General features: G+C 41.1%; 80 protein-coding genes, 5 tRNA genes and 1 other RNA gene. 25 read left to right on the forward strand and 61 right to left on the reverse strand.

Translation table 11 applies throughout. From position 1 onward, the window contains the following. Positions 1-665 precede the first annotated feature (665 nt). Together Q4600_RS17210 and Q4600_RS17215 are read left to right on the forward strand one after the other, a co-directional pair. Entirely contained in the window at positions 666-1,400 is a 735-nt protein-coding gene (locus Q4600_RS17210; RefSeq protein WP_303517295.1) for a hypothetical protein, read from the forward strand. A gap of 828 nt (positions 1,401-2,228) precedes the next feature. Further along, on the forward strand, positions 2,229-2,822 hold the full coding sequence (locus Q4600_RS17215; RefSeq protein WP_303517297.1) for a DUF1287 domain-containing protein: 594 nt from the start codon (positions 2,229-2,231) through the stop codon (positions 2,820-2,822). A gap of 93 nt (positions 2,823-2,915) precedes the next feature. On the opposite strand, the gene Q4600_RS17220 is transcribed toward Q4600_RS17215, so the two are convergent. Both Q4600_RS17220 and purL read right to left on the reverse strand, forming a co-directional pair. After that, positions 2,916-3,974 carry a diguanylate cyclase gene (locus Q4600_RS17220; protein WP_102528845.1) on the reverse strand — a complete coding sequence of 353 codons (1,059 nt, stop codon included), beginning with the start codon at positions 3,972-3,974 and terminating at the stop codon, positions 2,916-2,918. Positions 3,975-4,275: 301 nt separating this feature from the next. Beyond that, on the reverse strand, positions 4,276-8,157 hold the full coding sequence (purL, locus tag Q4600_RS17225; RefSeq protein ID WP_303517364.1) for a phosphoribosylformylglycinamidine synthase: 3,882 nt from the start codon (positions 8,155-8,157) through the stop codon (positions 4,276-4,278). 417 nt (positions 8,158-8,574) lie between these two features. Here purL and mltF point away from each other — a divergent pair, with 417 nt between their 5' ends. After that, positions 8,575-10,038 (forward strand): membrane-bound lytic murein transglycosylase MltF, encoded by a 1,464-nt coding sequence (gene mltF, locus Q4600_RS17230; protein ID WP_303517300.1) that lies wholly within the window; start codon positions 8,575-8,577, stop codon positions 10,036-10,038. A gap of 168 nt (positions 10,039-10,206) precedes the next feature. Here mltF and tadA read toward each other — a convergent pair whose 3' ends face one another. The 3 genes from tadA to guaB all read right to left on the reverse strand — a co-directional run bounded on the left by tadA (position 10,207) and on the right by guaB (position 14,183). Then, entirely contained in the window at positions 10,207-10,812 is a 606-nt protein-coding gene (gene tadA / locus Q4600_RS17235; protein WP_303517301.1) for a tRNA adenosine(34) deaminase TadA, read from the reverse strand. A 218-nt stretch (positions 10,813-11,030) separates the two neighbouring features. After that, positions 11,031-12,608, reverse strand: coding sequence for a glutamine-hydrolyzing GMP synthase (gene guaA, locus Q4600_RS17240; RefSeq protein WP_303517303.1), 1,578 nt, complete (start codon positions 12,606-12,608; stop codon positions 11,031-11,033). Between the two features lie 102 nt (positions 12,609-12,710). Then, the gene (gene guaB / locus Q4600_RS17245; protein WP_102528849.1) at positions 12,711-14,183 is read right to left on the reverse strand and encodes an IMP dehydrogenase; all 1,473 of its coding nucleotides are present in this window, start codon (positions 14,181-14,183) and stop codon (positions 12,711-12,713) included. Positions 14,184-14,304: 121 nt separating this feature from the next. Between guaB and xseA the strand changes: the two genes are divergently transcribed. Beyond that, on the forward strand, positions 14,305-15,633 hold the full coding sequence (xseA, locus tag Q4600_RS17250; RefSeq protein WP_229372295.1) for an exodeoxyribonuclease VII large subunit: 1,329 nt from the start codon (positions 14,305-14,307) through the stop codon (positions 15,631-15,633). Positions 15,634-15,777: 144 nt separating this feature from the next. Here the strand turns inward: xseA and Q4600_RS17255 are convergent, their stop codons facing one another. Continuing rightward, positions 15,778-16,863 carry a choice-of-anchor H family protein gene (locus Q4600_RS17255; RefSeq protein ID WP_303517306.1) on the reverse strand — a complete coding sequence of 362 codons (1,086 nt, stop codon included), beginning with the start codon at positions 16,861-16,863 and terminating at the stop codon, positions 15,778-15,780. Positions 16,864-17,338: 475 nt separating this feature from the next. Here Q4600_RS17255 and Q4600_RS17260 point away from each other — a divergent pair, with 475 nt between their 5' ends. The 4 genes from Q4600_RS17260 (at position 17,339) to Q4600_RS17275 (ending at position 21,339) form a co-directional block, all read left to right on the forward strand. After that, the gene (locus Q4600_RS17260) at positions 17,339-17,635 is read left to right on the forward strand and encodes a PepSY domain-containing protein (protein ID WP_303517308.1); all 297 of its coding nucleotides are present in this window, start codon (positions 17,339-17,341) and stop codon (positions 17,633-17,635) included. Positions 17,636-17,637: 2 nt separating this feature from the next. Next, complete coding sequence (locus tag Q4600_RS17265; RefSeq protein WP_303517309.1) at positions 17,638-18,318, forward strand: response regulator transcription factor; 681 nt, start codon at positions 17,638-17,640, stop codon at positions 18,316-18,318. A gap of 98 nt (positions 18,319-18,416) precedes the next feature. Beyond that, complete coding sequence (locus tag Q4600_RS17270) at positions 18,417-19,742, forward strand: ATP-binding protein (protein WP_303517365.1); 1,326 nt, start codon at positions 18,417-18,419, stop codon at positions 19,740-19,742. 151 nt (positions 19,743-19,893) lie between these two features. Further along, positions 19,894-21,339 (forward strand): DUF3300 domain-containing protein, encoded by a 1,446-nt coding sequence (locus Q4600_RS17275; RefSeq protein WP_303517310.1) that lies wholly within the window; start codon positions 19,894-19,896, stop codon positions 21,337-21,339. 176 nt (positions 21,340-21,515) lie between these two features. Here the strand turns inward: Q4600_RS17275 and Q4600_RS17280 are convergent, their stop codons facing one another. The 15 genes from Q4600_RS17280 to Q4600_RS17350 all read right to left on the reverse strand — a co-directional run bounded on the left by Q4600_RS17280 (position 21,516) and on the right by Q4600_RS17350 (position 36,634). Further along, entirely contained in the window at positions 21,516-22,913 is a 1,398-nt protein-coding gene (locus Q4600_RS17280) for an ATP-binding protein (protein WP_303517311.1), read from the reverse strand. Between the two features lie 33 nt (positions 22,914-22,946). Continuing rightward, positions 22,947-23,606: a response regulator transcription factor gene (locus Q4600_RS17285; RefSeq protein WP_303517312.1), complete on the reverse strand. Its 660-nt coding sequence runs from the start codon at positions 23,604-23,606 to the stop codon at positions 22,947-22,949. 47 nt (positions 23,607-23,653) lie between these two features. After that, complete coding sequence (locus tag Q4600_RS17290) at positions 23,654-24,481, reverse strand: FAD:protein FMN transferase (protein ID WP_303517367.1); 828 nt, start codon at positions 24,479-24,481, stop codon at positions 23,654-23,656. 153 nt (positions 24,482-24,634) lie between these two features. Continuing rightward, on the reverse strand, positions 24,635-25,945 hold the full coding sequence (locus tag Q4600_RS17295; RefSeq protein ID WP_102528855.1) for a DUF3570 domain-containing protein: 1,311 nt from the start codon (positions 25,943-25,945) through the stop codon (positions 24,635-24,637). After that, complete coding sequence (locus Q4600_RS17300; protein WP_303517313.1) at positions 25,936-26,175, reverse strand: DUF4266 domain-containing protein; 240 nt, start codon at positions 26,173-26,175, stop codon at positions 25,936-25,938. Before Q4600_RS17300 ends, Q4600_RS17295 begins: the two co-directional genes overlap by 10 nt. 4 nt (positions 26,176-26,179) lie before the next feature. After that, the gene (locus tag Q4600_RS17305) at positions 26,180-26,659 is read right to left on the reverse strand and encodes a TlpA disulfide reductase family protein (RefSeq protein WP_303517314.1); all 480 of its coding nucleotides are present in this window, start codon (positions 26,657-26,659) and stop codon (positions 26,180-26,182) included. A 245-nt stretch (positions 26,660-26,904) separates the two neighbouring features. Next, positions 26,905-27,471 carry a cytochrome b/b6 domain-containing protein gene (locus Q4600_RS17310; protein ID WP_303517315.1) on the reverse strand — a complete coding sequence of 189 codons (567 nt, stop codon included), beginning with the start codon at positions 27,469-27,471 and terminating at the stop codon, positions 26,905-26,907. 214 nt (positions 27,472-27,685) lie between these two features. Beyond that, positions 27,686-29,152 (reverse strand): ribosome biogenesis GTPase Der, encoded by a 1,467-nt coding sequence (der, locus tag Q4600_RS17315; protein ID WP_303517316.1) that lies wholly within the window; start codon positions 29,150-29,152, stop codon positions 27,686-27,688. 79 nt (positions 29,153-29,231) lie between these two features. Next, entirely contained in the window at positions 29,232-30,419 is a 1,188-nt protein-coding gene (bamB, locus tag Q4600_RS17320) for an outer membrane protein assembly factor BamB (RefSeq protein WP_102528859.1), read from the reverse strand. Between the two features lie 12 nt (positions 30,420-30,431). After that, entirely contained in the window at positions 30,432-31,052 is a 621-nt protein-coding gene (locus tag Q4600_RS17325) for a tetratricopeptide repeat protein (RefSeq protein ID WP_229372305.1), read from the reverse strand. A gap of 49 nt (positions 31,053-31,101) precedes the next feature. Beyond that, positions 31,102-32,376 carry a histidine--tRNA ligase gene (gene hisS, locus Q4600_RS17330; RefSeq protein ID WP_303517317.1) on the reverse strand — a complete coding sequence of 425 codons (1,275 nt, stop codon included), beginning with the start codon at positions 32,374-32,376 and terminating at the stop codon, positions 31,102-31,104. A gap of 160 nt (positions 32,377-32,536) precedes the next feature. Beyond that, positions 32,537-33,652, reverse strand: a complete 1,116-nt coding sequence (ispG, locus tag Q4600_RS17335; protein WP_102528862.1) for a flavodoxin-dependent (E)-4-hydroxy-3-methylbut-2-enyl-diphosphate synthase — start codon at positions 33,650-33,652, stop codon at positions 32,537-32,539. Between the two features lie 38 nt (positions 33,653-33,690). Continuing rightward, the gene (locus tag Q4600_RS17340) at positions 33,691-34,695 is read right to left on the reverse strand and encodes a RodZ domain-containing protein (protein ID WP_102528863.1); all 1,005 of its coding nucleotides are present in this window, start codon (positions 34,693-34,695) and stop codon (positions 33,691-33,693) included. Further along, positions 34,695-35,477 (reverse strand): type IV pilus biogenesis/stability protein PilW, encoded by a 783-nt coding sequence (gene pilW / locus Q4600_RS17345; protein ID WP_102528864.1) that lies wholly within the window; start codon positions 35,475-35,477, stop codon positions 34,695-34,697. The genes Q4600_RS17340 and pilW overlap by 1 nt, the downstream gene beginning before the upstream one ends. 35 nt (positions 35,478-35,512) lie before the next feature. Continuing rightward, complete coding sequence (locus tag Q4600_RS17350; RefSeq protein WP_102528865.1) at positions 35,513-36,634, reverse strand: bifunctional tRNA (adenosine(37)-C2)-methyltransferase TrmG/ribosomal RNA large subunit methyltransferase RlmN; 1,122 nt, start codon at positions 36,632-36,634, stop codon at positions 35,513-35,515. Between the two features lie 169 nt (positions 36,635-36,803). Between Q4600_RS17350 and Q4600_RS17355 the strand changes: the two genes are divergently transcribed. The 4 genes from Q4600_RS17355 to Q4600_RS17370 all read left to right on the forward strand — a co-directional run bounded on the left by Q4600_RS17355 (position 36,804) and on the right by Q4600_RS17370 (position 41,095). Beyond that, positions 36,804-37,982 carry a CNNM domain-containing protein gene (locus Q4600_RS17355; RefSeq protein WP_303517318.1) on the forward strand — a complete coding sequence of 393 codons (1,179 nt, stop codon included), beginning with the start codon at positions 36,804-36,806 and terminating at the stop codon, positions 37,980-37,982. Between the two features lie 183 nt (positions 37,983-38,165). Next, positions 38,166-39,914 carry a bifunctional UDP-sugar hydrolase/5'-nucleotidase gene (locus tag Q4600_RS17360; RefSeq protein WP_303517319.1) on the forward strand — a complete coding sequence of 583 codons (1,749 nt, stop codon included), beginning with the start codon at positions 38,166-38,168 and terminating at the stop codon, positions 39,912-39,914. Positions 39,915-40,144: 230 nt separating this feature from the next. Beyond that, the gene (locus tag Q4600_RS17365; protein ID WP_102528868.1) at positions 40,145-40,447 is read left to right on the forward strand and encodes an NrfJ; all 303 of its coding nucleotides are present in this window, start codon (positions 40,145-40,147) and stop codon (positions 40,445-40,447) included. Between the two features lie 138 nt (positions 40,448-40,585). Further along, a complete protein-coding gene (locus Q4600_RS17370; protein ID WP_303517322.1) occupies positions 40,586-41,095 on the forward strand; it encodes a GNAT family N-acetyltransferase in 510 nt (169 codons plus the stop codon). 31 nt (positions 41,096-41,126) lie between these two features. Here the strand turns inward: Q4600_RS17370 and Q4600_RS17375 are convergent, their stop codons facing one another. Continuing rightward, entirely contained in the window at positions 41,127-41,339 is a 213-nt protein-coding gene (locus Q4600_RS17375) for a DUF3820 family protein (RefSeq protein WP_055025682.1), read from the reverse strand. 701 nt (positions 41,340-42,040) lie between these two features. Here Q4600_RS17375 and Q4600_RS17380 point away from each other — a divergent pair. From Q4600_RS17380 to Q4600_RS17395, 4 genes are all read left to right on the forward strand, one after another. Further along, on the forward strand, positions 42,041-42,787 hold the full coding sequence (locus Q4600_RS17380) for an AAA family ATPase (RefSeq protein WP_102528870.1): 747 nt from the start codon (positions 42,041-42,043) through the stop codon (positions 42,785-42,787). Beyond that, entirely contained in the window at positions 42,747-43,148 is a 402-nt protein-coding gene (locus Q4600_RS17385) for a CopG family transcriptional regulator (RefSeq protein ID WP_303517324.1), read from the forward strand. The genes Q4600_RS17380 and Q4600_RS17385 overlap by 41 nt, the downstream gene beginning before the upstream one ends. 254 nt (positions 43,149-43,402) lie before the next feature. Further along, positions 43,403-44,227 carry a M90 family metallopeptidase gene (locus Q4600_RS17390; RefSeq protein ID WP_303517325.1) on the forward strand — a complete coding sequence of 275 codons (825 nt, stop codon included), beginning with the start codon at positions 43,403-43,405 and terminating at the stop codon, positions 44,225-44,227. Positions 44,228-44,273: 46 nt separating this feature from the next. Then, a complete protein-coding gene (locus Q4600_RS17395) occupies positions 44,274-44,750 on the forward strand; it encodes a nuclear transport factor 2 family protein (protein ID WP_303517326.1) in 477 nt (158 codons plus the stop codon). Between the two features lie 165 nt (positions 44,751-44,915). Here the strand turns inward: Q4600_RS17395 and Q4600_RS17400 are convergent, their stop codons facing one another. The 7 genes from Q4600_RS17400 to Q4600_RS17430 form a co-directional block, all read right to left on the reverse strand. Then, the gene (locus Q4600_RS17400; RefSeq protein WP_303517328.1) at positions 44,916-45,824 is read right to left on the reverse strand and encodes an alpha/beta hydrolase; all 909 of its coding nucleotides are present in this window, start codon (positions 45,822-45,824) and stop codon (positions 44,916-44,918) included. Between the two features lie 176 nt (positions 45,825-46,000). Beyond that, positions 46,001-47,482: an HDOD domain-containing protein gene (locus tag Q4600_RS17405; protein WP_303517330.1), complete on the reverse strand. Its 1,482-nt coding sequence runs from the start codon at positions 47,480-47,482 to the stop codon at positions 46,001-46,003. Between the two features lie 271 nt (positions 47,483-47,753). After that, positions 47,754-49,079, reverse strand: coding sequence for an isocitrate lyase (gene aceA, locus Q4600_RS17410; protein WP_102528875.1), 1,326 nt, complete (start codon positions 49,077-49,079; stop codon positions 47,754-47,756). 120 nt (positions 49,080-49,199) lie between these two features. Continuing rightward, complete coding sequence (aceB, locus tag Q4600_RS17415) at positions 49,200-50,855, reverse strand: malate synthase A (RefSeq protein WP_303517332.1); 1,656 nt, start codon at positions 50,853-50,855, stop codon at positions 49,200-49,202. 1,517 nt (positions 50,856-52,372) lie between these two features. Continuing rightward, a complete protein-coding gene (locus Q4600_RS17420; protein ID WP_303517333.1) occupies positions 52,373-54,091 on the reverse strand; it encodes a GGDEF domain-containing protein in 1,719 nt (572 codons plus the stop codon). A 9-nt stretch (positions 54,092-54,100) separates the two neighbouring features. Further along, entirely contained in the window at positions 54,101-54,307 is a 207-nt protein-coding gene (locus Q4600_RS17425) for a hypothetical protein (protein ID WP_153913335.1), read from the reverse strand. Between the two features lie 28 nt (positions 54,308-54,335). Next, positions 54,336-55,181 carry an SAM-dependent methyltransferase gene (locus Q4600_RS17430; protein ID WP_303517335.1) on the reverse strand — a complete coding sequence of 282 codons (846 nt, stop codon included), beginning with the start codon at positions 55,179-55,181 and terminating at the stop codon, positions 54,336-54,338. Positions 55,182-55,526: 345 nt separating this feature from the next. Here Q4600_RS17430 and Q4600_RS17435 point away from each other — a divergent pair, with 345 nt between their 5' ends. Next, complete coding sequence (locus Q4600_RS17435) at positions 55,527-56,060, forward strand: outer membrane protein assembly factor BamE (protein WP_303517336.1); 534 nt, start codon at positions 55,527-55,529, stop codon at positions 56,058-56,060. A gap of 132 nt (positions 56,061-56,192) precedes the next feature. Here Q4600_RS17435 and Q4600_RS17440 read toward each other — a convergent pair whose 3' ends face one another. Both Q4600_RS17440 and Q4600_RS17445 read right to left on the reverse strand, forming a co-directional pair. After that, entirely contained in the window at positions 56,193-56,525 is a 333-nt protein-coding gene (locus Q4600_RS17440; protein WP_229370092.1) for an RnfH family protein, read from the reverse strand. After that, positions 56,515-56,952 (reverse strand): SRPBCC family protein, encoded by a 438-nt coding sequence (locus tag Q4600_RS17445; RefSeq protein ID WP_248954992.1) that lies wholly within the window; start codon positions 56,950-56,952, stop codon positions 56,515-56,517. Before Q4600_RS17445 ends, Q4600_RS17440 begins: the two co-directional genes overlap by 11 nt. Before the next feature lie 201 nt (positions 56,953-57,153). Between Q4600_RS17445 and smpB the strand changes: the two genes are divergently transcribed. Both smpB and ssrA read left to right on the forward strand, forming a co-directional pair. Then, positions 57,154-57,651: an SsrA-binding protein SmpB gene (smpB, locus tag Q4600_RS17450; RefSeq protein WP_102526487.1), complete on the forward strand. Its 498-nt coding sequence runs from the start codon at positions 57,154-57,156 to the stop codon at positions 57,649-57,651. 72 nt (positions 57,652-57,723) lie between these two features. Then, positions 57,724-58,078: a transfer-messenger RNA gene (gene ssrA, locus Q4600_RS17455) on the forward strand. A 198-nt stretch (positions 58,079-58,276) separates the two neighbouring features. Here ssrA and Q4600_RS17460 read toward each other — a convergent pair. Then, a complete protein-coding gene (locus Q4600_RS17460) occupies positions 58,277-58,618 on the reverse strand; it encodes a zinc ribbon domain-containing protein YjdM (protein WP_102526514.1) in 342 nt (113 codons plus the stop codon). Positions 58,619-58,991: 373 nt separating this feature from the next. On the opposite strand from Q4600_RS17460, the gene Q4600_RS17465 reads away from it, so the two are divergent. After that, positions 58,992-61,694 carry an EAL domain-containing protein gene (locus Q4600_RS17465; protein ID WP_303517338.1) on the forward strand — a complete coding sequence of 901 codons (2,703 nt, stop codon included), beginning with the start codon at positions 58,992-58,994 and terminating at the stop codon, positions 61,692-61,694. A gap of 185 nt (positions 61,695-61,879) precedes the next feature. On the opposite strand, the gene Q4600_RS17470 is transcribed toward Q4600_RS17465, so the two are convergent. Next, positions 61,880-62,929 (reverse strand): alkene reductase, encoded by a 1,050-nt coding sequence (locus tag Q4600_RS17470; protein WP_303517341.1) that lies wholly within the window; start codon positions 62,927-62,929, stop codon positions 61,880-61,882. Between the two features lie 156 nt (positions 62,930-63,085). Next, positions 63,086-63,343, reverse strand: a complete 258-nt coding sequence (locus Q4600_RS17475) for a TIGR02922 family protein (protein ID WP_102526490.1) — start codon at positions 63,341-63,343, stop codon at positions 63,086-63,088. Positions 63,344-63,606: 263 nt separating this feature from the next. On the opposite strand from Q4600_RS17475, the gene Q4600_RS17480 reads away from it, so the two are divergent. After that, positions 63,607-64,329 (forward strand): YebC/PmpR family DNA-binding transcriptional regulator, encoded by a 723-nt coding sequence (locus tag Q4600_RS17480; RefSeq protein WP_102526491.1) that lies wholly within the window; start codon positions 63,607-63,609, stop codon positions 64,327-64,329. A gap of 73 nt (positions 64,330-64,402) precedes the next feature. Here Q4600_RS17480 and raiA read toward each other — a convergent pair whose 3' ends face one another. The 3 genes from raiA to Q4600_RS17495 form a co-directional block, all read right to left on the reverse strand. Continuing rightward, positions 64,403-64,759: a ribosome-associated translation inhibitor RaiA gene (gene raiA, locus Q4600_RS17485; RefSeq protein ID WP_102526492.1), complete on the reverse strand. Its 357-nt coding sequence runs from the start codon at positions 64,757-64,759 to the stop codon at positions 64,403-64,405. A 519-nt stretch (positions 64,760-65,278) separates the two neighbouring features. After that, entirely contained in the window at positions 65,279-69,607 is a 4,329-nt protein-coding gene (locus Q4600_RS17490; RefSeq protein WP_303517342.1) for an alpha-1,6-glucosidase domain-containing protein, read from the reverse strand. A 78-nt stretch (positions 69,608-69,685) separates the two neighbouring features. Further along, positions 69,686-72,676 carry a TonB-dependent receptor gene (locus tag Q4600_RS17495; RefSeq protein ID WP_303517343.1) on the reverse strand — a complete coding sequence of 997 codons (2,991 nt, stop codon included), beginning with the start codon at positions 72,674-72,676 and terminating at the stop codon, positions 69,686-69,688. A gap of 401 nt (positions 72,677-73,077) precedes the next feature. On the opposite strand from Q4600_RS17495, the gene Q4600_RS17500 reads away from it, so the two are divergent. Beyond that, complete coding sequence (locus tag Q4600_RS17500; RefSeq protein WP_303517345.1) at positions 73,078-73,521, forward strand: OsmC family protein; 444 nt, start codon at positions 73,078-73,080, stop codon at positions 73,519-73,521. 233 nt (positions 73,522-73,754) lie between these two features. On the opposite strand, the gene Q4600_RS17505 is transcribed toward Q4600_RS17500, so the two are convergent. From Q4600_RS17505 to Q4600_RS17530, 6 genes are all read right to left on the reverse strand, one after another. Then, positions 73,755-74,066, reverse strand: a complete 312-nt coding sequence (locus Q4600_RS17505) for a hypothetical protein (RefSeq protein WP_102526496.1) — start codon at positions 74,064-74,066, stop codon at positions 73,755-73,757. A 183-nt stretch (positions 74,067-74,249) separates the two neighbouring features. Beyond that, complete coding sequence (locus Q4600_RS17510; RefSeq protein WP_303517347.1) at positions 74,250-77,525, reverse strand: S41 family peptidase; 3,276 nt, start codon at positions 77,523-77,525, stop codon at positions 74,250-74,252. A 264-nt stretch (positions 77,526-77,789) separates the two neighbouring features. Continuing rightward, complete coding sequence (locus Q4600_RS17515) at positions 77,790-78,671, reverse strand: hypothetical protein (protein ID WP_303517349.1); 882 nt, start codon at positions 78,669-78,671, stop codon at positions 77,790-77,792. Beyond that, positions 78,664-79,251: a sigma-70 family RNA polymerase sigma factor gene (locus Q4600_RS17520; RefSeq protein WP_303517369.1), complete on the reverse strand. Its 588-nt coding sequence runs from the start codon at positions 79,249-79,251 to the stop codon at positions 78,664-78,666. Before Q4600_RS17520 ends, Q4600_RS17515 begins: the two co-directional genes overlap by 8 nt. Before the next feature lie 143 nt (positions 79,252-79,394). Continuing rightward, positions 79,395-80,678 (reverse strand): von Willebrand factor type A domain-containing protein, encoded by a 1,284-nt coding sequence (locus tag Q4600_RS17525; RefSeq protein WP_303517351.1) that lies wholly within the window; start codon positions 80,676-80,678, stop codon positions 79,395-79,397. A gap of 96 nt (positions 80,679-80,774) precedes the next feature. Then, positions 80,775-81,524 (reverse strand): transporter substrate-binding domain-containing protein, encoded by a 750-nt coding sequence (locus Q4600_RS17530; protein WP_303517352.1) that lies wholly within the window; start codon positions 81,522-81,524, stop codon positions 80,775-80,777. A gap of 333 nt (positions 81,525-81,857) precedes the next feature. Here Q4600_RS17530 and purE point away from each other — a divergent pair, with 333 nt between their 5' ends. Further along, entirely contained in the window at positions 81,858-82,349 is a 492-nt protein-coding gene (purE, locus tag Q4600_RS17535) for a 5-(carboxyamino)imidazole ribonucleotide mutase (protein WP_102526501.1), read from the forward strand. Next, complete coding sequence (purK, locus tag Q4600_RS17540; protein ID WP_102526502.1) at positions 82,349-83,470, forward strand: 5-(carboxyamino)imidazole ribonucleotide synthase; 1,122 nt, start codon at positions 82,349-82,351, stop codon at positions 83,468-83,470. The genes purE and purK overlap by 1 nt, the downstream gene beginning before the upstream one ends. 68 nt (positions 83,471-83,538) lie before the next feature. Here the strand turns inward: purK and Q4600_RS17545 are convergent, their stop codons facing one another. From Q4600_RS17545 to Q4600_RS17570, 6 genes are all read right to left on the reverse strand, one after another. Next, positions 83,539-84,717, reverse strand: a complete 1,179-nt coding sequence (locus tag Q4600_RS17545) for a methyl-accepting chemotaxis protein (RefSeq protein ID WP_303517354.1) — start codon at positions 84,715-84,717, stop codon at positions 83,539-83,541. Between the two features lie 224 nt (positions 84,718-84,941). Continuing rightward, positions 84,942-85,559: a hypothetical protein gene (locus tag Q4600_RS17550; RefSeq protein WP_102526504.1), complete on the reverse strand. Its 618-nt coding sequence runs from the start codon at positions 85,557-85,559 to the stop codon at positions 84,942-84,944. Positions 85,560-85,777: 218 nt separating this feature from the next. Continuing rightward, entirely contained in the window at positions 85,778-86,206 is a 429-nt protein-coding gene (locus tag Q4600_RS17555) for a hypothetical protein (protein WP_248954965.1), read from the reverse strand. Further along, positions 86,203-87,795, reverse strand: a complete 1,593-nt coding sequence (gshA, locus tag Q4600_RS17560) for a glutamate--cysteine ligase (protein WP_303517356.1) — start codon at positions 87,793-87,795, stop codon at positions 86,203-86,205. Before gshA ends, Q4600_RS17555 begins: the two co-directional genes overlap by 4 nt. A gap of 251 nt (positions 87,796-88,046) precedes the next feature. Continuing rightward, positions 88,047-90,878: a pitrilysin family protein gene (locus Q4600_RS17565; protein ID WP_303517358.1), complete on the reverse strand. Its 2,832-nt coding sequence runs from the start codon at positions 90,876-90,878 to the stop codon at positions 88,047-88,049. Positions 90,879-91,065: 187 nt separating this feature from the next. Continuing rightward, on the reverse strand, positions 91,066-91,488 hold the full coding sequence (locus Q4600_RS17570; protein WP_102526508.1) for a YqaA family protein: 423 nt from the start codon (positions 91,486-91,488) through the stop codon (positions 91,066-91,068). Positions 91,489-91,851: 363 nt separating this feature from the next. On the opposite strand from Q4600_RS17570, the gene Q4600_RS17575 reads away from it, so the two are divergent. Next, positions 91,852-93,099, forward strand: coding sequence for a dicarboxylate/amino acid:cation symporter (locus tag Q4600_RS17575; protein ID WP_303517362.1), 1,248 nt, complete (start codon positions 91,852-91,854; stop codon positions 93,097-93,099). A 130-nt stretch (positions 93,100-93,229) separates the two neighbouring features. Here the strand turns inward: Q4600_RS17575 and Q4600_RS17580 are convergent, their stop codons facing one another. From Q4600_RS17580 to Q4600_RS17635, 12 genes are all read right to left on the reverse strand, one after another. Further along, positions 93,230-94,390, reverse strand: coding sequence for an alginate export family protein (locus Q4600_RS17580; protein WP_248955116.1), 1,161 nt, complete (start codon positions 94,388-94,390; stop codon positions 93,230-93,232). A 131-nt stretch (positions 94,391-94,521) separates the two neighbouring features. Beyond that, positions 94,522-95,364, reverse strand: a complete 843-nt coding sequence (locus Q4600_RS17585) for an ABC transporter ATP-binding protein (protein ID WP_102526511.1) — start codon at positions 95,362-95,364, stop codon at positions 94,522-94,524. A 16-nt stretch (positions 95,365-95,380) separates the two neighbouring features. Next, the gene (locus Q4600_RS17590) at positions 95,381-96,301 is read right to left on the reverse strand and encodes an ABC transporter permease (protein WP_241906340.1); all 921 of its coding nucleotides are present in this window, start codon (positions 96,299-96,301) and stop codon (positions 95,381-95,383) included. Positions 96,302-96,441: 140 nt separating this feature from the next. After that, positions 96,442-97,740 (reverse strand): CmpA/NrtA family ABC transporter substrate-binding protein, encoded by a 1,299-nt coding sequence (locus tag Q4600_RS17595; protein ID WP_303517372.1) that lies wholly within the window; start codon positions 97,738-97,740, stop codon positions 96,442-96,444. Between the two features lie 1,015 nt (positions 97,741-98,755). Next, positions 98,756-99,886, reverse strand: a complete 1,131-nt coding sequence (locus Q4600_RS17600; protein WP_102529595.1) for a sodium ion-translocating decarboxylase subunit beta — start codon at positions 99,884-99,886, stop codon at positions 98,756-98,758. Positions 99,887-99,894: 8 nt separating this feature from the next. Continuing rightward, on the reverse strand, positions 99,895-101,688 hold the full coding sequence (gene oadA, locus Q4600_RS17605) for a sodium-extruding oxaloacetate decarboxylase subunit alpha (RefSeq protein WP_102529596.1): 1,794 nt from the start codon (positions 101,686-101,688) through the stop codon (positions 99,895-99,897). A 16-nt stretch (positions 101,689-101,704) separates the two neighbouring features. Further along, complete coding sequence (locus tag Q4600_RS17610) at positions 101,705-101,950, reverse strand: OadG family protein (protein WP_102529597.1); 246 nt, start codon at positions 101,948-101,950, stop codon at positions 101,705-101,707. An 839-nt stretch (positions 101,951-102,789) separates the two neighbouring features. Continuing rightward, a tRNA-Arg gene (locus Q4600_RS17615) sits at positions 102,790-102,866 on the reverse strand. Between the two features lie 69 nt (positions 102,867-102,935). After that, positions 102,936-103,027, reverse strand: a tRNA-Ser gene (locus Q4600_RS17620). A gap of 6 nt (positions 103,028-103,033) precedes the next feature. Further along, positions 103,034-103,110 (reverse strand) — tRNA-Arg (locus Q4600_RS17625). 22 nt (positions 103,111-103,132) lie between these two features. Then, positions 103,133-103,209: transfer RNA gene (locus tag Q4600_RS17630), tRNA-Arg, on the reverse strand. A gap of 34 nt (positions 103,210-103,243) precedes the next feature. Continuing rightward, positions 103,244-103,320, reverse strand: a tRNA-Arg gene (locus tag Q4600_RS17635). Positions 103,321-103,426: the final 106 nt, after the last annotated feature.

Consider the following 103,426-nt stretch of genomic DNA (forward strand, 5'->3'; position numbering starts at 1 on the left):
GAAGTGACGACTCTCATTAACAGAGCCAATACTGATGAAGTACAAAGTTGGTGCTGGTAACTCGTTTATGCCCCAAAGCTTGTTATAGCCTTCGAATGAGGGGTGATTACAATCTGACGCTTTGACTTCAGCTTAATTTGATATTGAAACGTTAACTAAAACTTTTAAGAGATGTAAATAAATACAGCCCATGTAAGTTCAGTCAATGTCCACGTTTAAAGTTTCAACTCCATCAACGCTTCATTAAGTGCGAGAACACTTCCCGATAAAGTGTGAGTTGACTGATAAGACAACTTAGCTAACTCATGATATTGGACTTTATAAACTTCATAGCAGTAACCACTAGCGTGTGTACTGACCGTCTAACACTTCTGAATGGTCAGCCCTATAAGTCAAACTTCTATATAATACCCACTACCATTAAGTATCAATTTCATTACCCATAAGACTCGAATCAACCCACTATTTCGAAAGAGAATAATCAAATAAGTTGACACAAGTTAATGACATGAATAATAATATAGCTAGCATTTTAGGATGCTTGCCCACCCCATGGCAAATCTCTCAGAGAACCTACTAATTAACTTTCAATACTTAACGTTTTTTCTGCCATTTTCGGCGGTGAGGGGTGCACTGCTATACTAATGGCTATGAGGAAACTGTTTATGTCTGCTATCCATTCAAACAATGTTATTGTCCACGTAAAAAAACTGGCTAAGAAGCTAAAAAAAGCTAAGCCCACTCTAAAGCACAATCAATGTTTAGATGAATGCGCTCAGTCGTTGGGATATACAAACTATTATCAGCTATTAACTCAACATCCTCTGCACAGTTCTCAAGATAGTGTTGCTACAACGAGCATACTTGAGCAGTTCTCAGTAAAAATCAAAGAGGTTCTAGATTTCAGTTTAAGTAAACATAAAGAAGATTTTAGTACCTTGCAGACTGATACTCTGCAGTCGAAAGAATCAATTATCGCCGAATACTGGCAGTTATTGCTTGAGCCTATTGACAAACAAACTGACTTAAACAAGGTGGAACAACTGACACGCTGGGGCATTGACAAGGAGATAATAAAAGAGATCGGTCATTATGCTGAAAAAGAAGAAGATGGGGAAATAAAACGCTTAGGATACCTGTTAGTGGCCATTGGTCATTATTACCGCTCACTAATGGACAATTGTTCACGCCAAATTGCTGAGCACATTAATTTTGAAAGCTACTTTTGTCATTGGTTACATTCTATGCACCCTAATGTTCAGGGGAATGACGTTAATTCAAAAGCCTTAAAAGAATTAAAACAACGCTATCCAATCAAAGATAACCTAGAAATGCATAATCATGCAACAAGTTGGGCTCCACAGTGGTGGCTCAAAGATATGGGTAGAATTCAGGCTTAATTAACCTGCTAATCACTTTGAATCACAACGGCTCCGCAAGTTATACTCCTCAACTTGCGGTTACTTCACACCGAATATTGAAAAGTATTGTGCCACATGTGGCATTCATATCAATGATATTCAACGTCATAACCTTAGCCATCATGCATCTAAACGAAAAGCTTATTGGTTATCACCATTAAATTGTACAGTTTAAGTGTACTTGAAACTTATAGCGTATAACCTGATTAAGGGGGCCGTTTTACGTCTAAGTATCCCTTAAAACACCATGTAATATTGATTCTCTTAAACCAAATATTACAGGTTATATAAGTCAAAAACTTGGATATTTTAGTGGTTTACTAATGGTTTTAGAAAATCATCAATCGCTAAATTAACAAGGTGGTTGACTCATTTCTGTCCAAATCTGAATTAGCAACCGTTCAAAACACACGTTCTGGATTGCATTACCATAATGGTCACTCGGTCATTAACGGTGGTTAATGCTGTCATCGCTTTTGGTAAACCATTCACATTTTGTTTTGTGAGTATAAGTTGGAACTTCAGCATTACTACCAACATGAGATGTACCACTGTCCCTGCTACTTAAGCGATTGTGGCTTCAACGGCTGAGGCTCCAACAGCTAAGGCTTCAACATGCTTAAACCTTTTGAAATATTACCTATATTAAGTTTATTTTGAGCAGCTATTTTCAAGCACTTACTTACATTCCTCAGCTAAAAACGCTATAAAGAAATAATAAGAATCGAACAACTGTCAACCATCAAAAAATGTTACTGCTAGCATTAGTTGTCTTATTGGTTGAGTCAGTATTTCCAAGGATGGTTAATGAAAAAGTATCTTGTTTTATTAAGTATTATTGGCTTTAACACCCATGCATCTAACTTCAATGATGACATAGTAAAAAGCTTACTCCACAGAACCACTCATCAAGTGACATACGATGGTGCTTATATCTCAATCCCCTATCCAAATGGTGATGTACCCGCCAATATTGGTGTATGTACTGATGTTGTGAACAGAGCTTATCGTGAACTTGGTGCTGACTTACAACAAGCTGTGCATGAAGATATGAAACAGCATTTTTCACTTTATCCTTCAAATAGGATTTGGGGGTTATCCACCACAGATAAAAATATCGATCATCGTAGAGTCCCTAATTTACAGACCTTTTTTAAACGAAAAGGAGAAGTGCTCAGTATCAGTGAAAATGGTACGGATTATAAAGTTGGTGATATTGTCACTTGGATGGTGTCTGGTAACTTGCCACATATCGGTATGGTTATTGATCAAATAAGCGATAAAACGGGTAATCCCATGATCGTACATAATATTGGTCAGGGGCCGATAGTTGAAGACATGCTGTTTGATTATGAAATCACAGGTCATTATCGATATGTACCTGAAAAATACAATCAATAACTCAGCCAGTAAGTCCATGTAAGACATAAAAAACGCGAATGGATTATTCGCGTGTTCGGTTATTTACATGTATTTAGATGAATCTCGTTCAAACTATGCAGGGATCATCTTATGGCTACTAATAAGTCTATCTCTTCCCTGTGCTTTGGCGTCATAAAGTGCGGTATCCGCTTCTAAAATGAAGTCATTAATCAGTTCGCACGGGTTATTAGGCTGAACTTGATTGAAGTTGAAATGACAAGCTCCTATTGAAACAGTGATCGGTGTAGAGGTTAACTTGATTGCGGCGATATCTTTCATGACTCTTTGACAAGCTATCGCGCACTCTTGCTCATTGGTGTCGGGTAACCACAATAAAAACTCTTCACCACCAATCCTGGCAACTAAATCATAGTCTCGTAATGTATTTGTAATCGTTTTGGCTATTTCAACTAACGCATCATCCCCCATTTGATGACCATAGGTATCATTAAGTTGCTTAAACTTATCAATATCAATTAATGCGATTGTTCCTTTACCTTTAACACGGCTTAGTCGGTTAATGTCTCTTTGTAATGTCTTAAGCATGCCACGTCGATTAGGGATATCCGTCAACACGTCGTAATTGGCTAAATGATGTAGCTCTTTATTCAAGGCTTTTAATTGTGTTTCTTGTTCTCTTCGAATCAGTTCAACTTCAATCCATGAGGCCATCAGCTGTAATGCATCAATATCGACTTCACGAAAATGTCTTGGGTATGGTGTTGGACTAGAGAAGTTTAACGTGCCGTACAATTTACCTTTTAATCGAATTGGTATACCAATATAAGACTCTAAACCAAATGCTTTATATGCCGGATGAACAGCATATTTATCATTTTCACCCATATGTTCTATGCCTAAAGGCCCATCAGCAAGACACGTTAAACTGCAATAGGTTTCATCAAAATTGAAACTATCACCAGCTTTAAGTGGCACTTCTTCTGGGGTCACACAGAGCTTTACACGATAATCCTTGCTATCAATTTTAGATAATATCCCGATATGGAGTCCAAAACGCTCAAGCCCCATTTTAATTAGCTCAATGACTTGGTACTCAAAGCCTTTATGATGATCTTGGGTAATTTGGTACAGCCTGCGAATGACCTTTTCGCTGCTAGATTGCTTCGTCATTATTATTTTCCTTGGTCTAAGCATCACTACTGATTACAACAATGCACTAATAACTGTACGTCACTAAAGCGTGATTTAAGTTATGCCTTTTTATATGTCATATATCACTAAAATGAATCATAACTTACTAAAATACAAGTCACTTTATACTTTAAGAACAATATTTACAGCTTCAAGAGTCATGAGCTTTTTTTAACCACTTGCATATATTCGTAAAGCTTAACGCATAAAAAAGGCGACCATTCGGTCGCCTTTTGCTGTTATGTAAACTTCAATTAACTCATGTTAGGTTAATTTCAAATTACCCTAACTTAACCCGTGCATTACGGAACATGCGCATCCACGGGCTGTCTTCGGCCCACTCATCTGGGTGCCAAGAGTTAGCAACGGTTCTGAATACACGCTCTGGATGCGGCATCATGATTGTTACTCGACCATCTGTTGTCGTTAGTGCAGTGATTGCATTTGGCGAACCATTTGGGTTTTGTGGGTATTGCGTTGCGATTTGACCATTACCGTCAACATAACGCAGTGCCACTGTACCTGATGCTTCAGCAGCTACTAAGGCTTCGACAGACTTAAACTCAGCGCGACCTTCACCGTGTGATACGGCGATTGGCATGCGTGAACCTTCCATTCCTTCGAAGAAGATTGAAGGACTCTTTTGCACTTCAACTAAGCTTGCACGTGCTTCGAAACGCTCTGAACGGTTACGGACAAAGTGTGGCCAATGCTCGCTACCTGGAATGATTTCTTTCAGGTTAGATAACATCTGACAACCATTACATACGCCCAATGCTAATGTGGCATCACGCTCAAAGAAACGTGAGAACTCACTGCGAGCACGGTCGTTAAATAAGATTGATTTAGCCCAACCTTCACCAGCACCTAAAACATCACCATAAGAGAAACCACCACAAGCCACTAGACCTTGGAATTCTTCAAGACTAATGCGACCAGATAGAATGTCTGACATGTGAACATCGCGGCTTTCGAAACCTGCGCGATCAAATGCTGCAGCCATTTCAACGTGAGAGTTAACACCTTGCTCACGGATAATCGCCATCTTAGGCGCTGCGCCTTTTAAGATGAACGGTGCGGCAACGTCTTCACTTGGGTTAAAACCTAATTTAACCGTAAGGCCTGGGTCTTTAGCCTGCTGCTTAAGTTCAAACTCTTCTTTAGCACACTCAGGATTATCACGCATTGCTTGCATACGGTAAGTGGTTTCTGACCACATAGTGCGAAGCGCAACACGAGAGTCACTGAATACTGCACGCTCACCATCAACAACGGTAATCTGGTCGTCAGATGTTAAAGTGGCAACGCTATGACAATCAACACCAGCGGCGTTGAATTGTGCTTTGATATCTGCGCTTTCAGCTTTAGATACCTGAATAACCGCACCTAGCTCTTCATTAAATAAACGCTCTAAGTCGTTACCTTTTAATCCGCTAAGATCAATGTTCAGACCTGTGTTACCCGCAAATGCCATTTCAACAAGTGTGGTGAATAAACCACCGTCACTGCGGTCATGGTATGCAATCACTTTTTGCTCAGCCACTAATGGCTGAATCACTTCAAAGAAGCCACGTAAGCTTGCTGCATCATCAAGATCTGGCGCTACATCACCAAGTTGGCTGAATACTTGCGCTAAACAAGAACCACCTAAACGGTTTTGACCTTTCGCTAAATCAACTAATAACAGCTCAGTCTCACCTTTGTTGGTGCGAAGTTCTGGTGTCACAGTATGGCGAATGTCTTTTACCACGCCGAATGCAGTGATAACCAATGACATTGGTGAAGTTACAGTTTTGTCTTGACCTTCGTCATTCCAAGCTGTCTTCATAGACATTGAGTCTTTACCCACAGGGATAGTTAACTCAAGCTCAGGACATAACTCTTCACCGACTGCTTTTACTGCTTCATAAAGACCAGCATCTTCACCTGGGTGACCTGCTGCAGACATCCAGTTAGCTGATAACTTAATGTCTTTGAATGAACCAATGTCAGTACCAGCAATGTTCAAAATTGATTCTGCTACAGCCATACGTGCTGATGCGCCAAAATCAAGTAGTGCCAGCGGCGTACGCTCACCGATAGACATTGCTTCACCGGCGTAGCTATCAAAGCTTGATGCCGTCACTGCGCAATCGGCAACAGGTACCTGCCAAGGGCCAACCATTTGATCACGGTTAACTAAACCCGTTACAGAGCGGTCACCAATGGTGATAAGGAATGACTTATCGGCAACGGTTGGTAAATGTAAAATGCGTGATACTGCATCTTTAACATCAATACCTGCTTGATTAAGCGCAGGTGATTCAGCTTTTGCTGAAACCACATCACGGCTCATTTTAGGCGCTTTACCTAAAAGCACTTCAAGCGGTAAATCAATTGGCTTGTTGTCAAAATGGCTATCTTCAAGCGTTAGGTGCTGCTCTTCAGTGGCATCACCCACTACAGAAAACGGCGCACGTTCACGCTCACAAATTTTTCTGAAGGTTTCTAAATTCTCTGGCGCAACAGACATAACATAGCGCTCTTGTGATTCATTACACCAAATCTCAAGTGGGCTCATGCCAGGCTCATCTGAAGGCACGTTACGTAAGTTAAATAGTGCGCCTCGGTCTGCATCATTCACAAGCTCAGGGAAGGCATTTGATAATCCGCCTGCGCCCACATCGTGAATAAATTGAATTGGGTTGTCATCACCCATCTGCCAGCAGCGATCGATCACTTCTTGACAACGACGTTCCATTTCTGGGTTTTCACGTTGTACTGAAGCAAAATCTAAATCTTCGCTAGATTGACCTGATGCCATTGATGAAGCAGCGCCGCCGCCTAATCCAATGTTCATTGCAGGGCCACCTAATACGATAAGCTTAGCGCCTACGGTAATTTCGCCTTTTTGAACATGGTCTTCACGGATGTTACCTAAACCACCAGCAAGCATAATTGGCTTGTGGTAACCACGGACTTCAACGCCGTTATGGCTTGAGACTTCTTGCTCATAAGTACGGAAATAACCCACTAACGCAGGGCGACCAAATTCATTGTTAAATGCTGCGCCGCCTAATGGGCCTTCAGTCATGATTTCTAGTGGCGTAACAATACGGCTAGGTTTGCCGTAATCGCCTTCCCATGGTTGGACAAACCCTGGAATTTTAAGGTTAGAAACACTGAAACCTGTTAAACCCGCTTTTGGTTTAGAGCCACGACCTGTTGCACCTTCATCACGGATTTCACCGCCTGAACCCGTTGCTGCACCTGGGTATGGGCTGATAGCTGTTGGGTGGTTATGGGTTTCTACCTTCATCAAGATATGCATTGGCTCAGTGTGGTAGTTATACACACCGTCTTGATCTGGGAAGAAACGACCTGCAACACTACCATTCATAACTGCAGCGTTATCTTTATAAGCTGACAATACGTTATCTGGCGTGACTTCAAAGGTGTTCTTAATCATTTTAAATAATGATTTAGGCTGTACTTGACCATCAATAGTCCAGTCAGCATTGAAGATTTTATGACGACAATGCTCTGAGTTTGCTTGGGCAAACATCATTAGCTCAATATCGTTTGGATTACGGTTTAAGCGAACAAAGTTATCCACTAAGTAATCAATTTCATCTTCTGCAAGTGCAAGACCAAGCTGAGTGTTTGCAACTTCTAACGCGCGGCGACCTTCTGCAAGAATGTTGATGCTCTTGAAGGGTAATGGCTCAGTGCGCTCAAACAGTACTGATGCAGCGGCAAACTCAGGTAAAATCACTTCAACCATACGGTCGTGGATTAAGCCTTTTACTTGCTCTAATTGCTCAGCGGTCAATGACGCGCCTGCAACGTAATAAGCAACGCCACGTTCTAGACGTTTTACTTTGCTTAAACCACAGTTTTTGGCAATGTCAGTTGCTTTTGATGACCAAGGAGAAATGGTGCCTGGACGAGGAGTGATAAAAAATAATGAACCTTCTGGAGCATGAGATTCAATGGCAGGTCCGTAGGTTAAAATCGTTTCAAGCTGTTGATATTCTTTATCGTCAAGCTTTTCACTGATATCAGCTAAATGGACATACTCAGCGTAGATTTGCTCAACAGGAAGGGCTGCAGTTTCACAGGCCTCCATAAGCTTTTGGATTCTAAAAGCTGAAAGTGCTGGGGCTCCGCGAATGATCTCAATCACGTCAATTCACCTTATGATTATATTGGCAGGGTAAGAATTGGCGCTATTATAGGGAATCACACTTTATAAATCACCTAAGAAGGCTTGCTAGAACAGTGTTTCCCGTTAACGAAAACAATCAAAACAAAACCACAATCTACCCACGATATATTTCAATAACATTTCATTCGTATTTAATTTTTTTAAATTCGATTTTACTAATAAATTCAACCGTATAATTTAACACTGATTCTCATCGGGCTAGGTGAAATACAAAACTACTGCTAAAGTATATTTATTAGATATTGTTTTTAAATCGTACTTTGAAGCTCGCATTAGAGGCGTTATGGCTTTCAATTAGTGGATAAACGGCCAACAAGCCCACACTCACTGAGATTTCTCGCCATCACTAACATGCTTCATCCATAGAGGGACATGACCAAACTGTTAAAGATCGTCGCAATCATTTCAATTACTTTGCTGCTCAGCGCTTGTCATCAAGCGAATATGAAAGCAACAGAGTTCATTGAAGAAACACCTCAACGTACCGTTCTTAAGGTAGGAACACTCTACGGCTCGCAAACCTATCTCAACTCAGATCAAGGTGAAAGTGGTTTTGATTATGAAATGGCGGCAAAGTTTGCCGACTATCTCGATGTGCCGTTAGAAATGATCCCCTACCATAATCGTCAGCAATTATTTGAAGCATTACGTCTGAAACAAATCGATATCGTTGCTGCTGCTATTACGACGACCAAAAATCGACGTGAACAGTTTTTGCTTGGTCCTACCCTTTATGAAGTTAACCAAGTTCTTATTTACAAATCTGGCAACCTAAAACCGCGAGACTTTAATAAGCTTCAAGGTGATGTCATTGTCATTTCTGAATCAGCTGCCGTTGATACCGTGATAAAGCTGCAGCAAACCAACCCTAATTTAAGCTGGCAGCAGGTCGATGATAAAGATAACGAAGAACTGTTTTCTATGGTGGCTTCAGGTGAGGTGCTATATACCATCGCCGACTCCAACAGCTTGCTAATCAATCAACGCTATTTACCTGAACTACGTGAAGGTATTGTGCTTGATGAAAAAACTGAAGTGGTGTGGTTACTACCGCCGCTTGATAGCGACCGATTAATGAGTGCTTTACTGTCGTTTTGGCATAATCAAAAACGTAACGGCACCCTAGAGCACCTGAACGAAAAGTACTTTGGCCACGTTAAGCGCTTTGACTATGTGGATACTCGCGCGTTTATTCGTGCAATTGATAATGTGCTTCCTGAGTATCAAGCTTTATTCGAAAAACATGCCGGTAATTTAGATTGGCGAAAACTGGCCGCAGCGGGCTATCAAGAATCACATTGGAACCCTAAAGCGCGCTCGCCTACCGGTGTTCGCGGTATGATGATGTTAACTCAGCCCACTGCCAGCTCTGTTGGGGTAGATAACCGTCTTGATGCCGAGCAAAGTATTCGTGGTGGTGCGATTTACCTGCAAAAGATGATTGATCGATTGCCAGCGTCCATTCCTGATAGTCAGCGAATTTGGTTTGCCCTTGCCTCCTATAACGTGGGTTTAGGTCATGTTGAGGATGCCCGTAAAATTACCCAAGGTATGGGAAAAGATCCCAGCGCATGGCGCGATGTAAAACAAGTCTTACCCTTATTACAGCAACGTAAGTATTATCAGCACACACGCTATGGCTATGCTAGAGGCAGTGAAGCTGTGCATTACGTGGATAATATTCGCCGTTATTATGACACCCTGGTTTGGGTAGATAATCAGACCAAACAACTGGAGTTAGAGTTAGAACAAACGGAAGCGTTAGCAGAAGAAACAGGTTCGCAGACTGATGATATTGATAACCCTGAAGAACTCATTAAATCAGCTGCGCAATAAATTCGTCATCGAAACGGTTTATCATAAACCGTGCAGTCATACATGCAGTGACACATTTAACCATACAGTCAATATAGGTGCACAATGAGAAGACCCAATATGAATAATAATGCCCGTCGCCGTAGCAGCATTAAATTAAAACAACGTAGAATGCTAAACCGTCAAAAGTTATTCTTTGCCTTTTTGCAGCAACAAGTCTGATTGTTGCTTTAGCAGCTTTTTCAGTGCTTTTTTCTCATCACGTCGACGTTTAAAAAACTGACTCAATTGACTCGCACATTCTTCAGCTAAAATGCCAGAATCTACTGTTAACTGGTGATTGAAGTGCGAGTCTTGTAATAGATTAATCACACTTCCCGCCGCCCCTGTTTTTAAGTCTTTTGCGCCAAACACCACCCGTTCAATGCGGCTGTGGATCATTGCACCTGCGCACATTGGACAAGGCTCTAAAGTGACATACAAGGTCGCACCTAGCATGCGGTAATTGTGTAATATTTTACCTGCAGCGCGAATACACTGCATTTCAGCATGAGCACTGGGGTCGTGTTCTGTAATGCTTAAATTAAACCCTGACGCAATTAACTTATCATCTTTAACTAAAACTGCGCCAACAGGCACTTCACCCAGCGCTTCTGCTTCACTCGCCAACGCTATTGCCACACGCATCCATTTCTCATCTTGAATAGCAAGCAAGGCTAACTCTTCTTCAGTGAATGGCTTAGTCTCACTCGCTTGCTGTTTTTGGCTGATGCTAAGTTTGTTTTCTAACGTCATTAGTGTCTCTTAGGTATACCGATGATTTATATTTCGCGATGTTTAGCTGATTGCAAATGTTTAAACGTTCAGGTGTGCAGTGAATGCAACTTAACTCTGGTTTCACTCTGAATTTCACCTGATTATACGCCAAACAACAATAAATTTATCCCAATAAAAAAGGCGCCTAAGCGCCTTTTTTGTCTTTAATCAAAACTGATTGGAAAACGAATGAAAGCTTATTCCCATTCAATGGTTGCAGGTGGCTTACCTGAAATATCATATACCACACGCGAAATACCGTCGATTTCGTTAATAATGCGGTTAGATACACGACCTAAGAAGTCATAAGGTAAGTGTGCCCAATGTGCAGTCATGAAATCAATGGTTTCAACAGCACGCAAGGATACAACCCAATCGTATTTACGACCATCACCCATTACGCCAACTGAACGTACTGGTAAGAAAACCGTAAATGCTTGGCTGACTTTGTTATAAAGGTCGGCTTTATGCAGCTCTTCAATGAAGATAGCATCAGCTAAACGCAGTAAGTCACAGTATTCTTTTTTCACTTCACCCAGTACACGTACACCTAAACCCGGTCCAGGGAATGGATGACGGTAAAGCATGTCGTATGGCAGACCTAGCTCTAAACCAATTTTACGTACTTCATCTTTAAATAACTCACGTAATGGCTCAACTAATCCCATTTCCATATCATCAGGCAATCCGCCTACGTTATGGTGAGATTTAATCACATGAGCTTTACCTGTTGCACTGCCAGCAGATTCAATGACATCTGGATAAATAGTGCCTTGTGCTAACCATTTAGCATTAACACATTTCTTTGATTCTTCATCGAAGATATCAACAAAAACATGACCAATGATTTTACGTTTAGCTTCTGGATCTGCTTCGCCAGCCATCGCATCTAAGAAACGGTTTTCTGCATCAACGTGAACAATGTTCAGTCCAAAATGATCGCCAAACATATCCATCACTTGCTCTGCTTCGTTTAAACGCAATAAACCGTTATCAACGAATACACAAGTTAGTTTGTCACCAATCGCGCGGTGAAGCAGCATAGCCACAACAGATGAATCAACACCACCTGATAAGCCTAAGATAACTTCGTCATCACCGATTTGTTCCTTTAAGCGCTCAATGGCGTCTTCAATAATTGAAGATGGCTTCCAGTTAGCATCACAACCACAAATATCGAGGGCGAAGTGCTCAAGCATACGCTTGCCCTGGCGAGTGTGCGTGACTTCTGGGTGAAATTGCACACCGTAGAATTTCTTGTCTTCATTAGCCATTGCAGCGAAAGGACACGTTTCTGTTTTAGCAACAGTTACGAAACCTTCAGGAATTTCTGATACTTTGTCGCCGTGACTCATCCATACGTCAAGTAATGGCTTACCTTCAGCGCTGATTGCATCTTCAATGCTTTTAAATAACGCTGATTCAGTTTGCACTTCAACTTGTGCATAACCAAACTCACCTTCACCCACACCTTGAATAACTTTACCGCCTAATTGCTCAGACATGGTTTGCATGCCGTAACAAATACCTAAAACAGGCACGCCTGCATTAAAGACATATTCAGAAGCACGAGGCGAGTTTTCGGCTGTAACACTTTCAGGGCCACCGGCTAAGATGATGCCATTTGGAGCAAATCCTTTGATTTGCTCTTCAGATACATCCCAAGCCCAAAGCTCACAATAAACACCGATTTCACGAATACGGCGGGCGATTAACTGCGTGTATTGCGATCCAAAGTCGAGGATCAGGATTTTATGCTCATGAATGTTGCTCATGGGATACCTTATATCTGGTTTTACTTATAGTAGGTGTACTTTCAATCTCAATGAATTTTAAGATTGAAAAAAGGCGACAATCACATTGCCGCCTTTAATGTATTAAGAACCGCTGCGATAGTTCGGTGCTTCTTTACTGATTGTCACGTCATGGACATGAGACTCGCCCATACCAGCAGAAGTGATTTTTACAAATTCTGCTTTTTCGTTTAACTCTTGAATGGTTGCACAACCTGTAAGCCCCATACATGAACGTAAACCGCCCATATGTTGGTGAATAATTTCTTTTAATTTACCTTTATAAGCTACGCGACCTTCAATACCTTCTGGTACTAATTTGTCAGCGGCGTTATCGCTTTGGAAGTAACGGTCAGATGAACCTTGTGTTTGGGTCATCGCACCTAAAGAACCCATACCACGGTATGACTTATAAGCGCGGCCGTTATAAAGTTCAGTTTCACCTGGAGCTTCTTCAGTACCAGCAAACATTGAACCGGCCATGATGCATGATGCACCCGCAGCTAATGCTTTAGCTAAATCACCAGAGAAACGAATACCACCATCTGCAATAACAGGGATATCTAAATGCTTAATCGCAGCTGCGGCATCTGATACAGCAGTAATTTGCGGTACACCAACACCAGTAACGATACGAGTAGTACAAATTGAACCTGGGCCAATACCCACTTTAACGGCATCAACACCAGCATCAACTAAGGCTAATGCACCTTCAGCTGTTGCTACGTTACCGCCAACAATTTGTAAATCAGGGAAAGCTGCACGAGTATCGCGAATACGTTGCAATACCCCTTCAGAGTGACCGTGTGAAGAATCAATCAGCAATACGTCAACACCTGCTTTAACTAATGCTTCAACGCGTTCTTCGTTGCCTGCACCAGCGCCAACAGCAGCACCAACACGTAAACGACCTAATTCGTCTTTACATGCATTAGGTTTACGTTCTGCTTTTTGGAAATCTTTAACAGTGATAAGGCCTTTAAGCTTAAAGTTAGCATCAACTACTAATACTTTTTCAACACGATGTGAATGCATTAGGGTTTGAACTTCATCTAGCTTAGTCCCTTCAAGCACAGTAACAAGACGATCTTTCGGCGTCATGACTTGCTCAACGGTACGGCTCCAGTCAGTAATAAAACGAACATCACGGCCAGTGATAATACCCACAAGCTCTTTCGCATCGTTAATCACTGGGTAACCAGCAAAACCGTTACGTTCAGTCAGTTGCTTAAGTTCAGCTAGCGTGGTGCTTGGCGTCACTGTAACAGGCTGCTGTACGATACCAGCTTCATAGATTTTAACTTTGCGAACTTCTTCAGCTTGTTGTTCGATCGTCATATTTTTATGAATAAAACCTAGACCACCTTCTTGCGCCATCGCGATCGCTAAGCGAGCTTCAGTTACGGTATCCATAGCTGCAGACACAATTGGTGTGTTTAATTCAATTTTTTTAGTCAGACGAGTTTTCAGAACAGCGGTATTTGGGAGGACGGTTGAGTGAGCAGGCACTAGTAGTACATCATCAAATGTTAGTGCGTCATTTCTTAATCTTAACATGCAACATCTCCCAGAAAGTGTAGGGTTTAGAAAGGGTAAATATTGCGGCGGGATTATACCTTGCATATTTAGGTTGGTAAATGGAAAATAGTGAAAAAATACTATTGGTCGGTTGAATTTGATGAAAAGCTCGAAAAATAATGTTTACACCGTTTCCCGATTAAACGGTGAAGTCCGCCAGCTGCTTGAAGGAGAGCTAGGAAAGGTGTGGCTTGAGGCCGAAATCTCGAACTTTGTTTCCCCAAATTCAGGTCATTGGTATATGACCTTAAAAGATAGCCGCTCGCAAATTCGCTGTGCAATGTTCAAAGGCCGTAATCAATCAGTGCCTTTTAAACCTGTTAATGGCCAACAAGTATTAGTTAAAGGCTCTATCAGTGTTTACGAGCCTCGTGGTGATTATCAATTACTCTTGGAATCAATGTTACCTGCAGGTGATGGATTACTCGCACAGCAATATGAAGCACTTAAACTGAAATTAGCCGCTGAAGGCTTGTTTGCAACAGAAACTAAGCGCCCATTACCGCAAAACATTCAACGAATAGGTGTTATCACCTCAGCCACTGGCGCTGCCGTAAGAGATGTGGTAAAAGTACTATCGACGCGCGACCCATCAATCGAAGTGGTGATTTACCCTACACAAGTTCAGGGAACCAGTGCCAGCAAGCAAATCATCAGTGCTATCACTACAGCCAATAAACGCTTAGAAGTCGATGTGATACTGCTTACCCGTGGCGGCGGCTCATTAGAAGACTTATGGTGTTTTAATGATGAAGACTTAGCCCATGCGATTTATAACAGTGCCTTACCCGTTGTTAGCGCTGTAGGCCATGAAATTGATACAACCATCAGTGATTATGTCGCGGATGTACGAGCGCCAACGCCATCAGCGGGTGCCGAGTTATTATCGGACGATAAAGGCAATAAGACGCAAAAGCTCAACCTGACGTTTTCAAGATTACGCCAGGCTATGCGTCATTACTTATTGCATCAAAGCACACTACTGACTGAGTTAAGCCACCAGCTGCAACGTGAAGATCCTAAAAGGCAATTACAACAACTTGAGCAACGCTTTGATGAAATGCAGCTAAAACTTGAGTCGGCCATGCAATACAAATTATCTAACGCAGCGTTAAAACAACAACGCTTGAAAGGCCAACTTCAGCAGCAATCCCCAGCTCATAAGTTAACGTTAGAACAAAACAAAGTGAGCTATTTAAGTAATCGACTTAACGATGCCATGAAAACAAGATTAACTAACGCCAATCAACAAGTCAGTTACAGCGCACATCAGTTAGAAACCGTTAGCCCATTGGCCACATTAAGCCGTGGTTACAGTATTACCCGAGACGGTAAAGGCAATATCTTACAAGATGCGAAGCAAGTGAAAACGGGCGAAATACTGACAACTCAACTGAATCAAGGCGAAGTAAAGTCGGTTGTGTCATAGGTGGCAAGTGACAAGTGCTAACTGGCAACTGGCAACTGGCAACTGGCGTTAATATCAACACACCTTATCAACAACCAGAAAAATCCCGCATTAGCGGGAATTTGTTTTCATAATCACAAGGTTCATCATTAGAGAGACTGCAACTTAAGCATTCAAGTTTGAACGTCTTATTGCTAGAAGTAGCAACATCAATAATCCACTCCAAGCCAAGCTACCACCGCTAACGATGACCTCAGTTTCAACGACTTCAATATATTCTTCTTCGTACACTTCATCTCTGTCACTACTTTCTAGTGGTAAGGCATATAAACCATCAGACTCATCTGCACTTAATGTCGCGACAATATCTTCATAGCCAAACTCATATAAATCGATAAGGACATCGTAATAATCAGTTTTGTATCCCTGTGCTAAGGTTGTCAGTACTTCATAATCATCATCGGTGGCATCACCATAAATGGTAAACACTTCGGTAGAGTAATAATGCTCCCATGGACCACCATTTCGGCTTAAATACAGCTCAGCATAAACATTAGCAGGCTCACCTTGGGTAAAACCATAGACATCTGCATCAAAGGTCACGCTAAAAGTTTGATAAAAACCATCTTCATCAAAATCATCAAATAGACGGCTATAAGCCTCATAAATATCAAAATCGCGATAACCAATAATAGACTGCTGCGATACGTGATTAGTTAATAATTTGCTATTTGATGACTGACTTTCAATGCTGTTATTTGTTGTTACTGTATTGGCTGTTACTGTATTGGTTGCTGCTGCATGAGTTGCAGAAGGAGTTGTTGCTGCATCTGTTGTAATTTCATTTACTGAAGTTTCTAATTTGGAAAGTGCTTGAGACGCTTGGTTGACACTGTGTAATGCATTGACAGATAACTGCCCAGCTTGGCGTAAACTTGTAATGTGCTCGCGCGTTGCACGCTTAGCTAATGGTTTTCCTTGCGCCGCATCAGATTTGCGTTTGGCTTTCTCATCCGCAATCAATTGCAACAAGGTTTGTTTTTGCTCAAGTGATAATGATGCTTTACCTGCTGGTTCACTTAAAGAGGCAGCACCACTAACTTGCCTCCCCTCACTGACAACAATCATGTCTTGCTCATATTCGTCAGCGTACGCAGTCGGCGCAAGCGTTAGCATTAATGCGCAACTCACTTTAGTAAAAACACTAATCACCTGACTGAAACGGTTTTGCGTTATCAATTTAATATCCATTTTGTATTCCCTCTCATTCAGATTTAACCGCAAGAGTAAATTGCACTTAATCACTCAAAGCTTGTTATTGATGAGTTGTTATTTAAAAGGAATCAAAATGAATGCAAGCTGAACACGAAAAATGACTGACATGAAATTGACTTAGATAAACAATGTCGTAGATAAAAAATGACTTAGATAAAAAATGACTTAGATAAAAAATGACTGACATAAATAACCAGCAGCTGCGCCACTGCAAGCTATTCATCTTCTATTCATATAAACCAATCCATACTTTGAGCGAATACCAAAGCAATTGATATTCATCGATGCAGATGTTTCTATATTGAAAGGGATCTTTTACACTGATAACTGATTTTAAAGATAAATATTGATGTGGACGCTGATAATGAGCAAATTAAACAAGAGATTATGCACTTCCCTGCTATCGTTTCTATTGTTTTCAATAACAATGGGGTCGGTTCAGGCTGCGCCTATGTCAGTTATTACTAATCTCAGCAGTGCTATTTCAATCAGCTCTTCAGTAAATATTGGTCACCCTGGGTTTAATAACAAAACCAAAGGCGGTTCAGGTAAATCCCAATCTTTAGCCGTGAAGAGTTCTTCACAAGCGGCGCAACTCGCCAAACGACAATATTCTGCAAAAGTGCTATCAGTGCAATCGACAAAAGTGGGTAATTCAACGGGCTACCGAATTAAATTACTCTCTAATAATGGCATGGTGTTTTATGCCACCGTTAATGCGCGTACCGGTTCAATTTCAAGGAATTAGCCATGAGAATATTGTTAGTAGAAGATGATTTAGGCTTACAGAGAAACCTTACTGAGCATTTACAAGCCGCTAATTACAGCGTCGATATATCATCTGACGGTGAAGATGGCTTATTTCAAGCAACTGAATATCAATATGACGCCGCGATTATCGATGTCGGCTTACCTAAAATTGATGGTTTGAGCCTAATTACGCAACTTCGTCAAAAGCAAATTGATTACCCAATCCTTATTTTAACCGCTAGAGACGGCTGGCAAGACAAGGTGCTTGGGCTAGACTCTGGCGCTGACGATTACCTTACTAAGCCGTTTCAATCTGAAGAGCTTGTTGCCCGTTTAAATGCATTGATACGCCGTTCAGTGGGAAAAGCTAGCCCGACAGTGACTAACGGACCATTTAGTCTCAATACTCGCACCCTTGAGCTAATGCATTTACAAAACCCCATTATTCTCAGTAGTTCAGAGTTTAAATTATTTGAATACTTCATGCTGCACCAAGGTGAAGTCATTTCTAAACCCACCTTGATTGAACATATCTATGATCAAGACTTCGACTTAGACTCAAATGTCATTGAAGTATTTATCCGCCGTCTGCGCAAAAAGCTCGATCCCGACGGCGAATATAAACTGATAGAAACCTTGCGCGGTCAAGGGTATCGCCTGCGACAATTAGCTGCAGGCTAGTCGTCATGAATTGGCTGAGCACATTCAAAACCCAATGGCTTAACAAGCAAGCAAGGTCAAATTTTCTTGGCGGGATTAATTCATTAAAAATCAGATTAATGCTCAGCGGCCTGTTGTTGATTTTGGTATTACTCCCGCTGATTGGCATCACAGTTAATGGTGCTTTCCAACGTCAAATTACCCAATCGATTAATAACCAGTTACGCGCTTATGTTTATTCAGTGTTAGCTGTCGCTGAAGTCAAAGATGAACACGTCGTCATGCCCAATTATCTATTAGAAAACCAATTTAATGTGATTGGCTCTGGCTTGTATGCCCTTATATCTTCAGAAGACAAACTGGTTTGGCACTCAGAATCTTTTCTAGGCTTAGATTTACCCACGAATCAATCAACAGCATTATTACTGCCAGCACCTCCAATGGGCCAAGGCCAGCTCACCCAAGTTCGTTTTGATGATTTAGCTGGTAACAGCAACAATAACCATGTTGTGTATAGCTTTAGTGTTAGCTTTGAAACCAATGAAAAGCCCCTGGCAATCACAGTACATATTGTTAAAGATGACGCTGACTATCAACAGCAAGTGAGTGAGTTCAGCACCACTCTCTGGACTTGGCTTATCGTGCTCATGATTGTATTGGCTTTGGTTCAGGCTATTTGGTTATTCTGGACATTAAAGCCATTAAACCAGTTCACGAAAGAGCTAGCATTAGTAGAGCAAGGCCAACAAACACGATTAAATCAACATTACCCCAACGAGTTAAATGCTGTCGCAAAACAACTCAATGTATTGCTAAACACAGAGCAACTTCAGCGCCAGCGCTACCGAAATGCGTTAGCCGACTTAGCTCATAGTTTAAAAACGCCATTAGCCGTGCTGCAAAGCCAAACGGACTTAAGTCCGGACTCTAAAGAGCAAGCAAATAATATTAATAACATCATTAGTTATCAGCTCAACAAGGCTAAATCCAGTGCCAATCAAGCATGGCATTTAGGGGTTAGCATTGATGATGTAGCCAGCAAATTAATTAGAACCTTAGCTAAGATATATCAACAGTCACACATTGATATCGACTATCAAGCCCCTGCTAAACTGGTATTTAAAGGCGAAGAAGCGGATTTACATGAACTGCTGGGTAATCTGCTCGATAATGCTTGTAAGGCGGCGAAAACGCAGGTTTGTTTATCAGTAACAAAAACTGACTCCAGCTTAAGTTTTATCATTGAAGATGATGGTAATGGCTTAACTGAAGTGCAGCGCCAAAATATTTTTGAGCGTGGTATTCGCGCTGACACCTACAATCAAGGACATGGCATTGGTCTAGCCATCGTTCAAGACTTGGTTAATAGCTACCAAGGTGAGTTAACAGTTGCTCAATCAGAGCAGTATGGCGGCGCAAAATTTACAGTCACCTTTAGCCATTAAGTCTTTATCCATTTAATTGGCTAAATAGCGACTAAAAGATTATCTCATTTAGTTAGCCCTATCTAATACACTTTCATCTTGTGTTCATTTTCACTTAGTTATTCTATCCCTAACATTCGTAAAGTACCGATGTTTGGTACATGGAGATAAAATGACACTATTATCTATCCCCAATAAACTATTAAAAGCTGGGCTAATGAGCCTGTGCTTACTGTCACCAGCGGCGTTAGCTGTTGATAGCCAATCCAATGGCAATAATGACGCTCAATTTGAGCAGTCTCAGCTTTCTGAAGCGCAGTTAGCACAAATGTTAGCGCCTATTGCACTTTACCCAGACAGCTTATTGACGCACATTTTAATTGCAGCAACGTATCCGCTTGAAATCGTTCAGGCGCGTCGTTGGGAGCAACAAAATAGCAGTTTAAGTAGCAGTCAAAAAATGCAGCAAGCCGAGCAACAGGATTGGGACCCTAGCGTCATGGCATTAGTGGCCTTTCCCACTGTGCTTGAAAAGCTTAATGAAGATCTTGATTGGACTCAGGAGTTAGGTGAAGCATTTCTGCAAGATGAAGAAACGGTATTAGCCAGCATTCAAACATTGCGCCATCAAGCCGATGAAGCCAATAGTTTTGATGATATGGAAAACATGACCATCACCCGTGAAGAAAAGCAGATCATTATTGAGCCTGCCCGTACGGAAGTGGTTTATGTTCCCTATTACGACCCAAGAATTGTTTACGGTAGCTGGCGCTGGAATGCATACCCACCAGTATATTGGCGTTATCCATCTTATGTGCATTACCGCCCGAACCGCCCAATTTATTGGGGGCCAAGTGTTTACATTAACTTTAACTACTTCTTTGGCGCGGTGCATTGGTCAAGTAGACGCGTGGTGGTGATTAATCATCATAAGACTCGTTACTATCGTAAGCCCCATAAGATTGCCTATAGCCAAGGCTCACACCGCTGGAATCACAAACCTGCTCATCGCCGCGGGGTTGCATATAAAGCGCCGAGAGTAAGCCATAAGTATGATCGTGCCCGTTACAATAAAAGCCACAAGCTGGCTCATTCTCAAAAACCTGGTCATAAAGGTAAGCCAGCACAGCTGCATAACTCTAAGCCAAGCCATATAGCAAAGCAGCAACGTGTGAATAAAGCATTAAAAAATAATCATAATGCTAAGCCGAGCTATAGCTCAAGACCCAGCACTAAGCCCAGTACTAGACCGAGCACTAAGCCAAGTAATACGAATAAAATGCATAATGGCCAGCAGGATAAAGCGCTGAGAACGGCAAATAAATCACAGCCAAACCGTTCAAATAAGGCTCATCAAAGCCAAAAAGCGACCAAGCAACCGAGCAGCAGACAAGCGACAAACAGGCAGGTTACTAATAGACAAGCGACCAGCAGACCGACTGTTAATAAACAGCAAAGTAGCAAGCACTATAACCAAACTGCGCGAGTGAATAACAACCGTAGCGCCCAAAACCACAGCATCAAGCCGCAGCAAAGAGCGAGTAATACATCCCACAACAACCGTGGTGGTAGTCGCTCAAGCAGTCATCACTCGTCGTCTAAACAGCGAGTGAAATAAACTGCGCTTTGGCTTAGTCAAAAGCTGGGCCAGAAGTTGAGTCAAAAGCTGAACCAGAAGTTGAGTCAAAAGCTGAACCAGAAGTTGAGGCAAAAACTGAGTCTGAAATAAATAAAAAGCCTGAATCACATTCACTGTGACTCAGGCTTTTTTATCCCAAGATTAAATAAGTTAGTTTAATTGGGTAACACAATGTTGACCTTTAGCCCTTGAGGCTTAGCTTGATGAAAACTCAAATCACCTTGGTGCAACATAATAATTAGCTGACAAATGGATAACCCTAACCCTGCACCTTGGGATACATTTTCATCAACCCGATAAAAACGGTTCTTGGCTAAATCAATTTCGCTTGCAGACATGCCTATGCCTTGATCAATGATATTTATAACGCATTGGTTAGCTTCTTGCTCAGCACCAATGCTAATAACCGATTCTTTAGGGCTGTATTTACAAGCATTTTCGATAATGTTTTTTAATACTAATTCAAGATAAAAGCTATCAGCTTTAACGGTAAATCCCTTAGGAATATCAAGCTGCCACTGATAATCGGCCACAATATGCACTAACTGATTAATCACATTATCAATTAGGCTTTGTAAGTCGCATTCAGTTTTATTAATCGCTTCAATGGCATCAACCCTTGAGAGTAATAACAGTTGCTCAACAGTATGACTCATACGCTTAATTCCCTGCCCCATGGCTTGAGTATAAGGCATTGCTTGTTGCTTTAAGCTTTCATCGGTTGATGAATTAATCACGCTTTCTAAACCATCACCATGAAGTTTAATGATGGCTAAGGGGGTCTTTAATTCATGGGCGGCATCAGCACTAAAGCGTCGTTCGCGGATCATCATATCGGCGATACGGGCTAAATAACTATTAAGCGACTGCTGAATTGTAATAAGTTCTGACGGTAAGCGGATATTAATTGGCGCTAGATCTTGAGCACTGCGATAAGCTAAGTGACGTTCAAGTAGTTTGATGGGTTTAAATAAGTAGTAAGTCACCAATAGCATGATAAGCAACATGATAGGCGCAATAATCAAAGGCGAGCGCCAGCTATTGGCGTTAATCTTATCCACCAACTCTTGGCGCACATCATCACGCTGTGCAGTCACAATCCACACCTGTTGCGCCGTTGAAAACAAGCTGTACACATGCCAGGTGTGCTCACCGACTGCCTGATAGGCATAGCCGTGGTTAAAATCCGTTAGCGGTTTTACACCAGTATTATCTGAGTATGCAAGTAACTCACCTGCTGCGGTAAATAATTGAAATGACAGCTTTCGCTCGTAAGAGAGGGTTTCTACCGTAGACTGCTCGGCAAAGGTTTCTATTTCAGACTCTGACACATGAAAGCGAATAGGTTGCTCAATTAAGCTTGCTACTTTGGCGGCAGTAAGCCTTTTGACATAAAACAAATCCAGCACTTTGGCGGTTTGCACCATTTCTGCATCAAATAGCTCTTCTATCTCGTACATGGCATCGCGGCTACTCAGCACACTGGCAACCGATACGGTCAGTAAGATGCCGACTAACATCAATAAACTAAGGGAGAAACGTAACGAAAACATAATATCCTTTTATGATCTACTGACCATTAATGCTTATTGAATTTCAGCTAAAATATAGCCAATGCCTCTAACAGTTTTAATCAGTTCTGGGGCCATTTTTTTACGTAAATGATGAATATGCACTTCAATGGAATTACTGCCGACTTCATCCCAACCATAGGTTAATTGCTCAAGCTGGCTGCGGGTTAGTACTCGCCCTGCTGATTGGGCAAACTCCAATAACAATTGATATTCCCGCCGTGGCAGATTGATTAATTGCTCTCGAAAATGCACTTCACAACAACTGAAATCGATGGTCAATGCGCCGAAACTAAATTGATTGTTATCTAAGCCGTGTTGGCGGCGAACAATCGCTCGCAGTCTGGCGACTAACTCTCTAACATCAAACGGTTTACTAAGATAATCATCAGCGCCAATGTCTAAACAGTTTAAGCGAGTATCAAAATCCGTATTGGCGGTCAGCACAATAATCGGCAAAGATACTCCCGCTTTACGCCAGTGCTTTAATAAATCTTCGCCATTGCCATCAGGCAAACCTAAATCAAGAATAATGGCGCTAAAATCTTCATTATCCAGCGCCGCTATTGCTTGGTTATAAGAACATAAGTGATCCACTTGGATCCCTTCTTTAGCCAAACTCAAAACCACGCCTTGTGCTAATAACTGATTGTCTTCTACTAACAATACCCGCATCGGTTATTCCCTTATTACTTTTATAATAACTAAAGCGCGATTTAAGCTTATCTAAACACTTTAAAGTCAACACCTTGCTCACTCAAAAAGGCTTCAGCAGCAGCGCCTTTTAACATTGCCATGGTCGATAACATTCCCGCGGTTACGCTATTTGGCCCTAATACCGTCACTGAAAGCGGCGCTTGCTCCACAGGATATCCTGTTCGAGGATTAATAATGTGGCCATAGCGTTTTTGATCCACTTCAATGTAGCGCCGAGTGGTGCCGCTAGTGGCTAATGCGCCTTGGCGTATGGTTAACAGCGCCGCGGCATTATCCAATTGCTGCGGGTTTTCAATCCCCACTTGCCAGCCATCTGGGTTAAGGATGGGACAGGCAATATCGCCGCCAAAATTAACTAACACAGAGATATCAGGCCAACGCTTGCTGAGTAATTGCGCTGTACTATCCACCGCATACTCTTTGCCTATGCCACCAAAATCTAAACTCATTGCTGCAGGCATAGTCAATTGGCTGTCAGTAAAATCAATGGCGCTAAAATCCACTAGCTTTAATGCCGATTTAATCGCACTAGCTGGTGGCACTTGATGACTACCATCAAAGCGCCACAACTTCATTAAAGGACCTGCGCTGATATCAAAAGCGCCGTCACTTAATTGATAACATTGCTGGGCAAATTGCAGTAAATGCGCCGTTTCAGCATCAATGTTAACCGCCTGCCCTTGGGCATTGTTGAGTTGCCAAACAATATTACCTTGTAAAAAACGGCTATATTTACGCTCTATTCGTTTGGCTTCAGCCACAGCGATATTTAACATCTGCTGGGCAATGCGCTCATCATCTAGTCGCATTAACATTTCACATGGACTTGCCATGGCGCTAAATGAACCTAAAAAGCCCCAAGGGCGACGTGTAAGCGTCGCGACCTGTGGGGCCTTAGATGTAGCGGCTTGTGATGTAACAGCGGCTTTATTTAACAATTTCAATAACTCTGATGTTTTGCGTTTATTTATCTTAAGACTATTTATTTAAAACGAATAGCTTATTTGAGCTACGATTGCTTTCACCGATGGAAATAAATCCTGATTATTTAACTCACCAGGGATATCTGTGCCGTTGTTTTCAGGGTTTTGCTGATAATACTCAATACGATAGCTAAGTTCATGGCCGCCAGATAAGCGATGGCCAAACTTAAGCCCTACGGTATAAGCTGACATGTCACCAATGCGATAATCCGCACTGGCATACTCAGGTAATGCAGCTTCTGTGCGCAAAAATGGCTGATAAAACTCAGCAGCTTGCTGCTGGTAATAACGCAAATGCAGCTGGCCATATAAGCTTGGGGTAAAGTAATAGCGATAATGGGTTTCTAAAGTGTGCGCTTGAATATCCCAGTCATCAGTATTGTAGCGATAAGAGAAATCAATCACCCCTGAGTCCAATGCGCCTTTTGCTAACAAGAAAACACTGTGCTTAGTGCGCGAGTCTGGTCGGTTTTCATAGCGATAACCATGGGACTCACCGTTACCATCGACCATACTGAGAATTTTATAGGGATCGGTCATATAGCCCGACACACTTGAAAAACCGTAGTTGGCTTGCATTAACCAGTTACGATTCAAGATTTGGGTCACACCTAGCATGACATCAGCGGTTTGCTTGGTGTCATCACCGTCTAATCGAGTGGCGTCAAATGCAGCTTGAAAGGCATCATCACCATCATAATCACCGCGAAATACCATTTCTGATAATGCCACAGGACGACCGCCAACAGGATCAACAGTATCATTAGTATAGGCACCCGATAAGGCAAGAGTGGTGTTGTTTTTGTTAAAACTGCGCTCCACACCCGCATTTAAGCCTAATGATAAATAATCGTATTCTTTAGAGCCATAAACACCCAAGTTAACCGTCCAGTCAGGATTTAAAATCTCCTGCCAATTGGCACTTAACTGCACTCGAGTATCTTGGAATGTATCATCAAGGGGCGTTTCACCTGGGGCGACCGTATACTCTCCCTTACCTGAAGGTCGTGTAAAGGTTTGGCTGATGGATTGTGCTACAGCGCCAGAGGCTGAAGCGCCGGTTAAGCTGTCGACAACGATTTTCATATCTAGCAGCGAATCTTCGCCAAAGGCTTTTTGCACATTACCAATAGCTTCAACGGCTTGTACACGGTCTTGCTCACCGTAATACATAATGGCGGCATCGACCTTCCAATCATCATTTGCCGGTACAGGCTCTTGCGCGTTGGCTTGTTGTGACAACAAACTGCAGCTAGCCATGGCCAATGCGCTAGCGATGCTTTGTTTCGGCGTTAGTTTCGAAGTTAGTTGCATCCACAACCTCCGCCAGCTAATGAGCGTCCGCCACTGGTGCCTTCTTTACTGAAGTAAATATGGTCATCCAATGCTAAATCTAACTTTTCATTATTAAGTGCCATATCAGCGCGGGCAAATTGATCCTTCTCCCACGGCTCTACACCTAAACTCGAACAGCCCGCTAAACTGCTGATAATCGACAAGGCAAATAACAGCTTAATATATTGCTTAATACTCGATTTTTTCATCGTTTTACTCCTTTAACAACAGTTGAATTTCTTGCTCGTAAGCAGGCTTATTCTTGTCAAAAAAACCAACATGTTTTTGCACTAATTCACCTTGGCGGTTAAACAAATAACTACTTGGCATACCAGGTAAATCAAACTCCCTTGCCACATCCCCTTCTGGATTAAAGCGCAAATTGAAATTAGCGGGGATTTTAGTGAGAAACTCATGGGCTAACTCAGTATCAACATCCAGATTGATAGCAACCACTTCAAAGCCTTGCTGCTGGTATTTGGCCTGCATCTGGTTCATCCAAGGAAAAGACTTTCGACATGGACCGCACCAAGAGGCCCAAAAATCTACATACACCACTTTGCCAGCAAACTCTTGCAAGCTGGTTTCAGTGCCCTCTTTGGTGAGTACAGTATGATCAAGTGAGGGCGCGGCAAATAATGGGCTGCTAAAGGCCAATGTGAGTAACAAACTCGCTAGTAATGATCGCTTCATGGAGTCTCGCTTTGTTAATATTATTTTTTCAGGAGTCATTGATGACTAACTTGTAAGTGATTCAATATAATCCAAGTTAAATCTTCAATCTTAAGGTTTTATTAAGCATTATGACGAATAAGTTTAACAGAGTGTTAGTGCAAGAGGTGTATGGATGACGATGATAGGGATGAATAGACAAAACTATGTTTGATTCATCACAGCACTATGGCTAATGCTGTGATGCTTGATAACCTGCGATTGATTTATCCGCCGATAATTCTCGAGACTAAGCCTTTATCGTGAGTAAATTCTGCCAATAATATCCCGGCTAAATGCAAACTGATAAACGGGATAAAATACCATAAGGCAAGTTTATGCACGGTTTCAGCTTGGTGTTCAATGGACTCTGGGCCAAATTCAATCAACAAACCTGTGCTGACCGATAACCCAATACCCAGATAAAATAACCAATATATCAGAGCTTGAAATTTTTCACGGCCGCTAGCCTGTTTACTGAGTGCGCTAGGGTATTGTAAGCCGCATTTTGCCATGTAGATAAACCGCAGCGACACAAAAACAGCCACCGCATAGCCAAAATAAAGATGCCACTTAAACATCACATTACGAATGCTTTTAGCAATAATGACGGCTTGTTTATCACTGATAAGTAAATCAAGCTGCAATAATCCTTGCTGGATCATCTCAGCCATATGATTTTTTTCCATCCAGCCTAAACGCAGTAAGATGGTTAACAGCATCACCAACATTGACAGCGCAAGCCCCCAATGCAAAAGACGATGGATAGCAGGAAAATGGCGGCGAGTACTCATAAAAACCTCAGTGATTGAAAGTGAATTATGACTATAAGTGGTAAAACTTAACATTCGCTTATGCTAGATCATTTCAAGTTTCACCTTACCAAACCAATAACTGTCAATAACCTCGGTTCAAACTCCTCAGTTCAAACACCAGTAAATCAGAGACATAAAAAAACCTGAATCACTTTGCAGTCATTCAGGTTTTGCTTAACTCACAGAAAATAATTTATTTTTTGCGGCTATTAATGTGGCTCATTGCGCGTTTACGGCGACGCTCTTGACTAATGGTTAGCTTTTCATGGCGGCCTTCAAATGGATTAGCTCCCTCTTGAAAGCGGATCTGAATTGGGGTACCCACAACTTTCAATGAACGACGGAAGTAGTTCATCATGTAGCGCTTGTATGAATCAGGTAACTTACTTACCTGATTACCATGCACCACAACGATTGGTGGGTTATAACCACCAGCATGGGCATACTTAAGCTTCACACGGCGACCATGTACTAATGGTGGCTGATGATCGTCTTGTGACATTTGCATAATGCGCGTCAGCATTGACGTACTCACACGACGTGTCGCACTGTCATACGCTTCTTCAATAGATTCGTACAAGTGACCAACACCAGTTCCGTGTAATGCTGAAATAAAGTGAATACGGGCGAAATCAATAAAGCCTAAACGGCGATCTAATTCACTCTTAACACTTTCTTTAAATGACTGGTCAAGGCCATCCCATTTATTCACAGCAATGACGATTGCGCGGCCCGCATTCAATGCAAAACCAAGCAGACCTAAATCTTGCTCAGAGATACCATCTTGCGCATCAATCACTAACAATACTACGTTAGAATCTTCAACCGCTTTCAACGTTTTAATCACCGAGAACTTCTCGATAACTTCATGTACTTTTGCACGGCGACGAACACCAGCTGTATCGATCAACACATACTCACGACCTTCACGCTCCATTGGAATGTAAATGCTGTCACGAGTTGTACCCGGTGCATCGTAAACCACAACACGTTCTTCACCTAAAATACGGTTAGTCAGTGTTGATTTACCCACGTTAGGCTTGCCAATAATCGCAAGTTTAATCGGTAAGTTTTGTAGACGCTCTTGCTCCGCTTCGGCTTCTTCTTCGGTGTATTCACGAACTTCTTCACCGTCTTCATCAGCATCTTGACGAGTAATACCCATCGCTTCAGCATAAGGAGCCAGTGAATATTCAATCATATTGGTCACGCCGCGGCCTTGCGCAGCTGCCATTTGATAAACTTCACCTAAACCAAGAGACCAAAACTCAGCGCAAGCAGAATCAGCGTCAATACCATCAACTTTGTTGGCAACAACAAAGGTGGTTTTATCACGGCTACGTAAATGTTCTGAAATCGCTAAGTCAGCAGAAGTAAGACCTGCGCGCGCATCAGTTAAGAATAATACGACATCAGCTTCTTCAATCGCAGCAAGCGACTGTTCAGCCATTTTGGTTTCGATCCCTTCTTCAGTGCCATCGATACCACCAGTATCAACCACAATAAATTCGTAACCAGATAAAAACGCACGACCATATTTACGGTCACGTGTTAAACCAGGAAAATCGGCGACAAGCGCATCTCTTGTGCGAGTAAGACGGTTGAATAAAGTTGACTTACCAACATTAGGTCGCCCCACCAGGGCCACTACAGGGATCATGATTTTGCCTCTAAAAACTTTTAAATAAAAAGCCCCCGGAACACACTTCCAGGGGCTCTAATAAGGTTTACTGGTTAATTTATGGCAGGATTACAGTAGCTAGCTTCCCGCTGCGACCTTGCACATAAACTTTGTCTCCAGCCACTACCGGCTGCGAGAATAAACCATCACTATCAACCTCAACTCGACCAGCGACTTCGCCAGTGCTGCGATCGATAAAGTGCAGATAACCTTCAAAGTCACCTACAACAATATAAGAACCAATAACTGCAGGAGAAGTTAAACCACGGTTTGTTAACGTAGTATTACTCCAAAGTTCTAAACCATTTCGTCTATCTACTGAGTAAATACGACTATGGTCATCAACGACATAAAGTCCAACCCCTGCTGCGGCGAGTTCATTAAAGCTTGAGTACTTACGTGTCCAAACAACACGACCCGTTCTAAGCTCCATTGACACCAAGTTACCATTGTAACTTACCGCGTATAAATTATCGCCCAAAATTAACGGTGTCATATCCACATCAGCCATACGAGTAAACTCGTTACCGCCAGTTGGCGTAAACACAGCTTGTTCCCAAGCCACTTGACCGTTATTTTTAACAATAACTGATATTTTACCATCAGCAGTCCCTAAGAAGAAACCGCCTGAGTCATATGCCGCTGAACCTGTACCGCGAAGGGTTAGGTTTGGCAGTTGCATTTCATGAGTCCATAACTTGCTGCCATCTTCAATTGAAAATGACTCAAAGTTGCCATCACTGGTATGCACAGCGACTGAATCTTCAGACACTGTTGGCAATGATAATAATTCGCCGCTTGCAATAGCATGCCAAGCCGTTTCACCAGTTTTAGCATCAAGCGCTACAAGCAATCCTGACTCGCCACCAATAAAGACTTTATTACGGCCAACGGTTACGCCTGCAGCAATACGGGCTTGTCTGGTATTAGCTAGCGCAGTATCTTTAAATTCTGACGCTAAATCTTTACGCCAAGCGACCTTGCCAGTTTCTTGATCGTACGCGATAACAGTACCGTTACGATCAGCCACATAGACGTGACCATAAAAAACAGCAGGTTTAAGTTGTGAGTAGTAATCACCCACACCATTGCCTACGCTGACTTCCCAATTTACCTCAGGAAATACTGTTGCTTGGATTTCAGTTAGTTCTGTTACAACTTCTTCTTCATTATCGCTTGAAGAACAAGCAGATAGCATAGCGACACTTAAGCCCGCAGCTAGCAAGGTTTTGCATAAAGACTTCATTCGGCTAATTCCTTATGCCTTGTTTAAATTGTCTAGCTTCATTTGTAGAGCAGGGCTTGATAACGTGCCGCCATTATCTACCGCTGCTTGATAAGCAGATCTTGCTTTATCCATGTCGCCTTGACGCACTAAGAAGTCGCCTTTTAACTCGTCACGTTGCGCATTGAACGCTTCATCATTCACTTGTTCTAAAGTCGCTAATGCAGTGCCTAAGTTACCTTGCTCAGCTTGAATACGTGATAAACGTATCGTTGCTAAAGATGCTAGTGAAGCACCTGGGTTAGCTGCAATAATTTTAGTGAAGGCTGCTTCAGCTTTATCTAGCTCACCAGCTTCAACAGCCGCTTTAGCAGACATTAGTTCAAGCAATGCTTGATAACCTTGTTGATCATGTTGCTGACCAAAGTCGCTTACTGCAGCCATCACAGCTGTGCTGTCTGTACTATTAGCAGTAATGCTTTGGAATGCTTCAGACGCTGCTTCAGCATTTTCAATTTTTACGTCAGAATAGTAATTCCAACCGTATAATCCACCTAGACCTACTACCGCACCTACAATGATTGAGCTGCCGTAATCTTTCCAGAACTGCTTAATAGCATCTACTTGTTGTTCTTCTGTGCTATAAATATCCACGCGCACTTCCCCTTTCTATTCAGTTCTGTTTATTAGCTATCAGCTAATATTAAAATAATGATTTAATCGTGGTCGCCAAATCGTCTCGGGCAACCAAAAGTTGTTCGTTCTTATTTCTCAATGGCTTAACTGCAACCTGTTGGTTCTCAATTTCGTTCTCACCAATGATTAATGCATACTCAGCACCACTTTTATCAGCACGCTTCATCTGCTTTTTAAAGTTACCGCCACCACAATGACTCATGACTTTAAGCTGTGGCAGGCTTTGACGCAACTCTTGTGCAATTTTAATTGCTTCAACTAAACAGTTTTCACCCATTACTGTGACATAAACGTCAACAACTGGGGCAACATCTTTGTTTAGTTCAAGGGTTTCTAGCAGTAATACAATACGTTCAAGACCCATTGCAAAACCAACTGCTGCCGTATCTTTACCGCCTAATTGGCCGACGAGTCCATCATAACGACCACCTGCTAAAACAGTGCCTTGAGAGCCTAAGCTATCCGTCACCCACTCGAAAACAGTGCGGTTATAGTAATCTAATCCACGAACAAGGCGAGGATTAACTGTGTATTGGATTCCAACAGCGTCTAAGAGTTCACATAAGGTTGAAAAATGTGTTTTCGACTCTTCACCTAAGTACTCCATCAATGCTGGCGCATCGGCTAACAAAGCTTGAACTTGTGGTGATTTTGAATCTAATACACGCAGCGGATTAGAGTACATACGACGCTGTGAGTCTTCATCTAATTGTTCTTTATGTTGCTCAAGAAACGCAATCAGTGCATCACGGTAGGCCGCGCGCTCAGCTGGATCGCCTAACGTATTTAGCTCTAACTTAACGTGTTCAGTAATCCCAAATGATTCCCAAAGACGCGCTGAAAGCATTAATACTTCAGCGTCAATGTCTGCACTTGGAATGCCGTACACTTCAACACCAAACTGGTGGAATTGACGGTAACGACCTTTTTGAGGACGTTCATGGCGGAACATAGGGCCCATGTACCATAAACGCTGCTCTTGGTTATAAAGTAAGCCATGCTCATTACCAGCACGTACGGTAGAAGCTGTACCTTCTGGACGTAAGGTTAAGCTGTCTTCGTTACGATCTGCAAAGGTGTACATTTCTTTTTCAACGATATCGGTCACTTCACCAATTGAACGTTTGAAAAGATCGGTTGATTCAACAATCGGAGTACGAATTTCGCTATAGCCGTATGCGCTCACAGTAGAACGGATAACCGATTCTACTTTTTGCCATAATGGGCTTTGCGTTGGCAGAATGTCATTCATTCCGCGAATTGCTTGGATCTGTTTAGCCACGTTTTGCCTACTTGTGTTAACTCGCCGTCGTATCGTGTTCAAAATAAAATCGTTTTGTTCGATTTAAAATCGATGACCGAGGACTTAAATTAATCTACATGCCTTACACAAAAAAACACCTACCATCGCTGGTAAGGTGTAATTGTTGTCTAAAACAAACTTATTCTGTTGCGTCTTTAATATCGATTCTGTTTTGCATTATCGCTGCTTTCGCACGAATCTTAGCTTCTAACGAATCCACTAAATCATTGTTATCAAAGCGCTCTTTTTGACGTTTCCCGTCATCATAATAACCACTTTTACCATGGCTACCGGTTAAACCAATATCTGAAACTAATGCTTCACCAGGGCCATTTACCACACAGCCAATGATAGAAACATCCATTGCTGTGGTAATGTCTTCAAGGCGCATTTCAAGTGCATTAACAGTGTTGATCACATCAAACTCTTGACGAGAACATGATGGACACGCAATGAAGTTAATACCACGGCTTCTGATACGTAGCGACTTTAAGATATCAAAGCCCACTTTAATTTCTTCAACAGGATCCGCTGCTAACGAAATACGTAAAGTATCACCAATACCTTCAGCCAGTAACATGCCTAAACCAACTGCAGATTTAACCGAACCCGCACGCGCTCCGCCCGCTTCGGTTATGCCTAAATGCAATGGTTGCTTGATTTGTTTGGCCAGTAAACGATATGACTCAACCGCTAAAAACACATCAGAGGCTTTTACGCTGACTTTAAACTGGTCAAAATTAAGACGGTCTAAAATATCCACATGGCGCATTGCTGATTCAAGTAAAGCTTCAGGTGTCGGCTCATGGTATTTATCCATTAGATCTTTTTCTAATGAACCACCGTTTACCCCTATGCGAATTGGAATGTTTTTATCACGCGCACATTCCACAACGTTACGAATGCGTTCTTCATTACCGATATTGCCAGGGTTAATACGTAAACAATCAACCCCATATTCAGCCACTTTAAGTGCGATTCGGTAATCAAAGTGAATGTCTGCAACAAGCGGAACATTGACACTTTGTTTAATCAACTTAAATGCTTCAGCTGCATCCATTGTAGGAACTGAGACACGAACAATGTCTGCACCTACTTTTTCAAGTGCACGAATTTGTGCCACAGTCGCTTCAACGTCAGTCGTTTTGGTGTTCGTCATCGACTGAACTGCGATAGGCGCACCATCACCGATAGGAACATCGCCAACATAAATACGGCTTGAAGGGCGGCGAATAATAGGAGATTCGTTATACATAATCTGTTGCTCTACTGCTTACTTAATTACAATTAACATTACACTCTAGGTAAGGTTAACCTAGCCACACGGCCTTCGGAGAAATCAGCTAAACTGATGTCTTCGCCATTAAATTTAATCGTTACAACTTGCGGGGCACCTAAAATAAGCTTGAACGGTGCAACGCCTTTAGCTTCAACAATTCTGCTTGAACCTTTAACGCCATCAACCAGTGTTTTACCGGTTGCATCAACCACGTTAACCCAACAATCAGCTGTAAAACTCATGCTCAATGCGTCATTTGCAGCTAGTGCATCAGTTTCATTTGAAATCACAAGTTCATTTGAAACTACAGGTTCATTGGCAAGCTCAGTTGCTGCGTCAGAAGTTAATGCACTGGCAGATTGCAAAGTCTCGGCGACATTGTCTTGCGCATTATCCAAGGAGGTTGTCAAAGCTTGAATATTGTTCTCTATATCAGATTCATTCGCTGACGGTTCCACATAAGCCAGTTTAGGGTCAATTTCTGGCTCTAATAAATCTTCAGTTTGATTTACCTCAGTGACACTTGCCGCAGCAACTTCTTCAGCGGTAGGTTTTGATAAATCAATCCCACTGAGTAATGAATCTTTTTGTACCCACCAAACCACTAACAGTGCGAGTAATGCGAAAATGATTAAGTAAGTTACTATCGTTAAACGACTATCACGAGCTTCACGAGTCGTCTTACGAGAAAAACTTTGCATTGCCGCTGTTTCGTCTGGTAATTGTTGGGCAAGACATTGCTGCAAAGCATTAGCATCTGCCTCAACGTATTTGGCATAATTTTTTGCATAGCCGCGCGCATAAGTTGCCGATGCAATATTATCAAAGTTATCGTTTTCAATATCTTCAATGATGCCAGGACGTAAATGTAGCTGTGTTGCTACGGCTTCAACTGATAAGCCTTTTGCTTCACGCGCTGTCCGTAACAGCATCCCAGCGGTTGAGACTTCTTCTAGTAAGTCAATTTGGTCAGCATCATTCCCATCTGTATGGGTGTTTTCGTTTTTATTATTTGTCATTAATGCAAAGTAGCCCTGTATTCTTTCGCTTGTTCTGAAGCAGGATATTTGGCGATTAACGTAATGCCATAGCGTTGAAGCGCTTCATCATCTGCTAACTCACGCGATATTTTAATTCCTAAAGCTAAACTTTCAGGCGTTTGCTGCGCCACACGATGAAACCGCTGTAAATTGGTTTTAGCCGCATCATAATCACTTTCTGCGATAGCTAAATCAATCAGCTCCATCAATGTAGATTGTCTTCTTGGATCGTAACGCAATGCACTTTCAAAGTACTGCTTAGCCTTTTCAGGTTCACCAGCAGAAAGACTGCACACACCTAAATTTTCATAGCTTGATGCGGTGCGGGTATATTCTTTTGCTTCAATCGCATTTTTAAACATGACTTCGGCTTGACTGAATTTATCTTGTTGACATAAAAACACGCCAAAGTTGTTCATCGCATCACCCGTAGCATCGCTGGTGTTAATAGCTTTGCGATAAGATTCTTCTGCGCGTACTACATCATCAACGGTTTGATAGTAATAAGCCATAGCGGTATGCACTGCGCTTAATTGCGGTGCATAATCAACTGCACGATTCAAATTAAACTTTGCCTGTTCCATGTTGCCACGTTTTAAATAGGTCAAACCAAGCTGCATTCTTTCTTTCGCAGCTGAAGTTTTATCCAATGTCCTTTCAGAAACTGGAATATCTGTACCACTATACGTTCTTTCTGTAACACAACCCACTAAAGGTAATGATAAGGCAACAATAAATAAAAACTTCGGCAATCCGTGCATACTTCTTACGCCTATTAATCTATACAAACAAAGAGTTAATCCATTGTGACCGAAATAGCACTTTCTTGCATGCGTTTTTTCGCCATACGTTTAGTTCGGTCACGAATATCACCCGCTAATTGACCGCAAGCAGCATCAATATCGTCTCCGCGAGTCTTACGTACAATTACGGTTAACCCATATTCCATCAATACTTTCGAGAAACGGTCAATCCTAGAATTAGAAGAACGACCATATGGTGACCCAGGGTAAGGGTTAAATGGAATTAAGTTAATTTTACACGGTGTATCTTTCATCAACTTAGCCAGCTCATGTGCTTGGTCTGTGCTGTCGTTGATATGATCTAGCATGACATATTCTACGGTCACGCGACCACGGTTGGCATTTGACTTGGTTAAGTAGCGACGAATACCCGCAAGAAACTCTTCTAATGGGTACTTCTTATTCACTGGCACTAACACATCACGCAATTCATCATTTGGTGCATGAATACTTACTGCAAGTGCAACATCTATCGCATCACCTAACTTATCAAGCGCGGGTACCACACCTGAAGTTGATAATGTTACCCGGCGTTTTGATAAGCTAAAACCAAAATCATCCAGCATGATGTCCATCGCAGGGATGACGTTGGCTAAATTCAATAACGGCTCACCCATGCCCATCATCACAACGTTAGTGATAGGACGGTCACCGGTATCTTTATGGAAACCTAAAAATTCTGATACACGCCAAACTTGGCCGATGATTTCAGCCACGGTCAAGTTACGGTTGAAGCCTTGCTGACCTGTTGAACAGAAAGTACATTCTAGTGCACAGCCTACTTGCGATGATACACACAAAGTCGCTCTGTCTTCTTCAGGTATATAAACCGTTTCAACTTCTTGGCCTTGACCTACATTAATAGCGAACTTAATCGTGCCATCATCTGACTTTTGGAAACTGGCAATTTCTGGCGCAACCACTTCACACTTACGCGATAATTTAGCGCGTAATGCTTTGTTAATGTTGTTCATTTCTTCGAAGTCGCTAACACCAAAGTGATAAAGCCATTTCATCAATTGATCAGCACGGAACGGTTTTTCGCCCATTTCGGTGAATAACGCTCTCATTGCCTTTCGATCAAGATCCAATAAATTGATCTTTTTTTCACTCATGTTGTCTAACCTCAAAAAAACCTAAAACCTGCTAGCGGGCGGCGAATTATACAGATCCTTACAAAATTTCGCCAGTGTCACTGCATTAAAGCTTTGATACTTTCACGACTGTGCTAAAATTTCCGTGGACTAATATTGGTCTGCCATATGGAGGTGTAATTCCACCTTTATGATAACTCTTATCATTATAGTATTTATCGCCATTGCAATCTCATTTCTTTGTAGTGTTTTTGAAGCGGTATTACTGTCTGTTACCCCTAGTTACATTGCCAACTTGGCAAAAACTAATCCAAAAGCTGCAAAACGGCTTGATAAACAGAAACAAAATGTGGAATCACCACTGGTTTCTATTCTGACATTAAACACCATAGCTCACACCGTCGGCGCTGCAGTAGCAGGCGCACAGGCAGCAAAAGTTTTTGGTGATGAAATGCTCGGCGTATTCTCTGGTGTGCTTACCTTCTTGATTTTATTCTTTTCTGAAATTATTCCGAAAACATTAGGTGCAAACTATTGGCGCTCTTTAGCCTCTCCGGTTTCGCTCATTTTAGTGTGGATGGAAAGAGCCACTAAACCGTTGATTTGGATGTCATCACAAGTGACAAAGTTAATGGGTAAAGGCGACGAAGGACAATATATCCGTCAAGAAATGAGTGCGATGGCAGAAATTGGCCGCCAATCAGGTGAGCTAGACAAGCAAGAATCTGCGATTTTAACGCAAATGCTGTCAGTGAAAGAAATGCCAGTATCTGCAATCATGACCCCAAGAACTGTGATGTTCAAATTACCGATACATTTATCTCAAGGTGAATTTGTCACGCAATTCTTAGCTAAGCCTTTTACCCGAATTCCGGTATATCAGGATGACCCAGATAATATTATCGGCTACGTTAACCGTAATAATATCATTCAAGCAGAACGATATACGCCTAAGGAATCTATCGGTGTATTGAAAAAGAACCTGCTAGTGATACCTGAGACGGCTAAGATATTACCGATTTTCGAATTAATGATTAAGCGCAATACCAAAATTGCCATGATTGTTGATGAATATGGTTCTGGTGAAGGTATTGTTACCTTAGAAGATATTGTTGAATCCTTACTAGGCTTGGAGATTGTCGACTCCAATGACCCCGTCACTGATATGCAACAATTAGCTCGTAAGTTATGGAGCACTCGCATGAAGCATAAAGGCATTGTATTGTCTGATGATGGTGAGTTCTCTAAACAAGATACGATGGTCGCTGAACAAGCCAAACAAGGTGCTCAACAAAACAATAAGCCTCTTGTCATGCCTGCCAGTGAACCACTTACTAGAGATAAAAAATCGAGTGATAAAAAGCTGTAAATAAACACGACATGAAATGGCTTTTAGACAAACATTGATTCAAATATAAAGGGAGCATTGCTCCCTTTTTTGACCAACAAATATCTTTACTGCGTACATCACAGGTGAAAACGAACAGAGTCGAGTTTGTAACCTAGCAAGGGGCTCCTACAATCTTTCTCCCTTGTAAATATAGAGGAAATGATGCCGAAAAATTACACGCTATCGCTCGCTCATATCAATGATACCCACTCAAATTTCGAGCCAAGCAAAGTTAAATTTAATTTGTCAGTTGATGACCAAGAGTTTCAAGCTGAAACCAAAACGGGTGGTTATGCTCGCCTCTGTTACCAAATAGAAACTGCCAGAAAAAAAGCCCATGATGACCAACAAGCATTTTTATTTCTTCATGGCGGTGATAGCTTTCAGGGCACGTTATATTTTCGCGAGTTTAAAGGTGCTGCCAATGCGCACTTATTAAATATGTTAAACCCTGATGCCATGGTGTTGGGTAATCATGAAATTGATGCGGGTAACAGTCCGGTTTTAGCCTTCTTAAATCGAATTGAATTTCCACTATTAGCTGGCAATATGGATTTAAGTCAGGAAGTCACCGATAAGGAAGGTCGATTAAAAGACCATCCTATGTTGCTTGATTATGATCCGCAGCTAAAGTGCGCCAAGGTGCTGTTAAAACCTTTCTATGACAAAAAAATTGCCATTGTCGGTATCACCCTTGATCAAATGCCATTAATTGCAAGACCCGACCCCGACACTCACTTTATTAACGCAATTGATACTACAGTCAACACCGTGACTATGTTAAAACAGCAAGGTATTGATCACATTGTCATATTAAGCCACTTAGGGCTGGACCAAGACCGTGAGTTAGCCGAAAAAGTTGACGGGATAAGTGTTATTGTTGGCGGTCACTCTCACACACTGCAAGGCAATTTTAGTGACTTAGGCTTAAGCCACACCGAATACGCAGAAGTGATAAATAACACCCCTATCATTCACGCTAGTAAATATGCGGAAGTGTTGGGGCTTGCTGAAATAGAGTTTGACGTTCAAGGCAAGTGTACTGCCATTAATGGCGATAACTACTTTATGCTCGATGAGCAGGTGGAAGTTTCATTAATCCCAAATGAGGCGAACGCGGCTAAGCAAATCACGCCAGAACAGATTGCCAAAGTGACCAAGCAGTTACAATCCCACTCTGGCGTATTAGGCGATGAAGCTAATCAAGCAGTACACGACACTATTATGCGAGATTATCGCCCTGCGTTAAACGCCCTCGAAGAGCAAGTACTCGCCCATATTCCACGAGATTTGATCCACACTCGACTGCCCAGCAAGCACTTCCCCCATGGCAGTGAAATCGCGCCTTGGGTATGCCGTAGTATGTATAAAGCCACTAAATTATCTGAGCCAGAATTAGACTTTGCATTACATAATGCAGGCGGCGTAAGGCAATCATTAAATAAAGGTAACTTATCCGTCGCTGATGTACTCGGGCGAATATTACCGTTTGAGCTGCCTTTAGTTAAATACCAAATCCAAGGCCAATACTTATATCAAGTGCTAGAGTCGTCGATTAATGCTGCCACTAACAATGGCGTCACTGGCACAGGTGCTGGCAGCTTTCCGTATACTTATGGGATTAGATACTTCTACGATGGGAAGTTAGAAAAAAATCAACGCATTACCCTTATCGAAGAATATCGACAAGGGCAATGGAGTGAGATAGACAAAGATAAGCTGTATATCGGCGTTTCAAGTGCATACACCGCCGCAGGAAAAGAAGGTTATGACGCATTACTCAAGGCGCACTGGCAACAAGATTTGCACACCATGACCTTGCCAGAAGCCTTTGTCGATTTTGTATCTCAACATGGCAATTTAATTGAAAACCCATTACAACCTAATGTGTATTATATTAGCCATCGATAAAATACAGCCTTAGATTGAACCATTAAAAATTAAGCTTAACTAAAAATAGAGATGCATAAGAAAAACGATACATTAGCCAAGATTAATATTATTTATGATAATGTAGACTTCACAAATCTGCAGCTGATCACAGACCCTGTGCTAGCTTCATGATTTAATAATGTATCTTTATGTGGATTCATGACTTGAATCATTGCAAATATTAGCCTAATCAAATAGGAAACAATTTCATGAAAGCAAAATTAATCAAATTAGCAGCGGCTGCAACATTAGCATTAGGTGTTTCTTCAGCTTGGGCTGCTGGTATCATGCACCAAGGCGAAGTATTAGACACAATGAACAGCGGTGGCTACACCTACGTACAAGTTAAAGGTGAAGACAAAACTTTCTGGGCTGCTGGCCCACAAGTTGACATTACTAAAGGCGACACTGTTAGCATGAACGAGCAAATGTGGATGAATGATTTCACCAGCAGCACGCTAAACAAAACCTTTGAAGAATTATTATTTGTAGGCAAAATCGAGAAAAAATAACTCGCTTTAGTTTCAAATAAACGCATAATCGGCTAATTATCATTAGTCGATTTTTTTTGGTTAAATGTTCCAGTGGATCATTGATAATGACATTTAAACCTTGTGATAATTTTATGAACTCAACATCCGAATCTACCTATGAGTAATCTTTTTTCCATTGTTCAGTTTAAGCCAAAGTTTGCTGAAAAAGTCAGTCAATTAGTTCACCTTAGTGTTCAGCACATTGACCATCCTCGCTATAGCCATGAGCAATTAAACGCATGGTCAACAGCCCCTCGTTCAAGAAAACACTGGCAACTGAGATTACAGCGCAGTCAAAGCTGGGTAATGCTCAGCGATACTCAACAAAGCGAAACAGAGGATGTCGTGGGGGTTATCAATGTGGAAACCGATTTTCATCATCAAGGCTACATTGATAGTCTTTATATATCACCATTGTTACAGCGACAAGGGTTGGCAAATCGGCTTTATCAAACTCTGGAATTATGGGCTCAAGCACAAGGCTATACATCACTGAGTGTCGATGCATCTTACTTATCGAAAGGCTTTTTCCTTAAGCAAGGTTTTAAACAAATACAGCCAAGCTATCAAATCACTAAAGACCAAGTCATTAATGGCTTTTATATGACCAAAAGCCTGCTGAAATAATTTAATACTCAACTAACATAAAACGACAAACTCACTTTTTAAGTAATGGCTGCAGCATTTCTTCTAGGCCATTCAATTTCACTTCATACATTAACGCTAACTGCTCGCCCAATTTCCCCTCAGGAAAACCTTTGCTATGAAACCAGACTAAATAAGGTTCCGGTAATTCCAATAGTTTTCTGCCAGCATACTTACCAAATGGCATTTTTTGATTAATTGCTTCTAAAAGTAGTGCTTCATTCATCTAGATTATATTCCAACATTTTTTATCACATTATACTTTGACTATATTTATTTGGCTTGATAATCGCCAATAAAATAGATTAACTCATCCTACAGCTTAGAGATTCTCGAAAATATATATGAGCTAGTATCGATTTGAGCAAGTATCGATTTGAAAAAATACAGCTTTGAATTAGCACAGCTTTGAGCTAATACAGCTCAGGTTTACTGCAACAAACTCACTAAATTATTGCTGTTTGGTTAACGCTAAACAAGCTACATGAGAAGATCCACATTAATAACTGCATTTTTATCTCCATTTTAAATATAACATTTAGAAATATAAACTAACCCTATAATACTTTTTAGCTATTAAATAAGCTTGTTCGCCTATCCATTTTTCTGTGTAATTGAATCACACAATGACAGCGTCAATGTTTTAACGCCCTAAACCACTCAATATCAACCAATTCACCTAACCAACTTTGGCTAAAAACCAATCAGTCAAAAAGCCGCCAATAATGCTGACAAGTCAAAAAGACACCAGCGAGTCAAAACGGCCTTATCGTCAATTTACCGCCAATTGACCTGTTACAACTCACCACATAAAGTTAATAGCATAAAGGTTAAATGTTACTTAAGGTTTAATCGAAAGTTTGACTAAGTATTACTGCAACGAGTGTTTATAAAGTGGTTCTCGTTGCCCCATCAGGAGATGTAAAGATGATCATATTAGTCGGTGGAGAAAAAGGCGGTAGTGGCAAAAGTTGCCTTGCACAAAATGTCGCTGTATTTCTCGCAAAAGATGCTAAAGCAAGCATTATCATGGTTGATTGTGACCCACAAAGAACCACGTCAGACTGGATCCAAGCAAGAAACAATAATCCTGAACTTCCTGCCATTAATTGCGTGCAATTATACGGAAAAATACGCAACGACTTACTTAGTCTCGAGCAACATTATGATTACGTCATTGTCGATTGCGGCGGACAAGATAACTTAGCCCTTCGTGCGACACTTTCAGTGGCATCACATGCCTTAATGCCATTACGCCCTAAACGTCGTGATTTAAAGACCGTTGAACACATGGACGATATCATCGCAACTTGTAAGATGATTAACCCTAAAATGAAAGCTTCATTTGTTATCACCCAGTGCCCAAGTTTACCTAATCAAGCCGGTCGAATTTTTGAAGCAAAAGAAGTGTGCAACACTTTCGATATCAACGTGCTTGAAGCAATCACTTACAGCCGAAACATTTACGATGACAGTGAAGAATCTGGTTTGTCAGTCATTGAAATAGACCCTAGCGGAAAAGCAGCTAACGAAATTCGCAATATTGCCTGCGAATTGCTGGAAGTTGAGAATGCAGAACAACTTATCCAACAACGTAATGATGCCGGAAACGTTACGCAGCTGAGGGGGACTTATGGGGCTAGCAGATCTCAAGAAAAACGTTACGCCATGTAAAGCACAATTTTCGCCGCAGATGTCGGTTGATGACTTTATTGAAGCAGCAAACTTGTATGCCATGGGGAAACCACAGCGTCATACTCTTTCGCACGATGATTCTAATAAACACGCAATGGAACAATTATTTGCGTTAACCGAAGCCAATGAACCGCTAAATGCAGATTCAAGCAAAGGGAAACCAAAGCCGTTCAGAAAAGCCACATTTACATTAAGTGAAGCAGCAATTGAGCAATTAACCGCCATGAGCTTGAGTAGTCATTCAGCTAAATCTAAATTGATCAGACAACTGATCCAGCAACACTTTTTGTTATCAGAGCAAGAACAACGAGCAATTGAAACTGACATAAACATCAAATAGTCAGCAAATTAAAGGAATCTACATTTAAAAAATAAACTGAAAATACTAGGAATTTACCCAATAATTAATTTGAGTAACGCACTAAAAAAATAAAAATCCCTCCCCCCTCTTTGCTGGCATCAACTTTTGTTGATTGCCAGTTTTTTTATGACTAATTTACACTAGCTTTATTAGCTATATCTAAACTTACCCTTGAAAATCATACTTAGTCGCCCAATAACCTATTTAAGCTTATTACTTATTAACGAGGGCATATGTTTGCACTATTGGCTTTGATCATTGTTTCAATTATTGCCATTGGCCTTATTGTGTCCAAGCCAATGCGAACTCAGCGTCATAGAGAAAAAATAACGCTGCAACCATTTCCTAAAGCGTGGCGAAACATACTTAAGCGTCGATTCCCTTATTTCAAAGCGATGCCAACCGATCTTCAACTGCAACTTAAAAAACACATTCAAGTGTTTATTGCAGAAAAGGAATTTGTTGGCTGTGACGGCTTTGAGATTACAGATGAAGTCAAAGTCACCATTGCGGCTCAGGCATGCTTACTACTACTCAATCGTAAAACGAACTTTTACCCAAAACTGAAACCGATTTTAGTATATCCATATGCCTTTATTGTCGAGAAAAGAGGCACTGACTTTGCTGGAGTTGAATCTAATCAACGTAATGTTTTACTCGGTGAATCATGGGGGAATGGAAAAATTATATTATCCTGGAAAAGCACTCTTGATGGTGCCGCTGATCCATTTGATGGTCAAAATGTCGTGATTCATGAATTCGCACATCAACTTGATCAAGAAAATGGCCAAGCGAACGGTGCGCCACCTTTGCGAGACATTACAAATTATTCAACCTGGTCGAAGGTGTTAGGTCAGGAGTTTGAAAACCTACAACACTGTGCAAAACAACAAGTCCCCTCATTGTTTAACTATTATGGCGCGACTAACCCTGCTGAGTTTTTTGCCGTTATTAGCGAGACCTTCTTTGAAAAACCCCATGAATTTTACCAACGACACAATTTGCTTTATAAAGAGTTAAGCCAGTTTTATCAGCTTGACCCCATCAACTGGCACTAGTGCCATACTGAGTTGATTTAGTATAAAAATACAACAAGGAATTTCCATGCAAAAAGCGCTTCTTACCTTTCTATTAACCAGCAGTTTATGGGTAATGTCATCACTTCCAGCAAAAGCCAATGACACGATTTCAGTTGAGTCGAGACAGCAAGCCGATACTTTATTAGATAAACTCCATCAAGATGCCAGTGATGCTAATTGGGATAGCTACTTTTCACTTTATGATGAGAAAGCCGTTTTTCTTGGTACCGATGCGACTGAGCGGTGGGATATGAGCCAGTTTGCAGGTTATGCAAGACCCACTGATGGATGGCACTATGAGGTCAAATCTCGCCAGTTATTACAATTTGACAATACCATCGTATTTGATGAGTTACTGCATAGTGCAAGTTACGGTTTATGCCGCGGTACAGGTGCATTGCAACTCACTGAAAATGGTTGGAAAATTGTGCAATACCACTTAAGCATTGCTATCCCTAATGAAAATGCTAAAGCCGTAGCCAAGCTTATAGGGGCAGGATAATAGGAGTAGATTAATAGTTGCTGGTTAATAAGCCCAGAATACTATTTGTCATGATGGCCAATGGCATTAACCCGTTGGCCATCATTATTGGCAGTTTTGTTAATAGCCTTAGTTTACGGCTTTAATTTATAGCTTTAGTTAATAGCCTTAGTTTATAGCTTGGGCTTATTCTGCACTATAAAACTGCTTAGCAATGATACGTACTATCTCGTTTTTTAACCATTCAGGCCCATAATCATTCATATCGTTGTGTCTGGCTTTTTCAATCGTGACTACAGAAATATTTGCTGCATCTTCATCAACGCCAGGAAGCACACCTTCATCTGCAGGATAATCACTTGCTCGTATAGATAACACTTCAATATCAGGACTTCTTGGCAGAGCCACTCTGCGATGATCTAACGTAATAATACGAGCAATATATTGCACCTGTTTATTTGTGCTTTTGTTTGCCCCTGCACCATTTAGCTTTGATTTGTTGCTAACAACACCGTAATCAGCTAACCAAGCTGAAATATCGCCGCCATTAGAGTGACCCACCAGGGTGATATGATTAAAGTCATAGTTTGCATAATGATGAGCTTCAGCATGAAGCTCATCTCCGCTAAAGTACTCGTGAATGAAATCCAAAGTATTTGCGCCGCGCTGCCAATTTTCAGATCGTGTTTCCATAAATGGCTGAATACCTGATAACGAAGGATCTGACGGTAGCTCATGACGAACCGCAATAACTAGCGTGCCATGTTGCTGAAAGAAATGGCTAATGAATTGATAATCAGTATGCAACAATCCATACCCAGAACTTAGAATAACCACAGAGCATGGTTTATCTGGCGTACAAGCGAACTTAGATGAAGGATGATATAACTCAACAGGAATTAATCTATTTCGAGCAGTATCCATTATCTCAAGTGCTTGAGAAGCTTGTGGTGGATTAAGCGTTAATTCAGATGCTGAAGCGGTGAGGCTAAATGAGGTAATAAGGCTGCACAATAAGCTGCAGCACACTAGAAAACGGTAAAGAGTTGAACGACGACAAAAGGAATTAAAGCCATTATTTGAAAGCATTTTCATGTTTAAAACTAACCTCGTGTGTAAAATCAAGCTCATCTGTAAAACTAAGTTCGTGTGTAAAATCAAGCTCATGTTTAAACAGTTTCACAACAGCAATCCCCATCAAAAGAACAACCACTGTAGGTAAAATGCGTAAAACACAAGCCTGTTGATATGTGAGTTTAAGTGAATATTTGTTACTTTACCGTAAGCCCAAAGCAAAGATTGGCCAATTGAGTTAAATGACAAAAGCTATCAAAATCTTGTTGAGTAAGCTGCCTTGCAGAAAATTGTTTGTCCGCATAAAACAAACCAATCGCTTTATCATTAACGACAATGGGCGCAACCATAAAACCATGTTTAAACTGGCTTAAGTCAAAATCTGAACCAATAAAAGCATCCATATCAGCAGGTGCTCTTTCATCAAACTCTTGCAACCACTTCGCCTTTTTACTGTTTATGCTTTGCAAAAATGGATTACTGTCGCCTGACATTTCAATTAAAAGTTGTTGCTTGAATTTATCCGCATCATCACCAAAAGCAATCCGTGGTGATAGTTGTTTTCGATTAGGAGACAGTAACATCACTGCGCAGCGATCAACTCCTACACCGTCTAAAACCCCTTCTAAAGTTGTTTGCACAACTTGATTAAAATCGGCTTTGTGAATCGCAAACTCTGTCAGCTCACGTAATTTTTTCAGCTGAAGAACCAAATTAGCTTCTCTAAACTGCTGCAAAGGTTCAGGCTTATCTAATGTCGATATTATTTCTGCGGTATCTGGCAAGTGTTGAACAAGTTCAATGGCACCATAATCTTCAGCTAAACGTATCGTTGCTTCAGCACAGCGACTCAGTCGCGCTTTACATTGCTCTAAACTGATATTTTGAATTTCAGCAGCGGCAGTTAATAATTCATTTAGCTTTTCAGCATTTACATGGGGCTGATTCAAAGCATCTGTAATTTCGTTAGCTAAAAATATACTGCGAATTTCAGGCATTCTTTCATCAGGGTGTGACAAAGATGTGGTGAGCACATCCCCTAAGCCCCAAGCTCTAGCAATGCTTTGCGTTAACTGCGAGAACGAGGTACCAAGTTTTTCCCTGACGATAACTTTCTGCTGCTTGGGCGAATCACACGCTAATAAGGCTTGGTCTAAATGATCAACAAAATCACCGCCAATACTCCAAAAAGCACTTTCACCGATTCGATATAATAAAGAGGCGATAAACACCTCTTCACGCAAGGCTTCATCATAATCTTTGAGCATCACTCTCGAAATCATTGCCGATTGAAATGAGTGCGCCATCAATTTGATTAAACGCTGATAAACAGATTCGGAAAGGTTATGATTTTCTAAAAGACTCGTTAGCAGTTTGGCGGTAATGCAGATATTACGAATGGTATCAAAGCCGAGCACAACTGCTGCACGGCTAACAGTAGTCACATGGCTAGTACCTTTATTATAAATAGCACTATTGGCAACCCGTAAAATACGCGTGGTTAAGGCATTATCGTGCATAACACTTCGACCAAGAGACGCTAATGAAGACACATCATCCTTAGCAAGTTTCTCTAAGTCTCTAATAGTGGAACATAAAGCAGGCATTTCTTGATCACTAATACGTTTAGTCCAGTAATCGACACCTTTTGTTATGGGTAGTGAGGTTTTCAAGTACATACTCATCAATTATGACAGTATTTTTACTATAACCTTTTAATAACAATAAACTCATTATTTTTTGCAAAAAAAAACGGCTCCGAAGAGCCGCAACACAAGCGAATGGTTGAAAACTTACTGGGTAGGAAGTTAAAAATCCTCGCATTAAGAACCACTGCTAGCTTTCGCTAATATTCCGAATACTGGATAAAAACCCGATGAAACCTGTAGGTGAGTAACACCGGGGTAAATCAGCTGCAAAGCAGCTAAACTGTTACAAAGTTAAAAACGATTAAAACTGTTCTTCTTCAGTAGAGCCTGTTAACGCTGTCACTGATGACTTACCGCCTTGAATACAAGTAGTGACTTGGTCAAAGTAACCAGTACCCACTTCTTGCTGATGCGATACGAATGTGTAGCCTTTTTCAGCTGCTGCAAATTCAACTTCTTGTACTTTTTCAACATAGTGCTTCATACCTTCACCACGTGCATAGTCATAAGCTAAATCGAACATGTTGTACCACATGTTATGAATGCCCGCTAACGTAATGAACTGGTACTTGTAGCCCATGTTCGAAAGTTCTTGTTGGAACTTCGCAATCGTTGCATCGTCCAAGTTCTTCTTCCAGTTAAATGAAGGTGAACAGTTATAAGCTAGTAATTGATCTGGGTACTGTGCATGAATTGCATCAGCAAATTTCTTTGCTTCTTCAAGACATGGTTTAGCCGTTTCACACCAAATCAAATCAGCATAAGGTGCGTAAGCTAGGCCGCGTGAAATAGCTTGGTCGATACCCGCATTAACACGGTAAAAGCCTTCTTCAGTTCGCTCACCAGTGACAAAATCACGGTCATAAGCATCACAGTCAGATGTCATTAAATCAGCTGCGTTAGCATCGGTACGTGCAATTACCAGTGTTTCAACACCGCTTACATCAGCCGCTAAACGTGCAGCAACTAACTTTTGAACCGCTTCTTGTGTAGGGACTAATACTTTACCGCCCATGTGACCACATTTTTTAACTGACGCTAACTGGTCTTCAAAATGAACACCCGCAGCGCCGGCATCAATCATTGATTTCATTAGCTCAAATGCATTCAGTACGCCACCAAAACCAGCTTCTGCATCAGCAACAATCGGTAAGAAATAATCTGTGTAATTTTCATCACCTGGATTCACTTCTTTGCCCCACTGAATTTGGTCAGCACGACGGAATGAATTATTAATACGTCCCACTACAGCAGGTACTGAGTTTGCAGGGTATAAAGACTGATCTGGGTACATAGTGCCCGCTAAGTTAGCATCAGCTGCTACCTGCCAACCTGAAAGATAAATCGCTTCAATACCCGCTTTAGCTTGTTGTACTGCTTGACCACCTGTTAATGCGCCTAAAGAGTTCACATAACCTTTCTTTGCACCGCCATTAATTAGGCTCCAAAGTTTTTCAGCACCACGCTGTGCGATGGTATTCTCAGGCACAACCGAACCACGTAACTTGACGACTTCTTCTGCAGTAAACGGACGCTTAACACCTTTCCAACGTGGGTTTTCAGCCCAATCCTTCTTAATCGCATCAATCTGTTCTTGACGAGTTAGTTGCTTATTAGTGTTAGACATAGTGTTACTCCTTCCTGTGTAATTCGTTTTGTTATGCTATTTAATGTCGGTATTCACACCCCAATGTGTCATACCATTTCTATCTATTAAGCTTGTTACAGCTTGTTGAACTCTTTAAAACTAAGCAGTTAGTAGCTCGTAACCTGGTAAAGTTAAGAAATCAACCAGCTCATCTGAAGTGGTAATTTCATCAAACAAACCCGCCGCTTGATTAAACTTACCTTGGTTAAAACTTTCGCTGCCAAGCTCTTGCTCTACTGTGCCAAGCTCTTCGCTGAGCATGCTTTTGAACAATGCTTTTGTGACTAACTTTCCGTTTGATAATGATTTTTCGTGTTGAATCCATTGCCAAATAGAAGTACGTGAAATTTCTGCGGTTGCTGCATCTTCCATTAAGCCGTAAATCGGCACACAGCCATTACCTTGGATCCATGCTTCAATGTATTGCAGCGCGATTCGAATATTTAAGCGCATCCCAGCTTCTGTTCGCTCACCAGCACAAGGTGCTAGTAGCTCATCAGCTAAAATGGGTGCATCAACATCACGAGTAATATGTAATTGGTTAGTACCAGTACCTATGTAGTCGTTAAAGATGGTCATTGCAGTATCAGCAAGACCTGGATGTGCAACCCAAGTGCCATCATGACCATTGCGAGCCTCTAGCTCCTTATCGCCTTTAACCTTTTGTAAGATGATTTCATTTTCTTCAGCTGTTTTAGCCGGAATTAATGCCGCCATGCCGCCCATCGCTAATGCGCCACGTTTATGACAAGTCTTAATCAGTAAGCGTGAATAGGCACTTAAGAAAGGCGTATCCATGGTCACAGCTTGTCTATCGGGTAAAACACGATCGGCATGTTTATTAAGTGTTTTGATATAACTAAAGATGTAATCCCAACGTCCACAGTTCAAAGCCACAATATTTGAACGAAGTTCGTAGAGGATTTCGTCCATCTCGAACACCGCAGGCAATGTTTCAATCAAACAAGTACATTTGATGGTGCCAGGCTTTAAACAAAAACGTTCTTCAACAAAAGCGAATACTTTTGCCCACCAGCGAGCCTCAACATGGCTTTCAAGTTTTGGGATATAGAAATAAGGGCCACTACCTTTAGCTAATAACTGGTGGTAGTTGTGATAAAAGTACATTGCGAAATCAAATAATCCACCAGGGATAGCTTCGCCTTTAAATTCAACATGTTTCTCTTTTAAATGCAGACCACGAACGCGGCAAATTAATACAGCTGGATCTTCATCTAAGGTGTAATGCTTACCCGTGTTTTCTGCTGTAAAACTGATATCGCCTCGAACAGCATCACGTAGGTTAATTTGACCTTGAACCACCTTTTCCCAACTAGGTGCTAATGAATCTTCAAAATCTGCCATGAATACTTTCACGTTGGCGTTCAGGGCATTAATAATCATTTTACGATCTACAGGACCGGTAATTTCCACTCTACGGTCAGTGAGATCTTCTGGCATGCCACGAATGCTCCACTCACCATCACGAATAGCGCGAGTTTCTGGCAAAAAATCTGGAAGCTCACCATTATCAATGCGTTGCTGCTTTTGTTTACGCTTAATCAGCAGCTCAGGTACTTCTTCATTAAACTCTTCACACAGCGCAGCAAGTAAAGAAAGCGCGCCATCATTAAAGATTGTTTCTTGGCCAGGGACCTTTGGACCAATTAACGCAAGTTCTGCGCTTGTTGGTAATTCAGTATCAGCACTTGGCTGCGATTTAGCATATTTAGCCACTAATTGTTCTGCTGTCATATTAAGCCCCTTGAGCATAAGTCAGTTTTAAAAAGAGAGAAGCCTGCACATTAAGCATGACTTTATAGATGAAAGCGGGTTGCGCTCTATTTCTCTATCTCCAAAACAAACCTGCCAAAATTTAACCACCAAATGTTTGTTTCGTACTAAAACCTAACCAGAAACGTTTGCATTTGCAACAGCTTAAAATGACCTAAAAACAATCAAAAACATGAAGATAAATTGGTATTACCAAGCCACACAAACACCCAAGCACATGTTTTAACTAAACTTTTAAATAAAACAAACTTTTAACATAATCTTAATGGTAAATTGTCTTACAACTTAACCAGACGTCACAAAAGGTAATTTAAAAGGTAATAAAGAAACATAGTGTAAATTTTAATTTACTTAAATTTTATGTATTTATACCAAAGTAGAATCAAGCTTTTGTTTTGAACTAACCTAAAGGTAAAGCAACCTAACTGATTAAAAACAATGACATAGATAAAGCTCCTTCAAAAGTGGATTCAAACAATCGTTTTAAGTTGACGTTTACGTTAACGAAATGACAATAGTAGAATAATTACTCTAGAGCTTGACCGATGTTGCCCGATCAACATCACAGAATTTCTTGGTTTCAATGAAAATAAATCGATTTTTTTTATTAAAAAGTAAAAAAACTGTCATTTTTCGATTTTTGAGCTGAAAAACCATCAAAGACACCGCAGTGACTAGAAGGATTAACTACACGCTTCAACCATATAATCCCCCTCAACTTATGACTTAGGAGAATATGAGGCTAATTCAGAGGGCGTATGATTTACTAAAGCGTTAATTGAAGCGTTAATTGAAGCGTTAGTTGAAGACTTAGTGCAGGGGGTAGCAAACATGATGGGAATAATCAGACATTAATAGCTAGCCTGCATATGGATGAGCGAACACAGCTAGCGGTTGTAACCGAGCTTTCATGATCAACAATGAGTAAATTAGTGGTCAAATAAATAGTTAAATGAATAGTTAAATGAATAGTTAAAGAAATAGCCAAATGATAATTCACAGCTATTGTTTTGAATGCATACAACAGCAAGCCCCCAAGCGAAAGCATTGAAAGGCAATACTCTGAATACTTGCGCCTTAGATTGAGTGACTGATTGATCAGGTGTGTGATTGATTGAGTGATTAAGTAATTGAGTAATTGAGTGAGTGAGTGAGTGAGTGAGTGAGTGAGTGAGTGAGTGAGTACGAACCATAGTCCTCTGACAGGCACAAAGCACACAATACTAACCACAAGAATCTATACACAAGAATCTATACACAAGAATCAAAAGTCTGGAATCAAGAAATAGGCAGCAACAAGAAAGTATTAAGGTAAGTAATGCAGTCACAGCCAACGCCGCCACAATAAAAACGATAGATAGCGGTGCGAATAACTAGCATTAAGAATAGAAATAATTGAAACAGCTATAGGTTGTTTGGATTTGTTTTGATATGAGAACTAAGCACGACACTGATATTTAAAAAGAGACATGCCTTACTTAAGACTTAACTACTCGATTTCGACCTTCAGATTTCGCTTTATAGAGCGCGTTATCTGCACGATTTAATATAGGATCTAGGCTTAAGTCATCGTTAGTTAAATCACTCACCCCAAAACTACCTGTAATTGTAAATTGATGACCAGAGTAACGAGTATTGATATTAGCAAATGCTGTACACAAGCTTTGCGCGCATTCATATGCAAAATCAATATCAGTGAACGGCATAAAGATCGCAAATTCTTCGCCACCTAAACGGCAAACAATGTCACTGGCACGTTTATGTTCAGTAATCGTATCAGCCACCTTTTTTAACGCCCAGTCACCGGTAGCATGGCCGTAACTATCATTAATTTTTTTAAACCAATCTAAATCAATAACAATGACACTAATACTGCCTTGCTGAGCTTGCACTTGAATAAATTCATTCTCAGCTTTTTCGATGCCTGCGCCTCGATTATATAAACCTGTCAACGCATCTATTTGCGCTTGTTTACGGAATTGATTTCGCTGCATCCAAGCTGCTGACAACATCAAGCTCAAAAAAGCCACCGTGCCGACTAATACCGTTGAGAACATAAAAGAAGAGCTTTTTTCGTTATTTAACATACTACGTTGCTTAGCAATCATCTCATGATCTTGTACGAGTTGATTCAGTTCACGAGTTTTCTCTGCAGAATCGAACTTAACCATTTGGTAGGCATTTTCTTTTACTTTTTTCTCATTGATTATCTGCATATCTAAGGCATGAGCTAGAACCTGATATTGATAAGCTTCTTTATATCTACCTTGTCGATTAGCAAGCATTGATAATATTTCACTTACTTTTCTCTTAGGTAACATATAAATAGAATCATTGGGTAGCGCATTGACCAATTCAGCATAATGGGTAGCGGTTTCGAATTCTTTAATATGATAGTGGACTATCGCTAATAGTGCGTTTGTCCTTGATAGTTCGTAGCTAAAATTGAATCTTTGATAAACCTTTAAAGCAGTTTCCAACTGCTCTTTAGCCTTACTATATTCACTCATTTCCAGGTTGATTTCAGCTAACCCTTTTAGAGCCATAGCCCCAACAAGAGAAAACTCGTGAGTTTGACAATAAGCGTATGCTTCGTCAAAAGTGGAGGTAGCTTCTTGGTAGAGTCTCAAATTCAAATTGCTGTAGCCTAGTCCTACAAGCCCATAGCAATGGCTTTTAGGTGACTGCTGTTTATTCAAATCCAATAGTTTCTCAGAAATTCGTTTACTTTCTTTATATGCATCCATGTCTAGGTATACATTTAAAATGCGTAAATATGACTCTAGTTTTAATTCTAGATCTTGGTAGGTTTCTACTCGTTCAAGGTTCTTTCTTAATTCAATAAATGCAGAAGTGTAATTTTTTAGGCCTATATATGAAGTGACCTTATACATATAAGACTGGGTTAATAATATTCTATCTGTTGCCACTTTTTGTACATCATCTAGGCGAATAAGTGCAGTCTCAAAATTGCCTATCATTATTTGTCTTTGGGCATCGATCATCCATAACCTAGCAAGCTGGTCATTATTTAAAATTGAGCTTTTATCATGTAAGGCACTAAAAAGCACTCCCCCTTCATCAGGGGAAGTTTTCATCGTTTTTTCTAATTGCGATAACTCTATATCAATTTGCTGGTCAGTATTGGCAAAAGCAAAAGGACTTAGAAAAAACAAAATCAATAATATAAATTTCAAGCCATTAGCCTAGGAATGATGAACAAACAATATTTTAGATTTATCAACATCCCCAATTAATGCACAGACTTTACCTTCATCGCATGACATTACAGCTTCTTGTTCCTCTTTACTCAAGCCGTAATCCTGCATGACTTTTTCAGGCGAGCTTTCATAGGCTTGTTTTAATTTTGCATCCGAGCTTAAATCCGTTAAAAAAGAGCTAAGTTTTGACATAGTAATTTCCATTTTAGTGTTGAAAGGTTTATCCAATATCGCAAGCTTCAATCCCAAGGCGCTTTAATATGTCGAAATTTAAAGCTAATTGCTCCGAGGGAGGTATTAATAATGTACTAATGGTACTGAGTTCAACATGAGGCAACTGCTCAAGGTTGAAACGTTCAATTCTAGGTTTTAAATGAGGTAAGGTAGCAGCTTCGTAAATGACTACCTCATGCTCACGCGGATACCACTGTGATAGATGCTCAACTAAGATCTCTAACCGCTCTGATGTTGTCGAAAATTCAGTTAACGTATGTTCGCCAGCTAACGATATTTGCCACAGGAGTAGATGGGTCTTAGGGTTAGGAATATGCTGATACAACATAAATTGAGTGGCTTCGTAGCTTTGATGTCCGGAAGTGCCAGGATCTATACCTAAATCAGCCCATAGGCACGATTCTGCAGAAATCCCTGGCAGCATTTCAGCTTGATAACCTTCTAATCTCGCCTGCTTAATCGATAAATGCGACACACAAGCAAAAACGCCAGGATGACCATACAAGGCAACAACCACGTTTAAGCCAAGACGTACTTGTTCGAGTATTGCATCGACCATTTGCGAATAAGTATCACGGCGATTTTTCACTTCACCTTTTTGGGCATAATAAGGCTGAAGTGAGTGATGATTAGCATTTAAACTAACTAGCCATCGTTCAGTAAACCCATCAGGAACCAGCGAAAAAATGATATCTGCATTTTCAATGTAGCTTTTACTTAATACACTGATCTGCCCAGCTAATTGCAGACCGGTACCTACAAATGTCACCTTACCTGCTGATTTTTGAGGTGCCAGTGATTGTTGATTTTTTTTAATTTCTTTTGATGACATCGTTAATCATTATTCTTTTTGTCAAATTAGAGCGAATATTAAGCACGTATCGGGCTATGCAGGTTTATGAATTAACTTAATTAATCAATTTTTCTGTCTCAGCTAAAACCCATTATTCAAACTTATATAATTACTCTTGGATTTACCATATTTTTCTACATTTATGTAACAATTAAGCGCGATTACCTGAGTAATTAGTCAAGTTTACTAAGTTGTGAGGAACTAACTGACAACTATCCACTCTATTATTCACACAGTTATAGCATCCAACAGTTAATAGCCACTTGTCAGCATAGGGAAGCCTTGGGTATGATGGCGTCAGATTTTTAGGAAATAGCGCAGACAATGATAAACAAAAAACAAAGTCTTACCCTTTTAGGCGCAGTTGCGCTATCAGTATCTTTAAGTGCCTGTAGTGTTTTTGATTGGTTAATCTATAAGCCTGATGTACCGCAAGGTAACTACATGGAGTTACAACAAGTAGAAAAGCTACGTGTTGAAATGACTAAAGAGCAAGCCGAATACATATTAGGTCGCCCAGTATTGCGTGACAGTTTCGCTGATAATATTTGGTATTACGTTTATCACTTTAAAAGTGGTCGTAATGCCAGCGTGACTCACAAAGAGCTTATTTTATACTTCGACGGTGATTTGCTCACCAAAGTTGAAGGCGATTACAAATTAAGTGATGACTTTGATACACCACTTAATGAAGGTGCGCTGCCAACCATATCTGCGCCTGTGGTTGCTCCTTTGCTTCCAGAGCAAGAGCCTGACGCCATTCACCGTGATGCTAAGCCACTGGTTGAAGAAGAACGTATTTCAAAGGAAAATGACGTACCAAAAGGCGGTAATCAAAATCGGCCAAAAGGCGAGTAACCAAATTATACTCACAAAAAAGCGTACAGCATTAGCTGTCCGCTTTTTTATACGTAAAACTCGTTACACATAGCATTACGCATCAATATCACATGGATAGCTTAAATCACATGGATAGCTTAAGTTTATAAATTAAAGCTTAGCACCTGTAATTTTGTTGCTGCGCCCTTCCTCTTTGGCTTTTTCAGCTCGCTTGCGGCGTACATCCTTAGGGTCCGCAATGAGTGGCCTATATATCTCAATACGCTGACCTTGTTGTAGCACTTCATCATGCTTGGCTTGGCGGCTGAATACTCCAAGTTTGACCTTTTCAAGATCAATTTCAGGGAAAAAACTGACAATATTACTCTGCTTAACAGCCTCAATAAAAGTGGTGCCAGGCATCACACTAATGGTGATAATTTTTTGTTGCGTAGGGAGCGCATAAATCACATCCACAGAGAATGTTTCAACGTCATTTGTCATTGTAAATTACCTTGGCTCTATCGGTAAAAGCCGTCACCATCGAATTCATTAACTCTTTAAATACTCGGCCAAATGCCATGTCCGCAAGCGGGTTTGAAAACTCAAAATTTAAGTCAAACTCAACTTTGCAAGCATCTTCCGTCAACTCAGTAAAACGCCAAATGCCATCTAAGTTTTTAAATGGGCCATTTTCAAGAGCAAGAGACACGGATTTTCCAGACACAACCTGATTGCGGGTCGTAAACGTTTTACGAATACCCGCTTTAGATACATCAACCGATGCGACCATTGTCTTACCATCAAACTCAAGGACTTTGCCGCCCACACAGCCAGGTAAAAACTCATGGTACGACTCAACGTCATTTACCAGATCATACATTTGCATTGCACTGAAGCGTACAAGCACATTTTTTGAAATTTTTGGCATGAATAACAACACTATCGATAACAATCTGCCAATTTTAACACGCTTGAAGTAAAACGCATCCATTACGATTAAGGAATAAACTCGCATCTTTAAGTGGTTTGGGTATAATCCCTTGATTAGTTTATTCTCTCCCCCATATCTGCAGTATGTGAAAACGAGCAGATCTTTTAAATGGGATAACAGCGGGCAGTACACGCGATTATGGTAAAAAAGAATTCGAAAAAATCAAAGAATCCACCCGCTACGATTACACGTAATAAGCGCGCGACCTTTGAATTTAAAATTGAAGAAAAAGTAGAAGCAGGACTTGAGCTACAAGGCTGGGAAGTTAAATCCTTGCGTATGGGTAAAGTGACCTTAGCTGATTGCTATGTTTTCATCAAAAACGGTGAAGCATTCATGCATGGTTGTACTGTTCAGCCCCTCAACACAGCGACGACCCATGTAGTGTGTGATCCGGTTCGTACTAAAAAGCTACTAATGAAGCGCAGCGAAATTGATAAACTTGAAGGCTTAATTGAGCGTCAAGGTTATACCTTAGTGCCGCTATCTCTATACTGGCGCAAAAGCGCTTGGGTAAAAGTAGAGATTGGTCTAGGTAAAGGTAAAAAAGACCATGACAAGCGTCAAGACACTAAAGAAAGAGAATGGAAAGTCGAACAGTCGCGCGTAATGAAAAAGAGCAGACTGGACGGATAATATACAAACGATTGTATTTTAGTGGAATACGCTAGGTATTTTAGCGTTTACCCGATACAATCAACAAACTTTGGGGGCGATTCTGGATTCGACAGGATTCACGAAACCCTGGGAGCATGTCGAGGGGCGGTTGGCCTCGTAAAAAGCCGCACTGTTATAGTTGCTAACGACTCTAACTACTCTCTAGCAGCTTAGGCTAGCTAGCCATCTTACCCACGTCTCTCAAATGGGCAGGGATTCAAGATGGTCATATTACATTTGATAGCGAGGGAACTCCGTCCGAGGGTGAACCGCGAAATAGTATCGGACTCGCCAATTGCAATCCTGTCTTTCGGAGTGTACTTGGTTAATCAAAAGAGAGACTAAACATGTAGCGCCTTGGATGTAGGCTTTCTGGACGCGGGTTCAAATCCCGCCGCCTCCACCAAATACTTAAAAGGGCTTAACCGCAAGGTTAAGCCCTTTTTCTTTGCATTAAGATAAAACATTTACGTCTCAAATTATTCAAAACACTTCAATTGATTCACATTCGGCGGCGGGAGCTGAACCCAGGTCCATATTTTTCACATAAAAAAACACCTGCTTGTTGGCAGGTGTTTCTAATCTAAATTGGCAATAATGCTAATTAGTTTTGTTTTCTAACAAACTTAGATTTAAGCATCATTTGACCGTGGCCATCGACTTTACAATCGATGTCGTGGTCTGCATCTACAAAGCGTTTGATGACCGCTTTAGTGCCTACTTTAAGAACGAGCGAAGAACCTTTAACTTTAAGATCTTTAATCAAGGTCACTTTATCTTCTTCAGCCAGTAAGTTACCGACAGCATCTTTTAAAATGATTGCATCTGGATCGATGATTTCTTCATTCGGGTTCCATTCATGAGCACATTCAGGGCAAACTAATTGTGAACCGTCTTCGTATACATATACAGATTCACATTTTGGACATGGTGGGATAGCGCTCATGATAATTTCTCTCAATTGATATAAGTTTCAGGCTGATTAGCCTAAGTCATTCCACTAATAAGCAGAAATAGATGTTTTACATTATACGTAATTTATTGGATCTCAGCCAGTAACAGCACATTACTCGAGTCACAGTTATAACACTGAGATACTAGATTACAACAAGACTGCACCTTTGAGTTTTGTACCTACAAGATAGTAATTCTCCTTACACCTCTGAACAGTACAATTTTTCGCTCACTTGCTGTTGACCCTAGGTCATATTCAGCTCATATTGATACATAATTGTTAATATTTACATCAACTTCTACAACATTTATCGGTTTGTTATTTGGGAGCAGAATATCTTGTTATTATTAGTAAGGCCTAGCCTTTGAGTTTAATTGCTCACTATCTCCATAAATGGAAAATTAGGCTGGGTATCTTTTTTGTGCTTGTCTGTATATGGCCTATTCAAACTTGGGTCATTTCGTTAATGTCCCATGATGCACTCACGCCTTATGAAATTAATCTCACTCTACCCTTATCTGACGAGCTAAATCAGCAATACGGTTTATCCGCTTCAAGTCACATAGAAAGCGTGTTTGTCAGTGGCAGTTTCTCCGATTGGCACCCTGACGATGCCTATTATCAAATGCGAGCTAATGGCCACAATCAATGGCAATTCACATTACCCCTTCATCATGGCGACATAGAATACAAACTGGTTTTACAGGTTAAAGGTGAACAAGATCCTATTTGGATTTTAGACCCTTATAACCCGAATACATCAGTTAACCCATGGGGAAACAAGAACTCGTTAATAGAAGTCGCCGATTGGCCAAAAATTGCGTTAATAACTCAATTGCTGACTTTTGCACTGATTGGCTCTTTTCTATTATTTTGCTTACTTGAGCCCTTACTCTATTGGTTGCTGCATTTAAAAATGCCATTGCATCGCAAGCTAATGCTAACCAATTTGTTGATCCTTGTGTGTGCTCAAGTGATTTTTTTCAGTTACCAATTACATCAAAATAGACAGTTAATTAAGCTGAGTGTCAGTGACACCTTACACAATATGCACTTGCTTTTAGCCAGTAACCAGGTTGATATCACTGATTTAACCAGCCAAAAAACGCAAATAGATAAAACCATTAGTCATTTCTTTAACCAAGCGACAACTCGCATTGATAAAAAGCAAACCAGTCTATTTCAAATTACCTTGTCAGACTTTGCGGTTCTCGATAACGATGGCCAACTGATTTCTTTACATCATAGACAACAAAATGAATCGATTCAGCTTGATAGAGCCACAAAACTGGGATTTAACTCTACCTCAGATTATTTTGTCAAAGGCATGTGGTCCAAGTTAATTCCACTAGCAAAACAAGATGCACTCAATGGCCAGTTAATTACCGCTAAAAGACCGCCAGCCATTCGACATGTCGAAACTAATAAAACGCGCCAAGGAGAATGGGTACTGGGCTTTAGTCAGGTCATGCAGCCTATTATTGAGCGTGGCCAACTGATGGGGTTTTACGGTGGTTCTATTCAAGTGAAGCTTTATGGTGCAGAACTATTAAATACACTTATCTTTCAATTAATGTTGCTGTCTGGCGTATTGGCGTTAGCGAGTTGGTTATTAATGAGTGTAGGTAAAATCGTTACGGCGGATATTTTAACTTTGACCAACTGGACCCAAAAAGTGGTCAAAGGTGACTTAACCCAAAAACTAAAACTGAATAGCCAAGATGAAATCCAGCAACTCGGCGATAATTTTGAAATCATGCGCCAGTCTTTAGCTGAAAGCTTTCATCAAATTGAACAGCAAAACAGTAACCTATTTAAAGAGGCTTATTTTAATAATCTCACTGGCTTACCTAATCGCAAAAAACTCTATGCTGATTTAAGCAAGCATCAAGCAAGTTCTTTGTTGGTATTCAACATTAATAACTTTGGTGAAATAAATGATTTTTATGGCATAACCACTGGCGATACTATCATTCAAAAGGTCGCAAATGGCCTGGAGCTGTCTTGCGCCCCTCACAGCCTTTATAAAACAGGGGCTGATGAGTTTGTAGTACTCATGGCTTGTGACTGCAGTGATCAGCAACTGCAACAATTAGCAGAACACATCATTGACCATATCAGTCATCAAGCGATGACAATTGATGGTAATGAGCTCTATGTCACCTTAAGCGCAGGTGGAGCACATTGCGTTAACGACCAATATTCTCAATTACATCAACAAGCAGATTTAGCGCGGCGTATTGGTCGTCGTCAGTTCCAGCGATATCGATTATTTACGCCAGATATGTCAAACCCAAAAGCCTTTGAAGCGAACATGCATCAAAACCGAATGTTGGTATCAGCTGTTCAGCATGATTGGGTGACGCCGTATGTGCAGTTAATTAACCCCTTGTCAGCCGATGCACAGCCCAAATTTGAGTGTTTGATGCGAATCTGTCTTGACGATGGCACAGTGCTGACACCTGCGATGTTTATGCAAACGGCAGTACGTTCAAGACTTTATCCTCGGATGATGAAAACCATGTTAGAAAAGTCATTCTCTCTCTTTAGTCAGTTACCTTATGAGTTTTCGGTGAATATTTCACTGGAAGATATTGCTGATACTGAGCGAGTTGCAGAGCTATTTGAGCTACTTAAGGCAAACCCAGAGACCTCAACCAGACTGACCTTTGAATTGCTCGAAAGTGAAGAAATCACCAACTATGATTTAGTCCATGACTTTATTGTGAAGGTAAAACCTTTCGGCTGTAAAATTGCCATTGATGACTTTGGTGCAGGCTACTCTAACTTTGTCCATTTAATGAGTCTTGATATCGATGTCATCAAAATTGACGGTTCATTAATCCGCAACCTTGATATCGACACCAAAGCACAACACTTAGTTGAAACCGTGACCCATTTTGCCAAAAAAATGAACATTAAGACGGTAGCCGAATTTGTAGACTCAGAACAAGTACTCTCGCAAGTAAAACACTATCAAATTGATTATGCCCAGGGCTTTTTACTTGGAAAACCTGAAGCCTCGATTGAAGCCGCCTTATCTATCCAAAGAGACAATAGTGCTTAACCCTTATTAATAAACATTAAGTACTAATTAACTGCAGTACTAATTAAGTGAAGCGCTAATTAAATGGAGCTGTTATGCCCACTTTAAAGCGACATAAAAATGCTGCGAAGTGACGCAGCATTGGGGTTAAGCTAAGGGGATTAATTGCGCGAAATAAGCAAGTTAAAGCAAACTCCTGCTATTAGTTACACTAACTCAGCAAGCATGGCATCATCATAAGCGGTGAGTTCAAGTCCATCGCGCACTCTAGCGACATAATCAGGGTTGGCGATAAAAGCTCTACCGATTGCTAATAAATCAAATTGGTTATTCGCAATGGCCTTACTACCTGTTTCGGCGGTATAACTGCCCACCCCAACTAATGTTTGCTGATATTGCTGGCGTAAATAACGAGACGCCGTTCCACCTAAATAATCAAACTCCATCGCATCATCAAATATACCAAGATGTATAAATGCCAAGTGACGGGTTCCTAGCTGCTTTAACAGTGTATCGAAAACCGCTCTATCACCTTGATTAGGTTCCATATTGAAATATGCACCAGGTGATAAGCGAATTGCCGTTCTATCACTGCCGATAGCTGCAATAATTGCATCGACTACTTCAACTGCAAAGCGCGCCATATTTTCAGGTGTTTCACCGTATTCGTCTGTGCGGTTATTACATGAGTAATGCAAAAATTGATCGATTAAGTAACCATTGGCACCGTGGATTTCTACCCCATCAAAACCCGCTTCGATCGCGTTACTTGCTGCTGTTGCGTAGTCACTGACTAGTTGCGCAATATCTGCTTGAGTGGCGGCTTTAGGCTGCTGATAGGTTAATTCGCGATTTCTAGGTATGGTACCTTCAATGCCAATATTCGATGCTGAAATCACTTCGCCGTTTTGCTCACCAAAAAAGAACGGATGAGCGACACGCCCTGTATGCCATAACTGCGCGAAAATCTTGCCGCCTTTGTCATGTACAGCCTTAGTGACGACTTTCCAGCCTTCAATTTGCGCTTGTGTATATAGGCCTGGGGTATTCACATAACCTTGACCGTCGGGGCGGATAATGGTCGCTTCGCTAATGATTAATCCTGCATCGGCTCGGCGGGCATAATATGCTGCCATGGTAGCGGTAGGCACTAAGTTATCATCAGCCATACAACGAGTCAGTGGCGCCATAATTATTTTATTATTCAGGGTTAACGTGTCATTGAGCTTATACGGGGTGAACAAGGTGGCGGTCATAAAATACTTCCTTGATAAAAACGGTTTAACAAACTGAATACGCAAATCAATTTTACTATTCGGCCTGTTAACATTCGAACATGAAAAAGCGACTCACTAGTAGTCGCTTAAAAATACGCTATGTATATACGTTGTAAATAGAAATTTAGTTCTGAATTAGACTAAATTTTTCTGAGCATAGACACGTTCACCTAATGAGTTGAGGATTTTACATTCACCATCAAGTACAGCAATAATCGACTTTCCTGCTCTAAAATCATTAGGCAGCATTACCCTGCCCGTTTCGCTTACATCTAAGCCTGTCAACACGGTATTTTTCATTAATAACCCCACAGGAGCCTCATAAAATAATACTGTCACCGTCGCTTTATTTTCGTTATCAGTGGTGGCCGGTTCTTGAATCACTTTTGTCATATTTTTACTCTCTTACCGATGCTAACTACATGCTTACGATATGGTTTTTATATCACTTGTTTCAGTCTAGACGATTATTGTTGCTAATACCTCATTCAAGCAATCAATATCTTACACAAATTTAACACCATCTATGGTAAATTAATCCTAATAATCCTATATCGGCTGATCTGCATCAACTGCAACGCCCATATAGACTAAACAGCTGCGATTATTTTTGTTAGAATCAGCGGCAATTTTTCGAAATTCAAAACGAGATCAAGATGGGAAGAGCATACCAAAACCGCAAAGAATCTATGGCAAAAACTGCCGGCCAAAAAACGCGTATCTATTCGCGCTACGGTAAAGAAATATACGTTTGTGCTAAAAATGGTGGTTTTGATCCTGATGGTAACCTTGCGTTACGCAGCCTAATTACCCGTGCAAAGAAGGATCAAGTCCCTACTCACGTTATTGAACGCGCAATTGAAAAAGCCAGAGGCGGTGGCGGTGAAGATTATGATACTGCTCGCTATGAAGGTTTCGGCCCTGGTGGTTGTTCAGTTATCGTTGACTGTTTAACCGATAACGTAAAGCGTACATTCACTGAAGTTCGTCAAGCATTCGTTAAAAACGATGCAAAATTAGGCGGGCCAGGCACTGTTGCTCATAGTTTTGATCATCAAGCGGTATTTGTATTTGCTGGTGACGATGATGAAGCGATTCTTGAATTATTAATGATGGCTGATGTTGATGTAACTGACGTTGAGTTAGAAGATGGCATGATCAGCGTATTCGCGCCTATTACTGAATTCAGCAAAGCACGCATTGCTTTGACCGAAGAAATTGCTGACATCAACTTTGAAGTTGAACATATTACTTTTGTACCTCAAGCCATGACTGAACTGACTGGTGAAGATGTTGAAACCTTCGACAAATTCATTAACGCGTTAGAAGATTGTGACGATGTACAAAACGTTTACCATAATGCAGAAATTAACGATTAATCTGTGAGTTTCTTGCAATAAAAAACGCAGTCATTTGACTGCGTTTTTTGTATCTAACTCATATTAGCTTGATTTACTTAAGATCCATTTCTTGGACTCGTTCATAAGCAATTTCAGGCGCTGTGACTTCTGGTTTGGCGTGCAAATCAGCTTTTAGCTGACCTTTTCGATGCTTTAATGCTGCATCAAGTTTTTTGCCTGCACTTGAAAGCGCAGGGTACATAACAGGGTCTGAGGCTTTGGCGGCTATACGACTTCCTTCATAATTTGTCGTGATTTCAACTTCAAATTCGCCGTGTTCTTTTGAGATGATGATATCGAGTGATATTAACGTTGGGAAATGGCTGGCAATTTTAGTGAACTTTGCGCTAACGTCTTCTTTTACAGTATCTGTAACATCAACATGGTGACCTGAAAGATTTATTTTCATAGATAACTTATCCTTTAATAATATAGCTTGGCTATATACTTCACTTTCTAGCAGATATTTGTGCTTACATAATTAGATTTGGGGGCGTTTGTCCTAGATCACAAGGGTAATCGCATTAATCATTGTTAACTTAATAAACAACCTGCTTCCATTTTCATACTTATGTCATTTATTTAGTTTACAGCTTTAGTATAGACATAAAACCACAACAAAATCTGCAACTTTTGTCGTCTTTACGCTGAATTTGTATTTATTGTCATTTTTCAAACAATTAAGCGTACTTTTTGATTATTTTTCATTCTATTAGCCGTGGTAAAGTTTGTGATAGTTTGTTCATGTGCGATTTATCCGCCAATACAGATGCAATAATGCTCAGGGTTAAAGCTGTAAGCATTGATAGTATTAACCACAAATACTGAATAAAACGACTATAACCTCTCAATAAAAAGCCCAGCTAAAGCTGGGCAATAAAAGTGAAGCCTATAATAACTAGGCTAATATATCCTCTTCATTACTGGTTTAATTCACCGAAGTAACGCTCAATACTGGCGAGCTTGAACTTGGCCCAGTAACCGTAAAGCGATAAGTCCCCGCTGTTGCCACATCAAACAGCATGTTTGCGCCTTTTGAAGCCAACGTTTTCATATCGCCTTCAACAACAGCTTCTTCACCTGCTATCGCGCCCAAATCAACAGTTGACCAATCTCCGGTAGCAATCTTAAACTCTGCATTACCCGCTTCTAAAGCGATATCAACAGTGTAAACAGATGAACCTTGATAGCTCAGGGCATCAACTTCGCCCCAACCATTCATTCCGCCGCGAATATACACAGTATTAGTGCCAAACATTTCTGCTTTATTGACTGTTAGCATTGGCTCTAAACGATTACTCATATCAAAAGTAAAAGTGTACATTTCTTCAGTTTCAAAGTTGAGACTCATATTCGTCCCAGCAACCGCTAACGCTTTGGCAGCATCTAAGGTCACTGCACCATTATCATCTAAACTGCCATAATCAACTGTAGACCAATCACTTGAGGCAACTTTAAATTCATGGTTTGCAGCTGATACCAATATTTCTGCTTGGTAAATACTGCCGCCCATGTAAACCAATTCATTGGTTTCGCCCCAACCATTCATGCCACCACGAACATAAACACTCGTGCCGACGAAAGGCTCTTCGTTGTATACGGTGAGTACTGGGTTATCTTTATCTGCTGCATTAAGTGAGAACACATAAGTGGCATCTGTTGCTGCTGTAAAGCTTAAGTTAGCTCCGCTTGGGGCAAGTTGCTCTGCAACATCTTCTTCAACGCCAGCTTCAGCATCAGATACGCCGCCAAAATCAACGGTGCTCCAATCTGCTGAGGCAATTTTAAAGTCATAACCACCAGCGGCTAAAGTAATTGCAACGCGATATTCACCACTACCAATATAAGTAAAGCTATCCACTTCACCCCAGCCGTTCATGCCACCACGAACAAACACTTCTGTGCTGCCATATGGCACAACATCTGGCGCACCTGCTGTAGCATTAGCACTTAAACCTGTACCTTGTGTATCACCCTGATTTTTAACAAATACAGCGGTGGTATAAGCAGGGACAGTAAACGTACCTTCTTCAGTACCCTCGCTAAAGTTGGCACTTTGCACTGTGGTGTCAATCGACATAGATAAACTTGGATGCAAACTAAAACCAGATGCTGTCGGCACTGTATGAGACTGCTCATTTTCACTGCCGTTGATCATCACGACCATGGCATCAACTGAAGGATCTATATCAGTTAAATCAGCACCATCATCAATACTCATCACAATCACGCCCTGAGTCTGATTTTTGCCAATATTATGGAAACCAACACGGTCAATAATGTCTTGCTCAGTCGTTAAACGCAGTAATGGGCTCGTTTTACGTATAGATAAAAACTCATTAAAGACGTTAGAAGCAAACTCAATTTCAGACATAGAAGGGGCTGAATTAGGATTACCCGCAAGCGCTATAATTTGCTCCATTTTCTCAGCATTATCTTGCTCTAACGGTAAGCCTACATTCCAGTTATTGCTGCCTTTAGTAAAGTCGACCCAGTTAAACCAATCGCCGGAATCATAAGTATTTCGGTCTAATGATTTTGAGCGCAACATGTCACCACCCATTTGTAAAAATGGAATACCTTGGCTCATTAATGGAATCGTAGCGGCAATATTTTGCACTCGTACGCGGCTATCTAACGATAAACCAATATCATTTGAATACTGTAAAATATCCCATAGAGTTTCGTTATCATGCTTTGATACATAGTTAATACTGTCTGCAGGATCTAAGGTGTAACCGGTTGGCTGTGAGTTCCAGCTAAAGCTACTCCCGGTGGCAGTATTGCCGTTAAAGTCTTTTAGTACGTAGTTTTGTAAGTTACCTGCCATTGATAAGCGCAGAGTGTCTTGGTCTCGCAGGTAATCGTCTTTTTGCTCTAGTGCAAATAAAGCCCCCCCTCGAACGGCCTCACGAATGCGGTCATTGTAGGTACCGACTTCACTGCCTGCCATATTGGCTTGAGTGGCCTGTTCGAACAATCGATTATCGGCGACTTCACCAAAGTTCCAACCTTCACCGTAGAAGTAGTTATCAGCATCCACCGCTTGAACGGCATCACGGGCGGCTAAAATACTGCTTTTAGGCATATGTCCCATGACATCAAATCGGAAACCATCAAAGCCATATTGTTCAGCTAAAATCACCATGGAATCAGAGACAAACTTATCCATCATTCGATGTTCAGTGGCGGTATTATCGCAACAGGTTGATGATTCAATATTACCGCTAATTTCGTTATATCGGTGGTAATAACCTGGCACGACTTTATCGAGCACTGAGTTATCCCAAAGCCCAGATGAACTGGTATGGTTATATACCACATCTAACACGACTCTTAGCCCTAACTCATGTAAAGCTAAGTTCATTTCACGCAGCTCTTTTACACGAGCAATGCCATCGGCATCGCTAGCATAACTGCCTTCAGGTGCAATAAAGTGCTGAGGGTCATAACCCCAGTTAAAGCTGTCATAACCGCGCATAGCTTCAACTAATGCTTGGGCATCTTTTGAGCCTGGTAATGCTCCTTCTAGGATTGATTGAATTGTGGCTGATTTATCTTGGGTAACACAGGCATCTGCATTATCTTCAATCTTGTCACACAAGGTGCCTAAAGTGTCTGTTATATCAACTCGCTCTGCCGGATCTTCATTAACAGTAGCGATATCATTAACAGGTAATAAATGGAAATGAGTCACGCCGCTTTCAGCTAATTTACGCAGATGCTCAACAGGTGCACTACCCTCTTCAGTAAAGGCTAAATATTTGCCACGATTCGCTTCTGAAGTGCTTTCATCACGCGCACTAAAGTCACGTACATGCCCTTCGTAAATCACGATATCTTCAGGGTTTGCTACCGTCATGACTTCGTGGTCATCCCAACCTTCTGGTTTTAAGTCATCATCACTTAAGTTAACAAATTGACTATAGCGGCCATTGGTTGACACATTCAGAGAATAAGGGTCCGTTGATTCAAGTGTTTCAATGACTTTAGTTACAGGATGGAAAACGGTGAGTTCGTAACGGTAATACATTCTGTCTAAGCTCATATCACCGCTAAATGTCCAAATACCTGTTTCAGCATCTAAGGTCATCGACTCAGTGCTGGTCATATTCTTGGCTGCATCATAGATATTTAAGTTAACTGAGTGAGCCGTAGGTGCCCACACTTTAGCCATAATATTGCTACCATCGTACATGATGCCTAAATCAGCTTCATCAGCATCATTCTCACCAGCGGTGTAAAGTGCATCAAGTACTTTAGCAGCTTGAACATGGGTTGCTGCGACAGGTTTGTTGTCGCCATCATAAGCCACCATGATTAACTGGTTTTTAGCGACCATTTTAGCTTCATCAGCACTAAAGTTTGCTTCATAAGCTGGCCAATCCGCTAAATGCGGTACTAGGGCTTTTTGGGCATCAGTGAGTTCACTAGTGACCACTTCAACTTGTGTGCCACTGATATTGCCTGCGATATCGCTCTCAATACCTGCGGTTGCAGAATGATGAATAACAAACTTTGCAATTCCGTCCGCTGACTGATTCCATACAAAAGTATTTTGATCTAACCAATGGGCACTTGCCCCCTCAATAGAGAAACCGACATCCAATATAGGGAAGTTATAGACATCAGGAGTGCCATCAATTGTAAAATTAGCGCGATCAAATTGCGCCTCTATTGCAGTAGAATCTTCATAAGCCTTGAGGTTAACCGACAAATCACCTGCAGATAACGCCTTGGTATCACCATCATGGATAATAAATTGGGCACACTCTGAGTACCCTTCTTTAAGATTAAGGATCCAATAAGCACCGTAGTTTTCATCAACACCATCAAACAGGTGGCCATTACTCCATTCTGTGGAGTCAAACGGTGGGGCATAGCTATTACAGGCATCGTTATTCCAAGTATGGAGCCTGTATGCCGAATAATTCGGATTCGTTTCGGTGTTATTATTATCCTTCAAGCGGTTGTAATATAGAACAGCTTGATTTTCACCAGCTAAAACCACAGGTAAAGGTAAACTGTCGTTATAACCAACAATACAAGCTTCATTTTTGGCATCAGGGAAAGTCGGTGCTTTACACACTTTTGCTGGCGGAGCCACACATTCAGTGCCTGTAGAGTTGGGAATGTTTGGCGAACTACAAGTCAATAATACCTCACCTGGTTCTGATGATTCACTACCACAGCCTGTCAATGCTGTGATACTAGCTGCAACCGCAGTCAATTTTATTATTTTAGAAATACTCATCATGAGTGGGCTCTCCCCATTGAATATGTTTTTATCAAACGTGATACTTGGTGTTTATTCTCTTGATTTTCTTTCAAGTGATTACATTGCATAAGTGAACCCCAAATAATATTCACGCCCAAAATATTGAATCGTTCCTGTTTTTTGCTGGGTGCCAAAATAACTTTTGGTGGGTTCATCGGTTAAATTGTTTACTTGAAATAACACACCTAACCCATCTGTGACTTGATAAGACGCTTGATAGTCAATGACTGTTTCACCATCAAAGTTGACCACTTGCTCATTAATCGCCACTTGTTCTGACACAAACTCATCGCGATAACGCGCACTCACTCGGGTTTCAAACCCTTCATAGGAATAGAACAGTGTTGCATTAGCAACGTTATTAGATAATCCAGGTAATGATTGAATCGTTGTATCACCACCTAAACTGGTGATAGATTCAACCTCTGATTCGGTATAGGAATAACTGGCATTAAAGCCTAAGCCTGACCAAGCATCAGGTAAGGTTGAAAATACTTGGGTATAAGCTAATTCCAGGCCGCGAATGTAACCACCGTTAGCATTATTTACTGCGGTGGTATAAGTGCCGTTATAGGTGGGTACACGGGAATTATTATCAAGCTCTTTGTATTCTGGGACATTAAAGCCATTCCCTGCAAAATCGAAATCAGTGATACCAATGGTATCAATGAATGAGTCAATATTTTTGTAGAATACTGCGGCAACTATCGCACCGTCATCAAGGTAGTATTCATAAGATAAATCATACTGATCGGCATAAAATGGTTTTAAGAAAGGATTGTTAGTACTGGAACCATTGATTTCGCCATCATCTGAAACCGTTGCACTAATATCGCCAGCAAGACGATTAATTGGCGGGCGAGACATCACTTTCGCGGCCGCAAAGCGCAATTGAGACTCATCATTTAATTTGAAATTAAGGTTTATCGATGGCAAATAATCTGTATAGCTAATACCTTGAACTGTGCGCGCATAGTGTTGATTGATAATGCCTATGTCGTCTGTAATGTTTTGCGCACCTAACTCAGGCTCCCCACCGACATTTTGCAACATGGTTGCTGACTGGTCAGTGTTAATCACACGCACGCCAAAGTTACCCGTTATAGGCAAGCTGCCTATTTCTAGATCGATATTAGCCATCACATAACCAGAAAAGACCTCTTCGTATACCTCCCCGCTTTGCAGCATGGTCCATGAGTAACCATTTTCATAACCTTTCGCGTCAATGACTCCAGCAGAATTACCCCAAGTTTGTACAGGTTGCGGTGTGCCATCAGGGAACCATGCATTGAGCGCTTTATCTACATCAATCGCTAGATATGAAGGGAAGTAACCAAAGTCCCCTTCCCAGTCGACCACTGTGGCCATTTCATCAGTTAACCTAAGTGGTGGTTGCGATTCAGAAAAGGCATTATCAGCACCATATTCAAATACCGAGCGATCATTTGAGTAGGTACGATCAGAGTAGCGACCACCAAACTCTATACTTGAGATAAAATCATTATCAAGTTCATAGGTGAAATCTAAACGAAATGCAGTTAATTCATCCTCATTTACAAAGGGGTAAATACCGTATTTACTCACCATCACTTTATCTATATTTGAAAAGTCATCAGCCTGATTAAAACCCACATCAGGTAGATTTAAACCATTAAGTAGATAGTTGATTGCCACATCATTATCAAATATGGGGGAATCGATGGTGGCATCTTCTGCAACGTTAGACCATAGCAAACCATTACGGAAATCACTTTTAGCTGACGATAACGACACATCTAAATTTACATTTAAATTATCAGTGACTTGCCAATCTGCATTGATGCCAAAGCTGTTTACTTCATCAAAATCTTGATTGTCATCGTTGACGATTTCAACGCGAGTATTACTGTCTTTTGATTTACGCCCGAAATTACCACCAACCACCGCATTACCATCTAATACAGGGTTATGAATATTGGCATTTTCACCATCAAGTTTTACCCTAAAACCACGAGCAAAAGCTTCACTATCAAAACGAGAAATAAAAGCATCCGCCTTCAGGACAAAGTTTTCAACAGGTGCCCATTCAATAGCCCCCATGTAGCCATTTCGGGTTTCAACACCGCCTAAATGTTGTAACTCGAAGCCTTCACCTAGGTATTCTTTATGGACATTGCTCATGTCACCGTCATCGCCAACAGGGCCATTAGTATCATTCTCTAAGCCATCAACATCTAACGAGCCATTATAAGCAAAACCTACAAATTGCGTCGCGACGCTGGGTTGCTCAAGCCTTGCATATCCAACAGCCACCCCTAAGGTATCTTCTAAGAACTTACCTTGATACGAGAAGCTTAAGCGATGACCAAACTCTTCTGCGCCAAACACTTCGTCAGCGCGGTCGTTATACATGCCACGAACATTAGCTGTAAAGTTGTGTTGTTTTTCTTTGCTTAATGGGCTGACGGTAGTAAGTTCAACCGTACCCGCTACACCACCTTCGATGAGTGATGCTTTTGGCGATTTATAAACTGCAGCTGAACTGATTAACTCTGAAGGATATTGGTCAAACTCAATACTACGTGAGCCACTTGTCGATACCTGCTCACGCCCATTTAAAGTTGAAAATACAAAGCCTCCAGACATACCACGAATATTGATTTCTGCCGCTTGGCCACCTGTACGTACCGCTGAGATACCCGGTAGACGCGTTAATGCATCAGCCATTGATACATCAGGCAGTGCACCTAAGTCATCTGCTGATAGTTGCTCAGAAACGGTATCCCCATAGCGTTTTGAGTTGAGAGAATCAATTAAACTGCGACTATATCCAGTCACATTAATCCGTTCGATATCTGTGTCTTCTTCCACAGCCTCAGGGTTAGATTCTGCTAACACATTGGTAGGTGCCGTGCTTTCAGTCGCTTGGACTTCAACATCAGCTGTTGATGACTGGACTGATTGTGTTTTTACCTCATCGGCTGCCAAAGCCTGACTAGGAGTTAATATAAAACTGACTCCTGCCGCCGCTAGCGCTAGCGATAAAACACTAGGTTTACAATTGAACATTGAGTTTCCCCTCACCTTACTGACTTTATAGTCACCCAACATTCAGTTATACGACTCAGACTAATGGAATATCAGGCATTATTATTTGGTTATAGTAGTCATGGATAAGTATTCGCCTCAATTTATTGCATACGTATTCATAACATTCGATTAACAATTAAGGCTGTTAAATAAAGGCTAAGAGGATGAAAAATCGGATAAAAACTATCCAAATAAATATTGCAAAGGAATTTTTACTCTAGGCTAGTCTTTAAATATCTAAGCTTTAGTAGATTTCATCAGTCACTTAGGTAAAATGCTTGTTCAGCGAAAAATATCTAGGCAAATGCTTTTACATCATTTGATGTTTTACTCAAAAAAGCTTATCTAAATATTTGAAATTGTTAATAAAGGATTTTTAGATGGGTTTTAAGTTAACGGTAAAGTGGCAAGCGGATCACTTTGAGCATACTGCACCAGAATTTAACCGAGACCACCAAATTGAGTTCGGTTCAGGCCAAGTGGTTAATGCTTCTTCAGCGCCAGAATACAAGGGTAATGAAGCTAAGGTAAATCCTGAAGAGAGTTTGTTGGCAGCATTATCCTCATGCCATATGTTAACTTTTTTAGCCATAGCTCATTTAAAACGGCTCACCGTTGAAACTTACACTGACAACGCCAAGGCCGAGTTAGGTAAAAATGAATCGGGAAAATTATCTGTGACTAAGATGTGTCTTAATCCAAAAGTGATATTTGCTGATGGTGTAGAAGTGAGCCAAGAAGTCCTGCAAAAGATTCACGATAAAGCGCATGCCAATTGCTTTATTGCCAATAGTATTAACTCTGAAGTAGAGATTAATCTGTAACTAGTTTACCTGCGATAAACACTTGAAAAGCCACTCAATTGAGTGGCTTTTCAATATGGAAATGTAAGTCTAGTAATTAACCCATATCATAAGCTTAATTCGTAAACTTATTTAGGAAAACAGGAAGTGAGCCTGTGTTTTGAACCTGTGTTTTGAACCTGTGTTTTGAACCTGTGTTTTGAGAAAGTGTTTTGAGTAAGTGTCTGACTCAAAGTTTAACTCAGTGTTTTAACTCAGTGTTTTGACTGAACCTTAGGGCTCATTTTCTGCTGCTCACTATAGCCCATAAACATCTTACGATATTCATTATTGACCATTGTCCACATAACAAGACCAAACAAAAAACCTGCCGCGGGATAGATCATTAGCGCTTGAGTAAATGAGTTGACTAATTGGGTGTTCATGACGAAATGGTCGATAACAAAGATAATAAAAGCCGTTGAAATTCCCCAGCCCAATACGCCGTGTAGAAAAACAAATCGCCACTTTCCGCCCGCAATCAACGACTCGAGTTTTACTTGTTTTGAATAACTAAAGTCACTCATATCCATCCTTAGATTTGAATTCGATTTCCATATTTTAGGGTTATATTCATCTTGCTCTGACGACAATAATGAATCAACCTTTTGGCTTACAGGCCAAACTTTAACGCTTAAACTACATAAAATAAAAGCCGCTGTCGACTACTTTTTCGACAGCGGCTTTTCATTAGAAATGCTGCAAAATATTTATTGCGGCAAGATATCTTTCGCAGCGCCAGTCTCAGGGATTGGTAGTGCTTTTAACGGTAAAATAGGCGTCTGCACCATTTCATCTTTTAGGTAACTAATAGCTTTATTGAGCTGAGCATCAACACCACTGAAGGTGGCATAAGGTAAGTTATCGACTTCAATATCTGGTGTCACCCCAAAACCTTCAACAATCCAACGTCCATCCATTGCATATTGTGGGTATTCAGCCACACGTGCCATGCCTTTATCTGTAAGACGGTTTCGACCTGAAAGCCACACACCTGCTCCCGCTGTTTGCTTACCAATCACAGGGGCAATACCTAAGGCTTTAATCCCTGCAGAAAAGGTTTCTCCATCGGAATACGTCATTTGATCAGCTAACACGACTAAATGCCCTCTGAAGGTCTGCTGCATATTGGTACTAGCAGACCCATGTGTTGGCTGCCAAAATGCCCACGCACGGCGCAGTAGTTTCTCAATAATCCAACTATCAATATTGCCGCCTCGGTTACGACGAACATCGATGATTAAGCCTTCTTTATCATAGTTGGTATAAAATTCACGGGCGAAACTTTCAATGTCACCCGATCCCATAGCATATAAGTGTAAGTAGCCCATTTTGCCATCGCTGGCTTCGGTCACTTTAGTGGCATTGTTATTGACCCAATCTAAATAACGTAATTTTGCGTCGGTGTTATTTTCATGAGGAACCACAATCGTGCTATGGCTGCGTTTACCGCGCTTTAACTCTAGTAATACTTGTTTTTTGGCTTGGTTTCTAAGCCCTTGGGTCACTTCTGCAATATTAGTGACTGGTTTGCCGTTAATCGCCAAAATAATATCACCTTCTTTAGCATCAACTTCGATACGTGCTAATGGTGATGCTTGGCTTGGTAACTCAGGATCATTTTGATAAATATGGCTTATCACTATGCCTTTTGAAGTTTGCGTTAATCGCGCGCCTAAACTTGCTCCTGTTGCGGTGTCATTTTTAGCAATGTCGCCACCCCTGACTTGTGAGTGCAAAGCGTCTAGTTCACCCATCATTTGTTTGAAAATGTCATTTAGTTCATTTCTGTCGGTCAGCCTTGCTAGCAAAGGTTGGTACTTTTTCTTTATTTCAGTCCAATCTTTACCACGCATGTTTTTGTCATAAAATGAATCTCGGTGCATTAACCAGGCATCTTCAAAGATTTGTTGCCACTCTTGCATTGGCGATATGGCTAATTGCCACTGAGCCGTGTCTACTTTGGTGTTTTTAAGCTCAGCAGGTAGTTTATCGCCCGCTGCAACTATGTGTAATTCACTCGGATTAGACTGCTTAGTAATCAGCAGTTTTTCACCATTAGCAGACACCTGGTAATCAGCGATATCAGCTGCAAACTCGCTAACGTCTGCAGATAAGTGATCAAACTTAACTAATTTCAAACTGGTTTTGTTTGCATGAGTGTCTAACAAGTAGAACTTATCTTTTAACACTGTCAATTTGTCATAATTACCCGCAGCGATAGGCACTTGCCATAGTCGCTGTTTAATCCCTTTCCAATCCACTTTAGCCTTTTTAGTGGTGTTCTCTTCATCATCAGAAGTAGCAGCTAATTGCGCTGCATTAAGCTCGGTTGGTTTAACAAATGGAAACAGGGCTTTTTCATTTAATGCGATAGCAAAAACTTGTGTCCGTTTATCAAAAATCGGCCCCATATTTCTATCACCCCAAGGCGAGCCCGGTGTGGCGTCAAAGTGACGATTCGATAAGAAATATAACCACTGCCCATCAGGACTGAAACTTGGCGAGTACGACTCATACTTATCACTGGTTAGTGATGTAGACTTTTCTTCAGATAAAGAATAAAGCACGATTTGCGGTCGCTGCTTACCGATTTCAGCTTTCGTTACCGCAATAAGTTGGCTGTTAGCAGACCAAACGATATTAGGGTATTCACCTAATCCTTCGCCGTTAGTAATGATTTTTTGATTGTTACCTTTTTTCAAATCTAGCAACCAAACATTGCCATCATAATCATCGTGAGCAATATAGCGGCCATCAGGTGATAAATGTAAGCTAGTGCGAAGGCTACTGCCATCTTTGGTTAACTGCTTAGCCCCTTTGGTGCCATCAGCTGGGAATTGCCATATTTCTTGCTGACCAGATGCATCACTGATGCCGTATACCCACTTGCCATCAACGCTTAATACGCCGTCTCGAATGCGAGATTCAGCGGGACTTTGAATCTGCACTAATCGGCTGCCATCATGGCTGGCAACTGCAACATGGCTTCTTGCTGTTATAACCGCTTTGTCACCTTTCGCGGCAAACTCGACAGAGGTCGCGAATTCCATCGGATCGTTTATCCAATGTTCACGGCGATGAGGGAAGTCAGAAGTCAAACTGACATTAATGATTGATGAGTTTTGATTAGCAATATCAAACACTTTTAAATCTGCACCGTGTTGGAAAACAACTCGGCCTTGATTTAGGGTCGCATCACGTACTTGCCATTCATTGAACTTGGTGTGCTGCTTAATATCACTGCCATTAAGCTGCATTGACCAGATGTTGTCATTGCCTGATTGGTCACTAACAAAATACAATCTTTGTTGCCACAGCATAGGTTGTCTTACTGAGCCTTGATGCGCCGTTGTTAGTTTTTGCGCTTCATTTTCGCTGCCAAGCTCGAAGCGCCAAATCTCGCCCAGTGCTCCACCACGGTAAACTTTGGCATTGTCGCCGCTGGCCTGTAAGCCAAACTGAGTGAAGTATACGTACTTACCCTGTTCATCTATCGTACCTTCAATCGCATCTGCAAGCGGTAAATCCGTTACAGCCAATGAATTAGGGTTAACGGTTTTCAGTACCCAATAATTCGCTGGGCCATGGGCATTGTCTGTTGAGTAAAGCACTTCTCCTGAAGCTGTCCAGCCTTGTAATCTGACACGGCTGTTTTCAAAACTTACCCGTTTGGCTACTCCTCCGCCAATTGGCATAACATAGACTTCTGTCGCCCCGTCATAATTCGCGGTATAGGCTAGCCATTGTCCATCTTTAGATATTGTCGCGTCTAACTCTTCAGCTGCTTGAGTGGTGATGCGTTTAGCGTTTGTTTGATTTAACTGACTGGTCCACAAGTCGCCTTCTGCGGTAAAGACCACGGTTTGGTCATGCAAGGCAGGGGCTCGGTAATAACCTTGATTGTTTGTATCGAGCGCAAAAGTTGAAGTACTGCATAAACCTAATGCCAGTAAACATGCAGTAACTGAGTGGCGAAGTTTCATAGTCAGAAAAATCCTTGTAAATATTATTATTTTCAAGGACTCAAATTAGCAAATAAATGGTTAATAAGCAGCAGTAAAGTGGAGGAAAACATCATTTAAATGATATGAAATTGTAACCAAATTAATGTTTAATGCGACAAAAGATGTTCTGTCGAATAAAATTCATATATATCAATATCTAAAGCAATATTCACGACTAATGGTTCATAAGCAGCCCAGCGTTATCAATCTTGATAACACTGAGCTATGGAATGCATCACTGTTTTACTGGGATGTTAATTGCTGCTTTAGTTTTTTGAAAGCATCATATTGCGGGTGCTGTGGATTAACAATATTCGGGAATCGTTGTTCGATAGTAAGCATATAACGTTCCGCTTGAACATAATCTTCAGATTCGACCAATTCACTGAGCTGCATAACGGCCTTTTCTGCAGAATCAACATGCATTCTAGGGGCTGTTCGATCAAGTTCAGTGCGATTTCGCTCAATGTCAGTACGCTCAAGTCTAGGTTCGGTAGACAATGAAGATGTAAGTGCTTCGCCTACACTAACCCCTTCTGCAGACTCCATTTTCATTTGGCCACGAACGCCAGCCTTATTGGTTTGCGGAATTTGTGCATCAAACCCTTGTACACGAGCCTGTGGCATAGGGGTATTTTTGCTCTCACTCATATAAGCTGCTTCTGACGATGTTACTCCGGTTGCGTCCATAACTGGCGCTTTTACAGTTGCCGGTTCTGCTGTTTGAACAGGTGCTATTTGAACAGGTGCAGCCATTTGAACAGGAGCTGCTACATCAGACATAACAGGAACACTGTCATCAAGTTCCGGCACTGCATGTTGTTTAAATTCTGGGTTAAGTAACATCACTGAAGCAATAAGCATCACAGAAGCTGCACTTGATATAGGCAAGCGATGCTTTTTCCAAAAACTTAATTGGACAAGATTACTTTTCTCGGCAGTATTCACATTATTTTTTAATGAAGATGCCTGAGTCGCTTTCGCTTGCAATAAAATAGCGGCATCAATTGCGGCTGAAGGCCGTTCAAGGGCTTGCTGCTTATAGAGTGCTGAGATTTCTTGCTGTAAGGCAATAAACTCTTCATCACTCATTGCATCTTTATCTGTCTGATGACGATCAGTCATATGTTACCCCTTGCCATTTAGCGGCAACGCATTGCTTAATGCTTTGATAGGCATAACGAATACGGCTTTTAGTGGCTTCTAAAGTGACATCAGCAATATCACTAATTGCGGCAGCGGTTAACCCTAATTCGATATTAAGTAAAAAAGCCTCTTTTTGAACTGCAGGTAAACTGGCTACACAGGACTTAAGTAATTTGGCTTTTTGTTCATCTTCAAGCTGCTCATCAGGACGGCCATGAGCATGTTCATTATTAATATTGGCATCAAAGTTATCCATAGTCTCGTCTCCCATATCTGCAGCTTCATCAAGCGGTTTAACCGCTCTAACATGATCGATTAATAAATTATGGGCGATGCGATATAACCAAGTAGTGAACTTTGCTGTAACTTTATAATTACCCGCTGCATTTATCACTTTGCCCCAGGTATCTTGATACAAGTCTTCAGCCAATGATTTCTGGCTCAACTGGCGAACAAAATAGCGATATAACGGGCCTTTATGCTTAGAATATAACTGCTCAAATGCCGCAGTATCACCTTGCTGATAATTCAACATGAGTTGCTCATCTGATATTCCCATTGCACTATCAGAGCTTTGCTTATTCGAGTCTGGCTTATTCGAATCGCTGTTATTTGAATCTAAGTCTTTCACTCAGGCTACCTGGCTTATTTGCTGTTTTAATTGCATTAAACCAGTTTGCCCAGCCCAGCAGTTATTGTCTACTAAATATGATTATTTACCGGCAAAGGCTTAGGAACAGGTTCAAGAACTGGCTTTACAGGCAATATCAATTTTTGCTTTCCCTCAGGTAGCTCACCGGCATGTTTAGATTTTATTGGATACGGCATTGGATAGGGCTCCCGCTCATGTGGCGGTACCACCTGCTTTTTACTGCGCGCATCCCTCAATTTACTGTCTGAGGCAATAACGGCTACAGACTTGGCTATCGCAATGAACTCTGTGCGTTCACCATCGAAATCTTCACCTTTTGAACCTTCAGCAATTTCAATCAGTTGTTGGTAATCGAAGTCATGCACATAATTATTCATGTTCATTAACTGCCCTAAGCCTGCGACTGCTGCTGCGAATCTAAATTCGTTACTCGTGTGTTCAAAAAACTTCTGCTGCTGATGAATATCAATAGGCTGCGGCTTGATTAATTGTTGCCCTGATGTCGAGCGTGCATCGGACAAGGATAACGTGGCTAACTCATTGGCACTGTATTTGTTAATGATTGAATCATTGTTCAAGTGGTTGATAGAGTTATTGATAGAATCATTAATAGAGTTATTGGGCTGATTTTCAATAGATTCATTAAATCTAAGTTCATAAAGCGCCACATACTGGCGACGATAACTGAGCTTCATTGTTCTTGGGTGCGATGAGGTTTGATGCGCATTTTCAAAGCCTACCAAACGATATTCTGACACGAGTCTTGGGTTAAAGTTAACCGTCGCTAGTAACCAATTAAAGCCAAGTGCCGCTTTATCACTGGCCTCTTTAGTTAACTCAATACTGATTAACAATAATTCTGTATCACGGTTATAAGGGGATGGTGCAAGTTCTGTTGCCAACACATAGTTATTGGATAAGAGCACGACATCATTAACATTGTGGGGAAATTGATAATCAAAGCGATTAATTAACTGATGACTCGACACTTGATTGCGTTCTGGTAAGGTATTTTTATTCACCGCTTGGGTTAATAATTCATAGTCATCACGGTTTGACATAAAACTAAATCGTGACACAGGGGTTTCGCCTGTCACCATATTTCCGCCATGACCGCTGAGGGTTAAGTTACCTTGGTAATAGCCTGGTTTAACCGGTGGGTAAGAAGGCTTCTTAGGTAATGAAATAGGAACAGTACTAACGGCTTGTACTTTTTCACTTTTAGCGATTTGCTGAATTTCTTCAGCGTTGACGCACATTGAAGTCGCTAACATCGCGGTTAAAGTCGCGAGGTAACATTGATGTTTGAACCCATTTCGATTTTGCTTTGTCATATTAAGCCTCATTACCAAAACGTTGATTGATACCAACCTTATTAGTAATAACGTAACAAAAATCAAAAAGGGTTATTTATTTTAATCTTTTTCAGTTCACCTGAGATTAAAGAGTAATTCCAGTTCTGGGATTAAAATGGCTTTCTCAGCCTCACCAAAATAATCATCATGCATTCTAATAAACGCTTCTTGAAAGCTTTGCTGCGCCATAATGCGATCAATTTCAGCGGTTATCTTATCGCCTTTATCACCTTTAGAGCAGGCAATATAGCCATAAATAGGCTGTTCAACGTGGCGAATAGGTATCGAAATATAATCAAGAGATTTGTTGTATTCACGTAAATAAGCATCCACCACTTCACTATATTCAATCACTCCAAGTACCCTTTCAGCCTTGAGCATCTCAATTAACTTATTGGAGGAGCTAACACCACCACGAACATAAAATTCATGAGGTCTTTTAGTTATTTGTTGATCAATGTACTCGCCATAGGCTCTGTCTTTAACTACACCTATCTGCGCCTGTGTGTTTGCGGGCATATTGGCTAAATCTAATTGCTGTGCAAAAATCTGCTGATTTTTAGCGAGCACGATTAATCTCAATGGTGGGTAAATACTGATGGGGTAATGTGAAAAGCTTGCAACTTCAAGTCGTTCGGGGGTTTTAATCTTATTAAACATGCAACTATTTTGCTGTTTAGACAGCTCTAACCAACCACGAGTCATACTGACTTGCTGCTGTTCAAACGACAGCTGGTTATCACTAAATTCAGTGAGTAAAGAAAGTACTTCCATTTCTTCATTACCAGCAATAGACACAATCGTCTCATCTACTTCCGTCAACATAACAGCCTGTACAGTTGCGTAAGAAGGTTGATTTATAATAATAAAAAACAATGTAATGTAAAAAACTAGTCCCTTAGTCTTTAACCTTTGGAATGCCATAGATTGCCTCCGAGTTTAAAGCCTATGTGGTTAACATTAGAGGAGAGTTTTAGCATTCGCAATCAGAAACTGAGTTTCAGCCGCAGAAAACACTGAAAAGCAGCCAAAATAAAGCCAACATGATATTATCTAGCCCCTTTTTTATAGCTAGCTTTCAGCAAGTTATAAACCCTGTGCCCTACACAGGATAAAAGTAAAAATAACCTAATAATATAAGTGTGTTAAGGAGTTATCATGCAAGCCCTTGTTGCCGTAGTAATGGGATCTAAGAGTGATTGGCCGACCATGGAAGCCGCCGCAGAAATTATGGATAAGCTTCAGGTGCCATATCATGTTGAAGTTGTCTCAGCGCATCGCACTCCTGACAAACTAATGGATTTTGCTAGTACCGCTGCAGATAAAGGCTATAAAGTCATTATTGGTGGTGCCGGTGGTGCAGCACATTTACCAGGTATGATAGCGTCAAAAACTCGCTTACCTGTGCTAGGTGTCCCTGTGCAAAGTAAAGCCCTTTCAGGTATGGACAGCTTGCTTTCAATAGTACAAATGCCAAAAGGTATTGCTGTTGGTACGTTAGCTATTGGCACAGCTGGTGCGTTCAATGCAGGTTTATTAGCAAGCCAAATCTTGGCAGTTACCGATGCTGAACTTGCAGCTCGTTTAGATGCATTCCGCGAAGATCAAACTAATACTATTCTTGATAATCCAGATCCGAGGGAAGCTTAATGTCTAAGCAGGACTCTCAGTCAAACACGCAAACACCAGCAAAACAACACAATGTTTGGGTATTAGGCGATGGCCAATTAGGCGCGATGTTATCTCATGCAGGCCAGCCACTAGCGATTAATGTTCGCCCAGTGGATATCATGACGCCATCAGATGAGCGTTTACCGCTACAGGGTACTGATATCATTACAGCTGAACGTGAACAATGGCCTGAATCAAGCTTAAGTTTACAGTTAAGCGAACACCCGCATTTTATTAATGGCCATGTATTTGGCCGTTTAGCAGATCGCTTTACTCAAAAAAGCCTATTAGATGAGTTATCAGTGCCGACTTCTCCTTGGGAATTGGTCGATGACAACACTCAAACTGAGGCATTACATCAGCAATACGGTGATCGGGTTTTATTAAAGCGCCGTACTGGTGGTTATGATGGCAAAGGTCAACATTGGCTAAAACAAGCTGAAGCAACTGACATTCCTGCTGACTGGCGTAACGAAGCCATTGCAGAGCAAGCCATCAACTTTGATGAAGAAGTATCGATTGTTGGTGTGAGAACCCAAACTGGCGAATGTGTTTTTTACCCACTCACACTTAACTTGCATCAAGACGGCATTTTAATGGCCTCTATTGCACCGTTAACTCGTCTCGACCATCTGCAACCACAAGCTGAAGCAATGCTGACCAGTGTTATGGACGAGCTTGAATATGTGGGTGTGATGGCGATGGAGTGTTTCAGAGTCGGTGATAAACTGCTCGTTAACGAACTTGCTCCTCGCGTTCATAATTCTGGGCATTGGACTCAATCAGGTTGCCACATTAACCAATTTGAATTACACCTTCGTGCACTGTGTGGATTACCTATCCATAAGCCACAAGTTAACTTCCAGTGTGTCATGGTTAACTTAATTGGTGTCGATAAAGATGACCGCTGGTTAAGCCTGCCTAATGCAGAGTTATTTTGGTATAACAAAGAAGTGCGAGTTGGCCGCAAGGTAGGACATCTTAATCTTTCAGCACACAGTAACGATATGGTTAATGACAGTATTGGCCAATTGCAGCAATGGATGCCACAGCAATATCAGGCGCCATTAGCATGGATTTTAGACGAGTTTAGTCGCTAGAATTGACTTAATATTTTGCACAAAAAAAGGAGCCTAGGGCTCCTTTTTTTATGAATCCGTCAAACCGACTAGATGCACACTCTTGTGAGAACTTGCTCCAAGTTTTCTGAGCTGGCTTTTTGCTGCTTCGCTCTATTTGAAATGGCCTCAAGGTTTAATTGCACTTCATGACTTAAGCGAGAGATTTCAATTGCACGGGTATTAATACTCCCTGTTGAAGTTTGCTGGCCTTGAATACTGTAAGTCATGTTACCGGCAACCGTATCTAACTGCTGAAATGCCCTTCCAATATCAGCAAATGCCTGAGTCACACGCTGACATTGCATTAAACTTTCTTGGGTAACCCGTTGGCTTTCACCAATAGCATTTACAGCATTACCGGCTTTAGCCTGCAACTCAAGTACAATGGATTGGATCTCAACGGTCGATTCTTGAGTACGATGTGCCAATGCTCGAACCTCGTCGGCAACCACAGCAAAACCACGCCCTTGCTCGCCAGCCCGTGCTGCCTCAATGGCCGCATTAAGCGCTAACAAATTAGTTTGCTCTGCAATGCTTTTAATCACTTCTAGTACATTACCGATTTTTTGGCTATCACTGTTCAGTAGATCTAAATCAGAGACCATACTTTCAATACCGTTAGCAAATGTGGTCATTGAGTTTTGATTATTTTGCGCATCATCTGAACCTTGCGCTAATAGCTCTGTAACTTGAACTGAGGTGGACTTAAGTTCATCAGCATTATTTGACAGCTCATCGGCTGTGAGCATGATTTCAGTGAGCGATGCGGTAATTTGCTCGTTCTCATCGGTGCTTTTGTTGACCGAAGACTCAGCAGCCCCCATTTGCGAAGCAAGCTCATAAGAGCCTTCTTTTACGTCGTTGGCATCACTGCGAATATTATCAATTACCGACTTTAAGTCTTCAATGAACTCACTGAGACTATTAGTAATATGAGCAATTTGATCATCACCATGATCTTTAATTGGTTTATCGGGCGCCGTTTCGGTACTGATAACCAAACTAAGATAATGGCTTAAATCATTTAATCGTTTTTGTATTTGCTGTTTAAACAAATACACACCGAGGATTAATTGCGCTAACCCTAAACTGATTAATAGACAAACAAGATAAGTTTTTGAGACTTGTGCGGGTGAAAACAGAGATACAACAATGGCCAGCAGCACTAACGAAATTAATGGTAAAAGTAATTTCGTCTGCAATTTATTATCATTATGGTTTTGCATATAGAGTTCCGAAAACAATTTTTATGATACGAATCTAACAGTTCTTATTATGGTTTTTAGGGTTCATCTTTGAGTTAATAGCGTGTTCAACAGCACTAAATTAACACAATATCTACATTTGTTATCGGAAGATAGTCAGGAAAGTTTAGTGTTATTCTGAATAGAATCATAAATTAATGACATAAAAAAGCCCCGACAATGCGGGGCAAGTTGTTACGCTCAGCTTAACCGAAAAACAAACGCCATAACCATGAAGAATCTAAATCCTCTTTACAGGTTCGGTATTGTTGAGCATAGGTTTTAGAACGGGCGTCAACACGATCAGCCACAGGCCCTAACCAAGCTTTAGCCTTATAAGTGCCACGTTTATAACCGCCCCAACCTTCGTGGTAATTCAAATATTGATTCTTGGCATCCCATTTTGAAACGCCATTAATTTTATGGGTTTTGTAAATAAACCATCCCATAAAGTCCATCGCGTCATCAAAGTTACTGCGGCTCGACCAAGAGTTCCCTGTTTCACGCACGTAATCATCCCAAGTCATGGTTTTAGCTTGAGCATAACCATAAGCATCACTGGCTCGGCCTGTTGGGATAAAACCTAAAAAGTATTCCATTGGCGGCGCGGCATTATGCTTAAACGAACTTTCTTGATACATCATGGCTAACGGGACATGCACAGGTACTCCCCATTTATCACGGGTATTGACTGCGGCTTTATACCAAGAGCGATTCTCTTGGAATATAGAACATAAATTATCAGGTTCTTTAGGCGGTGGTGTAGCGCAGCCTGCAAGTTGCAGAAGAATAACGGTGCTAAAAGCACGGAAAAACCACTTCATAAAAGCCCTTAAATCAACGGAATACAAACTCAATCATTGGGCTAGATTTTCACATCTATGAAGTACAGATGCAATCGGGTTTACCAGAAAATTAGCCATAAGCCTTACTTGAGCATAAGGCGACGCGGTTACAGTTCAAATGAATGGTTTAGAACGGTTTAGAACGGTTTAGAATGGTGTACGAATAGAAAGTGTACGAATAGAAAATTCGCGCAAGCTTACTCCATTGGGTTGGCAAACGCACACTCATAAGATTCTTTTTTCCAGACAACTGGTTGCCAATAATCTGTATTTAATCCGTTGTAAACTTTATCTAGTTTAAATTCAGCGGCTAAGTGATAACGCTGCTCTCGTTCAACCTCAACCAAGATAGTTTTAGTTTGTCGAGCAGCTAATTTAACTTTCAGTTCCGGCGATTCAATTAACTCAGCAACAGTAAACTGATGTTCACCCGCTGGTAACTTATAATATGGACGTGAAATAACTGGTTTACCGTTAAGGTGCGTTACCACGACACGATATAAACTGTCTGTGACTGGTGGCGTAATATAACTCGCCACTGAACCACAAATCAGTTCATCTTCAGTAGACGTTGCGCAGCCTTGCAGCAACACAACCGATATCGCTAGTAACGCAATGTTTCTCATTGATTCACTGCTGTTGCAGGTTCAGCTAAATCAGCAAAGTAGTCAGCCAAAAACTCATCAAATCCTACAGAATGTTGGGTTTCAACGTCTTTTTGTTGCTGTAGAGATGCTGCAGCTTCTGCTTCATACTCTGCCATAGTCGATTCTGACAATGGGTAATTAGTTAAATACTCATGATATTGCTGAGATAATTGTTTCACCCAAACGCCATGGTCAATACCTTGATTAACCACATCGTCAATTACACGACCAGAGATTGTTTTGCTTGGATCGTTAATCGCCGCATGCCACTGCGTTAACGCATCTTGGTATTGTGTGCCTTCGCCATCAAGTAATTTAGCAATTCTTGTCATGGGCTCAAAAATATCATTTAACCACTCATTCAAGGCAACTTGTTGACCATTACGGCTCAATGCTAAGCCAGGTTTACGACCTTCAAGCACAACCGCCTTAAGGTTTGCAGCAATTTCAGCTTCAGCCGATGCATCGGTTTTTTCTGAAGACAACAACAAGCAATACAGCAAGAATAAATCGAGGAACTTGACCTGACTAGCATCAATCCCGATTGGGCTATACGGGTTAACATCAAGTGCACGCACTTCAATATATTCAACCCCAGCTCTAGCCAAAGCCTCTGAAGGTTTTTCGCCAGACTTAGCCACACGTTTAGCACGAATAGGCGAGTAAAATTCATTCTCGATTTGCAATACATTGCTGTTAAGTTGGCGATATTCGCCATCCACTTTGACACCAATTTTGGCAAAGCTTTCTGAAGGCATTCTGATGGCTTCACCTACACCATTTAAATACTCAGGTAGTGAGTTGTAGCTAATATTAAGCTGTTCTTGTTCTTGGTTGGTGTAACCTAAATCACTCATACGCAATGAGGTTGCATACGGTAGGTATAAGGTGCCTTTACCCGTTGTTTTAAAGTCGAACTCAGTAGACTGACCTTTAATGAAAGAACTACAAAGCGCAGGTGATGAACCAAAAAAGTAAGGCAACACCCAAACCAGGCGGCGATAATTACGGATCATGCCAAAGTAAGACTCTGAGATAAAATCTTGACGCGTTAAGCTTTTATCACTGTTCTCATACAAGCTATCCCATAACTTTTCTGATACTGAAAAGTTAAAATGTACCCCTGCAATAATCTGCATCAGTGGGCCATATCTATGGGTTAAACCTTTACGGTATAAGGTTTTCATTTTACCGTTATTTGAGCTGCCATAACGTGCAATCGGAATATCTTTTTCATCCCCCACATAACACGGCATACTCACAGGCCATAGCGACTGGCCATTCATGTTTTTTACGCTATAGGCATGAGTTTGAGTCAAGCCTTCTAATAAGGTATCAATATTGGTATTAACAGGAGTAATAAACTCAAGCAATGACTCACTGTAATCAGTGGTAATACGAGAATGGGTTAATGCAGAACCTAGCTTTTCTGGGTGGCCATCTTTTGCTAATTGACCTGAGTCATCGATACGTAATGCTTCACGTTCAATACCACGTAGCATGCCAAGTAAAGATTCACGGCCTTCGCCGTTAGAAAGAAGATCGATTGTTTCATTGAATGAATTCAATTTGCTGTTCTCTTATTGTTGCTCGTATTAGCCGCTCACATCCACGACGTTCAAACTGCTAGACCCGATATTAGACGAGATAATTTCCCAAACTGTATAAATAAATACAATTAATGAAATTAATCACATTTTAGCGCCTAATAAAGAAAAAACGGTAACATTTTTATTGTCACCGTTATTAGTTTTTATTCATTGTATCAGACCCTATATAGGCTATATAGGGTCTATAACTTCAAAAGCAATAGCTAAACTTATTTAATCACCTTAATAGGATAGCCCAATGCTTCAAGCTTTGGTGAAATAGCTTGTTTATCACCCACAATGACAATAATCATCTCAGATAATTTAAGCTGTTCAGCCGCAAGCTTATTTAGCTCTTTCGCTGTGATGTTTTCAACAATGTCAGCTTGCTGTTCAGTAAAATCATCGGCCAGTTTGTAACGCTGAATAATGCGCATAAACCCTGCTTTTTGATATGGCGTTTCATAGTCTAATGCTTTACCTTGAGAAATCGAACTGCGCATAAATGCCAACTCTTCTTCCGTCATACCGTCTTTTTGGAACTGCTTTATTTCATTAATAAATTCAGTTACTGACTCCGCTGTCACATCACTTCTCACACTTGCAGAAGCTTCAAAACGTCCAGTTAAGTCATTACCATTAAAGCCAGTACGCGCGCCGTAGGTATAACCTTTATCTTCACGAAGATTTAAGTTAATCCGACTATTAAACGCGCCGCCCAATGGATAATTCATTAAGAATGCTTTGAAGTAATTACCAGTAGCATCATAAGGTAAAGCACGTTTACCCATTTTAATCACTGATTGGGCAGCATCTGGTTTATCAATGATATAAATGGTGCCACCAGCAAGCTTAGGCAATGGTGGTAATGCCATAGGCTCATTAGCTTGACCTTGCCATTGCTCAAATACAGCTAATGAAGGCATGATTTCTTGCTGATTTAAATCAGACACCACGACCATCTGTGCATTGCCAGCTTTATACTGCTGCTGATAAAACTGCTTCACATCATCAAGCGTTAATCCTGATACAGTCTCAAGAGTTCCACCAGCATTAGCACTTAAATGGCTATCATCGCCATAAAGTAAGCTTGAAAAACCACGGCTAGCAAGAAAGTTAGGATCTGACTCTTGATGCTGTAGACCTTGAATTTCCTGTTGCTTTAAGCGCTCAAAATCCGCCTCAGCAAAAGCTGGACTAAATAACTTTTCTTGTAAAATAGCTAATGTCGGCGTTAGGTTCTCTGTCAAACTCGACACTTGAATATAGCTTTGCGTGGCTGATGCACCGAACGAAATACGACTACCTAGCATTTCTAGTGCGCCCGCTAACTCTTCTGTTGTGCGCTTTTCAGTTGACTCGTTTAGCATTGACGCGGTTATTGAAGCTAAGCCTGCTTTATCCATTTCAGGAAGTCGATTTCCTCCTTCAAGATAAATTAATAACTCAACGGTTGGGGTTTCATTACTTTCAGTCCCCATGACTTCAATACCATTAGCTAATGATGCAGTCCAAAGCTGAGGTACTTTAAGTACAGGGGCGTCACCAACTTTCGGCATGACTGTGCGATCAAAGCTTGAGGTAATTTGACGGACATTTTCAGTGCCCGTTACCGCTTCCTCAGCAATAGGTAGCATAGTCGGCGTAAAGTTATCCGGTTTTGCAATAAGCTGTTTTGCACCTTCTGGGACAACGCTCATCACCACCATCGGTTTATCTTTAATATATTTGTTGAAAACGCGCATAACGTCTTCTTTCGTGACACTGGCGTATCGCTCAAGATCGCTTGCGACCATATTCGGGTTATCGAAAAAGGTTTGATTATAAGCCAGTGTTGATACCTTACCTTTGACACTTTGCATGCCATAGATAGTGTCTGACTCAAATTGTACTTTTACTTTTTGTAAATCGTCATCGGTCACCCCGCGTTGCTCAAATTCAGCAATAGAGTCAGTAATCTTTTGCTCAAGGTCAGCAAGGTTAGCACCGCTAGCTGGGTTAGCTAATGCAAATAAGGTTAAACGACAAGATAACTCTTGGCACGGGTGCCCTACCGAGGCTTGCACCGCAAAACCATCTTTTACTAGGTTTTTATAGAGTAATGAGGTTTTACCCCCACCTAATATGTTAGCTAATAAATCTAATGCGGCTTCATCTTGATGACGAGCGTATACCGTTGGGAATCCCATGTAGACAAGTGGCAAATGCACTTTATCTTCCATTGAGATATAACGAGTTTTATCTAGGCTCACTGGCGTCTTCGGATCGGGATTAACTTCAGGGCCACGTGCTAATTCACCAAAGTACTTATTCACCATGGCAAGGGTTTGCACTTCATCAAAGTCACCGCCAATGGTTAATGTTGCATTGTTAGGGCCATACCAGCGTTTGAAAAAGTTTCTGACATCATCAACCGTGGCACGTTCTAAATCATCTGGCCAGCCAATTACTGGCCAAGAATAAGGGTGCCCTGCTGGGAACATTGCTTGATTGAAACGCTCATTCAAACGGCCATATGGCTGGTTATCAATACGCTGAGCCCGTTCATTTTTAACTGTCTCACGCTGTACTTCAAACTTCTCGCTGGTTAACGCTGGCAACAAAAAGCCCATTCGGTCTGACTCTAGCCACAACATTTTTTCTAGCTGATTGCTTGGCACCGTTTCAAAGTAGTTGGTTCGGTCGGTATTAGTGGTGCCATTTAAGGTGCCACCTGCTTCGGTGATCACTTTAAAGTGTTGTTCATCGCCCACATTTTGCGAACCTTGAAACATCATGTGTTCAAATAAATGTGCAAAGCCACTGCGGCCAGCCACTTCGCGAGCTGAGCCCACATGATAGGTCACATCAACATGAACTAAAGGATCTGAGCTGTCTTGATGCAGAATGACAGTTAAGCCGTTTTCAAGTTGGTATTTTTTATAAGGGATGCCTATCGCATCTGATGCTTGAACGGTTTCAAGTAAGGTCACCCCGTCGGGTAATGATGAAGAGGTGGTTGCTTCATGAGCACAGCCACTAATAGCGATTGAAATTGCCGCTGCTAAGATCCATTTTTTCACTCTATTCTCCTTGAATAAATATAAGGTCAGTGAGATGTGCTAATGTCATCTCTGACAGCAGGGAATACATAGGGTTTCAGTAAATCTCACCTTGTTGATTCAATTGCTGAAAAAAGCCTCACTGACATTATTTATAAAATACGATTCGTATAAAATACTTTGGTGTAAAACGCCTATTACTATCGTTTTACCACGCCCACATAAAGGCCGCTACTATTAAAGAGTATCGAATTGTTTTGCCAATCAAAATCATGATTGTAGAAGGGACTATGGGTAGCTTTAACCAACCTGCAATTAAACACAAAATATCACCAATCAAAGGTAGCCAAGACAAGAGTAATGCCCAGTAGCCATATTTTTCAATTAAATTTAATCCATGTTGGTATTTTTTAGAGGCAAAGTCCTCTGGCGTCTTAGCGAATCGACCTAAATAGCCTAAATAGTAACTTGTAATCGCTCCTAACGAATTACCTACGCTGGCAACCACCAGCAAAGATACCCAAGTTTCAGGCGCATCTGTTAGCAAAGCCACAAGTAAAACTTCTGAACCTCCAGGTAACAAAGTTGCCGCTAAAAACGCCCCACTAAACATTAACCATAACGCAGTCATTTACTTTACCTAATGATATCTATAGAGTTTTAAACACTTTCAACTATACAGACGACAAAGTTAGCAAGTTGTTGAATTTTAAAGTGCATTTAACATATTGTGTTTTTGGAATAAGTTATATCAAAAACGGTTTGTTCCACCTTGGAACACTCAATACAATTCGAAAATTGTTCAGATAAAGACTGTAGTTAAGCAATATTAAAATAAGCTGAACATGATATGGCTTATCGACGTATTCTTGCTCGTAACAAACAAATCAACAATGACTATCAATGGCCTTTATGTGTGATTGTGTTAGGTTATTGAAATAATAATCCCCTTGCCTACTTTAAAGAGCAAGTATAATAAATAGTTGGAATTGAAATGATTTTTCAAACCTTGAAACGTATTCCTTTTTGGCAGAAAGTGCTAGCGGGTTTCGCATTTGGTATTTTAGCAGGTATCGCACTTGGCGATAGCGCCATAATGTTAAAGCCACTAGGCGACTTATTCATTAGTGCCATTAAAATGCTGGTCGCACCGTTAGTATTTTGTGCCATCGTAGTTAGCATTACTTCTTTAGGCTCACAAGCAAACCTTAAGCGGCTCAGCCTCAAAACCTTAGGCATGTTTATGCTGACAGGTACGGCCGCATCATTTATTGGCCTAGCCATTGGTAGCTCATTCGACATGGGTGGCAGCATTGAGCTAGCAACAAGTGAAGTGCGTGACCGAGATATTCCGGGCTTCGCTCAAGTATTACTGAACATGATCCCCGAGAACCCTTTTGCATCACTAGCAGAAGGTAAAGTACTCCAGATTATTGTCTTTGCCGCGTTAGTCGGTATAGCGATTAATACCGTTGGCGAAAAAGCAGCGCCTTTAAAAAACACCATTTCAGCGGGTGCTGAAGTGATGTTTGAATTAACTCGTATGGTGTTAAAACTGACTCCAATTGGTGTATTTGGCTTAATGGCGTGGGTTGTTGGCGAATATGGATTATCAACTCTACTTCCGCTTGGTAAGTTCATCTTAGCCATTTACGTTGCCGCATTAATTCACATTATTTTCGTTTACGGCGGTTTAATTAAGTTTGTAGCTCGCTTAAGCCCTATGCAGTTTTTCCGTAAAGCAATGCCTGCCCAACTAGTGGCTTTCAGCACCGCATCAAGCTTTGGCACATTGCCTGCCAGTAATAAATGTACTGAATCAATGGGTGTATCAAAACGTTATAGCGCATTTGTATTGCCACTAGGCGCCACCATGAACATGGACGGTTGTGGCGGTATTTACCCAGCAATTGCGGCTATCTTTATTGCTCAAATCTACGGTATTCCGTTAGACATGACTGACTATATGTTAATTGCGGTTACAGCGACGGTAGCATCAGTAGGTACTGCTGGCGTGCCGGGAAGTGCAATGGTGATGTTAACCGTAACACTAGGTGTTGTGGGTTTACCGCTTGAAGGGATTGCCTTTATTGCCGCTATCGACCGCGTAATTGATATGATCCGTACTGCAACCAATGTCACTGGCGATATGATGACAGCTGTTGTTATTGGTAAAAGTGAAGGTCAGTTTGATGAAGAGCAATTTTACTCAAATGAGAAAGTCGTTGAACAAGCAGCTTAAGCTTTAGCATTAGCATAGTTCAGCTTGATATAGCGCGATAAAATCAAAAATGGCAGATGAAATCATCTGCCATTTTTATTGCCTGCTTTATGACAATTTTGTCATTAAAACGTAGCGTTTTAAATAAACATTAGAACTTGGCATTAAACCACACCCAGCCTTTATCGGTATCAACTTTACCCGCAGCCACATCACCTGCAGAATAAGCCGCATACTTAACACCAACAGTATAGTGGTCATAGAAAGGTACACTAAACACCGCGTTAATTTCTGAGCCTAAATCATCGACAACCGCACTCGATTCATCTGCATCAAACTCATGATAAGCCACAGCCCATTTACCACCGATTACGTTACCGCCAATCGACGCATACAAGTCAGCTAAACCTTGTTTAGGTGTGGTTAAGAATTGGTCCGTCCAACCATTAAAGCCGTGCAGTGTTGCCAATGGAGTCGAGAAACCATAGTCGCCGCCATCAGATCCTAACAGCTCATAACCTATTTTGAATGTGACCACTGAAAGTCCAATGCCACCTTCAACGCTCATATAATCAGCAGAATAAGATTGGCCTGCAGTGTCTGAGTCTTGCGTCGCGTACTCTGCAGAATAAAGTACTTTAATATCACCAATATCGGTTTTTCCCGCGAAACGGACACCGTAGGTATCCAGACCATTTTCAATATTGGTATCTTCTTCCAGAAGGTAACCATAAGCACTTAATGTACCGAAGCCCGTTTTTAATTGAGCATTAATTAAATTATCTTTTGAATCGATATCTTTCTCTTCAGCAAAGATACGATTACGTTGAGTAATGTAACCGTAATCAATTTTAAAAACGTCGTTGAATTTATATTCAAGCATAAGCCCGTCAAAGGTCTGCCTATCTTGACGCCAGCCTACATGACCAACAAAACGTTGGTTATCAAAGGTAATCACTTGACGGCCACCTTTAGCAGTGAAACCTTCGTAATTGTATTTTAAAAAGAATTGGTCAAGCTCTGTGGTTTCTGGATCGGCAATGACCGAATAATCAGGGTTCTTACCGAGAGTGTTGTTGTAATCATCAACCCCAGCCACGACGCGTGAATCTTCAAACTCTACTAACGAACTAAAACCATAGTAATCAGCTGTCGCATAAGTAAGTCGAGTACGTAGCGTAAAAGCATCTGCATCTTTTAGTGCGTTATCTTGCTCAACCATTTCATAACGAAGGTTAAGGTCTACCTTGACCTTTCCCTCGGTAACCGCTTCTGCAATCGTTGTTGCTTCTGCTGCATGTACTTGGCCCATCAATGCCAATGAAGCAGGTGCAAGTAAAGTCAAAGCAGACTTGGCTAACTTTTTATTGATTAAGCTTGCAAGTTGGTTCTTTCTCATCATATTTCCCTTATTGTATTTAAAGCTTATCCATCAGAATAATCTTAGCCAACATTAGCAGTTTCATCATTACTAATTGATGAATTGCTAATATTTATATTCTCAACTTTGCGTTGTTTTTCGTATAAGAACTTCAGTACCTCAGCTCTTAAATGGTTATAATCTTTATCCTCTGCGAGTGCTAAACGCTCTCTAGGACGAGGTAAATTTACGTCTAAAATTTCGCCTACTGTTGCCGCAGGGCCATTGGTCATCATGACAATTTTGTCTGACAGCAACACCGCTTCATCAACGTCATGGGTGATCATAATGACCGTGTTATTGAGCTCATTCTGAATCTCCATCAACGAGTCTTGCATATGGGCTCTGGTTAACGCATCAAGTGCCCCAAAAGGCTCATCCATCAGTAACACCTCAGGCTCCATTGCCAGTGCTCTAGCAATACCAACACGTTGTTTCATACCACCTGATATTTCGCTGGGTAACTTATGCATCGCATGGTCCATATGAACCAGTTTCAAGTTGTATTCAATCCAATCTTTCATTTCTGCTTTGGATTTTTTATTCTTAAACACCTGCTTTACGGCTAACTCAACATTTTGATATGAGGTTAACCAAGGCAGCAATGAGTGGTTCTGAAACACAACGGCACGTTCTGGCCCTGGTTCTGCCACTTCTGTGCTATTTAAAATCACGCCACCTTTGGTTGCTTGGTATAAACCCGCGACAATGTTCAGTACCGTAGACTTACCGCAACCTGAGTGACCAATCAGTGACACGAACTCGCCTTTATTGATTTTAAGGTTCACTTCCTTAAGTGCTTTAAATGGCCCTTTAGGTGTAGGGAAATCCATATCAATGTTACTTATGTCTAAAAAAGTGCTCATTAGATTTTCCTCTCATTCATGACTTGGTTTTATCCCACGAGAACCAACGTTGTAACGCCAGCACTCCTCGGTCGAGTAAAAAACCAATTAGACCAATAACCACCACGGCAGCCATAATGCGTGCCAATGACTCTGAGCTACCATTTTGAAACTCATCCCAAACGAACTTACCTAACCCTGGGTTTTGTGCCAGCATTTCTGCCGCAATCAATACCATCCAAGCAACGCCAAGCGATAAGCGCATACCTGTAAAGATGAGTGGAATCGAAGCCGGTAACACAATTTTCTGTACATGGGTCAACGGAGATAAACGCAGTACACGACTCACGTTCACTAAATCAGAGTCAATATTGGCTACACCAAGAGAAGTATTAATCATCATTGGCCACAAACTACATAAAGTGACCGTGAGTAAAGAATTAATAAACGATTTAGACACCATAGGATCTGGCGATACATACAGCGCACTGACAACCATTGTCACCAAAGGTAACCAGGCTAATGGCGATACAGGCTTAAAAATTTGCACTATCGGATTCAGTGCTGCATTTAGCGTTGGACTCAAGCCCATCCAAATTCCCATTGGAATCGCAATAGCAGCAGCCAAGATAAAGCCTGACATCACTGTCACTAGACTTGTAGAAATCTGGTCAACAAAGGTTTCTTTACCTGTGTATGCTCTGACTTTCACAACATAGCTAGGGTCAACTTCTAATCGTGCAGCATTTCGCTTGTCTTGACGCTCATAAAAGGCCTCGGCTTTCACCCTTTCAGCATTATGCTCTTGATATAAAGCCCCAAACTGTTCTGCCACGGCAACAGGACCGGGGAATTTACCTAACGAGGTATTAATGCTATTTGCAGCAATTGACCAAATCACTAAAAAAACCGTGATGCCAATGACAGGCAGTAGCAATGCTTTACTGGCTTGAGCCATCCAAGAGACTAAAGAGGTCAATTTACTTTTATCGAGCATTAATCGATCGGTTAAGCGTGTAATGGTTGTCATAATGTGTTCCTTAACTCCGCGCTAAACGTAAGCAAGTTGATGACTCAACTTGCTTACGAATACATCATCTAGAGTTTGTCGCCCTGCTTTAAGCCAATAGCGAATTTGCTTAAATAATCATTAGGCGCACTACCGTCATAAACGATGTCATCAATGAAGTGCTGCTGTGGTTTTTTAAATCCCGTTTCCGTTGCAAAATCTGGGAAGTGCTTAGCTTCGATTGTCTTATCATCAATCAGAGACTGTGCAGCTTTAGCGTAGATATCAGGACGATAAACTTTTGCAGCAACATCTTTGTACCAAGCATCAGGCTTGTCATCTGAGATTTGTCCCCAACGGCGCATTTGAGTCAAATACCAAATCGCATCAGAGTAATATGGATAAGTTGCGTTGTAGCGGAAGAACACATTGAAATCAGGTACTGAACGCTTATCACCTTTTTCGTATTCAAAGGTACCTGTCATGCTATTGGCAATCACATCGTAATCGGCACCAACATAGTTTGACTGTGACAAAATCTTAACTGCAGCAGGACGGTTAGCATTGTTGTTATCATCTAACCATTTCGCCGCTTTGATCAGAGCACGGGTTAATCGAATTGTTGTGTTAGGGTATTTTTCTGCAAATTCAGCTGTTATACCAAAGACTTTCTCAGGGTTATTTTTCCAGATCTCGTAATCGGTAACCACTGGCACCCCAATACCTTTAAACACGGCTTGTTGGTTCCATGGCTCACCCACGCAGTAACCATAAATCGTGCCCGCTTCAAGGGTTGAAGGCATCTGTGGTGGTGGCGTCACTGATAAAAATGCTTGGGCATCTAACTGACCTGAAGTATCACCTCTATGAGGCGCGTAGTAACCAGGGTGGATACCACCTGCTGCTAACCAATAACGTAATTCGTAGTTATGAGTTGAGACAGGAAATACCATACCCATTTTAAATGGCTTACCCGCTTCAGTGTATTCCTCTACCACTGGTTTTAACGCATCAGCTTTAATAGGGTGAACGGGGTTCCCTTCACTATCTTTGGCAATATTGGGTTTCATCTTGCTCCAAATATCATTTGAAACCGTAATCGCATTACCATTTAAGTCCATCGAAAAAGGCGTGATGATGTGAGCTTTAGTGCCATAACCAATCGTGGCAGCTATCGGTTGCCCTGCCAACATATGTGCACCATCTAAACGTCCATCGATAACACCATCTAATAGCACCTTCCAGTTAGCTTGTGCTTCGATGGTCACATATAAACCTTCTTCTTCGAAGTAACCATTTTCATAAGCAATCGCAATCGGCGCCATATCGGTTAATTTGATAAAACCGAACGTTAACTCTTCTTTTTCAGGAAAGCCTACCTCTGCCATAGCAGGAGCGACTGCCGTAAACGACACAGCCAATAGAGTATGTTTAAGTGCTTTTTTCCAATTCATCTTTCTATCCTTGTTAAATTTAAAAAAGTTAAGTCAAAAACTAAGTTTGAAATAGGGAAAACAAAAAAGGCGCCAACTACTCCCTAAGGAATAATTAAGCGCCTTTGCTTAAATTAATTTATCTCTTTCAAGGCTCACAACACAGACAATCGATTAAATAACCAACGATAAATGCGACTTATGAGCACTACTGAAAATTCGAATTGTTGATAAATACTATTCAGCAACCGTGCCAACCTTTTAAGTCTCTGTTTTTAAACAGGTATACAAATTAAGCACTGGTAGTACTCATAAAGGGTGATACCAATTCAGTGCAACATAAGTTCAATCGCACCTAAATGGGTACTTGAACGGCAAAGTATCCCCCTAAAGAGGTGCAACATTTTATTGAAACGAAAAAATCACTTTTGAATAAATGAGATGAGGTTGAATGAGACTTAGTTTGCTGAGATTAGATTTAATGAGACTAGGTTTAATGATACTTAGTTTGTTGAGACTTAGTTTGTTGAGACTTAGTTTAATGAGACTTAGTTTGTTGAGACTTAGTTTGTTGAGACTTAGTTTAATGAGACTAGGTTTAATGAGACTAGGTTTAATGAGACTTAGCTTGTTGAGAGTAGGTTTAATGAGACTTAGTTTGTTGGGAGTAGGTTTAATGAGACTTAGCTTGTTGAGATTAGATTTAATGAGACTTAGTTTGTTGAGACTTAGTTTAATGAGACTTAGTTTGTTGAGACTTAGTTTAATGAGACTTAGTTTGTTGAGACTAGGCTTAATGAGACTTAGTTTGTTGAAACGAGGTGGAATAGATTTGAGCAGGATAGGATGGTCTAACACCTTAAATGGCATGCATCAGTGCAATAACAATTTTAAGCCAATAAAAAAGCCACTGTTAGTCAGTGGCTTCATTCGATGACTCGCGTTTACTTGTCGCTACATTTGATAACGATTAGCCTAATACTGCAAGTAATACACCCGCAGCTACAGCGCTACCTAGAACACCAGCAACGTTAGGCCCCATAGCGTGCATCAGTAAGAAGTTTTGCTGATTAGCCTCAAGACCTACCTTGTTTACAACACGCGCTGCCATAGGAACTGCAGATACGCCCGCTGCACCAATTAATGGGTTTATCTTGCCGCCAGATAACTTAGACATCAATTTAGCCATCATCACACCTGCTGCAGTACCAATACTGAAAGCAACAGCGCCTAAGACTAAAATGCCTAAAGTTTCGATGCGCAGGAATTCTTCAGCTTGCAGCTTTGAGCCCACTGCTAAACCAAGGAAAATCGTCACAACGTTAATTAACTCATTCTGCGCAGTGCTTGAAAGTCTATCAACCACGCCACATTCACGCATTAAGTTACCTAAACAAAACATACCTACTAGCGGTGTTGCTGCTGGTAAGAACAGAATTGTCATACCGACCACCATCAGTGGGAAGATGATTTTTTCTTTCTTACTGACTTCACGAAGCTGTTCCATCTTAATGGTACGCTCTGATTCGCTGGTTAATAGACGCATAATCGGTGGCTGAATTAATGGTACTAAAGCCATATATGAGTATGCAGCAACCGCAATCGCACCTAATAAATCAGGAGCAAGCTTCGAGGCTAAGAAAATAGCTGTCGGACCATCTGCACCGCCAATGATGGCAATAGCAGCCGCATCTTGCATGGAAAATTCAAACCCTGGCACTAGGTTCAGTGCAATCGCACCTAGCAAGGTAGCAAAAATGCCAAACTGCGCAGCTGCACCCAATAACAAGGTCTTCGGGTTAGCAATCAATGCACCAAAATCTGTCAGTGCACCTACGCCCATGAAAATCAATAGCGGGAAAATCCCCGTTTCAATTCCCACATGGTAGGCATACCAAAGCAAACCACCTTCGTCGGTAAAACCTGCATTTGGAATATTCGCTAAAATGGCACCAAAACCAATCGGTACTAATAATAGCGGCTCAAAACCTTTAGAAATGGCAAGGAAAAGTAATAAGCCTCCAATTGCCATCATAAATAATTGATCAGGTGCGAAGTTAGCAATACCCGTCTCAGACCAAAAGGCCATTAATCCTTCCATGCTATCTCCTACGCTAATGCTAACAGTGGTGAACCAACTGTAACTGCATCACCTTGCTTAACTGATATATTACGAATGATACCCGCAGTTTCTGCACGCACTTCTGTTTCCATTTTCATTGCTTCAAGGATGATGATGACATCACCTTCGTTGACTTGATCGCCATCATTAACCAAGACTTTGAAAATATTGCCAGATAATGGCGCATTCATCGTGGTTTTGATTGTATTGCTGACAGGAGCATGTGGCGCTAATGGTGCAGGCGCTTGTGAGCCCGCTTCAGTGGTTGCAGGAACAATTTGGCTTATATCGCCACCCTCACTCACTTCAACGACAAAGTTTTGCCCCTGAACATTAACAGTGTACGTTTCAGGGCCTTTCTCTGTTTTCGCAGCAGGTACAGCCATATCATCAGCACTTGGGACTGGCTCAAATGCATCTGGATTACCACGGTTAGATAAAAACTGCAGGCCGATTTGGTTGAATAATGCATACGTCATCACATCGTCATCAGTTTCAGTCGCTAAACTAAAACCATCTTTCTTAGCGATGTCGCTTAACTCGGTACGTAGTTTTTCAAGTTCAGGCTCGATAAGATCGGCAGGACGACATGTAATCGCTTCTGCGCCATTTAGTACTCTAGCTTGTAGTTCAGCGTTAACAGGGGCTGGTGTTGCGCCGTACTCACCTTTTAATACGCCTTCTGTTTCTTTTGCGAGTGTTTTATAACGTTCACCCATCAGGACATTAATAACTGACTGTGTGCCGACAATTTGTGAGGTTGGTGTAACTAGAGGTAAGAAGCCAAGATCTTCACGTACTCGTGGGATTTCTTCTAATACTTCATCCATCTTGTCAGCAGCGCCCTGCTCTTTAAGCTGGTTTTCCATGTTAGTTAACATGCCACCTGGCACTTGTGCACGTAAGATACGAGAATCAATGCCTTTAAGCGCACCTTCAAAACGTGCATATTTTTTACGTACATCTCTGAAATATGCAGCAATCTCTTCAAGGGTCGCCATGTCATAACCCGTTGAGCGGCCATTATCTTCTGCCATTGCCACCAGTGTTTCAGTTGCTGAATGACCATAAGTTTGGCTCATAGAAGAAATCGCAGTATCAAGAACATCAATACCAGCTTCGATGGCTTTTTGGTACGTTGCAGTACTTAAACCCGTTGTAGCATGACAATGCATTGATACCGTTAAATCAGTTTGTGATTTCAAACGGCTAATAAGGTCATAAGCTTCCATTGGTTTAAGTAAACCAGCCATGTCCTTAATACATAACGAGTCACACCCTAAATCTTCGAGGTTTTTCGCCATTGAAACCCAAGTATCAACAGTGTGAACTGGGCTAGTGGTAAATGAAATCGTACCTTGGGCATGACCGCCGACCTGTTTAACCGCTTTTACTGCAGTCTCTAGATTACGTACATCGTTCATCGCATCAAAAACACGGAAAACGTCAACGCCATTTGTATGTGCGCGCTCAACAAAGCGCGTCACTACGTCATCAGCATAGTGACGGTAACCTAATAAATTTTGGCCACGCAGTAGCATCTGCTGTGGTGTATTTGGCATCACTTTTTTCAATTCGCGAATTCGATCCCAAGGATCTTCGCCTAAATAACGGATACAAGAATCAAATGTTGCACCACCCCAAGATTCTAAAGACCAAAAACCAACTTTATCCAGTAAAGGAGCGATAGGTAACATATCGTCTAAACGCAGGCGTGTTGCAAGAATAGACTGATGGGCGTCTCGTAATACTACATCTGTTAACGCTAAAGGCTTGCTCATAAATACTCCTAAACTGTTAATCTTTTGCACGATACTGATGAATAGCAGAGGTAATGGCTGCTACTAACTTAGGATCAAGTGTTGTTGCTGAAGCTGCGACAGGTGCTGGCGCATAGGCAACGGTAGGTTGAATCTCTGACTTGCATAATCTGGCGACGATTTTAATACCGACAATTAGCATACTCAAAAATATGAATACTAAGCCCATCCCCATTATCATCACGCCTAGGGCGTCAAATAACTGCTCAGATATTGAAGTCATACATCCTCTCTTGTCTTAATGTTCAATCAGTGATTGCACATAGGATCCATTTCGATTGCGTAAAGCCGATGAAATTATATAGCCTATCAGTGTTGCACCATTTTCATGCAGTACACATCATTTAAGTACCACATAGAATAATTATTCAATCAATATTAACCAATTTCAGATTATAAAAAAGAGCTCAAACTGTCTAATTTAGTTATATCAGATTCTTCATCGACGAAAAATATAACTAATTTATAACAATTAATCCAACACACTGTAAATTGGTCAGACCAAAAATAATAAAATTAAACCTCACTATGTGATAATTCTATAAAATATTCACAGTAATATTGAACATTATTCAATTCCGAGGGTTTTATCGCAAAAATGACAAGATTATGACCACTTCTATATAAAAAGAGATATCAAGAATAAGAACAACCAATCGCCCCAATGCTGTGCATGAATGCTCAAAAGCATAAATATGCCAATTTTAGCCCTAGAAGGTGACTATTTATGAACTTTATAACCAGATTGGCTTTATTAGCAGCGAACTATTCTAGTGAATCAAACAAATCCTTCAGAGAGTGGCTTTAAAAAATTGATTATGTAGTTCAGTTAACTAGAACAGATTGAAATTATAAGAGGAGTTTTGGGACTTTAGAATCTTGAAAGTGAAAGGTGGAACGTGAAAGTTTTGATCTTATGATTATCTGTTAATAACAGCTTATGTGGCAATGTAACGAGTGATAACAGATAGTACTGATAAATCTGTGTCAACCAAGTCATAAAGCATAAATTAAACGTAAAAAAAATGCCCTGTAGTAATCTACAGGGCATTCTCTTTATCATGGTGCGGATGGGAGGATTCGAACCTCCGACCGCCTGGTTCGTAGCCAGGTACTCTATCCAGCTGAGCTACATCCGCTAATTTTTTACGTTTACTGCATGCTCAATGCTATTTGAGCTTAGTTGCATATTCAATATATGCAAATAATGGCGGAGAGGGAGGGATTCGAACCCTCGATGGGAGTTAAAGCCCATACTCCCTTAGCAGGGGAGCGCCTTCGGCCACTCGGCCACCTCTCCGAATTATGGTGCGGATGGGAGGAGTCGAACCTCCGACCGCCTGGTTCGTAGCCAGGTACTCTATCCAGCTGAGCTACATCCGCATAATTTGGTATGAATTTTATATGGTGCGGATGGGAGGATTCGAACCTCCGACCGCCTGGTTCGTAGCCAGGTACTCTATCCAGCTGAGCTACATCCGCATATATAAAATGGTAAAGCTTTTGAATAATCTAATGGTGCGGATGGGAGGAGTCGAACCTCCGACCGCCTGGTTCGTAGCCAGGTACTCTATCCAGCTGAGCTACATCCGCTCATTAAATAATTCAAACACAAAATAGCAATGGTGCGGATGGGAGGATTCGAACCTCCGACCGCCTGGTTCGTAGCCAGGTACTCTATCCAGCTGAGCTACATCCG

The organism is Shewanella sp. 2_MG-2023 (genome assembly GCF_030548905.1).
In the GTDB taxonomy this organism is placed as follows: Bacteria; Pseudomonadota; Gammaproteobacteria; order Enterobacterales; family Shewanellaceae; genus Shewanella; species Shewanella electrodiphila.

What these genes read in the sequence shown, in the direction of transcription:
- Q4600_RS17210 (WP_303517295.1), top strand. Translation starts at nt 666, where the DNA reads ATGTCTGCTATCCATTCAAACAATGTTATTGTCCACGTAAAAAAACTG.
- Q4600_RS17215 (WP_303517297.1), top strand. Translation starts at nt 2,229, where the DNA reads ATGAAAAAGTATCTTGTTTTATTAAGTATTATTGGCTTTAACACCCAT.
- Q4600_RS17220 (WP_102528845.1), bottom strand. Translation starts at nt 3,974, where the DNA reads ATGACGAAGCAATCTAGCAGCGAAAAGGTCATTCGCAGGCTGTACCAA.
- mltF (WP_303517300.1), top strand. Translation starts at nt 8,575, where the DNA reads ATGACCAAACTGTTAAAGATCGTCGCAATCATTTCAATTACTTTGCTG.
- tadA (WP_303517301.1), bottom strand. Translation starts at nt 10,812, where the DNA reads ATGACGTTAGAAAACAAACTTAGCATCAGCCAAAAACAGCAAGCGAGT.
- guaA (WP_303517303.1), bottom strand. Translation starts at nt 12,608, where the DNA reads ATGAGCAACATTCATGAGCATAAAATCCTGATCCTCGACTTTGGATCG.
- guaB (WP_102528849.1), bottom strand. Translation starts at nt 14,183, where the DNA reads ATGTTAAGATTAAGAAATGACGCACTAACATTTGATGATGTACTACTA.
- xseA (WP_229372295.1), top strand. Translation starts at nt 14,305, where the DNA reads ATGAAAAGCTCGAAAAATAATGTTTACACCGTTTCCCGATTAAACGGT.
- Q4600_RS17255 (WP_303517306.1), bottom strand. Translation starts at nt 16,863, where the DNA reads ATGGATATTAAATTGATAACGCAAAACCGTTTCAGTCAGGTGATTAGT.
- Q4600_RS17260 (WP_303517308.1), top strand. Translation starts at nt 17,339, where the DNA reads ATGTCAGTTATTACTAATCTCAGCAGTGCTATTTCAATCAGCTCTTCA.
- Q4600_RS17265 (WP_303517309.1), top strand. Translation starts at nt 17,638, where the DNA reads ATGAGAATATTGTTAGTAGAAGATGATTTAGGCTTACAGAGAAACCTT.
- Q4600_RS17270 (WP_303517365.1), top strand. Translation starts at nt 18,417, where the DNA reads ATGCTCAGCGGCCTGTTGTTGATTTTGGTATTACTCCCGCTGATTGGC.
- Q4600_RS17275 (WP_303517310.1), top strand. Translation starts at nt 19,894, where the DNA reads ATGACACTATTATCTATCCCCAATAAACTATTAAAAGCTGGGCTAATG.
- Q4600_RS17280 (WP_303517311.1), bottom strand. Translation starts at nt 22,913, where the DNA reads ATGTTTTCGTTACGTTTCTCCCTTAGTTTATTGATGTTAGTCGGCATC.
- Q4600_RS17285 (WP_303517312.1), bottom strand. Translation starts at nt 23,606, where the DNA reads ATGCGGGTATTGTTAGTAGAAGACAATCAGTTATTAGCACAAGGCGTG.
- Q4600_RS17290 (WP_303517367.1), bottom strand. Translation starts at nt 24,481, where the DNA reads ATGGCAAGTCCATGTGAAATGTTAATGCGACTAGATGATGAGCGCATT.
- Q4600_RS17295 (WP_102528855.1), bottom strand. Translation starts at nt 25,945, where the DNA reads ATGCAACTAACTTCGAAACTAACGCCGAAACAAAGCATCGCTAGCGCA.
- Q4600_RS17300 (WP_303517313.1), bottom strand. Translation starts at nt 26,175, where the DNA reads ATGAAAAAATCGAGTATTAAGCAATATATTAAGCTGTTATTTGCCTTG.
- Q4600_RS17305 (WP_303517314.1), bottom strand. Translation starts at nt 26,659, where the DNA reads ATGAAGCGATCATTACTAGCGAGTTTGTTACTCACATTGGCCTTTAGC.
- Q4600_RS17310 (WP_303517315.1), bottom strand. Translation starts at nt 27,471, where the DNA reads ATGAGTACTCGCCGCCATTTTCCTGCTATCCATCGTCTTTTGCATTGG.
- der (WP_303517316.1), bottom strand. Translation starts at nt 29,152, where the DNA reads ATGATCCCTGTAGTGGCCCTGGTGGGGCGACCTAATGTTGGTAAGTCA.
- bamB (WP_102528859.1), bottom strand. Translation starts at nt 30,419, where the DNA reads ATGAAGTCTTTATGCAAAACCTTGCTAGCTGCGGGCTTAAGTGTCGCT.
- ispG (WP_102528862.1), bottom strand. Translation starts at nt 33,652, where the DNA reads ATGTATAACGAATCTCCTATTATTCGCCGCCCTTCAAGCCGTATTTAT.
- Q4600_RS17340 (WP_102528863.1), bottom strand. Translation starts at nt 34,695, where the DNA reads ATGACAAATAATAAAAACGAAAACACCCATACAGATGGGAATGATGCT.
- pilW (WP_102528864.1), bottom strand. Translation starts at nt 35,477, where the DNA reads ATGCACGGATTGCCGAAGTTTTTATTTATTGTTGCCTTATCATTACCT.
- Q4600_RS17350 (WP_102528865.1), bottom strand. Translation starts at nt 36,634, where the DNA reads ATGAGTGAAAAAAAGATCAATTTATTGGATCTTGATCGAAAGGCAATG.
- Q4600_RS17355 (WP_303517318.1), top strand. Translation starts at nt 36,804, where the DNA reads ATGATAACTCTTATCATTATAGTATTTATCGCCATTGCAATCTCATTT.
- Q4600_RS17360 (WP_303517319.1), top strand. Translation starts at nt 38,166, where the DNA reads ATGCCGAAAAATTACACGCTATCGCTCGCTCATATCAATGATACCCAC.
- Q4600_RS17365 (WP_102528868.1), top strand. Translation starts at nt 40,145, where the DNA reads ATGAAAGCAAAATTAATCAAATTAGCAGCGGCTGCAACATTAGCATTA.
- Q4600_RS17370 (WP_303517322.1), top strand. Translation starts at nt 40,586, where the DNA reads ATGAGTAATCTTTTTTCCATTGTTCAGTTTAAGCCAAAGTTTGCTGAA.
- Q4600_RS17375 (WP_055025682.1), bottom strand. Translation starts at nt 41,339, where the DNA reads ATGAATGAAGCACTACTTTTAGAAGCAATTAATCAAAAAATGCCATTT.
- Q4600_RS17380 (WP_102528870.1), top strand. Translation starts at nt 42,041, where the DNA reads ATGATCATATTAGTCGGTGGAGAAAAAGGCGGTAGTGGCAAAAGTTGC.
- Q4600_RS17385 (WP_303517324.1), top strand. Translation starts at nt 42,747, where the DNA reads ATGGGGCTAGCAGATCTCAAGAAAAACGTTACGCCATGTAAAGCACAA.
- Q4600_RS17390 (WP_303517325.1), top strand. Translation starts at nt 43,403, where the DNA reads ATGTTTGCACTATTGGCTTTGATCATTGTTTCAATTATTGCCATTGGC.
- Q4600_RS17395 (WP_303517326.1), top strand. Translation starts at nt 44,274, where the DNA reads ATGCAAAAAGCGCTTCTTACCTTTCTATTAACCAGCAGTTTATGGGTA.
- Q4600_RS17400 (WP_303517328.1), bottom strand. Translation starts at nt 45,824, where the DNA reads ATGAAAATGCTTTCAAATAATGGCTTTAATTCCTTTTGTCGTCGTTCA.
- Q4600_RS17405 (WP_303517330.1), bottom strand. Translation starts at nt 47,482, where the DNA reads ATGTACTTGAAAACCTCACTACCCATAACAAAAGGTGTCGATTACTGG.
- aceA (WP_102528875.1), bottom strand. Translation starts at nt 49,079, where the DNA reads ATGTCTAACACTAATAAGCAACTAACTCGTCAAGAACAGATTGATGCG.
- aceB (WP_303517332.1), bottom strand. Translation starts at nt 50,855, where the DNA reads ATGACAGCAGAACAATTAGTGGCTAAATATGCTAAATCGCAGCCAAGT.
- Q4600_RS17425 (WP_153913335.1), bottom strand. Translation starts at nt 54,307, where the DNA reads ATGTCAAAACTTAGCTCTTTTTTAACGGATTTAAGCTCGGATGCAAAA.
- Q4600_RS17430 (WP_303517335.1), bottom strand. Translation starts at nt 55,181, where the DNA reads ATGTCATCAAAAGAAATTAAAAAAAATCAACAATCACTGGCACCTCAA.
- Q4600_RS17435 (WP_303517336.1), top strand. Translation starts at nt 55,527, where the DNA reads ATGATAAACAAAAAACAAAGTCTTACCCTTTTAGGCGCAGTTGCGCTA.
- Q4600_RS17440 (WP_229370092.1), bottom strand. Translation starts at nt 56,525, where the DNA reads ATGACAAATGACGTTGAAACATTCTCTGTGGATGTGATTTATGCGCTC.
- Q4600_RS17445 (WP_248954992.1), bottom strand. Translation starts at nt 56,952, where the DNA reads ATGCCAAAAATTTCAAAAAATGTGCTTGTACGCTTCAGTGCAATGCAA.
- smpB (WP_102526487.1), top strand. Translation starts at nt 57,154, where the DNA reads ATGGTAAAAAAGAATTCGAAAAAATCAAAGAATCCACCCGCTACGATT.
- Q4600_RS17460 (WP_102526514.1), bottom strand. Translation starts at nt 58,618, where the DNA reads ATGAGCGCTATCCCACCATGTCCAAAATGTGAATCTGTATATGTATAC.
- Q4600_RS17470 (WP_303517341.1), bottom strand. Translation starts at nt 62,929, where the DNA reads ATGACCGCCACCTTGTTCACCCCGTATAAGCTCAATGACACGTTAACC.
- Q4600_RS17475 (WP_102526490.1), bottom strand. Translation starts at nt 63,343, where the DNA reads ATGACAAAAGTGATTCAAGAACCGGCCACCACTGATAACGAAAATAAA.
- Q4600_RS17480 (WP_102526491.1), top strand. Translation starts at nt 63,607, where the DNA reads ATGGGAAGAGCATACCAAAACCGCAAAGAATCTATGGCAAAAACTGCC.
- raiA (WP_102526492.1), bottom strand. Translation starts at nt 64,759, where the DNA reads ATGAAAATAAATCTTTCAGGTCACCATGTTGATGTTACAGATACTGTA.
- Q4600_RS17490 (WP_303517342.1), bottom strand. Translation starts at nt 69,607, where the DNA reads ATGATGAGTATTTCTAAAATAATAAAATTGACTGCGGTTGCAGCTAGT.
- Q4600_RS17495 (WP_303517343.1), bottom strand. Translation starts at nt 72,676, where the DNA reads ATGTTCAATTGTAAACCTAGTGTTTTATCGCTAGCGCTAGCGGCGGCA.
- Q4600_RS17500 (WP_303517345.1), top strand. Translation starts at nt 73,078, where the DNA reads ATGGGTTTTAAGTTAACGGTAAAGTGGCAAGCGGATCACTTTGAGCAT.
- Q4600_RS17505 (WP_102526496.1), bottom strand. Translation starts at nt 74,066, where the DNA reads ATGAGTGACTTTAGTTATTCAAAACAAGTAAAACTCGAGTCGTTGATT.
- Q4600_RS17510 (WP_303517347.1), bottom strand. Translation starts at nt 77,525, where the DNA reads ATGAAACTTCGCCACTCAGTTACTGCATGTTTACTGGCATTAGGTTTA.
- Q4600_RS17515 (WP_303517349.1), bottom strand. Translation starts at nt 78,671, where the DNA reads ATGACTGATCGTCATCAGACAGATAAAGATGCAATGAGTGATGAAGAG.
- Q4600_RS17520 (WP_303517369.1), bottom strand. Translation starts at nt 79,251, where the DNA reads ATGGGAATATCAGATGAGCAACTCATGTTGAATTATCAGCAAGGTGAT.
- Q4600_RS17525 (WP_303517351.1), bottom strand. Translation starts at nt 80,678, where the DNA reads ATGACAAAGCAAAATCGAAATGGGTTCAAACATCAATGTTACCTCGCG.
- Q4600_RS17530 (WP_303517352.1), bottom strand. Translation starts at nt 81,524, where the DNA reads ATGTTGACGGAAGTAGATGAGACGATTGTGTCTATTGCTGGTAATGAA.
- purE (WP_102526501.1), top strand. Translation starts at nt 81,858, where the DNA reads ATGCAAGCCCTTGTTGCCGTAGTAATGGGATCTAAGAGTGATTGGCCG.
- purK (WP_102526502.1), top strand. Translation starts at nt 82,349, where the DNA reads ATGTCTAAGCAGGACTCTCAGTCAAACACGCAAACACCAGCAAAACAA.
- Q4600_RS17545 (WP_303517354.1), bottom strand. Translation starts at nt 84,717, where the DNA reads ATGCAAAACCATAATGATAATAAATTGCAGACGAAATTACTTTTACCA.
- Q4600_RS17550 (WP_102526504.1), bottom strand. Translation starts at nt 85,559, where the DNA reads ATGAAGTGGTTTTTCCGTGCTTTTAGCACCGTTATTCTTCTGCAACTT.
- Q4600_RS17555 (WP_248954965.1), bottom strand. Translation starts at nt 86,206, where the DNA reads ATGAGAAACATTGCGTTACTAGCGATATCGGTTGTGTTGCTGCAAGGC.
- Q4600_RS17570 (WP_102526508.1), bottom strand. Translation starts at nt 91,488, where the DNA reads ATGACTGCGTTATGGTTAATGTTTAGTGGGGCGTTTTTAGCGGCAACT.
- Q4600_RS17575 (WP_303517362.1), top strand. Translation starts at nt 91,852, where the DNA reads ATGATTTTTCAAACCTTGAAACGTATTCCTTTTTGGCAGAAAGTGCTA.
- Q4600_RS17580 (WP_248955116.1), bottom strand. Translation starts at nt 94,390, where the DNA reads ATGGGCCAAGTACATGCAGCAGAAGCAACAACGATTGCAGAAGCGGTT.
- Q4600_RS17585 (WP_102526511.1), bottom strand. Translation starts at nt 95,364, where the DNA reads ATGAGCACTTTTTTAGACATAAGTAACATTGATATGGATTTCCCTACA.
- Q4600_RS17590 (WP_241906340.1), bottom strand. Translation starts at nt 96,301, where the DNA reads ATGGCTCAAGCCAGTAAAGCATTGCTACTGCCTGTCATTGGCATCACG.
- Q4600_RS17595 (WP_303517372.1), bottom strand. Translation starts at nt 97,740, where the DNA reads ATGGCAGAGGTAGGCTTTCCTGAAAAAGAAGAGTTAACGTTCGGTTTT.
- Q4600_RS17600 (WP_102529595.1), bottom strand. Translation starts at nt 99,886, where the DNA reads ATGGAAGGATTAATGGCCTTTTGGTCTGAGACGGGTATTGCTAACTTC.
- oadA (WP_102529596.1), bottom strand. Translation starts at nt 101,688, where the DNA reads ATGAGCAAGCCTTTAGCGTTAACAGATGTAGTATTACGAGACGCCCAT.
- Q4600_RS17610 (WP_102529597.1), bottom strand. Translation starts at nt 101,950, where the DNA reads ATGACTTCAATATCTGAGCAGTTATTTGACGCCCTAGGCGTGATGATA.